At 33.7% G+C, this 115343-nt stretch carries 102 protein-coding genes, 2 tRNA genes and 1 pseudogene (2 of these 105 running past the window's edge); 44 read left to right on the top strand and 61 right to left on the bottom strand.

The window, feature by feature from the left end:
- Both PBT91_RS08460 and PBT91_RS08455 read left to right on the top strand, forming a co-directional pair.
- Positions 1–108: the 3' end of a phosphatase PAP2 family protein gene (locus PBT91_RS08460; protein WP_270061345.1), read on the top strand. 777 nt of this gene lie to the left of the window's left edge; only the last 108 of its 885 coding nucleotides appear in the window; the start codon falls outside the window, past its left edge; its stop codon occupies positions 106–108.
- Positions 109–133: 25 nt separating this feature from the next.
- A complete protein-coding gene (locus tag PBT91_RS08455) occupies positions 134–661 on the top strand; it encodes a 5' nucleotidase, NT5C type (RefSeq protein WP_270061344.1) in 528 nt (175 codons plus the stop codon).
- A 14-nt stretch (positions 662–675) separates the two neighbouring features.
- Here PBT91_RS08455 and PBT91_RS08450 read toward each other — a convergent pair whose 3' ends face one another.
- The 4 genes from PBT91_RS08450 to PBT91_RS08435 form a co-directional block, all read right to left on the bottom strand.
- The gene (locus PBT91_RS08450) at positions 676–1323 is read right to left on the bottom strand and encodes an acyloxyacyl hydrolase (protein WP_270061343.1); all 648 of its coding nucleotides are present in this window, start codon (positions 1321–1323) and stop codon (positions 676–678) included.
- Between the two features lie 13 nt (positions 1324–1336).
- The gene (locus PBT91_RS08445; RefSeq protein WP_270061342.1) at positions 1337–1702 is read right to left on the bottom strand and encodes a methylglyoxal synthase; all 366 of its coding nucleotides are present in this window, start codon (positions 1700–1702) and stop codon (positions 1337–1339) included.
- Positions 1702–2688, bottom strand: coding sequence for a 6-phosphofructokinase (gene pfkA / locus PBT91_RS08440; protein ID WP_270061341.1), 987 nt, complete (start codon positions 2686–2688; stop codon positions 1702–1704). The genes PBT91_RS08445 and pfkA overlap by 1 nt, the downstream gene beginning before the upstream one ends.
- 100 nt (positions 2689–2788) lie before the next feature.
- Complete coding sequence (locus PBT91_RS08435) at positions 2789–7138, bottom strand: translocation/assembly module TamB domain-containing protein (RefSeq protein WP_270061340.1); 4350 nt, start codon at positions 7136–7138, stop codon at positions 2789–2791.
- A 162-nt stretch (positions 7139–7300) separates the two neighbouring features.
- On the opposite strand from PBT91_RS08435, the gene tsaD reads away from it, so the two are divergent.
- Genes tsaD through PBT91_RS08400 form a run of 7 tightly spaced genes read left to right on the top strand, consistent with a single transcriptional unit; the run spans position 7301 to position 13159 of the window.
- A complete protein-coding gene (tsaD, locus tag PBT91_RS08430; RefSeq protein ID WP_270061339.1) occupies positions 7301–8320 on the top strand; it encodes a tRNA (adenosine(37)-N6)-threonylcarbamoyltransferase complex transferase subunit TsaD in 1020 nt (339 codons plus the stop codon).
- Positions 8321–8322: 2 nt separating this feature from the next.
- On the top strand, positions 8323–9036 hold the full coding sequence (locus PBT91_RS08425) for a 16S rRNA (uracil(1498)-N(3))-methyltransferase (RefSeq protein WP_270061338.1): 714 nt from the start codon (positions 8323–8325) through the stop codon (positions 9034–9036).
- The gene (locus tag PBT91_RS08420) at positions 9036–9683 is read left to right on the top strand and encodes a DUF4159 domain-containing protein (RefSeq protein ID WP_270061337.1); all 648 of its coding nucleotides are present in this window, start codon (positions 9036–9038) and stop codon (positions 9681–9683) included. The genes PBT91_RS08425 and PBT91_RS08420 overlap by 1 nt, the downstream gene beginning before the upstream one ends.
- Before the next feature lie 5 nt (positions 9684–9688).
- Entirely contained in the window at positions 9689–10201 is a 513-nt protein-coding gene (locus PBT91_RS08415; protein WP_270061336.1) for a TrmH family RNA methyltransferase, read from the top strand.
- 24 nt (positions 10202–10225) lie between these two features.
- A complete protein-coding gene (locus PBT91_RS08410; protein WP_270061335.1) occupies positions 10226–11314 on the top strand; it encodes an AI-2E family transporter in 1089 nt (362 codons plus the stop codon).
- Between the two features lie 10 nt (positions 11315–11324).
- On the top strand, positions 11325–12500 hold the full coding sequence (locus PBT91_RS08405; protein WP_270061334.1) for a class I SAM-dependent methyltransferase: 1176 nt from the start codon (positions 11325–11327) through the stop codon (positions 12498–12500).
- 50 nt (positions 12501–12550) lie between these two features.
- Positions 12551–13159, top strand: coding sequence for an outer membrane beta-barrel protein (locus PBT91_RS08400; RefSeq protein WP_270061333.1), 609 nt, complete (start codon positions 12551–12553; stop codon positions 13157–13159).
- On the opposite strand, the gene PBT91_RS08395 is transcribed toward PBT91_RS08400, so the two are convergent.
- From PBT91_RS08395 to PBT91_RS08315, 17 genes are all read right to left on the bottom strand, one after another.
- Positions 13156–14430 carry a phenylacetate--CoA ligase family protein gene (locus PBT91_RS08395; RefSeq protein WP_270061332.1) on the bottom strand — a complete coding sequence of 425 codons (1275 nt, stop codon included), beginning with the start codon at positions 14428–14430 and terminating at the stop codon, positions 13156–13158. The genes PBT91_RS08400 and PBT91_RS08395 overlap by 4 nt on opposite strands.
- On the bottom strand, positions 14430–16085 hold the full coding sequence (locus PBT91_RS08390; RefSeq protein WP_270061331.1) for a C45 family autoproteolytic acyltransferase/hydolase: 1656 nt from the start codon (positions 16083–16085) through the stop codon (positions 14430–14432). The genes PBT91_RS08395 and PBT91_RS08390 overlap by 1 nt, the downstream gene beginning before the upstream one ends.
- A 1-nt stretch (position 16086) precedes the next feature.
- The gene (locus tag PBT91_RS08385; protein ID WP_270061330.1) at positions 16087–19065 is read right to left on the bottom strand and encodes an MMPL family transporter; all 2979 of its coding nucleotides are present in this window, start codon (positions 19063–19065) and stop codon (positions 16087–16089) included.
- 6 nt (positions 19066–19071) lie between these two features.
- A complete protein-coding gene (locus PBT91_RS08380) occupies positions 19072–20271 on the bottom strand; it encodes a DUF2062 domain-containing protein (RefSeq protein WP_270061329.1) in 1200 nt (399 codons plus the stop codon).
- Positions 20272–20348: 77 nt separating this feature from the next.
- On the bottom strand, positions 20349–20714 hold the full coding sequence (locus tag PBT91_RS08375) for a hydroxymyristoyl-ACP dehydratase (RefSeq protein WP_270061328.1): 366 nt from the start codon (positions 20712–20714) through the stop codon (positions 20349–20351).
- Positions 20715–20835: 121 nt separating this feature from the next.
- Positions 20836–21384: a LolA family protein gene (locus PBT91_RS08370; RefSeq protein WP_270061327.1), complete on the bottom strand. Its 549-nt coding sequence runs from the start codon at positions 21382–21384 to the stop codon at positions 20836–20838.
- A gap of 58 nt (positions 21385–21442) precedes the next feature.
- On the bottom strand, positions 21443–22213 hold the full coding sequence (locus PBT91_RS08365) for a polysaccharide deacetylase family protein (RefSeq protein ID WP_270061326.1): 771 nt from the start codon (positions 22211–22213) through the stop codon (positions 21443–21445).
- Positions 22210–23274 (bottom strand): beta-ketoacyl synthase N-terminal-like domain-containing protein, encoded by a 1065-nt coding sequence (locus PBT91_RS08360; protein WP_270061325.1) that lies wholly within the window; start codon positions 23272–23274, stop codon positions 22210–22212. Before PBT91_RS08360 ends, PBT91_RS08365 begins: the two co-directional genes overlap by 4 nt.
- Entirely contained in the window at positions 23267–24448 is a 1182-nt protein-coding gene (locus PBT91_RS08355) for a beta-ketoacyl-[acyl-carrier-protein] synthase family protein (protein ID WP_270061324.1), read from the bottom strand. Before PBT91_RS08355 ends, PBT91_RS08360 begins: the two co-directional genes overlap by 8 nt.
- Positions 24449–24451: 3 nt before the next feature.
- Positions 24452–24709 carry a phosphopantetheine-binding protein gene (locus PBT91_RS08350; protein ID WP_270061323.1) on the bottom strand — a complete coding sequence of 86 codons (258 nt, stop codon included), beginning with the start codon at positions 24707–24709 and terminating at the stop codon, positions 24452–24454.
- Positions 24702–25298: a 3-oxoacyl-ACP synthase gene (locus PBT91_RS08345; RefSeq protein WP_270061322.1), complete on the bottom strand. Its 597-nt coding sequence runs from the start codon at positions 25296–25298 to the stop codon at positions 24702–24704. The genes PBT91_RS08350 and PBT91_RS08345 overlap by 8 nt, the downstream gene beginning before the upstream one ends.
- Positions 25285–26445, bottom strand: coding sequence for a beta-ketoacyl synthase N-terminal-like domain-containing protein (locus PBT91_RS08340; RefSeq protein ID WP_270061321.1), 1161 nt, complete (start codon positions 26443–26445; stop codon positions 25285–25287). The genes PBT91_RS08345 and PBT91_RS08340 overlap by 14 nt, the downstream gene beginning before the upstream one ends.
- Positions 26445–26861, bottom strand: coding sequence for an acyl-CoA thioesterase (locus PBT91_RS08335; protein WP_270061320.1), 417 nt, complete (start codon positions 26859–26861; stop codon positions 26445–26447). The genes PBT91_RS08340 and PBT91_RS08335 overlap by 1 nt, the downstream gene beginning before the upstream one ends.
- Before the next feature lie 18 nt (positions 26862–26879).
- Positions 26880–27332, bottom strand: coding sequence for a hypothetical protein (locus PBT91_RS08330; protein ID WP_270061319.1), 453 nt, complete (start codon positions 27330–27332; stop codon positions 26880–26882).
- 9 nt (positions 27333–27341) lie between these two features.
- Positions 27342–28220: an LpxL/LpxP family acyltransferase gene (locus tag PBT91_RS08325; RefSeq protein ID WP_270061318.1), complete on the bottom strand. Its 879-nt coding sequence runs from the start codon at positions 28218–28220 to the stop codon at positions 27342–27344.
- 3 nt (positions 28221–28223) lie between these two features.
- Positions 28224–28955, bottom strand: a complete 732-nt coding sequence (fabG, locus tag PBT91_RS08320; protein WP_270061317.1) for a 3-oxoacyl-ACP reductase FabG — start codon at positions 28953–28955, stop codon at positions 28224–28226.
- Complete coding sequence (locus PBT91_RS08315) at positions 28956–30488, bottom strand: HAL/PAL/TAL family ammonia-lyase (protein WP_270061316.1); 1533 nt, start codon at positions 30486–30488, stop codon at positions 28956–28958.
- Positions 30489–30695: 207 nt separating this feature from the next.
- Here PBT91_RS08315 and PBT91_RS08310 point away from each other — a divergent pair, with 207 nt between their 5' ends.
- The 4 genes from PBT91_RS08310 to PBT91_RS08295 all read left to right on the top strand — a co-directional run bounded on the left by PBT91_RS08310 (position 30696) and on the right by PBT91_RS08295 (position 33757).
- The gene (locus tag PBT91_RS08310) at positions 30696–31928 is read left to right on the top strand and encodes an NAD(P)/FAD-dependent oxidoreductase (RefSeq protein WP_270061315.1); all 1233 of its coding nucleotides are present in this window, start codon (positions 30696–30698) and stop codon (positions 31926–31928) included.
- Between the two features lie 160 nt (positions 31929–32088).
- A tRNA-Ser gene (locus tag PBT91_RS08305) sits at positions 32089–32171 on the top strand.
- A 35-nt stretch (positions 32172–32206) separates the two neighbouring features.
- Positions 32207–32281, top strand: a tRNA-Pro gene (locus tag PBT91_RS08300).
- A gap of 216 nt (positions 32282–32497) precedes the next feature.
- Entirely contained in the window at positions 32498–33757 is a 1260-nt protein-coding gene (locus tag PBT91_RS08295; protein ID WP_270061314.1) for a site-specific integrase, read from the top strand.
- A gap of 43 nt (positions 33758–33800) precedes the next feature.
- Here PBT91_RS08295 and PBT91_RS08290 read toward each other — a convergent pair whose 3' ends face one another.
- Positions 33801–34163, bottom strand: a complete 363-nt coding sequence (locus PBT91_RS08290; RefSeq protein ID WP_270061313.1) for a hypothetical protein — start codon at positions 34161–34163, stop codon at positions 33801–33803.
- A gap of 408 nt (positions 34164–34571) precedes the next feature.
- On the opposite strand from PBT91_RS08290, the gene PBT91_RS08285 reads away from it, so the two are divergent.
- Both PBT91_RS08285 and PBT91_RS08280 read left to right on the top strand, forming a co-directional pair.
- Positions 34572–35510 (top strand): fatty acid desaturase family protein, encoded by a 939-nt coding sequence (locus PBT91_RS08285; RefSeq protein ID WP_270061312.1) that lies wholly within the window; start codon positions 34572–34574, stop codon positions 35508–35510.
- 774 nt (positions 35511–36284) lie between these two features.
- A complete protein-coding gene (locus PBT91_RS08280; RefSeq protein WP_270061311.1) occupies positions 36285–37148 on the top strand; it encodes a sigma-70 family RNA polymerase sigma factor in 864 nt (287 codons plus the stop codon).
- 391 nt (positions 37149–37539) lie between these two features.
- Here the strand turns inward: PBT91_RS08280 and PBT91_RS08275 are convergent, their stop codons facing one another.
- Positions 37540–37734, bottom strand: coding sequence for a hypothetical protein (locus tag PBT91_RS08275; protein WP_270061310.1), 195 nt, complete (start codon positions 37732–37734; stop codon positions 37540–37542).
- A 1077-nt stretch (positions 37735–38811) separates the two neighbouring features.
- Here PBT91_RS08275 and PBT91_RS08270 point away from each other — a divergent pair.
- A complete protein-coding gene (locus tag PBT91_RS08270) occupies positions 38812–39369 on the top strand; it encodes an outer membrane beta-barrel protein (protein WP_270061309.1) in 558 nt (185 codons plus the stop codon).
- 323 nt (positions 39370–39692) lie between these two features.
- Here the strand turns inward: PBT91_RS08270 and PBT91_RS08265 are convergent, their stop codons facing one another.
- Genes PBT91_RS08265 through PBT91_RS08255 form a run of 3 tightly spaced genes read right to left on the bottom strand, consistent with a single transcriptional unit; the run spans position 39693 to position 41266 of the window.
- The gene (locus PBT91_RS08265; RefSeq protein WP_270061308.1) at positions 39693–40028 is read right to left on the bottom strand and encodes a hypothetical protein; all 336 of its coding nucleotides are present in this window, start codon (positions 40026–40028) and stop codon (positions 39693–39695) included.
- Positions 39997–40422, bottom strand: a complete 426-nt coding sequence (locus PBT91_RS08260) for a hypothetical protein (protein WP_270061307.1) — start codon at positions 40420–40422, stop codon at positions 39997–39999. Before PBT91_RS08260 ends, PBT91_RS08265 begins: the two co-directional genes overlap by 32 nt.
- Entirely contained in the window at positions 40403–41266 is an 864-nt protein-coding gene (locus PBT91_RS08255) for a hypothetical protein (RefSeq protein WP_270061306.1), read from the bottom strand. Before PBT91_RS08255 ends, PBT91_RS08260 begins: the two co-directional genes overlap by 20 nt.
- 157 nt (positions 41267–41423) lie before the next feature.
- Here PBT91_RS08255 and PBT91_RS08250 point away from each other — a divergent pair, with 157 nt between their 5' ends.
- From PBT91_RS08250 to PBT91_RS08200, 11 genes and pseudogenes are all read left to right on the top strand, one after another.
- On the top strand, positions 41424–41792 hold the full coding sequence (locus PBT91_RS08250) for a helix-turn-helix domain-containing protein (protein ID WP_270061305.1): 369 nt from the start codon (positions 41424–41426) through the stop codon (positions 41790–41792).
- A gap of 100 nt (positions 41793–41892) precedes the next feature.
- Positions 41893–43050, top strand: coding sequence for a hypothetical protein (locus tag PBT91_RS08245; protein WP_270060804.1), 1158 nt, complete (start codon positions 41893–41895; stop codon positions 43048–43050).
- A 172-nt stretch (positions 43051–43222) separates the two neighbouring features.
- A complete protein-coding gene (locus PBT91_RS08240; protein ID WP_270061304.1) occupies positions 43223–44410 on the top strand; it encodes a DUF3883 domain-containing protein in 1188 nt (395 codons plus the stop codon).
- A 219-nt stretch (positions 44411–44629) separates the two neighbouring features.
- Positions 44630–48259 (top strand): type IIG restriction enzyme/methyltransferase, encoded by a 3630-nt coding sequence (locus tag PBT91_RS08235; protein ID WP_270061303.1) that lies wholly within the window; start codon positions 44630–44632, stop codon positions 48257–48259.
- Positions 48260–48762: 503 nt separating this feature from the next.
- Positions 48763–49962 carry a site-specific integrase gene (locus tag PBT91_RS08230; RefSeq protein WP_270061302.1) on the top strand — a complete coding sequence of 400 codons (1200 nt, stop codon included), beginning with the start codon at positions 48763–48765 and terminating at the stop codon, positions 49960–49962.
- Positions 49963–50112: 150 nt separating this feature from the next.
- The gene (locus tag PBT91_RS08225; RefSeq protein ID WP_270061301.1) at positions 50113–50892 is read left to right on the top strand and encodes a M23 family metallopeptidase; all 780 of its coding nucleotides are present in this window, start codon (positions 50113–50115) and stop codon (positions 50890–50892) included.
- 77 nt (positions 50893–50969) lie between these two features.
- On the top strand, positions 50970–51302 hold the full coding sequence (locus tag PBT91_RS08220) for a hypothetical protein (RefSeq protein ID WP_270061300.1): 333 nt from the start codon (positions 50970–50972) through the stop codon (positions 51300–51302).
- Positions 51303–51382: 80 nt separating this feature from the next.
- Positions 51383–52270, top strand: a complete 888-nt coding sequence (locus tag PBT91_RS08215; RefSeq protein ID WP_270061299.1) for a hypothetical protein — start codon at positions 51383–51385, stop codon at positions 52268–52270.
- Between the two features lie 10 nt (positions 52271–52280).
- Positions 52281–52811, top strand: coding sequence for a hypothetical protein (locus PBT91_RS08210; protein WP_270061298.1), 531 nt, complete (start codon positions 52281–52283; stop codon positions 52809–52811).
- 88 nt (positions 52812–52899) lie between these two features.
- A pseudogene (locus PBT91_RS08205) lies at positions 52900–54155 on the top strand (IS3 family transposase).
- 214 nt (positions 54156–54369) lie between these two features.
- Complete coding sequence (locus PBT91_RS08200) at positions 54370–54981, top strand: hypothetical protein (RefSeq protein ID WP_270061297.1); 612 nt, start codon at positions 54370–54372, stop codon at positions 54979–54981.
- 553 nt (positions 54982–55534) lie between these two features.
- On the opposite strand, the gene PBT91_RS08195 is transcribed toward PBT91_RS08200, so the two are convergent.
- The 4 genes from PBT91_RS08195 to PBT91_RS08180 all read right to left on the bottom strand — a co-directional run bounded on the left by PBT91_RS08195 (position 55535) and on the right by PBT91_RS08180 (position 64125).
- The gene (locus tag PBT91_RS08195; RefSeq protein WP_270061296.1) at positions 55535–56644 is read right to left on the bottom strand and encodes a GAF domain-containing protein; all 1110 of its coding nucleotides are present in this window, start codon (positions 56642–56644) and stop codon (positions 55535–55537) included.
- 248 nt (positions 56645–56892) lie between these two features.
- Complete coding sequence (locus PBT91_RS08190; protein ID WP_270061295.1) at positions 56893–61389, bottom strand: ATP-binding cassette domain-containing protein; 4497 nt, start codon at positions 61387–61389, stop codon at positions 56893–56895.
- A 333-nt stretch (positions 61390–61722) separates the two neighbouring features.
- Positions 61723–63144 carry a phytoene desaturase family protein gene (locus PBT91_RS08185; protein WP_270061294.1) on the bottom strand — a complete coding sequence of 474 codons (1422 nt, stop codon included), beginning with the start codon at positions 63142–63144 and terminating at the stop codon, positions 61723–61725.
- 111 nt (positions 63145–63255) lie between these two features.
- Entirely contained in the window at positions 63256–64125 is an 870-nt protein-coding gene (locus PBT91_RS08180) for an NAD(P)H-binding protein (protein WP_270061293.1), read from the bottom strand.
- A gap of 557 nt (positions 64126–64682) precedes the next feature.
- Here PBT91_RS08180 and PBT91_RS08175 point away from each other — a divergent pair.
- Both PBT91_RS08175 and PBT91_RS08170 read left to right on the top strand, forming a co-directional pair.
- A complete protein-coding gene (locus PBT91_RS08175) occupies positions 64683–64985 on the top strand; it encodes a hypothetical protein (protein WP_270061292.1) in 303 nt (100 codons plus the stop codon).
- A 1-nt stretch (position 64986) separates the two neighbouring features.
- Positions 64987–66534, top strand: coding sequence for a PepSY-associated TM helix domain-containing protein (locus PBT91_RS08170; RefSeq protein ID WP_270061291.1), 1548 nt, complete (start codon positions 64987–64989; stop codon positions 66532–66534).
- Positions 66535–66547: 13 nt separating this feature from the next.
- Here PBT91_RS08170 and PBT91_RS08165 read toward each other — a convergent pair whose 3' ends face one another.
- Together PBT91_RS08165 and PBT91_RS08160 are read right to left on the bottom strand one after the other, a co-directional pair.
- A complete protein-coding gene (locus PBT91_RS08165; RefSeq protein ID WP_270061290.1) occupies positions 66548–67120 on the bottom strand; it encodes a hypothetical protein in 573 nt (190 codons plus the stop codon).
- A 29-nt stretch (positions 67121–67149) separates the two neighbouring features.
- Positions 67150–67581: a BRCT domain-containing protein gene (locus tag PBT91_RS08160; RefSeq protein ID WP_270061289.1), complete on the bottom strand. Its 432-nt coding sequence runs from the start codon at positions 67579–67581 to the stop codon at positions 67150–67152.
- Positions 67582–67799: 218 nt separating this feature from the next.
- On the opposite strand from PBT91_RS08160, the gene PBT91_RS08155 reads away from it, so the two are divergent.
- Positions 67800–68747, top strand: a complete 948-nt coding sequence (locus tag PBT91_RS08155) for an aldo/keto reductase (RefSeq protein WP_270061288.1) — start codon at positions 67800–67802, stop codon at positions 68745–68747.
- 64 nt (positions 68748–68811) lie between these two features.
- Here the strand turns inward: PBT91_RS08155 and hisS are convergent, their stop codons facing one another.
- Entirely contained in the window at positions 68812–70179 is a 1368-nt protein-coding gene (gene hisS / locus PBT91_RS08150) for a histidine--tRNA ligase (RefSeq protein WP_270061287.1), read from the bottom strand.
- Between the two features lie 212 nt (positions 70180–70391).
- Between hisS and PBT91_RS08145 the strand changes: the two genes are divergently transcribed.
- Positions 70392–71633: an ABC transporter permease gene (locus PBT91_RS08145; protein WP_270061286.1), complete on the top strand. Its 1242-nt coding sequence runs from the start codon at positions 70392–70394 to the stop codon at positions 71631–71633.
- 115 nt (positions 71634–71748) lie between these two features.
- Here PBT91_RS08145 and PBT91_RS08140 read toward each other — a convergent pair whose 3' ends face one another.
- The 4 genes from PBT91_RS08140 to rpsF all read right to left on the bottom strand — a co-directional run bounded on the left by PBT91_RS08140 (position 71749) and on the right by rpsF (position 73392).
- Entirely contained in the window at positions 71749–72222 is a 474-nt protein-coding gene (locus tag PBT91_RS08140; protein ID WP_270061285.1) for a DUF6495 family protein, read from the bottom strand.
- 67 nt (positions 72223–72289) lie between these two features.
- Positions 72290–72739 carry a 50S ribosomal protein L9 gene (gene rplI, locus PBT91_RS08135; RefSeq protein WP_270061284.1) on the bottom strand — a complete coding sequence of 150 codons (450 nt, stop codon included), beginning with the start codon at positions 72737–72739 and terminating at the stop codon, positions 72290–72292.
- 12 nt (positions 72740–72751) lie between these two features.
- The gene (gene rpsR, locus PBT91_RS08130) at positions 72752–73051 is read right to left on the bottom strand and encodes a 30S ribosomal protein S18 (RefSeq protein WP_270061283.1); all 300 of its coding nucleotides are present in this window, start codon (positions 73049–73051) and stop codon (positions 72752–72754) included.
- Positions 73052–73053: 2 nt separating this feature from the next.
- Positions 73054–73392, bottom strand: a complete 339-nt coding sequence (gene rpsF, locus PBT91_RS08125) for a 30S ribosomal protein S6 (RefSeq protein ID WP_270061282.1) — start codon at positions 73390–73392, stop codon at positions 73054–73056.
- A gap of 168 nt (positions 73393–73560) precedes the next feature.
- Between rpsF and PBT91_RS08120 the strand changes: the two genes are divergently transcribed.
- Positions 73561–74271, top strand: coding sequence for a LytR/AlgR family response regulator transcription factor (locus PBT91_RS08120; RefSeq protein WP_270061281.1), 711 nt, complete (start codon positions 73561–73563; stop codon positions 74269–74271).
- A 56-nt stretch (positions 74272–74327) separates the two neighbouring features.
- On the opposite strand, the gene priA is transcribed toward PBT91_RS08120, so the two are convergent.
- From priA to nadC, 5 genes are all read right to left on the bottom strand, one after another.
- Entirely contained in the window at positions 74328–76781 is a 2454-nt protein-coding gene (priA, locus tag PBT91_RS08115) for a replication restart helicase PriA (protein ID WP_270061280.1), read from the bottom strand.
- Positions 76782–76863: 82 nt separating this feature from the next.
- The gene (locus PBT91_RS08110; protein ID WP_270061279.1) at positions 76864–77295 is read right to left on the bottom strand and encodes a DUF2147 domain-containing protein; all 432 of its coding nucleotides are present in this window, start codon (positions 77293–77295) and stop codon (positions 76864–76866) included.
- A gap of 7 nt (positions 77296–77302) precedes the next feature.
- Positions 77303–77863: a chalcone isomerase family protein gene (locus PBT91_RS08105; protein WP_270061278.1), complete on the bottom strand. Its 561-nt coding sequence runs from the start codon at positions 77861–77863 to the stop codon at positions 77303–77305.
- Positions 77864–77892: 29 nt separating this feature from the next.
- Positions 77893–78822 (bottom strand): YihY/virulence factor BrkB family protein, encoded by a 930-nt coding sequence (locus PBT91_RS08100; RefSeq protein ID WP_270061277.1) that lies wholly within the window; start codon positions 78820–78822, stop codon positions 77893–77895.
- 3 nt (positions 78823–78825) lie between these two features.
- Positions 78826–79683: a carboxylating nicotinate-nucleotide diphosphorylase gene (nadC, locus tag PBT91_RS08095; protein ID WP_270061276.1), complete on the bottom strand. Its 858-nt coding sequence runs from the start codon at positions 79681–79683 to the stop codon at positions 78826–78828.
- A 51-nt stretch (positions 79684–79734) separates the two neighbouring features.
- Between nadC and rlmH the strand changes: the two genes are divergently transcribed.
- The 4 genes from rlmH to PBT91_RS08075 all read left to right on the top strand — a co-directional run bounded on the left by rlmH (position 79735) and on the right by PBT91_RS08075 (position 83493).
- Positions 79735–80208, top strand: a complete 474-nt coding sequence (gene rlmH, locus PBT91_RS08090) for a 23S rRNA (pseudouridine(1915)-N(3))-methyltransferase RlmH (RefSeq protein WP_270061275.1) — start codon at positions 79735–79737, stop codon at positions 80206–80208.
- A 6-nt stretch (positions 80209–80214) separates the two neighbouring features.
- Positions 80215–80787, top strand: a complete 573-nt coding sequence (locus PBT91_RS08085) for a non-canonical purine NTP diphosphatase (protein WP_270061274.1) — start codon at positions 80215–80217, stop codon at positions 80785–80787.
- A 72-nt stretch (positions 80788–80859) separates the two neighbouring features.
- The gene (locus PBT91_RS08080) at positions 80860–82662 is read left to right on the top strand and encodes a DEAD/DEAH box helicase (protein ID WP_270061273.1); all 1803 of its coding nucleotides are present in this window, start codon (positions 80860–80862) and stop codon (positions 82660–82662) included.
- 66 nt (positions 82663–82728) lie between these two features.
- Positions 82729–83493, top strand: coding sequence for a carboxypeptidase-like regulatory domain-containing protein (locus tag PBT91_RS08075; protein WP_270061272.1), 765 nt, complete (start codon positions 82729–82731; stop codon positions 83491–83493).
- Between the two features lie 3 nt (positions 83494–83496).
- Here PBT91_RS08075 and PBT91_RS08070 read toward each other — a convergent pair whose 3' ends face one another.
- Positions 83497–84024 carry an SRPBCC family protein gene (locus PBT91_RS08070; protein WP_270061271.1) on the bottom strand — a complete coding sequence of 176 codons (528 nt, stop codon included), beginning with the start codon at positions 84022–84024 and terminating at the stop codon, positions 83497–83499.
- 32 nt (positions 84025–84056) lie between these two features.
- A complete protein-coding gene (locus tag PBT91_RS08065) occupies positions 84057–84710 on the bottom strand; it encodes a TrmH family RNA methyltransferase (protein WP_270061270.1) in 654 nt (217 codons plus the stop codon).
- A 166-nt stretch (positions 84711–84876) separates the two neighbouring features.
- Here PBT91_RS08065 and PBT91_RS08060 point away from each other — a divergent pair, with 166 nt between their 5' ends.
- The 4 genes from PBT91_RS08060 to PBT91_RS08045 all read left to right on the top strand — a co-directional run bounded on the left by PBT91_RS08060 (position 84877) and on the right by PBT91_RS08045 (position 88295).
- Positions 84877–85563 carry an SIR2 family NAD-dependent protein deacylase gene (locus PBT91_RS08060; protein ID WP_270061269.1) on the top strand — a complete coding sequence of 229 codons (687 nt, stop codon included), beginning with the start codon at positions 84877–84879 and terminating at the stop codon, positions 85561–85563.
- 268 nt (positions 85564–85831) lie between these two features.
- Positions 85832–85990 (top strand): hypothetical protein, encoded by a 159-nt coding sequence (locus PBT91_RS08055; protein ID WP_270061268.1) that lies wholly within the window; start codon positions 85832–85834, stop codon positions 85988–85990.
- Between the two features lie 142 nt (positions 85991–86132).
- Positions 86133–87470, top strand: coding sequence for an adenylosuccinate lyase (gene purB / locus PBT91_RS08050; protein ID WP_270061267.1), 1338 nt, complete (start codon positions 86133–86135; stop codon positions 87468–87470).
- 90 nt (positions 87471–87560) lie between these two features.
- Complete coding sequence (locus PBT91_RS08045; protein ID WP_270061266.1) at positions 87561–88295, top strand: Bax inhibitor-1/YccA family protein; 735 nt, start codon at positions 87561–87563, stop codon at positions 88293–88295.
- A 78-nt stretch (positions 88296–88373) separates the two neighbouring features.
- On the opposite strand, the gene rfbD is transcribed toward PBT91_RS08045, so the two are convergent.
- From rfbD to PBT91_RS07990, 11 genes are all read right to left on the bottom strand, one after another.
- A complete protein-coding gene (gene rfbD / locus PBT91_RS08040; protein WP_270061265.1) occupies positions 88374–89228 on the bottom strand; it encodes a dTDP-4-dehydrorhamnose reductase in 855 nt (284 codons plus the stop codon).
- Between the two features lie 6 nt (positions 89229–89234).
- Positions 89235–89798, bottom strand: a complete 564-nt coding sequence (gene rfbC, locus PBT91_RS08035; protein ID WP_270061264.1) for a dTDP-4-dehydrorhamnose 3,5-epimerase — start codon at positions 89796–89798, stop codon at positions 89235–89237.
- Positions 89798–90655, bottom strand: coding sequence for a glucose-1-phosphate thymidylyltransferase RfbA (gene rfbA, locus PBT91_RS08030; RefSeq protein ID WP_270061263.1), 858 nt, complete (start codon positions 90653–90655; stop codon positions 89798–89800). The genes rfbC and rfbA overlap by 1 nt, the downstream gene beginning before the upstream one ends.
- A 23-nt stretch (positions 90656–90678) precedes the next feature.
- Positions 90679–91707: a dTDP-glucose 4,6-dehydratase gene (gene rfbB, locus PBT91_RS08025; RefSeq protein WP_270061262.1), complete on the bottom strand. Its 1029-nt coding sequence runs from the start codon at positions 91705–91707 to the stop codon at positions 90679–90681.
- A 270-nt stretch (positions 91708–91977) separates the two neighbouring features.
- Positions 91978–93783: a hypothetical protein gene (locus PBT91_RS08020; protein WP_270061261.1), complete on the bottom strand. Its 1806-nt coding sequence runs from the start codon at positions 93781–93783 to the stop codon at positions 91978–91980.
- A 402-nt stretch (positions 93784–94185) separates the two neighbouring features.
- Positions 94186–99054: a DNA repair ATPase gene (locus PBT91_RS08015; RefSeq protein ID WP_270061260.1), complete on the bottom strand. Its 4869-nt coding sequence runs from the start codon at positions 99052–99054 to the stop codon at positions 94186–94188.
- 18 nt (positions 99055–99072) lie between these two features.
- On the bottom strand, positions 99073–100011 hold the full coding sequence (locus PBT91_RS08010) for a putative phage abortive infection protein (protein WP_270061259.1): 939 nt from the start codon (positions 100009–100011) through the stop codon (positions 99073–99075).
- Positions 100012–100160: 149 nt separating this feature from the next.
- A complete protein-coding gene (locus PBT91_RS08005) occupies positions 100161–102239 on the bottom strand; it encodes an SPFH domain-containing protein (protein ID WP_270061258.1) in 2079 nt (692 codons plus the stop codon).
- 16 nt (positions 102240–102255) lie between these two features.
- Positions 102256–102870: a hypothetical protein gene (locus PBT91_RS08000; RefSeq protein WP_443089645.1), complete on the bottom strand. Its 615-nt coding sequence runs from the start codon at positions 102868–102870 to the stop codon at positions 102256–102258.
- A gap of 95 nt (positions 102871–102965) precedes the next feature.
- Positions 102966–103679 (bottom strand): PspA/IM30 family protein, encoded by a 714-nt coding sequence (locus PBT91_RS07995; protein WP_270061256.1) that lies wholly within the window; start codon positions 103677–103679, stop codon positions 102966–102968.
- Between the two features lie 11 nt (positions 103680–103690).
- Positions 103691–104086 carry a CesT family type III secretion system chaperone gene (locus PBT91_RS07990; RefSeq protein ID WP_270061255.1) on the bottom strand — a complete coding sequence of 132 codons (396 nt, stop codon included), beginning with the start codon at positions 104084–104086 and terminating at the stop codon, positions 103691–103693.
- 287 nt (positions 104087–104373) lie between these two features.
- On the opposite strand from PBT91_RS07990, the gene PBT91_RS07985 reads away from it, so the two are divergent.
- Positions 104374–105132: a helix-turn-helix domain-containing protein gene (locus tag PBT91_RS07985; RefSeq protein ID WP_270061254.1), complete on the top strand. Its 759-nt coding sequence runs from the start codon at positions 104374–104376 to the stop codon at positions 105130–105132.
- Between the two features lie 45 nt (positions 105133–105177).
- The gene (locus tag PBT91_RS07980) at positions 105178–105771 is read left to right on the top strand and encodes a DUF6134 family protein (RefSeq protein WP_270061253.1); all 594 of its coding nucleotides are present in this window, start codon (positions 105178–105180) and stop codon (positions 105769–105771) included.
- Here the strand turns inward: PBT91_RS07980 and PBT91_RS07975 are convergent.
- Positions 105766–106308 carry a DUF1697 domain-containing protein gene (locus tag PBT91_RS07975; RefSeq protein ID WP_270061252.1) on the bottom strand — a complete coding sequence of 181 codons (543 nt, stop codon included), beginning with the start codon at positions 106306–106308 and terminating at the stop codon, positions 105766–105768. The genes PBT91_RS07980 and PBT91_RS07975 overlap by 6 nt on opposite strands.
- Positions 106309–106420: 112 nt before the next feature.
- On the opposite strand from PBT91_RS07975, the gene PBT91_RS07970 reads away from it, so the two are divergent.
- Positions 106421–106882 carry a ferritin-like domain-containing protein gene (locus tag PBT91_RS07970; RefSeq protein WP_270061251.1) on the top strand — a complete coding sequence of 154 codons (462 nt, stop codon included), beginning with the start codon at positions 106421–106423 and terminating at the stop codon, positions 106880–106882.
- Between the two features lie 11 nt (positions 106883–106893).
- Here the strand turns inward: PBT91_RS07970 and PBT91_RS07965 are convergent, their stop codons facing one another.
- The 3 genes from PBT91_RS07965 to PBT91_RS07955 all read right to left on the bottom strand — a co-directional run bounded on the left by PBT91_RS07965 (position 106894) and on the right by PBT91_RS07955 (position 109672).
- On the bottom strand, positions 106894–107352 hold the full coding sequence (locus PBT91_RS07965; RefSeq protein ID WP_270061250.1) for a universal stress protein: 459 nt from the start codon (positions 107350–107352) through the stop codon (positions 106894–106896).
- Between the two features lie 17 nt (positions 107353–107369).
- Positions 107370–108899 carry an FMN-binding glutamate synthase family protein gene (locus tag PBT91_RS07960; RefSeq protein ID WP_270061249.1) on the bottom strand — a complete coding sequence of 510 codons (1530 nt, stop codon included), beginning with the start codon at positions 108897–108899 and terminating at the stop codon, positions 107370–107372.
- A gap of 152 nt (positions 108900–109051) precedes the next feature.
- Positions 109052–109672 (bottom strand): hypothetical protein, encoded by a 621-nt coding sequence (locus PBT91_RS07955; RefSeq protein WP_270061248.1) that lies wholly within the window; start codon positions 109670–109672, stop codon positions 109052–109054.
- Between the two features lie 184 nt (positions 109673–109856).
- On the opposite strand from PBT91_RS07955, the gene upp reads away from it, so the two are divergent.
- The gene (gene upp, locus PBT91_RS07950; RefSeq protein WP_270061247.1) at positions 109857–110516 is read left to right on the top strand and encodes a uracil phosphoribosyltransferase; all 660 of its coding nucleotides are present in this window, start codon (positions 109857–109859) and stop codon (positions 110514–110516) included.
- Positions 110517–110521: 5 nt separating this feature from the next.
- On the opposite strand, the gene tamL is transcribed toward upp, so the two are convergent.
- Together tamL and PBT91_RS07940 are read right to left on the bottom strand one after the other, a co-directional pair.
- Positions 110522–112837, bottom strand: coding sequence for a translocation and assembly module lipoprotein TamL (gene tamL, locus PBT91_RS07945; RefSeq protein ID WP_270061246.1), 2316 nt, complete (start codon positions 112835–112837; stop codon positions 110522–110524).
- Positions 112834–115343, bottom strand: partial view of a translocation/assembly module TamB domain-containing protein gene (locus PBT91_RS07940; protein WP_270061245.1) — the 3' portion only. It continues 2500 nt past the right edge of the window; 2510 of the gene's 5010 nt are visible here — the last part of the coding sequence; its start codon lies beyond the right edge, outside the window; its stop codon occupies positions 112834–112836. Before PBT91_RS07940 ends, tamL begins: the two co-directional genes overlap by 4 nt.

Here is a 115343-nt window from a genome sequence, read left to right as displayed (position 1 = left end):
GATCAGCAAACATTAATGAAAAATAATCCTGAATTAAGAAAAGAGACCAAAGTGAGTTGGCATTTAACCATGGGCGCTGGTACGATAGGTGTTGTAGGAAAATTCTAGTGGTTCTAATTTAGAATAAAAATTAATGAAAAAACAATCTATAGCCATAGATATGGATGGTGTGATGGTAGATGTGGAAACGCATTTTATAACCTGGTATAATAAGGAATATAATGAAAATTTATCTCGCGAAGATATAAGAGGTAAATCTGAATCTAAAGCTTTTCCTGTAAAGGGCATTATAAAAAAGTACGCAAATTCATCACATTTCTTCGAAACTGCTCCAGTTATGGATGGAGCTATACATGCAGTACAAAAACTACAAGAAAACTACGAAATTTATGTGGTCTCAGCCGCTATGGAATTCCCAATTAGTTTTACTGAAAAAAGAAACTGGCTACAAAATCATTTTCCTTTTATAAGCTGGAAGAATATTATTTTCTGCGGAAATAAAAGTATTATCAATACAGATTTTATGATTGATGATCACCCAAAAAATCTTGATCCTTTTAAGGGAGAAACATTACTTTTTGAGGCTTTCCACAACCTAAAAGTTAAGAACCACTCCAGAGCAAAAAACTGGAAAGAAGTTTTAGATTTTTTTGAGATTTAAAGCAAATAGTATTCTTATAATAAATAAAATCCTATACCAATATCTATTACTAAAGAATCATATCCATCATTCACCTGATTGATGTTAGCATTAGAAACATGGCGATAACCTATCCGTGAATCCAAAAAAAATCGGTTGATATCGTAACTAAAACCTATTGCCAAATTATCAGAAAAACCAATTCCTTTTTCCATACGTTCACTGGTCTTCTCAAAATAACCTGGACCAATACTAGCAAGAAAATAAAGACTACTTGAATGGCCGATTTTCTTTCTAGCAATCATCCCAAAATTCATTATATATTCATGAAATTTTTTAAGTGTTTTCATTTCCTCCACTCTATCAATTAAGGGATGATTAACACCCACAATATACCTATCACTAGTGAGTTGATGTTTAACGGTATTATATTCTGGCTGAAAAATAAATTCTAAATCATAAAAAATTCCTTCTTTAATTTTATAGTAGATCTCAATTTTTCTAAGCTGAAAATCATATAAATAATCATCATCTGTAAAGACCGGATTATCTACACTTCCAAACCCATAGTTAAAACCGAATTTATAAAATTCACCTTGATAATTAGATTTATTTTCCTGCCCAAAAGAATTGTAAAATGAAAAAAGTATCGCAATAAATAATAGAGGTTTAGTATTCTTCAAGACATAAATTTATTTAAATACCTTCCACTAAAAGTTTTGCCGTTGCCGGATTTGTAGCTAAAGGAATATTATGAACGTCGCAAAGTCTCATTAGCATAAAAATATCGGGTTCATGAGGATGTTTATCCATAGGATCTCTAAAAAAAACCACCATATCGACCTTTCCTTCTACTAGTCTACTCGCGATTTGTGCATCGCCACCAAGCGGACCAGATAATAATTTATGTACATTAAATCCGGCAACTTCGGCTTTGCTACCGGTCGTACCGGTAGAAATTAATTGCACTTCTTTTGATTCTAAAACCGATCGATATTCGTTTAGAAACTGAACCATTTCAGCTTTTTTCCCATTATGAGCAATAATCGCAATTGTTTTCATTAAGTCGAAAGTATTTCAGAAATTCTAAGCAAATCTTTATTTATAGATGGTTTCTCATGAATCACATCATCTAAAGGACAGGAAATTATATCATCATCTTTAAGACCCACCATCAGATTTTTTTGATCGTCTAACAATAATTCCACAGCTTTTACAGACAGTCTACTTGCTAATACACGATCAAAACATGTAGGAACTCCTCCTCGTTGAATATGTCCTAAAACTGTAACTTTGGCATCATAATAAGGCAGATTTTCCTTAACATAATCGGCAAGCTGAAACACATTTTTACCTATTTTATCCCCTTCAGAAACTATAACAATACTCGAAGACTTCCCCGATCGCCTACTCTTTTCTAGAGAATCTAGTAATCGATCTAAGCCTAAATTTTCTTCTGGAATTAAAATTTCTTCGGCTCCTGCACCAATTCCTGTGTTTAGCGCTATAAAACCAGCATCTCTTCCCATCACTTCTATAAAAAATAAGCGATCATGAGAACTTGCTGTATCTCTAATTTTATCTATAGCCGTAACTACTGTATTTAAAGCAGTATCATAGCCTATAGTGTGTGAAGTTCCAAAGATGTCATTATCAATAGTTCCCGGTACACCAATAACAGGAATATCATATTCTTTACTAAAGATTTGTCCCCCAGCAAAAGTTCCGTCACCACCAATCAAAACCAATCCATCAACTTTTTCTTTTTTGAGAACTTGATAAGCTTTAGCTCTTCCTTCTTTTGTTCTAAATTCTTTAGAACGAGCACTCTTTAAGAAAGTACCTCCCAAATTTATAATATTACGTACACTACGAGCATCAAGCTCTTCAAACTCTCCGTTTATTAACCCGTTATATCCATTAAAAAAACCTACACAGCTAACATGATAATAAGAGCATGCTCTAACCACAGCGCGAATTGCAGCATTCATTCCAGGTGCATCACCTCCAGAAGTTATTACTCCGATTCGTTTAATTCTTTTACTCATAAAATAATTATAATTTGGATTGTAAAATTACAAAGTAAACACGAAAATAGTAAGCGAACTGGGATTTAATTGACTTCAAATTATCAATTATTTTTAGTGTTTATAAATCTGTATCTTCAGATGGAAAGTTGATATAGTCTGGAGCTAATGAGTTTTTAGCTTCAATTTTCTCATTTACATTTTCCTGAGGAGTATTGGAGCTTTCCAATTCTTTATTTGCTATTTTTCTAATCAATTCTTTGAAAGTGTCGAAATCTACAGAATATGACAATCCAACACCTTGGGTAAATCCAATTTGCTCACCTATAAATTGAATATTATTTTCTCTATTAAAAACCGTAGCTCTTAAAGAACCATCTTCATTTAACAAAAAGTCGATTTCCAAATCTCCAACAATAACCGATTCGGTAGTACCACCAATAGGAACTCCCACTGCTCCATTAATAAGTACTCTTTCACTAATTTGGGTACTCAATGTAAGTCCAAATCGATCGACTGTTTGTTGGTTTGGGGTACGATCTCCCTGAACGTAGTTAACACCTACCTGAAATTTACCATCATCATCGGCAAAAATATCGTTTACAATACTCGAAGCTCTTTCAGCTAACGTACCGGTAATCGCAGTTTGATTTAATCCAAATTCGCTGTAAAACGCATTTTGTGTTACTAGAAATAATGCCTGTAGCTCTCTGCTTGCCCTATCGTCCATACGATATTCTAATTCTGAACGCACTACAGAACTTGCCGTTGGAAACTGAATATCGAAATTAATATCTGGTTGAATTACCTGTCCTTGTAGATTGATCACAACGTCTACAGGGATTTTTCGATTCACTGAAGGGTTTTCTAATAAGACTGCAGGATTGGCATTTAGCGAATAAATAGCGCTAACATTTAATTCTGCCTGCAATGGATTACCGTCCCAATTAATACTTCCGCCAGATTTTACATTAAATACTTTTTGTACTAAACCAGCATACTTAAAATTATAAACACCTTCATACACGATAAAATCGCCCCACATGTTAAATTTACCATTAGTATTAATTTCTAGAAGTAAATTTCCTGCGCCTCGACCACGTAATGTACTACCACTTGTTTGGTCGATTACTACTTCTACTTCAGCATCCCGGGTAACATCAAGATCAAACAAAAGCTCTATTCCTTTTACTTCAGGTATTTCAATCTCTTTACCTGCTGCACGTGCGGCCTTTTCTTCCGGAGTTAAAAAGTGGATATAAGAATTATCTCCTACAGATTCTTGATCACTTAGCGGAATTTTAAAAATTGTTCCTTCCTCTGTAGCCGCGTTTACGTCTATCACTAATTGATCTGTTGGCCCCTTAATGCCTGCATCTCCACTAATAAATGCAGTACCGTAATACAGAGCATCTTCGTCGGCTTCTGTATCCAGCACCAATAATCTATCGGTGGTTATCCCCAGATCCAAAAACCATTTTGTAAAATTCTCGTGTGCAATATTTCCCTTCAAAATACCACGCGTTTTATATTTGGTATCCCGAATATCAATATCATTAAAAATAAATTGCTGCTGATCGAGAATGACTTCGGCTTGATTTAGAAAATCAATATCAACATTCAAATAAGGTATTTTTAATCCTGCTTTATTTAAGAAAAGGCTTCCTCCAAAATCTGGATTTTTATAATTACCTGTTACTGTAGCCGTACCTGATGCTAAACCACGAATATCGCTTAATACATCGCCTCCTAACGGACTAAATGCCGCCATATTTAATTTCTGAAGGGCTAATTCTAAATCAATCGTGGGCTGTGTGCCTTCAACATTTATTGCTCCGTTAGCTGAAAGTGATTCTATGCCTTCCTTTTGAAGCTTTGCATTAATCTCGTATTTGGTAAGATCTTCGTTACCCGAGACGTCTAAATTCATATTCCCAAGCAATATTTCATTAATTTCCAACGAATCTATTAGCATAGAAGTATTGGGGTAATAAGCACCTTTTTCCTGAAGTATATCTAACTTACCATTTAAAATCCCACCTATATCCAAACTATCAATTTCTGGTGTGATTTTATGAAGATCAACATTATTAAAATTTAGCTGTAAATCTTTGTAAGTTGAATCGCTAACAACACCACTTAATCGAATTTCTTCGTTTTCATGATTCATCACTAAAGAATCTATGATGATATCTTTAAAGCTGTTTTCAAAAACAATTCTGTTTTTCTTATTTCGGTTTTGGTTAATATACCAGGTGTTTTTCTTAAAAGTAAGATCACTACGCTGAATTCCTACCACAGATTGATTTTCTTTATTGATCGTATGGTATAAGTTAATATTGAAAACATCTTCATCGGTTTTTCCACCTTTAAATTCAGAACGTACAAATAAGGTGTCGCGCTGTGTTACATTAATAAAGCTGAATTCTGAAAAATTATAGTTCGCAGTAGAAACACTATCGGCTTCAAAATAAGTATTATAGATAGGGTTAGTGTTATCTACCTGAAGGTTTACTCCCTGAAAAATATTATCAAAAAGATCGATTTCTGGAGACCTGAAATTAAGTGTGAATTCAGATTCATCAGACTCTACTCTACCACGCAAAAAAGTATTGGGAGATAAGGTTAAATCTGGATAAAAAACTTCGACAATTTTATTGTAGACATCAAAATCAAACTCCATAAACTGATTATTGGTAATCACATTCGGCTCATAATTGGTATAAATTGAACCTATAGAATTCTGAAATAAAGCTTCTAATTCAGATAACCTGAAGCGACCTTTCATTTCTCCGCTAAGCACATCTGGACTATTAATGGCGATTGTCCTAATGTCACCTTCAAAGCTGGATTTGATGCTAAAATCATCAAATCTGTACATATCCATCTGATTTTCGTAAGAAGTATTCAGCAATAAAATTTGACCAACAGCATCGTCAATATTTGTGCCCGCCATATTCATAATAATATCTCCTTTAAAAATAGAAATCGTATCACGAGCAATAACATTCATTTTAAAAAGATCGGCATAGGCTACAGAAGCTTCAAAATCGTAATTATTAACATCTGAAGATAAATCTGCGAGACCATTAAACTCCATTCTTAAATTAGGATCGTTAATTGCCAGATTTCCGTTAAATACCGGTGCACGCATGTTCCCAATCACACGGATATTGGCATAATTATATCCTTTAAAACCTAATTTTGAAATTTGGCCTTTAAGTTTTGTATTTAAATTATCTGCGGTAAATCCAGTTCCGTCAATATCTAAATTAAAAGAAGTTTTTCCTACTTCTTTGTTTTCGATTAACCTTCCTAAATTAAAATCTTTTACTTTTAAATTTCCAGCATAACCCGCATTAGCACTATTCAGATTATTGAAATAAACTTTTGCGGTAGCCGATCCCAATTGAGAAGTTAGATTGATATTTAAATCCACAGAAGAACTGGTGATTTTTGTATTCCCATCCACTCTTACATTCCCAAAAGCACTAAGTTCTTGCGGAAGTGTTCCACTTAAAACTCCTGGTAAAAAGTTAACTAAATCATAGTAATTCGAAGAAAAATTTCTTAGATCACCACTTAGTTCAAAATCTTCCGCTTCACCTGTAAAAGCACCTTTCATATGAAGATCTCCGTAGATAGCACTGCGATCCAAACCAAAAAGCTGCACATCGTTCATCTGGAGATCATTTAAATTACCACTTAAATTAGCGCTTAAATTTAAAGATTCATCATCTCCAAAAGCGTCATAAAAAACCTGAAGATCATTAGAAGAAATTTCAGATTCGTGAAAATCTGCCTTTATTTTTACTTTATTGAAAAAATCTCCAAAATCGCCTTCCTGATAGTTAAAATCTAAATTGGCATAAATTTCTGAATGAGTTGTAATAATCTCCAACTCACTTAGCTTCATATTGGTAGGATTATAGAGAAAATTTGTACTTAAGCGTTTAATTTGCATTCCACGGCTGTCATGCGCTCTAATTAATTTGATATCTGCCGTAATTTCAGCTCCATCAACTCCAAAATTATCAGCATTAATGCTCAATTCATCAAATTTGATAATTTCAGGATACTTATTATTTTCATCAATAAAACTATATCGACTATCCAGTACCTGAAGATTCGAAACACTTAATTTAAAAGGTTTATTGTTGGATGAGGATTCAGAACTTAATTTACTTATAAAAACACCCATATTATCCAGATCTTCACCTTCGTATCTACGCATACGCATCGTAAAATCCTGTACGGCGGTCTTTCCAAGTTTTGGAGAACCATTCAATAAATTCCCTAAGCCAACTATTGAAGTTCTTACTTCTTTAGCAAATATTAATGTGTCTTGGTGGTGATCTTCAATATAAATGTCATTAACCTGAACGTCGCCAAAATAACTTAGCGACACACGGCCAATATCTATATTCACATTATTGTTTTCTTTTAAAGATTTGGTAAGTTTATCGGCCAAAGAAGTTTGAACCGACGGTATTGAAAAAACTATAAGCAGTAGTATAAACAGCAAAAGCAATCCAACCAATGTTCTAGTTAATATTTTCCAGAATTTTTTGATATGCTTTTATGTTTTAACTTTGCGTTCTAATTATCAATATTTATGCCCAACAACCCAAATATGGCCCAAGATATCTATATTTTAGGAATAGAATCCTCTTGTGACGATACTGCTGCTTCTATACTTTGCAACGGCAAGATACGTAGTAATATTGTCGCTACTCAAGAAGTTCATCAACAATATGGTGGTGTTGTTCCAGAACTTGCCTCTAGGGCGCACCAACAAAACATTGTTCCTGTGATTCATCAAGCCATTGCCAAGGCAAATATCGGTAAAAAAGATATATCTGCAATTGCTTTTACAAGAGGTCCGGGACTTATGGGATCTCTACTAGTTGGAACTTCTTTTGCAAAAAGTTTATCTATGGGATTAGGTATCCCATTAATAGAAGTTAATCATATGCAAGCGCATATATTAGCACATTTTATTGAAGAAGATGGATTCGCAAAACCAGAATTTCCTTTTTTAGCCATGACGATTAGTGGTGGGCATACTCAAATTGTAAAAGTCAGCGATTACTTTTCTATGGAAGTTATTGGCGAAACCATTGATGATGCCGTTGGAGAAGCTTTTGATAAAAGTGCAAAAATTTTAGGTCTGCCTTATCCGGGAGGACCTCTAATCGATAAATACGCGAGAGAAGGAAATCCTAAAGCTTTTAAGTTTCCTAAACCGAAAGTAAGTGGATTAAATTTTAGTTTTAGCGGCTTTAAAACTGCGGTGCTTTATTTTGTTGAAAAGCATGTGAAAGAAGACCCAGAATTTATTGAAAAGAACCTGAAAGATATCTGTGCATCAATTCAATATACTATCGTAGAGATTTTAATGGATAAACTAAAAAAAGCGGTAAAGACAACAGGGATTAACCAGGTTGCTATTGGTGGCGGGGTTTCCGCTAACAGTGGTATAAGAAACGCATTGAAAGATGCCGAAAAAAGATATAAATGGAAGTGTTTTATACCCAAATTTGAATATACTACAGATAATGCTGCCATGATTGCCATTGCAGGACACTATAAATTTCTGAAAAAAGAATTTTCAGATTATTCGACAACCGCACAGGCGCGATATAAAATATAAGTATGCAATTATTTTTTCAGCCAGATATCGACGAATCTGCTCAACAAATAGTTTTTAGCAGAGAAGAAAGCAAACATATAATTAAAGTATTGCGCAGAACAGAGGGTGCTTTACTTAAAGTGACAAACGGCAAAGGCTTGCTATTTACAGCGCAGATTATTAATGCAGATATTAAACAATGCGTTGCTAAAATTATCGATACCGAAAAAGAACCTCGGCCCAAATACTGGCTGCACTTGGCGGTTGCACCTACCAAAATGAACGATCGATACGAATGGTTTTTAGAAAAAGCTACTGAGATTGGGGTAGATGAAATAACACCGGTTTTCTGCGATCATTCAGAGCGTAAAGTTGTAAAACTAGATCGCTATGAGCGTGTTTTAAAAAGTGCGATGAAGCAATCACTACATTTTAGAATGCCCAAATTAAACGAACCTGTGGTTTTTTCAGAATTTATAAAACAATCTTTTAAAGCTGAAAAATTTATTGCGCATTGCGAAGAAAACAAACCCAGGATTTTATTGCAAAATGCAGCTGCTGCCCAAACCGATACGTTAATATTAATTGGTCCTGAAGGTGATTTTTCTACAGAAGAGATTGATGCGGCATTAGAAAATGAGTTTTCTCCAGTAAGTCTAGGCACAAGCCGATTACGTACAGAAACTGCAGGGATTGTAGCCTGCCATACCATTAACCTAATTAATGAAACTGAATAATGATTAAAAAGTGCTTTTTGGTCTTACTTTTTATAGGCGGACTTCAATTTATACAAGCTCAAAAAATTGCACTTTTAAAATATAATGGTGGTGGCGATTGGTATGCAAATCCTACCGGTCTGCCAAATCTTATTGCATTTTGCAATCAAAATATCGCGACCCAATTAGATCCAAAACCAGTTACTGTAAATCCGGCAGGGCCAGAAATCTTTATGTATCCTTTTGTGCATATGACAGGGCATGGGAATGTCATCTTTTCTGAAAGTGAAGCCGAAAACTTAAGAAACTATCTTTTAGGTGGTGGATTTTTACATATCGATGACAATTACGGCATGCGCGAATACTTAATTTCAGCACTTAAAGAGGTTTTTCCTGATAAGGAACTAAAAGAATTACCAGCCTCGCATCCTATTTTTCATTCAGAATATAAATTCCCAAATGGCTTACCAAAAATCCATGAGCATGATGGTAAACGTCCACAAGCATTAGGCATTTTTGATAATAATAGATTAGTGTTACTATTTACTTTTGAAAGTGATTTAGGTGACGGATGGGAGAATGAAGAAGTACATCACGATCCCAAAGAAGTTCGCTTGAAAGCGCTAAAAATGGGCGCCAATATCATCAAATATGCATTTGAAAATTAATAAGAATGGACACGCAGCTTAGTCACTCCCAAAATAAATTCAGTTCTAAGAAATTTCCTGTTACGCTTATTTTAGACCATATTTCAGGAGAAGCGAATATTGGAAGCATTTTTAGATTGAGCGATGCTTTTCATGTTGAAAAGATTATTTTCTGCGGATTAGAACCTAATTTAAACAGCAACCGATTAAAGAAAACTTCAAGAAGTACGCACGAATATGTAGATTTTCAGTTCCTGAAAGATTCGGTAAGCCTTATTCAGCAGAAAAAGGACGAAGGTTACAAAATAATTGCTCTCGAAATTACTGAAAATAGCATCCCTCTTCAACGATTAAAGATAGAAACTTCAGCAAAAATAGTTCTTATTGCCGGCCATGAAAATTTTGGAGTTTCTGAAAATCTCCTCGGGCTTTGTGATGAAGTTGTACATATCGACATGTTTGGGAATAATACTAGTATGAATGTGGCACAGTCTATAGGAATTTCTCTTTATGAAATCACAAAAAGCTTGACCGCTTAAATTAGAAAATCCTATATTTAGCCTGTGAATGCTAAAGAATTTTCGTACGGAATATTAAGAGCCGTTGGTATCGCTCTAGGAATCATGATTTTATTGTTTTTCCTTTACGAAATCCAGTCGGTTATCGTTTATATAGTTGTTGCTGCTATCATCTCTTTGATTGGGCGGCCAGTGGTTATTTTTCTTAGACAACGTCTAAAAATCCCCAACCAAATTTCGGTAATTATCGTTTTACTTTTGGTTTTAGCGATTTTTGTAGGGATTATTTTAGTTTTTGTCCCAATTGTAATCGAGCAAAGTCAGTATCTAGGTCGTATTGATATCGAGGCTTTTAAAAGCGACTTAAACGATCTAAACGCGCAGATAAATGCCTATCTAGGTATTGAAGAGATTAACCTAATAGAAAGTTTAAAAGAAAGTCAGTTTGTTAGGAGTCTAGATGTAAGTTTAATTCCTAAATTTTTAAATAATGTTTTCGGCATATTAGGAGCAACTATCGTAGCGCTTTTCTCAGTAATATTTATTTCCTTTTTCCTTTTAAAGGATAGCAAGTTAATGCTAAATAGTATACTTGTTTTTGCTGATCGTGGGAAAGAGCAAAAATTTGTACGTGTTTTTAATAAAATTAAAATACTGCTTTCCAGATATTTTGTGGGGTTAACGCTTCAAATTACAGTTTTGTTTATCCTTTACATGATTTTGCTTACACTGTTTGAAATTAATAATCCTGTAGCCATCGCATTTATATGTGCTTTCTTAAATTTGGTTCCTTATTTAGGCCCTGTGTTTGCCGGCATACTTATGGCACTTTTTGTAATTTCAAGTAATTTGGGAGCAGATTTTCAAGAAATTATTTTACCCAAATTAATCTATGTTATGCTAGGCTATGCGATTTGCCAGGTAATTGATAATCTGATATCACAGCCAATGATTTTTGGTGCCAGTGTAAAATCACATCCATTAGAAATATTTTTGATTATTCTTATTGCAGGTTTGGTTTTTGGTATCGTAGGTATGGTGGTTGCCGTTCCCGTTTATACCGCTATAAAAGTGATTGCAAAAGAATCATTAAGTGATTACAAGATTGTAAAAAGACTCACCCGCGATTTATAATTTCGACTTTATGAATATGGAACTTTTAAAACCCGAAGTTCAGCAATTTGTAAATGAAAATCTTCGAGCAGATATTTCTAAATTGGTTTTAAAAGGAAGTCCTTTTGAAAAAATTAGTGCGGCTGAACTGGCTACTCAAATTTCAGGAAGAAAAATCGCTGAAAGAAAACTGCCTGTTTGGTTTGAAAATGAACATATCTTATATCCACCAAAATTAAATTTAGAGCAAACTTCTTCGCAAATTACTGCGGAATATAAAGCGTCTTTGGTTTCAGGAAAGCGTTTAGCCGATCTTACCGGTGGATTTGGCATCGACAGCTATTTCTTTGCGAAAAATGTAGAAAACCTGTTCTACAACGAATTAAATAAGAATCTAGCTAAAATCGTTCAGCATAATTATAAAGCGCTTAAAGTTGAAAATATTGAAGTGAACTCTGGTGATGGGCTCCCATTTTTAAGAACTAAAGAACTTAAGTTCGATTGGATCTATTTAGACCCCGCTAGAAGAGATGATCATGGTGGGAAAGTTTTTCGCCTGGCAGATTGTACTCCAGATGTAGTTGAAAATTTACAGTTATTATTCGAAAAATCAGATCATATTCTAATAAAGACTTCCCCTCTACTCGATCTAAAATTAGGCATTTCTGAACTGAAATCTGTAGCTGAAATTCATATTGTAGCTGTCGAAAATGAGGTGAAAGAATTGCTTTGGATTTTAAAAAAAGATAGTACTTCAACAGTAAAAATTATTACTAAAAACTTCAGTAAGAAAGATGATCAAAACTTTCAAACGATCTTAGATGAAGAAGAACAACCCAGTTACAGTTTGCCTGAAAATTATCTTTACGAGCCGAACGCTGCGATCATGAAAAGTCAATTATTCGGTAAACTTTCCAATAAATTTGAGGTAAAAAAGCTTCATCAAAACTCTCATTTATTTACTTCAGAAAAAAATATAAATTTCCCGGGAAGAAAATTTCAAATTACTGAAATTATAGCTTTTGGATCGAAAGAATTAAAGAAAAAGTTTAAAGGGAAAAAGGCCAATATTAGCACGCGTAATTTCCCTATGGATGTATTGAGTATCAAAAAAAAATATAATATTAAAGATGGCGGTAATGATTATTTATTCTTCATCACCAATCTAAAAGAAGAAAAAATAGTTATTGTTTGTAAAAAATCTTAACTGCGACGCAACCATTTTAAAATTAGTGTATCTATCTAAAAATCAATCAAATGAAACAATTATTAGTTTTATTATTTTCTATCATTACTGTTTCTACTTACGCTCAAGAATCATCGCTACGCATTTTTTATGGATTTGCTGACGCCGAACTTTTAGAAAGCGAAGATTTAGATGGAGGCTCCAATAGCGAGGTAGAAAACCTTTTTGAGTTAGGCGTGGAATATACAATTCCTATTTCTTCTAAGCTAAGTATAATGCCGGGACTTACCTATACTAAAACAGATTTGCAAACTAGCTCAACGTTATACTATGACTTACTTTCATCCTACTATAATGAAAGGAATTACACACAACCTGCTCCACTACTTGAAGAAATAGAATTATTATCCATTCCTGTTTTAGTGGAATTTAGTTTTTGGAATTACTTTTTTGTAAATGGCGGACCTGTTGTAAGTTTTCAGCTAAATGATAATAGTATTAACTCGCAAGAAGGTATCGGATATCATTTAGGTTTTGGCGGAAAATATAGCTTTAATAATTTATTTATCTATGCAAATCCTTTCTTCAAACAATTTGCAGCTATTGATTTTAAAGATGAACATCGTGATCTTAATTTAAGTCAGTTTGGCGTACATTTGGGACTTGGTTATAAGTTTTAAATCGATCGTAAATCATGAAAAATAATTGGCTTTCGGCTTTCTTTTGGAAATTTTTTCTGAAGTAAAAGTGAAGCCGATATTTGCTGAATTTCAAGTTTAATTTGAAGTTTCTCCCTTAATATTTCCTGAATTTGAGCAGGTTTGATTAAAACTTCTTCTGAAATTTTTATACAAACCGAATCGTTTCCGAAGTCATCTTTTTTGGCTTCAATGATATACTCTGAAATATCTAAAGCATTCATCCCTTCCTGAATATGTTGCGGATAAAGTGAAGTACCTTTAATTTTGAGCATTTGCTTTTTACGGCCTATTACGGGACCAATCCTTTTTGATTTTCTACCGCAAATACAATTGTTTTCAATATTCATTAGCATATCTCCCGTTGCGTATCGTATTAGTGGCATACTTTTAACCTGTAACGGAGTGACCACCAACTCTCCTATCTCTCCATTTTTTGCCTGCTTTCCCGATTCATCTATAATTTCAGTATAAATAAGATTGGGCAAAATATGATTGCCTTTATGAAACTCACATTCAGTAAAAGCAGTAGCCATTTCGGTTGAAGCGTAAGTCGAAAATAACTCAATATTCCATAATTCCTGAATTTTTTTTCGAAGTGCCGAATCTTCCAACTTTTCATTCAGCAAAGATTCACCAATACATATCACGCCTCTAACCGATGAATTTTTGTAATCGATATTATGTTGTTTTGCATAATCGATAAGTTTTAATAGAAAAGAGGGTACAGCGACCAAAAATTTAGGTTTAAAACGTTTAATACTATCCCATTGCAAACCAGGTAAACCACTGCCCGTTCTTACAATTCCAGCTCCCAATTTCCGAAGTCCTAAAAAATAAGCCATCCCAGCCATAAATCGCCGATCTAGCGTTGTAGTGATTTGCACCACGTCGTTTTTTGTGATTCCGGCAATTTTAAAAGATTCGTATTCGTTGTATGCTAATCTTTCCAAATCGGCTTCGTTTAGCATAAAATTTACCGGGTTGCCCAATGTGCCAGATGTAGTTACATGATCGATAATTTCAGTGTAATCGACGGCGAGAAAATCTAAATTTTGCTGTTGCAACTCTTCTTTGGTAGTCATCGGGATTCGACGAAAATCAGCTTCATTTTTTATTGCTGAAATATCGATCGCATTCTCCTTAAAAATCTGCTTGTAAAATGGCGAATTTTGGGAAGCATAATCCAGATGCCGTTTTATCAATTTCCATTGTTCTTGGTGCGATATTTCTGGAGAAAGAAAGTCTTTCATTAGAGTTTTCTATAAGATTTTTTCAGTAATTTTTCCAGATGTTCTTTTTCAGGAAGTGTGGTTACTTCTCGTCTTAAAGCTTGCTTAAAGTCGATAATAGCCTGTTTGTAATTGCCCGCACGATAATAAAACTGTCCGCTTAAATAATACGCCTGCCAAAAATAAGGATTAAGTTGCTTTAATTTTTCAGCTTTTTCTGGATTAATCTGTTCATTGTTATCTAGTGCTAAAATAAATGCCGCGCGTAATTTTAGATATTGCTCATAATCTCTATAATTCTTGGATTGCAAAAAGTCTGATGCAGGAATAACTTCTTCTGTACTCATTACACTCCCATTTACATTTCCTTCTTCAAATTCAGCAAAAACCTTATCTAAATCGTAAGCTAAAAAAGCACCCATCTGATAAGGATTAGCCGAAAGCCAAACCTTTTTTTCTTCAGGTTTAAAAACGATACCGTGATGCGCTAAAAGTTGATTGATCGCTTTTTCATTTCCGTAGCCTATTTTTTTATCATCCAAGCCTTTTCTATTTCGTAAAATTTCTACTGATTTTTCAGGAGATAATTTATCAGCTTCATTAACCAATTCTGTCATACGCTCAAAACGATATTGCGAATGACTTTCTCTAATTGTTTTCTGGTTTCGACTGTCATGTTCGTATTCTGAACTCTGAAAATGATTACTACAAATCAATTGATTGGAGTTTTCAACTTCGTAGATACCGAAATTGTTGGGGCTCACTTCAATTAAAATCGCTTTGTGATCTTTTGCACTGCCAACCATTATAGATTCTGAAACAAATACCTCTCGTTTTTTAGCAATCTCTATTGCTTCATCTAAATTAGAAGCGTGCTGCAATATTTCTCTTGAAACCAGCGTAATAGGATCTTTAGCCAGCATTGGAATCTTAGATTTTCCCGCATTTATCGTTACGGTAACTCCTTTTGCATTCATTCCGCTAACGGCGCCAATCATTCCTCCCCAGGTGTACATCATAAATTTGTGACCTTCATCTGGATTAATAAAGGCTACCATTTTTTGATTGGAAAATTCGTCACCAGCATAAAAATCAAAATTACGCCCTAAGAGTAATTTACCATCTTCCGTTTTATTGTCCCAGGCTGCAAAACTCGTACAACCAACCAGCATTAAATCCTGCAAAGCATGTCCAATATCGTGCGCCCCATGGAAGTAGAGCATTCGCATGTAAGCCGGTGCAAATTCATCGTATTTTTTTAATCCGAATCTAGAAACTCCGTAAATTTCCTGTTTGTATTCTTCGGGAACGTACAAATACATTTTGCGATTAAACCAGGAAACAAGTTTTTTCAGGAAATTTCGATATCCTTCAGAAGGAACCATTTCATTAATTTTCCCCATAAAAGCATTTTCCTGATGATGTATAAGATCCTGAGTTAATGCACCATTGGCTAAGCCAAGTTCTAAGGCATCGCCTTCAATATAAAGTTCCCAAACTCCATATTTATTCTGAAAAAGATTGTTTTTCCCTAATGTAAAATGAGTTTCACTAAGCTTTGTTCTTACGGTATCAACTTCCGCAATACCTGAAATATCGGGCTTGTCCTGATAGGATTTTTTAATTCCGCAGGAAAAAACAAAAAATAGTCCAAAAAGGGCAAAAAGCTTCTTCATTTTATTTCTGTTCAAATACCAAAATTCCGCTCTGTCGATAAGTGATTTCGAAATTAGCATCGAGTAACCACTGTGTTTTAAAGTCTTTATTTAAAACAATTACTTTGTTTCCATAAGTTTTTATAACTCTTTTAATCGCTTCCAATTCCTTCAAATCATGATTGGGAATTACAAAAGTTGAACACGTCTTGGCATTTTCTATTTCAGCAGTAAAATTTAAAAGTTCATGTTTAATACGGAAGCAATTTTTGGCAATGTCTATATCTTCCGATATTTCGTAACCGGTAATGCTGGAATTAGGATTAATATAACTCAGGTAAATTGGGAAAACTCCGATTCCCGAATAGAAAAAGAACACACATTCCCCTTTATCAATAAAATGAGAAACGCGTAAGTAAGGTTCTTTTTTTTCAGCAAATAAAGCTTTAACATCACTATAGACCGGTTTATATCGATAATTATCCAGTACAGCGTCACGATAATATAAATCCTGCTTATAATAGATTTTGTTTCGAATAAAGCTTTCTATTTTACTAAATCGAAATGGTGGTAAGCCTTTCTTTCGGCGATTGATAAATAACATATTAAATAACCACACCTGAATCACAAAAGCCACTAAGACTGCTGAAATCACACCAATTATAGAAACCGTAGAAACCGATTGTAATGCGGGATGTTTGGCAAAAATCAAAGCACCGATACCTAATAATGTAGTGATTACAGATATTAAAATGGACGTTTGATATGTTTTCAATTCGCTTTTGCCTGTTTGATATTCTTTAAGACAAGCGTTGGTGATAAATATGCTATAATCCAGACCTAAACCAAAAATGAATGTTGAAATTATAATATTAAGAATATTGAATTCGATTTCTAATGCTCCCATAATGCCCAGTGCAATAACCCAGGTAATCCCTATAGGAAGCAAGGTTAATAAACTAATTTCCAGATTTCGATAAGAAATTAAAAGAATAAGAAATACAGCTAAAATTGAAATTCCAATAAGACTATTAAAATCATTTTTAAGATTCCCCAAAAAACTTTCGTTTATTCTCTCGCGGTCTATGATAAGAGTATTATCAAGATTGTCGAATTGCGAGGTAAATTCTTCTGAAGCAAATTCACCTAAATTTACCGTAGTAGTAACGGTTGCGAAATCTTCGCTAATCGAGATAAAATCATTAAGATACAGATTAGTAGTATTTTGATAATCGTCTAATTGTAGATTATTAAAATCCTTCTGAAGTAAATTGTAAAAGTCCTTAAAACTTTCTGACTTAAAACCGTATTTTGAAGATTCTGCAAGAATTTTGTTTTTAATTTTTAAAGTATCTCGCTCATTCCAAAAATCTTTCCACTGCTGAATTTTGTTATTTTGAGATTGCGTAGAAAGTACTAACCCACCAATGCTGCTATAACTATTTAATTCTTCTCTCTCACTAATGCTTTTAACTTCCTGATAAACTTTAGAATTTTCCTGAAGCGCCTCATCGATGGTTTTGCCGTAGCTTACCAAATAGAGTGTTTTTCCGCTACTATTGGCGATATTCTGGATTTTCTGTTCTGCTTTTTTAATCGCTTCAGGCTGAAAATTAATTTTACTGAGATCGTTATTAAATTCAACTTTGGAAAAAAAGAAAAGTCCTAAAATAAATAGTGCGATCACTCCAAAAAACAAAGGCTTAACTTTAAAAAAACGAATCCCGGCGAACTTATCTAAAAAAGTGATTTTTTGAGTTTCGCTAATTCTCTTTCCGTAAAGAACAGGTATTAAAAGCAAAGCTAAAAAAGCAGCAAACACAACGCTAAGCGCAGCAAAAATCCCTAAGTCGTTTAGCGCTTCACTATTTACAAACAAGAGACATAAAAACGCCATAGCAGTAGTAAAACTACTCATTAAAACAGGCGTAGTTACTTCTTGGTACAGCTTTTCAATATTATGATTATTGCGGTAATGTGTTAAAATATGCAGCCCATAATCTAAAGTAATGCCCAGCAAAATTGAACCTATGCCAATTGAAATTGCAGAAATACTGCCTTTAAAAATATAGAGGATTGCAATTGCCGTTATTGCCGCAATAATCCCCGGAATAAAAAGAATTAATGGAACATAAATTTTACGGTAAAAAAAGATAAGTAAAATCAGCAAGATTGAAATAGCAATACTAATAGTGATTTGAACATCTTTTTTAATCTGATTGGCATTAGCTAAAGAATATAGAACTCCGCCAAAAAAGTCGCCTTCTACACCTTGGTATTTCGAGTTCAATTGCTGCTGAAGCTGCTGAAGCTTATCTACAAATCGATTATTTTTATTAGTTTCTGAAGCTGGTAATGTAGGAGTTATAAAAAGAAGCAAATGCTTTTTATCTTTAGTTAAAAGGTAATCGTTGTAAAGCAAATAATTATCCCCTATTTGTAATTCTCTAAGCTTTTCTAAACCAATGGGAGCTAAACTTAATGGATCCTGAAAAATAAAATTTTTAGTAACAATACCCGTAGGAGAAATTATGCTTCGATAATCTTCCTCTATTTGTTTTGCTATTGCTGAATCTGATAATTTTTCATCTATTCTAGCGTAATCTTCTTTATCCAAAAACAAAGGAAGATTTTGATACACAAAATTGTAAATTTCTTTAATGCTTTCTTCAGGAACTTTACCTTCAATATTTTCTATAAAATCAGGCATTTTTGAATTGACTGAATCTATAAAACGATCGGCATAGGCCGTTAATTTTTGTGGTTGCTCTTTTTCCGAAGAAATTGTCACAACGATCTTATCTGAAAATTCAGTTTCGCTCAGAATTCGCTTTAGCACATCCTGATTTTTTCCCGAGGGTATTAAGCCTGTAACATCTTCTTCTAATTGTACTTTCGAAGCCAAAAAACCTACACCGGCTACAAAAATCAATACTGCAGAAAAAAGTAGTAGTTTCTTTTGCTGAAAAAAATAATAAGATTTAAGAAAAAAATGATGCATTTAAGATTAGATGATCTGCTTTTTATTCAAGACCGAAAATAACAAATAAAACACAATCCAAACCAGTATTGAAGCAGTAATTGCCAGAATAAGACTTCCTAAAATATACTGCCCTAATCCAAGAAAAACATCTGTAGTAGAGCTTATTTTTTCTAATTTTAAACTCCAATCCCAACCATTCCCAAGGATTACAGATCCTACCTGAAAACTTAAATACAAAATTACAGGTATAAAGGGTGGAATACTTATATTGGAAAATAAAAAAGCGATTATTTTATTTACTTTGAGAAAAGCGGCTAATACAAAAACTAAAAAAGTGTGTATTCCCCAAAATGGCGATAATCCCACAAAAATACCAACAGCAATTGCAGTAGCTTTTTTCGCCGGACTATCATTACTTCTTATAATATCTTCTTTCCAAAATCGCTTAAATCCTTTTTGCTTAAAATCGCGGTATTTATTACGAGGATGAATCCAGAAAAAACTTACCAGTACAAACCACATGTATAATAATGTGATTCTTACAATATCCCAAAAAGGCCGAAAATGGCTTACGCGATTCTTCTCGTCGTAAAGCACTTTTATAGGCACATTTTTTACATCAACTTTTCGCCAGCTTGCTTTAACGATAATTTCAATCTCAAATTCAAATTTCCAAGTATAATAAGTGACAGAATTTATCACTTTTAAAGGATATAAACGATACCCACTTTGCGTATCATGAAGCTGAAATCCAGTTACCACCAGATACCAATAACTCGAAAAATCATTTCCGGTAGCACTTTTCCCGGGAACGCCATCGCTTCCCATATTTCTATCACCAATTAAAAGGAGTTCTTTATCGCCGGGATTTCTTTTTTCCAATTCAGTTAAAAAAACGTCTAAATCATCGGGATAATGCTGCCCATCAGAATCTATTGTGATCGCATAATCATACCCTAATTCTTCAGCAATTTTAAATCCTTTTTTAAGAACTACGCCTTTTCCACGATTTTTCTCAAAATTTCTTATTTCAATAGCATCGAAATTCTTGAGAATATTCTTGGTATTATCGGTACTTCCGTCATTTAAAACAATAATCTGATTGGTATAAACTAGAAGATCTTCCAGTAAAGAAGCTAAAGTACCCTGATTGTTGTAAGTAGGCACTATGATACAACAATTTAAAGCTCTAAATCGATTTTGATAAATTCCGGCGGTACTCAAATTAATTCTTTTGTAAATGCAAAAGTATTAATTAAAAAGGCCGAAACATAGGAATATCGAAGTAAGAAAAATGATTTTTAAACAGCTTTATATAAAGCATTGAATTTTAAAGCTAAAGCATCATTTTGTTTCGCTACTCCTTGTACTTTAGTAATCCCATTTTCTTCGATTATTTTGGTTTCAAGAATAACCTTATCTGAAGTATTAGGATCTACGACCGCCATAAATTTGACATTGGTTGCTTTAATCAATGCTAAGTTTTTATTTGTACGCCTTTCAGCTTCCTCTTTAAAAAGATGCATTAAAATTACGCCAGGAGTCACGGGTCGATCCGGAAAATGACCGGCATAAAGAGAATGAGATTTTTCAATAGATATTTTAGTAACAAATGTTTCTTCTTCTTTAGAAGATTCCAAGACTTTGTAAAAATCTTTAAGCAACATAATAGGGATTTATTCTGACGAAAATACAGAATTAAGTTCAAAAATGACTACATAATATAGGTTATAGCCTGAAAAAACACCAAATTTTCTTTTATAATAAAAAATGTACTAAAAAATTATATTATGGTTGAAAAACAGAAGGTTTTATAGGCTTATTCATTTCCCAATTTTTAAAACTGATTAAAGTATAATCACCAGTTTCCTCAAGTAATTTCACCGATTGAAGCATTTTATCATTACCAAAGCTCATAATTACTTTTTCAAACATATCGACCATATTTTTATCTTTTGGAGTAATAATGGCTTCTACATTAGTATTTTTCTTTTGATATTCAACTTCAAAATGTTCATCATCTTTTAATAATTTTCCATTAAGACTTCCAGTAATAAGATCACCAAGTTTCGCAAACATTTTGTTGCTGCTCATATCCTGTTTACTTTTATGTCCATCATCATCGATGTACAAAAAGTTATCTTTAAAAAGTAATGAATATGGGAAAGGTTTCGTGTACTCCCATTTTATAATATCTGGAGATTTGTAATAAATTTTACCGTAAGAAGTCGATTCAGCATCCATCATTTTCATCACTTTGGTTTGCTCGAATTCTCCGTAAAGACTTTTGGCCGATTCCATTTTTTCGGTAAGCTGTGAAGATATTTTTAAACTCACACTAGTAAAATTGTTACTTTGTGCAAACATTCCCAAACTGCAAAAAAACAGTATTATACTAATTATACGCATTGATTTTAAATAATTGATCTGGCCTAATTGCCCGATATCCGTTTGATTTTAGATGCAACAACAATTGTTCCAATATTATAGGTGTTTGATCTTTATTATCATGTAATAGAATCACATCACCGGGTTTCAGTTTTCGCTTTATACGGTTCACAATTTTAGACTTATCGTTTAAAATAGCATCGTATGTTCTAAGATTCCAACCAATAACCAGATGCCCTGTTTTATCTAAGGCACTTTTAGTTTTAGGATTAATAATCCCAAAAGGTGGTCTAAATAAATTGAGATTTAAACCTGTAATATCATTTGCTACTATGTTGCATGCATCAATCTCTCTTGCTAAACTTTTAGAGGAAAGAAATCCCATCTTTCGAGTATGAGAATAGGTATGATTTCCTATAATGTGTCCTCTTTCGATAATATCCTGCGTAATTTCTGGATATTTTTCCATTTGCTCACCAATACAAAAAAAGCAAGCTTTAGCATCGTATCTGTCTAATAGGTCTAAAATTTTTGGTGTAACATTTGTAGGGCCATCATCAAAGCTTAAACAAACCTCTTTTTTTGGATGATTTTCTTGATGATGAAATCCATTAACGAAGACATTCCACCTGATATTTGTAGAAATGGTGATTAAAAAAACAGGATATATAATTGCGGCAGCTGCAATAGGCCAAAGCGCAAGTCCGTTAACACCACAAAACATCGCCACGGCAATTAAAAAAATCCAGATAAAGAAATTTAGAATACGGAATTTCAAAGACTTCGAAGCAAAGTTAAACTATGATTTTTGCCAAGATACTGATTATAAATTAAAATTGATTTTGGCTTTTTTACTGAAATAGCATTCAATTTTAGTTGCTGCGGAATTATATTTCTTTTCAAAATTTCTGCACCCAGCCAGCACGCGTATGCTGTCACCGTATTATAATCGCCTACCAAATGCTTATAACCTAACTGAAGCGTATTTTTAAAAATTCCTCCTTGAAGTTGATCATAATAATGATCATATCTTGAGTCGCCATTATTACCAAGAATTACAACATCAAGATCTTCAATATCAAGATCATTTTTCTTTAAAAACCAGCTAATTTCTTCGGTAAGTTTATCTTCTGAAATTATCCGATAAATCGCACAATCAACAATTTCAGCATAAGAATTCTGTGTTCGTATTTCTGAAAGCAAAAAGAAAGCAGCACCTTCTGAAGTTATCGTGCCACCCGATTGAGATTCTAATACTTCCGAAGAATTTATTTTTCCTCCTTTTAGCTGTCCATCTAAATTATAAAATGGCGTACTGGTTTTTGCAAGTTCATCTACTCCCCCAACCAAAACACAGCGCGTTTCCATATCTTCTGTAAATTGAAGCTTAGCATCAATTAATGCCGATTCGAATGAAGCACTATTTTGAGTGTATGTCATGTTATAACCGCTACACTTTAAATCTAGAGCAATCTGTCCGCCAACAGTATTATGTGTGCTTTGGATAAAAGCAGTAGGCGTTAAAAATTGTTCATTTTCATTTAAGATATTCTCCAAAAATTTTTCTGTATCCTGTTTACAGCCCTCACCGGTTCCTACAATTATACTGTCTGGAATGTCTATGCCAGCTTCTGTTAGTGCTTGTTTTGCAGTAAGCAATCCCATTTTAATGGCCTTGGACATCCGCCGAAGCATCATTGGTTTGATGTGCTCTTTATAATTTACTTCTCTGGCAGGAAAGATGTTTTCTTGAAAAACCTTAGCATTTTCTAAAAAAATTTCTTCTTCAGTTTGTGCAGATATACTCGCAGCACCGTTTATGTAAATCTTTCTATCCATTTTTACTGAAGATTAAAGAAGTACAATTTCCTCCGAAACCAAAAGAATTAGATAAAACATGCTCGATATTTGCGGTTTTAAGCTGAGTAACCGGTTCTAGTTTGGTATCCTTTATCTGTGATTCAAAATTAAGATTAGGATAAATTTCTTGGTTTTTTAGGGCCAGCAAACTAAAGACCGCTTCGATTGCTCCGGCAGCAGCGAGCGTATGGCCTGTAAAAGATTTGGTACTACTAAAAGCCGGCATTTCTTTAAAAGTTCTTATCAACGCTCTACTTTCAGAAAGGTCGTTGTTTAGCGTCGCCGTACCATGTGCATTAATATATTCTATGTGATGCGGATTAAGATTGGCCGTTTTCAACGCCTTTTGCATGGCTAGATAGGCACCTTCACCGTTCTCTGAAGATGCTGTTTGATGAAAGGCGTCATTAGCATTGCCATAACCAGAAACATAGCCCAAGATTTCTTTATTCTGTACTGAAGCTGCAGATTCTAAGACTAAATAAGCAGCAGCTTCTCCCAAATTCAACCCCTGTCGATCTTTATCAAAAGGTTTCGGGAAATCTTCAGAATAAATTTTTAAAGAATTAAAACCATTTAACGTAAAGCGAGAAAGGCAATCGGTGCCGCCCACAATTACTTTATCTAGACAACCAGATCTTATAAGTCTCGCGCCCATCATAATGGCATTTGCTGCCGACGAACATGCGGTACTTATTGTTGTAACGTAAGCATTAATCCCAAAGTAATTTGCAATTTGCTCGGTGGTAAACCCTGGATGCTGTGCCTGGATAAAACGGAGATTGGTACCATCTTTTTCATAATCTCGATAAAAACGTTCGGTCATATCCATCCCACCAACGCTTGTACCATTTACAAATCCAATATTGGTGAAATCATTTATTCCAGAAGCTTTCACTGCTTCCTTTAAAGCTAGCGTTCCCAAAAGAGCTGCTCTGGTAAATGCATGATTTTTATCCAAATCCAGCATTTCAGCAAGATCATTATTTGAAGATTTGATCTCGCCAATTGGCAAATTTCGATGAATAGTGTCTAAAATCTCAGGATTTGAAAGTCCGTGTTTTCCCTGAACGAGCGCGCTATGGTTTTCTTCTACATTTCTTCCTATAGAAGAAAGGATCCCAATTCCTGTTACCGCTACGCTCCTGGTCATAAATTATTTTGTACGATTCGCTTCAATAAAATCGGCCATTTTATTGATACTTTCAAAAATCTCCCTACTTTTTTGAGGATCGGTAAGCTTTATTCCGTAGTCTTTTTCTAATAAAACGATTAATTCTAACGCATCGATGGAATCTAAACCGAGACCATCACCAAATAAAGGCTCGTCATTTTCTATATCGCTAACCTCCATATCTTCCAGGTTCAGCTGTTCTATTATACTGGCTTTTAACTCGGTATGCAAATCAGTCATAATCGGCATCGTATATTTTCCTTATTTGTGGTTCTAAAATTTCAGCTTTCGGAGCATTCGAATTTAGCCACAAAAATACATCATATTCATCGTTTTGCAAGTTTAACCAACCACAAACCACTTTTTCTGCTTTTTCAGTTTCAATTAATTGCTCAGAATATTTCAATAATAAATTTGCATTGAACTGATCTTCAATAAAAAACGCATTTTCACTTTTCAGATTAAAATAGATGCTAATTTCTCCCAAAACGATATTTGGTAGCGTATACACAAAAAGTGCAGGCGAAGGAAACTCTTTGATTGATTTTTGATATTTTTTATCACTCTCTAAACTAGAACTTTGATTGCTAAAGATTAAGGCAGTATCTTCATCAAACTTGGTTTTATTTGCTAATATTGCTGAAGCTATAAATCCAATTTTAGAAAGTCGATCCATTTTATGGAATTTTGGATATTTGATTTCCAGGAATTTAAAAGCAGTTTTGATAAATTTACCAGTTCCTTCTTCCGAGGAAAAAACAATTTCACCGTCGCAAATTATCTTTCCGTTTTTGATACGTACCCAATGTTCTAATTTAAGATTCGCCATTTCCTGCTTCTTTTTTAAAAATCATCGCCAAATTGCAGCCACCAAAACCCGATGCTGTTTTCAGCATATATTCGATAGGCACTGAATTTTGATATTGGGTTACTACATTTATTTTTTCTGAAACGCCTAACTGAGTAAAATTCAAACTTGGATAGATCTCGTTATTCAGCATCATATGTTTACAAACAATGGATTCTATTAAAGCTGAAGCTCCTAAAGTATGCCCATAATATCCTTTGATACTATTTAAGGGAATTTCGGTTAAATTATTTCTTGAGACCGCTATAGCCTCCATCTCGTCATTATAAACTGTTGCGGTACCATGAGTAGAAATCGCGTTTATAACTTCGGAAGAAATATTGGCTTCTTTTAGCGAATTTTGAATGCTTTTATGCAAACCTTCACCGGTTCTTGATGGTCCTGAGATATGGTTAGCATCATTCGCTGAAGCATCTCCTACCAAATTTATACAATTTGAATGTGCTTTTTTGCTATCACTTACCAACACTGCAGCAGCAGCTTCGCCTAGATTTATACCATTACGATCTTTAGAAAAAGGTTTACACGCGGTATCACTTAGCGCCTGAAAAGAGTTAAAACCAGAAACTATAAATTTAGATAACATATCGCCACCTACCACAATCGCTTCTGAAAATTGACCAACACTAATCATTTTCTTTGCAACAGATAATGCCAACCCTCCAGAAATACAAGCATTTGAAACCACAATTGGTTTCTGTTTAAAACCGAAGAAATCTTTGATGATTTCATCCAATTTTGATAATAATATGCGCTCTTCTTCAAAACCTAGTAAATCTTCCAAAAGATGAACATTTCCTTTGGTGGTCGAGATTATGAGTCCGTTTTGATTTCTGTCAAAATCCGGATTTTTGTTTAATATCTCCTGAATAGCGAGTAGCATCATTTGCTCTAGCTTGGTAAAATCTTCTGGATTGCCAATTTTAGAAAACACCTTAGATAAATTGTCTGCATCAATAATCCCAGCACAAATTGGTGAATCTAAATATATATTAGTGGCGCATTGCTTTAGACCAGTTGTACCATTTCTCAGCTTCTCTAAATTTTCTAAAGTGGTAAAGCCAAGTGGAGAAATTATGCAATCATCATGTAGGTAAAGGTTATTCATTAAATCAACTTCATTTTCTTTTTCCAATCTAGAAAAAAGGAAGGATTATTCAGCACTAATTCTCCTTTTTTATCGATAAAAACCTGAATAGTCTCGCCGGTACAAATTAATTCTTCCGCTTTAAAAATGCGATAGTTATAAATTATCTTTGCTGCATCGGTATTTACAAAAGTGGTTTCCACTGTAAATTGATCACCATAATTTAGTGGTAATTTATGCTCACAAGATGATTTTACTATTGGCGTGGCAAATCCATTTGCCTTTGAATCTGAATAAGAAATACCGTGTTTTCGGCCAAAATCTTCTCTACCTTCTTCAAAATATTTTAAATAATTACCATGCCATACAATTTGCAAAGAATCGCATTCGCTAAAACGCACCTGTAATTGTAACTGTTTGGATAACTCTTTATTCATCTTAAAAAAATTCAAGAATTAATCTACGGTTACGGTTTTCATTTCTGAAATAGCAATAACCTGGTCGTTTTCATCTAAAGTTTTAGCGGTAACCAAAGTTACATTCATTACTTCATGCAAAATTTCAACATAGGTAGTAAGCTTCTCCCCAACTTTTGGAAGTCGATAAATCTCCACCGATTTTATCGCACCAATAAAACCTGTTTTCGGTTTTGTTAGTCCGCCAATATACCCTTGATAACCACGATGCAAAGACATACTTTGTGCCATATGTTCGATTAGTCCCGGTTCAGAAAAAATGCAGTCGTCATCTACCAAAATATTATCTTTTGGTACTAAAAAACCGGTTATCCCGGTAAGATCCGTATAATCATGTAAGCTATCCACCATTACAAAAGGCGGTTTTTGCGGAATAAGTTTTATAATCTCCTGTGGGTCTAAAATTGGAGCCTGAAGTAAATTTTCTGCCATAAATATTGTTTAGCTGAAATCTTTCCAATAGTCATAAAAATTATACCACTGGTGTGGATATTTTTTAACCATTTTTTCTAGATTTTCAAGATACGCTTTTAAAAGTTCTTTTGGTGTATTTTTTTGCGGAATATAAGGTCTCGCATAGAAATGATACTCATAACTCTGCTCTCGCATAATATGTACAAATAATACAGGAATATTGTTGCGAACTGCCAGTTTAAAAGGTCCCTGCGGAAATTGTGCCATGGCTCCCAGAAAATCGGCTTTCCAGGTTTTCACTTCTTCCATGTAACGATCGGCAGCAAAAACTAGCAGTTCATTATTTTTTAGCGCTTCATTCATTTTAAAGATATGAGATAAATCTTTTTGTAGCACAATCAGTTTTACTTCTGATTTTCCGGTAACCGATTCCATGTAATTTTTGATATTTTCATGCTCAAAATCACTAATTACAAGATTAATTTTGGTTTGGCCGTGCTTTTGATCAAAAAAATGTTTCGCTAGGTTAAAATTACCGATATGCGCAGTTAATAGAATTCCGCCCCTATTTTGTTCCTGAAGGTTTTGAATATGCTTAATCCCGTCGAACTTAAATCTATAACGGTCTTTCGCTCCGCCGGTGATTAAAACACGGTCTAGCTGCACTTTCCCGTACTCAAAATAGGTTTTATAAATATTGAATATTGATTTAAAGAAATTATAACCATGTCTTCTTCGGAAGTAATAATAGATACTTTTAAAAGATTTAGGAGCAAAAAGTAAAAAATAAAAAGTAATAAACGCAAGTAAAAAATATGCCGGGTATAAACCAATCTTCCGAATTATAAAAACATAAATTCGAATAGTAAAAAGTGTACCTCTCGATTTTCCACTCCAGCCGGCCATAACTTAAGAATATAAACCGCCATTAATGTTTATAACTTCTCCCGTGATATACGACGCTTTTTTTGAAGCCAAAAAACTAACTAAATCGGCAACCTCTTCAGCATGACCGAAACGCTGCATCGGAATCATTATTTTTAGCGTTTTTTCATCAAAATCTGACGTCATATCAGATTCAATAAATCCGGGAGCTACCGCATTTACCGTTACTTTTCGTTTTCCGATTTCTTGTGCTAACGCCTTTGTTGCTGAAATTACTGCTCCTTTTGCAGCAGAATAATTCACCTGCCCAGGATTACCTTTCACACCAGATAAAGAAACGATATTGATAATTCTGCCATATCGTTTTTGAAGCATGCCTTTTATGAATTGCTGAGTTACATTGTAAAATCCATTAAGCGAAGTATTAATCACCGAACTCCAATCTTCTTCTCCCATCCACATAAATAAGCCATCTTTAGTAATCCCGGCATTATTTACCACAACCTCTACCACGGCATCTGGATTCGATATTTGCCAATTTTCAATGGCTTTTTTGGTTGCTTCAGGATTGGCTACATCAAATTTTAAAAGCTCACAGTTTGCGCCTAGATCTGTAATAAGTTTAGCGGTTTCTTCCGCAGCCTCGGTATTCGAATGATAATTCAGTAAAATATCATACTCAAGATCTACTGCCAGTTTCATAGCAATTGCTTTTCCTATTCCTCGTGAACCTCCTGTAACTAAAGCGTATTTCATTTAATAAGCATCGTTTTCTTTCAAAGATTTCGTTATATCTTCAATAGAGTTATATAATGGAAAGTCTTCTTTTTCCAGATGGAATTTATCATTAAATTTTTCGAAAATCTCCTTAGACTTGGTACTAAAGCTATCCAAATTATCGATATGCTTCATTCCCTGAATAATCGCCATCATTTGTACGGCTAGCACCTGATAGGCATTATCGATCACCGTTTTAGTTATATTGGCTGCGTTGGTTCCCATACTTACAATATCCTGATTATCGTTATTATTGGGAATACTGTGCACATACATACTATTGGATAGTGTTTGATTTTCTGCCGTGGTTGAAACTGCTGAAAATTGTGCTCCCTGCAAACCAAAATTAAGTCCTAATTTTCCCAAATTCACAAATGGCGGAAGAATTTCATTTAATTTGCTATTTAATAAATAATTTAATTGGCGCTCGCTTAACATCGATAAACGGGTAATTACCAGCTTTAGTTTATCCATTTCCAAAGAAATAAAATCTCCATGGAAATTGCCACCGTGATAGACCATCTGTTTTTCTACGCTCACAATAGGATTATCATTAGCAGAATTCACTTCGTCCATTAAAATATTTTCTGCGGAATTTATAGTATCTAAAACCGGACCTAAAATCTGCGGAATGCAACGCAAACTATAATATTCTTGAACTTTTTCTGAAAAAACTTCTTCTGAAGTTGACGTTTCTCGATATAAGTGATCTTGACGATTTTTAATTCGCTTACTATCTTTTAAATGCTCCTGCATCATTGCAGCCACCTTATGCTGACTCTCATGAAGTTTAGAGCTATTTAATTCTGAAGAATAATGATCGGAATACGCACAAACTATCTCATTAATTATAGAAGAGCAACAAATCGACCATTCTAACAAACGTTTTGCATAAATTAAGTTCACAATCCCAATTCCTGTCATTACTGAAGTTCCGTTAATCAAGGCTAAACCTTCACGTAATTTAACTTCAATGGGTTTTATACTCAATTTGTTAAAAACCGATTTTGCAGCTTTTCGCTCTCCTCTATAAAATACTTCTCCTTCACCAATCAATACTAAAGCCAAATGTGCCAATTGTACTAAATCTCCAGATGCTCCTACTCCGCCATGTTCAAAAATGAGAGGCGTTACATCATGATTTATCAATTGTTGCATGCTCTCCAAAACCGACTTGTTTACACCAGAATATCCTAAGGAAAGCGAATTTAAACGCGCGACCATAGAAGCTTTTACATACAAAGGATCCATAGCTTTTCCTGTTCCAGAAGCATGACTTCTAATAAGATTGTATTGCAACTGCAAACGATCCTCATCCTTTATTTTGTATTGCGCCATTGGTCCAAAACCCGTATTTACACCATAAATGACTTTATCCTTTGCGAAATCCTGTAGGAAAGAAAATGAACTTGTTGCTTTCTCGAAAACTTCTTCCGAAATTTCAAGTTGTTGATTTTCAAATAAAATAAGTTGAAAATCGCTTAATTTTAATGGTGCTTTGATGCTAAGCATAATTTATTACTGAAAATGGGCCTGTTTTGATACGAGCGCAAATGTAGTATATTTAGTACAAATTTTAAGAAATTCTGTTAAATCCCTACGCTAAAACATTTAGACGGAAAGCATCGGGAAGCAAAATTGCACGATCCAGAAGAATCATTATATTTTTTACTTTTACTTCAGAAATATTTCCGCAGTGATAAAATCTAAATTAGACGAATGACTAAAGAATTCATCGATATCTTAATTATTGGAGCGGGCCCATCAGGAATGGTTTCTGCCGGGTATCTTGAGCAGCATGGTGTCCAGGTAAAAGTTGTAGAAAAGCAGTTATTTCCTCGTTTCAGCATTGGCGAAAGTCTTATTCCCAGATGCATGGATAATTTTGAAGAAGCCGGTTTGTTAGAGGTTCTGAAAAATGCTGGTTTTCAGAAAAAATTCGGGGCGCGTTTTATAAAAGACGAGAAAATTGGAGAATTTGATTTTAGCCAGAAATTCGGTAAAGGTTGGGATTGGACCTGGCAAGTACCAAGAGCCGATTTCGATAACATTTTAGCTACTGAAGTACTATCCAGAGGTGTTGATATCGCTTTTGAAACTGAAGTGATAGCAGCTGATTTTAGTAATGAAAATCCTATTATTACGATTCAGGATAAAAACAGATATAAAACACAAATTGAAGCGAAGTTTGTTATTGATAGTAGTGGCTTTGGGCGTGTCCTAGCAGGTTTGTTAGACTTGGAAAAACCATCAAAATTAGAATCTCATTCTTCGGTTTTCACCCACATTGAAGAGATCAATAGACCAGAAGGGAAAGAAGGTGAATTAATTACTTTTGAAATTTTAGAAACTGAAGTTTGGTTTTGGTACATTCCTTTTTCAAATGGAAAAACAAGTTTAGGCTTTGTGGCGCCCACCAATTGGTTTAAAAAATTTGATAATGGTCCTGAAATTGCGTTTGCTGAAATGCTTTCTAAATTAAATCATTACAAAGGCAGATTTGATAATTATAATGTAGAATTTGCTCCTAAGCAAATCAAACATATAGCAAAAAGTGTCACTAGCCTTTATGGTGTTAAATTTGCATTAACCGGTAATAGTGCAGAATTTTTGGATCCTGTTTTTTCATCTGGAGTAAGCTTCGCAACCGAATCTGGGTTAAAAGCGGCTAAGCTTGCTCTAAAAGAATTAAACGGCGAAAAAGTAGACTGGCAAACAGAGTACGAAGACTACATGAAACAAGGGATAGATGTATTTTCCAGTTATGTCAAAGCCTGGTACAATGGTGATTTACAGGACATCATATTTCATCATAATCCTAATCCAGATTTTAAAGAAAAAATATGCGCAGTTTTAGCAGGCTACGTATGGAATTTAGAAAATCCTTTTGTAAAAAAACATCAGAGAATATTAGCCACCGTCGCTAATTATCTAAAACTTGAAAATATTTGATTTTTTTATAAATTTTAAATAACTGAAATGAAGAAACTTAAGTTTAAAAGCCGACTTATTTCCTAAAATTAAAAGCAAAAATCCTTTGAAACTCTTGCAGGGTTCGTAAGTATGGCTTAGATTTGCAACCGCAAAAATACTTGCGAAGTTCTTAAAAAACGGAGAGGTGGCAGAGTGGTAATGCAGCAGCCTGCTAAGCTGTCATCCTTTTTGGATGCCTGGGTTCGAATCCCAGTCTCTCCGCACTATCGCGTCCAAGTCGCGATTCATAAATTACTCGGGGTGTAGCGTAGCCCGGTTATCGCGCCTGCTTTGGGAGCAGGAGGCCGCAGGTTCGAATCCTGCCACCCCGACGAACTAAGTGTCAAACTTTAGTAAAATCACTGAAAATCAAGCATTTTCGGTGATTTTTTGTTTTATGACATACCATCTAAAACCAAAGGTTATGGTTCTGTTCAGTGAATGATTCGGTGAATGCTTTTTCTTCATTTATTTCTTATCTTAAGAGTGCATAACGGCTGATTTGATTTTCGTCTATAGTCATGTTTGTTTCATTAAAAATCCAGCTTATGCCAGAGTTTACCACCTTTTCCGTATTATTCTTTACAAGAAAGATCAGCAAAAATGCTGAGAAACTTTCTATTTATGCCCGTATTACCGTCAACGGTAAATCAGCCGAAATGAGTCTCCAACGTAAAACTTCAGTGAATGAATGGGACTCTTCCAAAGGACGGCTGCGAGGATCAAGTGAACGCATCAAACAAATGAACCGTTACTTAGATCAGGTTTATTACCAATTATTAGAGACGCACAAGCGTTTGTTGGAAAAAGACAACCTAATTAGCGCCAAAGCCGTTAAAACTGCTTACAGCGGACTTGATGAAGATCACAAAAAATTGAGTGATATTGTAGGCTACCATAATTCACAGATGCAATCGGTGTTAAAATGGGGTACGTTAAAAAACTACTTTACCACTGCTAAATACCTGATCGAATTTCTAAAGCAAAAAAGAAAAGTAGATGATATCTACTTAAAACATATCAATTACCGATTTATCACGGAATTTGAACATTTCCTGCGCACCTATTCCCCGAGCAAAAAAAGAAAGACCTGTTCCACCAATGGCGTTATGAAACACTTGGAACGGTTTAAAAAGATGATCAACCTTGCTATTAAACTGGAATGGATACAGAAAAATCCATTTCAGAATTATAAAATGAAGTTTGAAAAGAATGAACGTCAGTTCTTATCGGAACGGGAATTAAAATTAGTAGAAGACACTTATTTTAAAAGTGGTTCTTTGGAACGGGTGAAAGATATGTTCCTTTTTTCCTGTTATACCGGACTAACCTATGCTGAACTGAAAGAACTCACCAACGATCACATCGTAAAAGGGATGGACGGTAAAGATTGGATTTATACCAAACGGGCAAAAACCAATGAGCCTGTAAAAGCTCCCCTACTGAGCAAAGCAGCGAGCATTTTAAAAAAGTATAAAGATCATCAATATGACCTTATTGATACATGTTTATTTCCGGTCTTATCCAATCAAAAGATGAATAGCTACGTCAAAGAAGTGATGAAAGCCGCGGGGGTTAGAAAACATATTACCTTTCATTCCGCAAGACATACTTTTGCTACAACAGTTACTTTATCTAATGGAGTACCTATTGAAACCGTATCCAAGCTTTTAGGACATACCAAATTATCGACCACTCAGATTTATGCACGAGTAATGGAAAATAAGATCAGTAGCGATATAAATAACCTGGAAGAACTCATGGAAAAGAAAAAAGAAGACAAAGCAAAGCGACGAAAAGAAAAATAATATACCCTACTCATAGGCTATTGAATTGTTTCAATAGCCTTTTTTAATCCAGAGGAAATTCTTCTTCGCTTTGATTAAACAGGTCAAGTAATTCTGTTTTTGGATCGAGCATAAAATGCTCTAATTGCTTTAAGGCTTTTTCTTGTATTGACCCGAAACTTTCATACTCTAAAGATCCAGCAGCAATATACTCTTCATCCAAATCTAACACCTGAGACAAATAAGTATCATCTTCGCCATAATAATAAATAATAGCATCAGAGCCTAAAATATTAAGCTCTAGGGAGTATTGGACATACTCAAAATGTTCCTTAGTAAAAAATTCAGGTAGTGTAAAAGATATTGTTTTGCTTGATGGATCAAACGAAAGAATGGTAGGGATATAGAGTTTTCCAAGATCAAACATCAGATTTTTTTTCAATTCATCTTTCACTAATGTACTAAAAGAATCGCTTACTCAAATAAGCTTTGGCAATCTGAAAATCTAATTTTAACGTTGCTTAGAGCTGTAGACTAAATTACCATTGCGTAAAAATTGTTTCGATCAAATGGTAATAATTATAATTTTGGCTGGATAATTGCGTTAATAAGATTAAAGATAACAAGAACTTCCCGGAACAACCCATAATTCTTCCCTGATTTATCATTTTATCTATCACCTTTAATAAGCTGTAATTTGCAACATCATCCTAAATTTTCACGCTCACTGGACCGGCGTTTCGTAAAACTTTTACAAAAAAGAGTTCGTCAATATTTCAAAGAAAATGAGATTTCTACCCATGCTAATCGTAGTATGGTAACAAAAACGATAGTAATGCTTTTATTGTTTTTAGGTCCTATAATTATTTTATGTTCGGGTATCGTCACATCTGCTTGGATGTTATTCTTACTTTATATTACCAGTGGTTTTGGTATGGCTGGAATAGGTATGGGGGTAATGCACGATGCTATTCATGGATCTTATTCTAAACATTCCAAACTAAATACAATCCTTGGTTATTCTATGAATATTATTGGAGCAAATGCTACAGTCTGGCATTTGCAACACAATGTTTTACACCATACGTATACCAACATCCACGATGCTGATGACGATTTAAATATGCCGTTTTTTTTACGATTTTCACCCCATAAAAAGAAATATAAAATTCACCGTTTTCAATTTATTTATGTATGGTTTTTTTATAGTATTTCAACATTAGCCTGGATTAGCGCGAAAGATTTTGTGAGATTAACCAGGTATCGAAAAATGGGATTGATCGAAAATCGAAGTAAATTTTATAAGAGCCTATTTCATTTGACTCTTTGGAAATTGGCTTATTACAGTTACGCTATAGTCTTACCTATTATCGTATTGCCATTTTCTCCATGGCTTACTATTCTTGCCTTTATATCCATGCATTTGGTTACAGGGCTCGTTATAAGTTGTGTTTTTCAGGTCGCACATGTTATGCCGAATGTTGATTATCCCTTAACGGATGATAAAGGTGAAATTGATAATAATTGGTTAGTACATCAATTGCTTACTACGTCTAATTTTTCACCAAAGAATAAGATATTTTCCTGGTTAATAGGTGGATTGAACTATCAGATCGAACATCATTTGTTTCCCAATATATGTCACGTTCATTATCGTGATATTAGCCCGATTGTAAAAAATACGGCGCTTGAATTTGGTATTCCTTATAATCAAAAATCTACCTTTACCGAAGCGATTGCAGATCATATCGCTATGTTAAGAAATCTTGGTTAATAATAGCAGAACTGCTATAAATAAAAAGCTCCTTAAAATTTAAGGAGCTTTTTATTTTATTGTCAGTAATTCTTTCTTCCATTAAAAATGAAGGGAAATCCTCCAAATACATAAATTAAAAAAATAAGTAAAAAACAGGTAATTGCAATCACAGTTGCAAACACCTCTGTAAATAGTAAAGCCATAGAGGTCAAACATTAGAGTCTGTAAGGCAAAAATATGATATTTCTCTTGCATAAATTAACGTAGATCATTTAAAAAATAACAATCAATCTAATTCATATGATTTTATTATTTAGGTTTTACTGTCAAAACATGATACTTAATCCTCAAAAAAATTAGTAAAATAAAAGTATCCTAGACCCGATCCCATTACAGAATGTCCTACCTTACAGGTGTATTAAAAATGCCTGTACTTTATAATTACACTTAGCGGTAGTTATTTTTAAGATTTCCCCTTTTTGATAATATTTTTCAAAAGCACCAAGTCTTCTATGACCTTCATCACTATTTGCAATTTTGATGTTAAACTTAGCCTTAATAATTAATACTCTAAGTAAATGCTTTATATCATAAAAATGATTCTATGGGAAATTCGTTACAAATTAAGGAAAATATAAAAAGGAAAGAGCGTAGAAAAACTTACATAACTGATATTAATTAGGAACAAGATTTCGAATGTATTTATTAGAATATATACGACACACCTAGCCTTTTGATGAGCATTACGAAAAATGTAATTCTCTGAATCAATATGCTTTCAAAACACGATATATGAGACAATTAAAAATTATTAAACAAACAACAAATAAAAATGAACCAAGTTTAAATTTTTATTTAAAAGATATTAATCCGATCGCACTTATTACAGGAGAAGAAGAAGTTGAACTTACCCGAAAAATAAAAGCTGGCGATCAAAGGGCTTTGAACACACTAATTACATCGAATTTAAGGTTTGTAGTTTCAGTGGCTAAGCAATACCAATTTCAGGGCTTAAGCTTATCAGATTTAATTGCTGAAGGAAATATGGGACTTATCAAAGCAGCCAATCGCTTCGACGAAACAAGAGGATTTAAATTCATTTCTTATGCTGTTTGGTGGATACGTCAGGGAATTGTACAATCAATCTCTGAGAATGCAAGGGTCGTAAGATTACCTCTAAATAAAATTGCTGTAATTAATAAAATTAGAAAAGCAAATTCAGAACTTCAGCAATTATTACAGCGAGATGCTTCTTCCGAAGAAATCTCCGAATTTTTGCAACTCCCTTTAGCAGAAATAGAACAAGCAACAAAAAGTAATGCCACATACCTTTCCTTGGATAAACCACTAACAACAGATAGCGACAATTTAACTTTAGGACATATTATTAAAAGTGAGACAGATGATCCTGACCAAAAACTTTTAACCAAATCAGTATCGAAGGAAATCAATCAATTGATGAACGTACTAAAACACAGGGAAAAAGAAATTATCATTTTATTATATGGTCTTAATGGACGCGAAGCTAAAAGCTTAAAAGATGTTAGTAAATATCTAGGCTTAACTTCAGAACGCGTTCGACAAATTAAGGAAATGGGAATATTTAAACTTCGTAATTCTCCGAAAACATCCAACGTTTTTCTAGACTTTTTTTGAGCTATTATTTTTAATATTGACTCTTAGTAATCCTTAGTTGGTACTAACCCAATGACGCTATAATCACGATATGTTTAAAACAGGATAATAAGTCAATTCATTTTCGAAATATATAAGTTCTTTAGCTTCTGGGTTATTTTTTATTTTACAATAATAAATATTGTAAGCATAAATTCTTATGCTTAGTTCTTGTTCAGGAAATTTTTTAGCACAAACGCGATCCGTAGTTTGATATAAAGGCTTTTTATAAAGCATATGTAGTTTAGGTTAAATTTATAGTTACAATTTTGAATTTTTCATTGGCTTCTAAAGAATAATTAATGCCTGATGGGACAATAATAGAATCACCTGATTGAAGATATGTAGAAACTTCATCTACAACCATTTCTGCTTAACCTTCAATCAAAAAATGAAGTTGAGTATTGGCTGACTTAACCGCTAAAACTTTACCATAGTCAAAGGCCATTAACTCAACAATTCTAGATGCTTTATCAATTATAGTTCGTCTAATTATAGCATTAGAACTATAGGTAATTTCCTTTTGAAAATTAAAGGGAACCAACTGACCAAATTCATTTTCTTTCATCCTTAATTTAATTACAAACAATGAGTTTATTAAAGTACTATATGCGACTTTGATAGATTTTCTTAGCACTATGAAATGTACATTGAATTATCGATATAAATCATTTAAAACTGAATTATTAAAATTAGTTATCTAAAAGATGAATGCATTAAGAGCTATCTTATGTATAGCTTTTTTAAAATTTTGAACCACTTATAGATTTGAAATTTAATGTCAATACGAAATATCCAAAAACAAAAAAAGAAATTGTAGAGCAAGAGGATAACACGCAGAGCGATGTTACAAGCATTTATTTTACTGATTATCAATTACTTGTAATTTAACCGTAAAATGTTTTTTACTAAATTTGCAGCAAAACCTCTGGGAAGCCCTATAAACAGGCAATTATTTACAGCAAAAATTAGTAAAAAATGAAATTGTAGGTTTAAATCTAGCAATCCTCACCATATTTCCTTTCACTACGCTACAGTCAAAACGGTTCGTCAAAATGATCTTGAACATAAGCCAAAAGCAAACAAAATACTAATGGATTGAATCGGAACATTTGCTTTTGGCTCACGTTCGCTTTAGCAACGATCTGGTAAGTTGACCGATCAATATTTCATAGCTATAAGCTTACTTTGAAATTTTAAAGCCTTACCTTTTTGATAATTAAAAAACAGGATTTAGCATTAGCGGGCGCATAAACCGGTCAGCTACGCTTTCCTATTTATAGCCCTTTTCCTAATCCTAAATCCTGTAGAAGAATTAATATCAAAAAGGTAATGTGACGGCTCTAAAAGAAGTAAATAAAATAACCTTAAAGTCTATTTCATTTGATCTTTAGTAGTGCTTCAATACAACTAAAAAGGCAAATGCTCTGGATAAAAAAAGTAAATAAACTATGTTTAGAAATGGAAAATAAATAATCCAACCTATAAAATTGGATAGACTATCGTAATTTTTGTGATGATACCCTACTTACTTAGAAGTGAGCAATGAATATTTAATATCCCCATGCTTTATTTATTCTATGAATTTGTCTTTCAAATTGTTTTTTAATTTAAATTTGATAGACAATCTTTTAATAAATTATTTATGCTTCAAAAATTACTTATTGTAGTTGCAATTTTGACTTCTATGGTTTCTTTTGGCCAAGAAGTTAATTTTGGTGTTCAAGGAAGCTATATTAATATGGAGGGGAAATCTTCTAACTCTCTAGACAATATTTCTTCTTCTGGGAATTCATCTGGATTTTATCTAGGTGCATTGGTTGATTTTACATTATCAGATAATTTTCATTTACAACCTTCTGTTAATTATGCAAATGCGGATGATGTTAATTTCATAATCGTTCCAGTTCTCGCGCAATATTACATCCAAGATTCGGGCTTTTATCTTCAAGCCGGACCGCAAGGTACTTTTTTGCTAGACAACGTTTCATTAGAAGAAATTGATCTTTTAAATACTTTTGGTCTAGATTTAGCTTTTGGGGCTGGTTACAAAATTACTTCTAATTTTTTCGTAGAAGCAAAGTACAGTTTTGAACTAACTAACAGGTTCTCAAAGGAGGTAAAAGATGCCGCTGATTCTGAGGGTATCGAAGTTGATTCTCAATTTAATGCTTTCAGTATAGGACTAGGGTATAAATTCTAAAAAAATCTAGAATGATATTTAGAAAACGAGGAAGTATCTACTTCCTCGTTTTCTTTTTTAATATTGAAAGAAAGGTGATTTTTTTAATTATGCCTAAACTCGAAAACACCTAAATAAAAATTTCTCATAAACATCTCTTTTTTTTTCGTTGCAACCATGGGGCGCAACCAAGATTGTGTCCACAGACACACATCTTGAATTGTTACTCAATCTTCAATTAAGGCTAAGCTATTAGTAATTACTTCAGGTTATTCAGTATTGCAATACTATTAATGTTTTCGACTCCGTTTTTTACTATTGTAAGTGCCGTAAAAACTTTTCGATTATATTTTGTTATTATTATTTAGCTTATCTAATACTTCCAAGGTTTTATCAATAAATTCTTGTTCCTCTATAGGGATTAAATCCAAAGCATGCCTTAAAACATCTGAAATACTTCTTTCAGGTTCTTTAATTTGGCGTTCAAAGCAACTATCCATTCCCTCTAACGCCAATACACTAACTTTAATAAGGTCTTCTATAAGAAACATGAGATAAAGATGGTTTTTTACTGGAAAATAAATACGTTGATAATCTTTGAGATGTGCATGTGGTGTCAGCCTTCTTATATGTTCTTCTTCAAAGCTTTTAAGCTTTTTCATGAGTTTTTCTTTTTTCATAACGTTCTTGGTTTTTAAGGATTTCTTTTTTGAGTTTCTTGGGGAAATGAATGTAGTCCGTGTCGTTTTCCAGTATGGCTATAATTTGTTCCAATTGAAACATATCACCATCGGGCATTAGTTCAATGACCATTTCTATCACTAATTGAACACTGGAAGTTTTACTTTGGTGGCTTAAGTTTTTCGAATGAAAATCACCTTCACCATCTAAGGCTAGCACACAGACTTCCAGTAATGATGTAATGCGCATGATGTAATCGGTATAATCTTCAAAGCGAACGGTGGCATTTCTAAAAGTATGCCGTTTGGTTTCTTCCTTTTTTAAACCATACTCAGTAGTTCCAATTCTCTTTAGCTGTATCAATTTTAGTTGATCAAGTTTTTTCGTTTTCATGGGATGCTGTTTTTAAAGTTTGTAATTGATGATTTACAATTGGTAAGAGATAATATAAAAGACATTGGCAATAAGAATGTGCCATGTTAAGGTCTGCTACTGAAAATAATGAGCTATTTCGATAGCGAAGTTCAGTATGGTGAAAGCAAAAGATGCTTTTTAGTGGGGACTGTTCAAATAGGTTTTCTGAAAAAACATTGATAGGTATTTCATGACAAAATTGAACGAGTTTAAAAAGATAAACGGGATGATGATGTTGCGGATGGTAATGCAGAAATGCATAAATAGTGCCTAAGCAAAGTTGTTCAAAAGATAATCGTATTAAATGTGCGCTTATTAATTCAGCGCTTTCTCCCTTAGCACTTAAGTTTAGACAATGTTTTGCTATTGCTATTCGATCTCGTGTGTAGTTGGTTATGCCCTTAGTATCCAGTTCAGGAATTTGGCTGAGTTGTAAAAGAGCTAATTCAAAAGGAGAACCCTCAACCAAACCACCTGATTGGATTATTTTAGAAAAGAAGTATTTATTATGATCAGAAGCAGCTATAAGTTGCTTTGGCATATAAAGCAACAAGCTGATAGTATATTTTCCGCCCGATTCCTGGCGGATAATATCTGAAAGGTTGGCAACGGCATTTGGGCTAATATGCTTGCTCAAAAGCAACAAATAAAAATGATAGTGTTCCTTGGAAGCATCATTATTCAGGGGATTATGAATTCCCTGTGCCGATGATTGCATACCGAAATAGTATAAACTTATAATTTCGATATGCTTTTTGAGGATTTCCGTAATTTGGCTTAACGCAAATTCGATAACTTTGGGTGGATGCAAGTTGGTAAGCATAGATCAAAAAAGTTTAAGATGGTCAATGAGCCTTCAAGTTTTAAAAAGAACTTAACGTAGCGAACCAAAATGACGAGTAAAAAACAATGCATATCTTGTTTTTTACTGCAAAGAGTGATGAGCGAAACTTTTAAAAAGAATGTTTATCTTTGAGATTATGAGCACAGCAACAAAAAACAGTCATATCGGTAGAAAGATTAGCCGAATCAGAGAACTTCGAGGAATGAAGCAGGAAGCTCTTGCCGCAGAATTAGGGATTAGTCAACAGAGTGTTTCTAGCTTAGAACAAAGTGAGCATATTGAAGATGAAAAGCTTGAAAGAGTGGCGAAAGCTTTAGGAGTAAGTAAAGAAGCTATTGAGAATTTTAATGAAGACACGATCTTTAATAATATTAATAATTTTCATGATAATTCTATTCAGAATAATTTCAATCCCGTTGAAAAGGTGATTGAATTATATGAACGTCTTCTAGAAGCAGAAAAAGAGAAAAATGCTTATTTAGAGAAGTTGTTAGATAAGAAATAGTGAAAAAGAAAATATTCATAAATTGAATAAAGTGTCGATAACCGGATAATGCTCCGGCAAATCGACACTTTTTTTATTTATAAAACAAGTTACCTACAAGATGAAAGCAAAATTTTTCTTCCTATTCTTTTTAGTTATCCAACAATCATTTTCACAAAATAGATTAGAGGGAATTGTACTTGACCAAGAAACAAACAAGCCAATTGAATACGTGGACATTTACAATGATCAAGATTATACTTCGACCAACGAAGAAGGAAAATTTTTATTCGTTTCCAAAGGAGATTCTTTGAAAATAGGCGTTTTAGGTTATGATCCAATATTCACAACTTTTGAAATGCTAAAAAGTGATACGATTTTATTGAGCAAAAAAATTCAAAATCTTGATGAAGTTCTAATTAATTCAGATTCTAACCTTTTCACATCTGTACTAAAAAAATTAGATGAAAATTATCCTTTAGAATCCTATAAAGAAAAGTTCTTTTTGAGGAGTGTGCTAAAACGAAATGATGAAATAATCAAATTAGTAGATTTTAGTGGAAGAATAGAACGAAAGACACTTTTCTCTACTAAGAGCAATCCAATGCCAAAAAAGAACTATTTCATTGAAATTGAAAACTTGAGAAAAGCAGGAATTAAAGAAAAAAACATAAATTTTACACTTTCATCATTTGAAGAGCTTCTTAATAATTTCATTTCAATATATATGAGTCCTGAAATTTATGATTTTAAGTATATTCCTTATGATGATTCAAGATTGGTAAAACTTGAATTCTATCCAAATAGTACGAAAAAGGCAAATTCATACGGATATTATTTAGTGAATTTAGAGGATAAAGCTTTTAATGAAGTACAGATTTCAAATTCTCAGAATACAGATTACACTGAAAAAAGAAATATTAAGTACAGAACTACTGATTATGATATAAAAATAACTTTTAAAAAAGATCCACACGCAAAAAAATATTTTATAGATAAAGCTAGTATGTCGGCAACGGTAGAAGTTGTTCCTCAAGATGCAGAGAAAATAGTTTATACAGTAAGTTACAAATTATTAACTTTTGATAATTTTCAAAATTTTGAAATAGATAACAATATCAATTTAACCAAAGATATTTTTGATCTAAAAGAAGATTACGATCAATCATTTTGGGAAGCACAAGAATTTTTACTCTTAACAGAAGAAATGAAAGAATTTCTGAACAGTTTAAGCAACGAAAATAATGATTTTAAAAGTACCACCAACATTAAATCGTAATCCATACTGTAGGTAACATCGGTTCATCGCAAATAACGGGTATTGTAGAAAAAGTGTAATAATTTTATTAATCAAGAACAAAAATGGTTAAGCCGACAAGTTCTCGTCCCTACTCCCGCAACTTGCGATAACCGGAGCAGTTACCCGCAAGCTCTGAAAAAATTTTCAATAAATGAATACAGAAATACTTAAAAACCTCATTACTCAATACAAAGAAAAATTTGATGAAATTAATCAAATAGAAATTTATAAATGGAAAGCAATAAAGCATTTTCAAGATAATTGGAATATTGACGCTAAAGATTTTCCAGAAATGATAAATGAAGCAATGAGGTTATCAAAAAATCTTTTAGATATCAGCAATTCATTTCCTAAAAGAATGTTGATCCAGAATGCAGAAAAATCACCAGAAGAGGTCAGAAATTTGATGATTGATCTCTTTGATGAAGATAAAGATTACATATCAAGGATAAAGAAATTTAGAGGAGAGTTTAAGAAATTAAATGATTTAAATTTTGAAGGTGACAACCATTACCAAGGTCACAAAGCAGTTTTGGTCTATTTAACACTAAGATTTCCTGAGAGATATTATTTCTATAAATACACAATGTTCCAAGAATATACAAAACTGATAGATTATCCATATACTCCAATTCAAGGGAGATACGAAAATTTAGTTCAATACAACCATTTATGCGAAATCACAAGAAGTTTCTTGGCGGAAGATCAAAAATTAATAAAGCTACATAAAGAACGTATTGATGAACAAAGCTATTTCGATAAAAACTATCATATTCTCACACAAGATTTTATTTATTCAGCTACAAGACATCTTACCAAACCAGATAAACAATTTTCAGATAAGGAAAATATTGAACTGATAGAAGACTTAAATTCTAAAGATTTAGGTAGTAGAGAATCAAAAACAGACTTCACAGCCAGAGTTACAAATCATATAGAGAACAATATTGAAAATAAAAGAATTGGCGATTTGGGTGAGTCATGGATAGTAAATTATGAAATAGAAAGATTAAAAGACTTAGGTAGAGACGATTTAGCCAAAAAGGTAGATTACTTTGCCAAGAATAATGGGGATGGAAGTGGCTTCGACATTATTTCTTTTGATGAAAATGGTAAAAAAATTTACATCGAAGTAAAAACTACAAGAGGATCTTTCGAATCTGCATTTTTTGTTTCAAGAAATGAATTAGAAAAAAGTAAAATTGAGCAAAATGATTATTATTTATACAGATTATTCAATTTTGATGAAAAGAAGAAAAAAGCTGATTTAAAAATAATTAAAGGTGATCTAAGTATGATTTGCACATATCCTACCGAATATAGAATTAAATTGAGTTAAAGAGCCAGCAAATAACAGCGATTCATCGCGAATTATGGGTATTGCGGAAAAAGTGTAATTTTAGTAATCAAGCAATAGAAAACTTAATCCGAAAAGTCAGCTTTCCCACTCCCGCGACTTGCGATAGCCGAGACAGTTGTACACAAGCTATTAAAGCCATCTCGAATTATATTGAGAGGAAAGAATTAAATTTTAAAACTGACAGAGATATTAAATTATATGGAATTTAAAATACTGAAACCAAAAAAGGCAATAAACAAAGCCTTTTCAAAAATAAAACCGAACAGAACGGAAATTGAAAGTTTTAAGATAAATTTGATTCAACTACTCGACCGAACAAATGATGTTGAATCAGAAGAATTTCATAAAAACCTAGTAATTGACTTCTTTAAAAAAACCTATTACGAACCAAATCATTTTATAAATACTAAAGGAAAAACAGATTTAGTTATCCACAATGGAGACAAGGCGAAAAGTAATGTTGGAGTTTTAATTGAGACAAAAAAGCCTACGAATAAATCTGAAATGCTATCTAAAAATAAAATCAATGTTAAGGCATTTCAAGAATTAGTGCTCTATTATTTAAGAGAACGAATCACAAATAGAAACCTAGACATAAAACATCTAGTTGTAACAAACATCAACGAATGGTATGTTTTCGATGAACATTTATTCGAGAGAATATTTGCCCGAAACAGAAAGTTTGTAAAACAATTTCAAGATTTTGAATCTGGAAAGAAATCTACAGATGTCTTTTATGATGAAATTGCAGAGCCATTTATAAAGGATATAGAACAAGAGATTGATTTCACTTTTTTTGACATAAGAGAATATGAAAAACCACTTCGTAACAACAATCCAAAAGACGACAACAAACTTATTTCGCTTTTTAAATTACTCTCACCAGAGCATTTATTAAAACTACCCTTTGCAAATGACAGTAATAGTCTTGACAAAAGATTTTACGGAGAATTACTGCATATTATTGGACTTTCAGAAACCAAAGATGGAAGTAAAAAACTAATTGAAAGAAACAAAAAAGGCGAAAGAAACACAGGTTCGTTTCTTGAAAACGCCATAATACAACTTGATAGTTTAGACAAAATAAACAGACTTGATAATCCTAGTCATTTTGGAACAACTCAAGAAGAGCGTTTGTTTAATGTTGGGCTTGAATTGAGTATAACCTGGATTAACCGAATTCTGTTTCTTAAACTTTTAGAAGCTCAACTAAAAACCTATCATAAAGGAGACAAAACCTATGAGTTTTTAAGTATTGATAAAATTAAAAATTATGATGATTTAAACAGTCTTTTCTTTCAAGTTCTGGCGAAGCAACAATCTGAAAGAAACCAAGATGTAATGGAGCTTTTTGCAAAAGTCCCTTATTTAAATAGTTCGCTTTTTGAACCAACAGGAATTGAACACAGAACGTTATTCATTAGCAATTTGCGAGATGATAAAACAATTCCGATTTATTCTTCAACCGTTTTAAAAAACGAGAGTGGAAAAAAACGAACAGGTAATTTAAATGCTCTTGAATATCTATTTGAATTTCTAAATGCTTACGATTTTAGTAGTGAGGGAAAAGAAGAAATTCAAGAAGACAATAAAACCCTAATTAATGCTTCCGTTCTTGGTTTAATTTTCGAGAAAATAAATGGTTATAAAGATGGTTCGTTTTTCACACCAGGTTTTATCACAATGTATATGTGTCGTGAAACCATAAGAAAAGCGGTTATCCAAAAATTCAACGAAACTAAAGATTGGAACTGTAAAGACATTGATTCGCTTTACGATAAAATTGAAGATAGACAAGAAGCTAACAACATTATTAATAGTTTAAAAATTTGCGACCCAGCAGTTGGTTCAGGTCATTTTCTAGTTTCTGCACTTAATGAAATGATTGCTGTTAAAAACGATCTTAAAGTTTTACAAGATAGAGATGGTAAAAGACTAAAAGAATACCAATTTGAAGTTGTTAATGATGAACTTATGATAACGGATGAAGATGGAGATTTTTTTCAATACAATCCCAATACCAAAGAAAGTCAACGCATACAAGAAGCACTTTTCCACGAAAAGCAAACCATTATTGAAAACTGCTTATTTGGAGTAGACATTAATCCAAATTCAGTCAAAATTTGTCGATTACGACTTTGGGTTGAGTTACTGAAAAATGCTTATTACAAAAACGAAAGTGAGCTAGAAACTCTGCCTAACATTGACATAAATATTAAATGTGGTAATTCACTAATAAGCAGGTTTGAATTAGATGCTGACCTTAAAAAGGCACTAAAAAGTAGTAAGTGGACTATTGATAGTTATAAAATTGCAGTTGACACATATCGCAATGCCCAAAGCAAAGAACAAAAGCGAGAAATGGAAAGGTTAATAAGTGACATCAAGAATGATTTTGAAACCAATATTGATACACCGTTTAAAGGAAAGTTATCTAGAGCTCGTGGTAAAGTAGATAAATTAGCTACAGAAATCAATACTCGAAAACAATGGGGTGAGAAAATCCCCAAAAAAATGTTTAAAGATTTAGAAAAAGCTACTAAAACTTTAAAAAAACTTGAATCTCAACGCGACAGTATAGAGATGAATAAAATTTATGAGGATGCATTTGAGTGGCGTTTTGAATTTCCAGAAGTTTTAGATGATAATGGAGATTTTGTAGGTTTTGATACTATAATCGGGAATCCACCTTGGGGTGCTTCTTTGACAAAAGAGCAAAAAGCTTTCTTAAAGGTTAGATACCAAAATATTGATAGCTCTACACCTAACACTTTCGCATATTTCATTGGATTATCTTTAAATATTTGTAATTATTTAATTACCCAAATTCTTCCAGATAGTATTCTCGTAAAAGACTTTTCAAAAACTAGAGATTTGTGTTCTAATCACCTCTACAACTTATCTTGGTATCAAAACACAGCAATACCTGACGATATTAGACCATTTGCAGATGTTGAACATGATGTTTGTACATTATTTTTAGATCAACTTGAAGATTCCGAAAAGACAGATATTTCTACAAGATTCTATCAAAATTCTTCAGTGACCGAAAAAAGATGGTCTGCAGACAAGGATAATTTTATCCTTAAAGAATATGATAATACATACAATATTCTTTTAAATTCGATAGACATTGGGCTTCTTAACAAATTAAGAAGCCTTGATATTTTGGACGATTACCTACAATGTCATGAAGGTATACACTCAGGTAATATAAGAGAGAAACTTTTTATTAAAGAACAAATCACAGGTAAAGAAAAACCAATGTTTCTTGGAGGACGAAATGGTGATCAAATTGAAAATTATATTTCAAAAAGATTTGGTTGGTATGTAGATTATCGTAAAGAGATTATTGATAAAAGTAAAAATGAGTATGCTTCATTAAGAGATGAACGTATTTTTAACCAGCCAAAAATATATTTGACTAGAACAGGTAATCCGTTCAAAGCATTTATTGATAATACAAACTACGCTTCAAATAATTTTTTTTCAATTCAATTTAAGGATTATAACTTTAATAGTTTTGATAATTTAATTCCTGTCCTTGGTTTATTGAACTCAAAATTTGCCAATTATTATATTAGGAAAGTAATCGCACCATCATTAGGAAATACATTTGTGGAAACTAAAATAATTCACGTCCTTAAATTGCCTCTTGCTAAGGAACTACTAGAATCTAAAGAATTAGTAGCACTAGTACATGCTTTGATAAATTCGAATATTAAAAATGTAAATGATTCATTGATAAGTCAAATTGATAATATCATTTACAAAATATATAAACTTACAGATAAAGAAATAGATAATATTGAAGAATCTAACGTGTAAGCTTCCCTTAAAACTGAAATGCTTGTGAATAGGATATATGGTATTTTTTATACAAATTATTTTTGAAAATCTCAGATCACAATAGTTTAAAACGTTGCAATTTATTATATTTGATTAAATAGACACTTAAATTTCGTTGCTATTTAGGCTCTTTTGTAATTAATGAATGATTCGGTGAATGCTTACTGAAATTCGACGATAAAGTGGCGTAAATCCTACCAAAAATTGTGGTTTAGATTTCCTGCCACCCCGACTTTTTAAACTACCAAATTTTGGTTAATTAAGGGTAATTATATGGTTTTCATGCAGTTACCCTTTTTTAATGCGTTAAATTCAACCAAACTGCACCAGCTATAATGTGAGTTATTCGTGAGTTTTGGTCATTTTCGTGAGTTAATCGTGAGTTTATTTTTTGTATCTTGATTAGCCCCCATGACCCTTAGTACATATTGATCGTTTTGGCTTTCAACCCTTAATTATTGTTTCATTTAAAAAACAAAACGATGCGTACCACTCAAACATTTATGATTTCTTTTTTCATCCGCAAGAAAAAAAACAAGCCGGAAGAAGCCCTCCTTTATGCCCGAATATCAGTTAACGGCATTTATATTGAAATGAGCTTAAAACGTAGCTTGGAAGTAAGCCGTTGGAACCAATCAGCCTGCAAGCTAAATGGTAGCAGTATGGAAAGCCAACAACTCAATAAAAAGATAGACGATACCAAGGCACTTTTATATAAGGCTTATGACAGCTTGCAAAAAGAGGAACAGGTGATCACTGCCAGTGCGGTTAAGTCACGATACCTGGGCATTGATAAAAAACATTACACCTTAACCCAATTACTGGACTACCACTCCACTAAAATGAAAGGTGTTTTAAAATATGGAACATTAAAAAATTATACGACTACAGAAACTTATCTTAAAAACTATCTGAAAGAAAAACGAAACATCTCGGACATTTATCTCAAACAGATCGATTACCAATTTACACTAGGTTTCGAGCGATTTCTGCGTGATTTACCATCCTTAAGCAACAATGGCGTCATGAAACACATGGAGCGTTTTAAAAAGCTTATGCGACTTGCTGAAGATCTGGATTGGATTGAAAAGAACCCGACCAAAAGGTTTAAGCTTCGGTTTCATCATGTCGATATGGTGTATTTATCGAAAGCAGAATTAGAAAAGATCAAGGAAAAGAAGTTCAAACGTGCTCCCCTTAGCATTAACCGTGATATTTTTGTGTTTTGCTGCTATACCGGATTGCCTTATGGTGATGTATTGGAATTAAAGAAAAAGCATATTCAAATTGGTATTGATGGGAAAAAATGGATTTATACAAGGCGAATGAAAACAAACACACTACTTAGAATCCCACTTCTGGAAGAAGCAGAACGCATCTTAGAAAAATACAAAGAGCATCCACGTGTAAGTAATAGTGATATCTTGCTTCCGGTGTATTCCAACCAAAAAACAAATCAATACTTGAGAGAGATTACCAAAGCCGTTAAGATCAATAAACAGCTTAGTTTTCATGCGGCTCGTCATACCTTTGCTACAACGGTAACCTTAGCTAATGGTGTGCCCATAGAAACGGTCTCCAAGCTTTTAGGGCATACTAAACTATCCACGACCCAAATTTATGCACGCGTGATCGATTCTAAAATTTCTAATGATATGGATAAGTTGAGAGGGAAGTTGTAAATTTGATTTTAAAGTTTAGAATTTCTTCATTTTTTCATATTATACTAATAATTTAGAATAAGAGCATATAATTAGTAGTTATAAGAGGAAGTGTATTTATAGTGGTGTTTTAGATTAGGTTAATTTATAGTGCCAAATAATCAGTAGTAGATGAAAAAATTTTGTTTTATTATTCTAATATTTACCGAGATAGTCAGTTCACAGGATATTAAAGTTTATCATGAGAAAAATCAACGTGATGAAATGATCTTATATGCTGATAATATGAATTATACCCCAGTGAGTTTGTATGTTGATGTAAGTTTTGCAAATTATACAAAGTCTGGTAAGGACACTATTGTACTTTCACCTAGAAAACGAAGACAGAAAATCTTAAAACTTCAAAAAAAAAATAAAAGAATTCCATCTCGATTTAGTTACAACGTAGACTATATGTATGGAGATATTAATATCAAAGAATATGATAGTCTTTATGTTTATAATCTGCCGTACTCTAAAGATAAAAAATATAAAATTTTACAAGGCTACAAAGGATCATTTTCACACTTTACAGAAAACAATAAATACGCTATCGACTTTAAAATGCCATTGGGCACTGAAATATTTGCTGCAAGAGGAGGAATAGTAATTAAAGTGATAGAAAAATTTAATAGAAACTGCGCAAAGATTGAATGTGAAAATTTTAACAACCTAATTACGATAATGCATAATGATGGAACTTACGCTGATTATTTACACATTCGACATAAAGGAAGTTTAGTGAAAGAAGGAGATAAAATTGTAACAGGTCAAATTATCGGTTTTAGTGGTAATACTGGTTGGAGTTCCGAACCTCATTTACATTTTGTGGTTTATCTTCAGAAAATTTATAAGCGAATAACCATTCCAACTAAATTTCATAATTTGAAAGAAGAAAAGTATAATTTCTAAAAAAAAGGGGTGTTTTTCCTGTATTTTAATATTATTCAGCAGTTTAACTTTAGTGTTTAACTTAAATATATATTAAAATGAAAAAACTAACCTATCAGATTTTTACATTGTTTTATTTATTTATCTTCATAAGCTGCCAGAATGAAGATATTTCAAGCATCGAAATGGAAGAATCAACTGCAAACTTGGTTTTGAATTATTATTCACCTAAAGATTTTGAAAAGGTAATACCTACTAATCACTCAATAGGCGAAGGCTCGGATATTTATTATTCTGATTTGTTAGAATCTGAAATTATCGAATACGATTTATATACTTCGAAAAAGAGAGGAGACAATAGGAATTACATCCAGAATTATAAACTAATTGCTTTGCTTGATGAGAATCCAATAAATACCAAATTTTTATAGCTAGAATATTTCAGGAAAATAATTCCAAAACTAAATTTTCATTTGTAAATAATTCAAATTTCTCTGGATACGTACATTTAATGAATAAGCAAGCTGAAATAGTTTTTGCAAACAAATATCAGTCAGGAAATAAAGAACTTGATGATAAATTTGATTATGATTTAATAAACTTACAAAAACAAACATCTAACTCTAAAAGGATGGAAGAAGATTGTCAGTATATTACAACATATCATTATAAAGATTGGTATAAAGTTTACATGGATGGTTCCACGGAATATACTCATACACAATATTTAGGAAGTACTACAGAAGAAGTATGTAATACAAGATATTATCCTGACCTCGGAGGTGGCGGTGGCGGAGGTGGAACATACCAATCAACTGGTTCGTCATCAAGTGATTATCAAGATTGTTATGATACTGTTCACGGCTGCTTACATGAAATTGAAGATGAAGTGGCCTTCGTTGGACCAAAACCAACAGAGGAATATGATAATAAATGCGATGGGTTAGTAGCTCTTTGGAATAACAGCGTAACAAGTGGAAATGAGTTTGTAGGAGTAATTACTTCTGATGGAGCTGTTTTAATTATAGCTGAAGGTGATGCGACTAGTGCTGAGGTGGCCGGTTTGATAGAGAGTAATGGTCAGACATATTATCAATATCCGACGAGTGAGGGGGCTCCAAATAGAACATATTCGGGACAAATTGTTAGCCAGGGTAGGTATTTTATCCCAATCAATAGTTTCATACACACACATCAAGAATGTTTAAATGATGGCTCAGATGGTGTTACTGGAGGGGCAATTAGTGAAGATGATGTAGCTTTAGCTGATACATATGATTTATTAAATTATTACGTCATAGGCTGCAATAAGGTTGGGAAATATTCTAAATATAGTAGGAATCCGACCTCCACATATTCTGGATCTATAGATAGTACCTGTGATGACGTAGATTATTAAAACAGAAAATATGAGAATTTACATTTTAATTTTTACTTGTATACTATTTTCATTCAATATGAATATCTTTTGTCAGGAAAATTCTGAAATTTTAAATGATGAAAAATTTAATGATATATTGTTAACAGGAGTAATGGATATAATCAAAGAGATAAAAGATAATGAAAATGATACCGAATTCGATTTTAATGAAAGAGGATATTTAAATGTTACCTTACTTTATTTCAATAGTGAGGCAAAATACGACGAGATAATGTACACATTTGGTATTTCAGATGAGTATCTTTCATTTGAAGATCGAAAAGATACATATAGACTTCTTCCATCAAAATATAACATTATAAATGATAAAATTATTTTATATTATTTTCCTACATCTAAAATAGATAGTAGCAAAAGGAAATATTTCTTCGAATTATTAGCTAGAAAATCTAACATTGAAAAGTTATCAGGTAAAATCGAAGGATTTAACGAAAAAGTTCAGCTGCATTCAAAATATAAATTAAAATTAAAAGCTGACTACAGTTATTCTATAGACTGAAATCTTCAAATAACTATATTAATTTAATCTCTTAGTATTAAAGATGGAATTACTACATTAGACTGGACATAGAGTTGAATGAATATTATTGCAAGTTGTTAACTTAGCAATTATGAGACGTAAAGCCAAATATTACACCTTAGAGTTTAAGCAAAAAGCAGTAGAACTAAGTTATGCCAAAGGCAATGTAGCACAGGTTTGTGAAGACTTAGATATATTACCTGCTGTTCTTTACCGGTGGCGTAAGGAGCAAAATAATTATGGCAAGAATAGTTTTCCCGGCCGTGGCAATCCTAAAATGACTGATGAACAAAAAGAGATAGCTCGTTTAAGAAAACAGCTTAAAGAGACTGAATTAGAACGTGATATCTTAAAAAAGGCGATTGGCATCTTTTAGCTCACTATTTATTATTTTAGATTAAGGTATTCGTGAATGCTTCGCATTTCCGCGAGCGACAAGAAAAATACAGGTTCATAAAACAGCATCGTATGAAATTTCCTGCCCGTAAGATGTGCACTATGTTAGCAGTAAGTAAAAGTGGTTATTACCACTGGTTGAAATCTGGTCCCAGCAACCTCTGGAAAGATAATCAGAAGCTCTCTTCATTAATCAAAGATATTTTTGAAGATAGTTACCAAAGCTATGGATCCCCAAGAATAAAAGCGGAACTGGAAGCTTTAGGTTTTAAGGTATCAAAGCCACGGATAGCTCGCATAATGAAGGCAAACTATTTATACGCAAAGAGGAAACGTAAGTTTAAGACGACCACTAATAGTAATCATAAATACCCCACAGCTCCAAACTTGTTGAACCAATGCTTTAATGTAGCTAGGGCTAATCAAGTATGGGTAAGCGATATTACTTATGTTCAAACCAAACAAGGTTGGAGTTACCTAACAGTGATCATTGATCTATTTAACAGAAAAGTTATAGGATGGTCTTTAAGTGATACCCTAAATACCGAAGATACTATTATAAAAGCTTGGCAGATGGCTATTAAAAATACCACACTCACACAACCTTTGATATTCCATTCAGACCAAGGTATTCAGTATGCCAGCCAAAGATTTACTAATCTACTTAAAAGCTATAATGGCCTGGTAAAACAATCTATGAGTCGGAAAGGAAACTGCTGGGACAATGCCGTGGCGGAATCCTTTTTTAAATCTCTAAAAGTAGAGTGGGTATATTGGCATAAGTACAAGCTTAGATCACAGGCAGAGTTATCTATCTTTCAGTGGATAGAAACCTGGTACAATACCAGAAGAAGACATTCTTATTTAGGCAACAGAACCATTAAAGAATTTGAAATAGATATGTATAATCAAAAACTAGCAGCATAGTCACTCAACTTAAAGTCCTGTTTTTTATTGCAAGTCCACAAAAGAGGTCAAATATAAATTGGACAGAGATTATCTGGGAGAAAAAGTGGTTTAATTTGAAGATAGATTGCTTAATTTTGATAATTGTAGTAATAAATTTTATCCTAGATTAATTGAAACAGCTGGGGTTGCTTTTGAACTAAGACCTGTTCAGGTAGAATTCTAAAAACTAGTTATGCGAAGCGTATTAAAAGGAATTGTGGTATTTTTCATGGTCGGCATTGTTGCTTGTGAAAAGGAAGAGGTAGAATCAAGGGTATCCTCTTATCTGGGGTATTACAAAGTGACCTCGTTCACTTCAGATGTAGCAATGGATATCAATCAAGATGGTAATGCTGAATTTGATTTTCTTAAAGAACTAGATAAAGCCTGGTTCGAGAACGACATGAATATGATGGGGGAGCATCATATATCAATTCGCTCATCTAGTCAAGGAGCTGATGTATTATGGGTATTAACTAATGGGATGCCTTTTGATACATTCAGACCTAATTTACCATATTTATTCATGAGATTTGGTTCTGAAGGTACCTCAAAATATCTGAAAATTAAGGATGATCAGGTAGTATCTTTTGAGGTCCAGAAAGCTCCAAATGACATAGATAGACCTGAGTATGCGGCAGCATTTCCCAGGTACACCTCATTTAAATTTTTGGATTCGAACACTCTTGAAATGAAGATGGATCAAAAATTTTATGATGAAGAGAAAGAAGTATGGAAGAATGTTAGTCTTATCGCAGTATTTTCAAAAATAATTGATCCTGATTATAGGCCTGTCAATTATTGACCATTCTAAAATAAGAACTTATTAAAACGAATTTATAAGTATTGAAAAGCCGCTATGATATAATCTAAGCGGCTTTTCTATTCGAATTTCATGTTTATTATTTTAAGGATTAAAGATTTTTCTTGTATTAAAATATTTCGTAGCTTTTTATCCTGAAATTTTTAAAGACTCTTTTTAATTCTTTTTAGACTGTTGACTTTTTGATCAATATCGTAAAGAGCGCCGAGAATATTGTCGGAAGAACTTTTTATTGGAGCTCCTTCGTAATAAACTATATTAGGATAGCCTACGAATAATGTCTTTCTTAACACCAACATTCTTGGAAGACCTATAAACAGAAAGTTTTCGCGAAAAATTTTGTGCACTAGTCAAAATCCTCTTGGCAGATTTTTAATTTAATTTCTAAGAATTTGAGACCTACCCAGACTTAAATCATGACCTTTTAAAAAACCTCTAAACGCATATATTAAACCGATCATTAAATGGGACTAAGGAATCTATCTTTAAAATCTCAAGTAAAATACATGTTTAATTCTTGGAGTATCATTTAATTTCAAATGCGGTTTTGATGATCTACCACTTTTAATTGATAAAATTGATCTATTTTTCTAGTAAAAATATCAAGTTCATCAATAACTATGTTAAACATATCAGCATATTCTCTCAGATCATCCTCGGTTAATTTAGAATTATTTTTTAAATGCTCATTCAAACCAAGTAAAGTTGTTAGCGGTTTTCTAATCACGTGAGAAATATCATAAGTTATCTGTTCTAGAATAGTTTCATACTCCATAATCCCTGAAATATTTGTCAACGTACCAAACCAAGCCATCTTTCCTCCTTCGATTTTTTTTGGTGTGGCACGCAGCTTATACCATTTTATTTTTTCCGAATTAGAAACCACACGAAAATTAAATTTATAAGAACTTAAATTAGATGCAGATTTTCTCATACTTTTTCTAAATTCCACAACATCTTCCGGATGAATATAATTTAAAAAGATCTTAGGTTCTTTTTTCATTTGTTCTAAACTAAGATCGGTATGTACCTCTCTAATTCCCTTACTAATAAAATCAAAGTTGATCTCAAAATCCTTATTAATTGTAAATTGAAATATTACACCAGGCGTATTATCTAGTATTTCCTTTAACCTAATAGCGCTAAATTCAATAGATCTTCTTTGATTAATTAGAGCTTTTCTTATATTTAAATAGTCAGTTGTCTTCTTCGCTAAAATCTCCAATGCTTTCTTCTGGTTATTATTTAATTTATTTGGCTTTTGATCTATAACGCATAAAGCACCAAGAACATGTCCTGAAGAACTTTTTATAGGAGCTCCTGCATAAAAACCGATATGCGGAAAATTTTCTACTAATGGACTGTTTTTAAAGCGTGAATCTTCAACTGCATTTTCAACTTCAAATAGCGGAGATATTCCATCTAGCAAATAATGGCAAAAGCCATCCTCTTTCGGAGTTTCCTTAAGATCGATGCCGTAAACAGATTTAAACCACTGGCGATCTTTATCTACAAGACTAATAAGAGAAATGGGAGTGTTACAAATTACGGAAGCCAAATGGGTAATTTCGTCAAATTGTTTTTCGGGATCTGTCCCCAAAATGTCATAACTTTCCAAATCTTTAAGGCGAGCAAATTCATCCATAGCAAAAATATTATAAGCTTATTTCTACAAACTCTATGAAATTTCCAAAATATAAAAAAATCGTGAACTTTTTAGAAAAGGATCATTTTCAGTTCGTATGAATTTATAAAATCGAACTATTATTGAACTTTCGTGTTTAATTTAAATTAAGTGTAATTGCGTAATTTATAGAAAAGGTAATATTTACTTTTGCTATTCACTATTTATCAGTTGAAGAATAAACTAACTTCAAAAGAATTCTGAAGTCATCATTCATTTTTCAACTCCACCCCCACTCCAATTTTCTGTAACAAATATTGGTTATGATCAATCACCAATAAATCATTTTTTTGGCTGAGTTTGGAAAGCATGGCAAATAGCAAATCAATATCGGCATAATGCAAACCGATGCTGGGTTCATCTAAAATCAGCAATTCATTTTCGGTTTTGTTTTGAAACCAATTGAACAATAATAATCGCTGTTTTTCTCCAGATGATAAGGATTTAACAGGTTGTTCTAATCGTAAATGGGCTAAGCCAATTGCTGTTAATTCTTCTAATACATACAGTGTTTTTTCTGAAGCATTTGCAGTTTCTAACCAGTTTTTGGCTTCAGCAATAGTCATTGCTAAAACCTCAGCTATAGTTTTCAAATATAAGGTATGTTTTAAGATATGATCTTGGTAACGCTTTCCGTCGCAAACATCGCAGGTTTCAATGTAATTAGCAGCCACATCTAAACTGGTTTCTACATATCCTGTTCCTTTACAATTAGGGCACTGACTCGTATTTGTTTTATACGAAAAATCTTTCGGTTTCAATCCGCTTTCTTTAGCAAAAAGCGTACTGATTACTTTTAAAATATCCAGGTAGGAAACGATTAATGTTGCATTATGAGCGTGTAGCTTTTTAGGCTCAAAATATTGCGCACTCTTATAAGATTTTGCAGAATCAATTGTTTTGCAATTTACCGGTGTACTTTGCACAATACTCGGAATTAAAATATCCTGTACTAATGTGGTTTTTCCAATTCCGGATTTTCCTGTTATAGCAGTAATTCCGCCAACTGGAATATTTAACGAATCTTTTTCCAGCGTATGCTTTTTTAATTGCTGAATTGAAATTCTTGATTTAGAAGAACGAAATTGTAAACTTTTTTTTGATGCTTTTAAATACGGATGACATTCAGCAGTTTCTAAAAAGGATTTTGGGCTACCTTCAAAAGTTATATCGCCTCCATGTATACCCGCACCCGGGCCAATTTTCACTAAATGATCGGCGGCTAAAACTAAATCTTTATGATGTTCGATTACGATAACCGTATTCCCTTTTGCGACTAAACCATTAAGCAGATTAATTAAATCCGGAATGTTTTGTTCTGATAATCCGGCAGAAGGTTCATCTAATAAATACGTAATTCCTTTTAGCGGACTATTAAGTTGTTTGATTAGCGCAATTCGTTGTTGCTCTCCGCCACTAAGCGTTTTCGATTTTCGATTAAGCTGTAAATGATCGATATGCAGCTGTCTTGCTCGCTCTAAGGTATGGATAAGATGTTCTTGAAGTTTCTCGATCAATTGCCTATCAATTTCATCATTCGGCTGAGCAGTTTTAATCCATTTTTCAAATTCATTAAAATCCATCTTCTTTATTTCAAAGATGGATTTTTGATCTAACTTGATTTCTAAACGCTCAGGTTTTAAACCACTACCTTCACAATGGCTACAAGTGGCGGTCGACAATAAAGCGCGTAAATGATGAATGTTTTTATTTTTTCGAGTCAGAAAATATTCATCCATTAAATACGTAAACAGCCCTTTCCAAAGCATTTTTACCTGCTGTGTACCTTCGCGAGATTTTGTTTTAAAATGCCATTGGGCTTCCCATTCTTTATCAGGTATTCCTTTAAAAATGATGGCTTTTTGGGCTGCATTTAAATCTTTAAAAGGAGTTTGTAAATTGAATCCGTACTCTTTTCCAATTTCATCAACAATTGCCATATACTGCCCTCCTGCTTGACCGTAATAGTACAAAGCTTTGTTATGCTCAAATACTCCTTCGGTGATACTTAAATTGTCATCTCTCACAATTTTAGATAGATCTGGAAGAAGTTCTTCCCCAATTCCGTCGCAAACAGGGCATTTTCCTAATTCATGATTATTAGAAAAATGACTCGCCGACCATTCTTTACCTTGGTATTGTGCTTTACGAGAAAATGCGAAACGCAAACTTTTATCAATATCGGTTTGCTTGGCAATGTCTGATCGGTCTGAAAAATTCTTTTCTTTACGCGTAATACAAATACTTGGCGTTAATCCGTTAATATGAGAAACTTCAAATTGATAATTAACCCCTACTCGATTTTGCTGATAGCTCGAAAATTGTTTGCTCATCTCCTGTAAGCCATAGCCATGTAAGGTATCAATCACTAAAGAAGATTTTCCAGAACCCGAAATCCCGGTTACTACGCTTAATTTTTCTTTTGGTAGATTAATGCTAATATCTTTTAACGCATGGGTTCTGGCTCCTTGGATAGCAATAGTTGTTGTTTCTTCTTTTTCTGGAATCACTGCTTCTTTCTCTTGAATTTCTTCGGAATTAGCAACCCAAACATCACTAGTTAACTGAAATAATTCATGATTCTCGAAACATACAATTCCGGCTGTTTGTTTCTTTAATTGATGTAAAGCATCTAACAATTGCTGTACGTTTAACTGATGCAAACCAATGCTGGGCTCTTCTAGCAGCAACATGGTATTTTTAGCGGTTTTTGAAAAATGCTTGGTCAATTTAATTCGTTGGGCTTCACCCCCCGATAGCGTATTAGAGGGTTGCCCCAATTTAATATAACCTAATCCTAAACTTATCATTAACGATAATACCTCAGCTAATTTTTTTTCTTCTTTAAAAAAACTGTAGCCTTCTGAAATACTCAAATTATAAATTTCAGCAATGTTTTTTTGATGCCAGGTTACTTTCAGAACTTCAGGTTTAAACCGTTTACCATTACAAGTTGGGCAAGTTTGATTGATCGCTCCCATTACACTCATCGATAAGGTAATAACACCCGCGCCTTCGCAACGCTCACAACGTCCTGCTTTATTGTTGAATGAAAAAGAACTTTTAGTGAGTTGTAACGATTTTGCTTCTGTAGTTTTCGCTAATATATCGCGTATTTTATCTGCAATTCCAGTATACGTAGCCGGGTTACTTCGTGGTGTTTTCCCGATAGGTTGATCAGATACCGTTTGTAGCTTTAAAGCTTCATTATCGCAATACGTTTGTAAATGCTGTACAATTGTTTTCGTTTTTCTACTAATTACAGATAATCCGTTTTTTTTAGGTTGAAATTGAGCTTCATCAATAACTTCCTGGCTAGATTTTGCTTCAGTTGATTGGTTTTTCAAAACTCCTAAAGTAGGGCTTGCTGTAGGGATAGATTGAAAAAATTGTTCGGTAGAACCATTGAAGATAATTTCTCCTCCTTCAATTCCGGCTTTTGGCCCTAATTCCACAATCCAGTCCGATTTTTTTATCAAATTCAAATCATGTTCCACCACCATCACCGTATTCGCACGACTAATTAATCGGCGCAAAATATGATACAAATGCTTTTGATAGACTGGTGACAAACCGATAGAAGGTTCATCAAAAACATACAAAATGCCTTGCAAACTACTGTTTACCTGTTTTATCAGTTTAATCCGCTGGCCATCTCCCGAAGAAATTTCCGTACTCGGTGTGCTTAACTGGTAATGATCCATTCCTAATCGAATTAAATCCTGCAGTTGCGTACCTAATTTTTCGACTAATACTTTTTCTCCTCCGTTTAATTTTAGATCTTTCAACCTATCATACAGTTCCTGCAGCGGCAAATCCATCCATTCTTGAAAATTTAAACCTTTCCATTTAAATTTTAGATGTGCTGCTTTTATTCTAGCGCCATGACAACTTGGGCAAACTTTAGAGCTTACAAAACGTAAAATACTTTTATTCCGATCTAACCGAAGTATGTTATTCATGATAGGAAGCATTCCTTTGTAATAGCCTATTTCACGAGGTTTCGCTTTAAAACCTTCCCAACGCAGGCGGGATTCTAAACTATGTTTCCCATAATAAACCTGAATACGATCGCTCCCGTTTAAAATAACATCTTGTTGTTCGGCACTTAAATCTTTCCACGGGATATCAACGCTAAACCCATGTGCGTTACAAACTTTATTCAGTTCTTCAACCGTAATTTGCGAATACACAATATAACCACCCGGCAATGTAGTTACAATAGCGCCTTCCCGCAGTGTTTTCGTCTCATCTCCAATTAATTTATTTAAATCGATATACTCCGCTTCACCTATACCACGACAATATTCACAGGCACCTTCTGGATGATTAAAAGAAAATAGCGATTTGCTCATTTTTTCTGCTGCGGAATAACGAGCGAATAAAATCCTGAAAATTGGGGTTAATTCTGAAAGTGTTCCGAAAGTTGCGTTAAGCGACTGAAATCGTTTTGATTGTTCCACTTTAATCACCGGTAGAAGTTCCTCTATACGATCTACCTCAGCGGTGGGAATTGCCGCTGCGTTTTGTTGATTATACGCCGGTAAACTTTCTAAAAAATACCGGTAGCCTTCGTTACCAATAACATCCATTGCTAATGAAGATTTTCCGGAACCCGATAAACCGGTTATTACGATTAATCGGTTTTCAGGTATTTCTAAAGATATATTTTTTAAATTATTTTGGTAGGCGTTTTGTATGCGCATATAGGGGGTATTTATTCGATAATCGAGTTTAATTGGTTTGAGACTTACCTCGAAATTTGAAATTATTCTTTGATAAATCCTTCATGGAATTTCCTTGAGGTAATTGACTTCGATAAAATCAAATATATAAAGATTTTAAAGGCTTATATAAATCTCTTGTATCTTTAGTTTATTCTCGTAAAACAAGTTATTAGTAAAGTTATTAATCACTGAATTTGCACGTTGATTTTATTCGATAATCGAAATTCAATGTTTTGAGACTCGCCTTTACAGAAGAAGAATTTCTAATAAACGACTTATAGGGCTTGCGCTTAGATTGTACTGCTAAAAAAATCATTTAAAATGATCTTTTAGTGCTTGTTTAGCAGCATTTACGCCACCCATGCCATGAACACCTCCGCCGGGTGGCGTTGAAGAAGAGCAAATATAAACGGAATCATTCGAGGTTTTGTAAGGAGAAATTTTTACTACAGGTCTTGTAAAAAGCTGAGTGATATCTTGCCGGCCTCCATTAATATCGCCACCTACCAAATTAGGATTAAACAATTCGAGTTGTTCAGTATTCATAACCGAACGTTTCAAAATCGTTTTTTTAAAACCCGGAGCTGCTTTTTCAATTTGCTGTTCAATTAATTCGGTACAATCTTTCTTACTTCCATTAGGAACATGACAATACGCCCAGGCAGTATGGTTGTTTTCTGGAGTTCTTGTTGAATCAAAAACAGTTGGTTGTACCAGCAAAACATAGGGATGTTCGGCTATTTTTCCTTCGGAAATCACATGTTCTGAAATTTCTATTTCCTCAGGACTAAATCCGACATGTATCGTTCCTGCCCTTCTGCATTTTTCATTCAAAAAAGGAATAGGTTCATCTAAAGCCCAATCTATTTTAAACACACCAGAACCGTACTTGTAATTTGATAGTCGCTTTCGGTAAGTTTTACTAAAATTCAAACCTTCAATGTCTAAAAGCTGTTTAGGCGTAAGATCGAATAGCTGAATTTTTGAAGATGGAAGCTGTTTAGAACTGGTGATAGTTTTATTTAAAATCAGCTCTCCTCCCAAATCTTTATAATATGCTAGCAAAGCATTAATTAGAGATGACACTCCTTTCTCTGGAAAAGGCCATCCATTTTGGTGCGCCATAATTGTTAATACCAATCCGAAAGATGCTGATGCTAAATTAGTAAGCGGTAATGTAGAATGTGCGGCTGCACCGTAAAACAACGATTTACTTTTTGAATTTTTAAAATAATGATTGGCCAATGTTTTTGCTGGTAGCAATGCATACCTACCAAAATTAATAAATTTTAAAGGATGCGATGGAATGCCTAACGGGCCTAAAATATCATTTGCTATTTTTGGCCAATCTGATACTAAAGTGCCCATCAATTTAGTATATACCACTTCATCTTCTTCAAGACCTTTTGCCGTTTTTTCAACCTCTTTATAACAAGCTACGGCATCACCGTTTTCAAGCGTCTGAACAAAAGGAATGTCCGGAAATATCCATTTTAACCCGTATTTTTCTAATGGTAATTGTTCAAAAAAAGGCGAGCTATATGCCATGGGTAATACCGCAGCACCTATATCGTGCTGAAAGCCAGGTAAGGTTAATTCTCCAGTTTTAGTAGCTCCGCCAGGTTGCGGTTTGGCTTCTATTAATTGTGTTTTTAATCCCTTTTGCTGAAGATATATAGCAGCAGCTATACCATTAGGGCCGCTTCCTATAATTACAGCATCATAATCCTGCATAATGTTTCTTTTTCTGCTTTACTAGATAATCCAGATTTAAATCCTCCAGGTTTACCTCAAAATAAGATATTATTTTCTGATAAATGCCTCATGTAAGTTTTTCGAAGTCATTTATTTAATCTTATTTAAATCTACACGCTGTAAATAATCATCAAACTTCAAAAACCCTCTTTTTTCGGCAATCATATCATGAGTCATGATATAAGTAAAATACGATAATTTGTGCCCAAATTGATCTTTACTAATTAAATCTGAAAATCCACTACCTACCTTGGCAAGTGCTGTAGGCATTTTTATTATTTTACCTCCAATGTGTTTCTTTATCATTTCTGCCATTTCCTCTCGCGTATGAATAGATGGACCACCTATTTCCATAAGCTTAGGAAGATCTAAAAAAGTTGTCATTATATATTTTGCTAAATCCCCGTGATAAATACTATTAGTTTTAGCCTGCCCATCACCTATTAGCGGAATAATTTTTCGTTTCGCCATAATAATTAAATCATTTAGGCCTGAAAAAAAACCTACCGGACGTATAATGGAATAGGCTAAACCCGATTTTTCTAATTCTTCTTCAACCTTTTTGTGCATTCTGGGAATGGTAAACTCTGAAGCACTATCGACTCCCTTCATCGATACATAAAAAAACCTTTTTACATTGTGGTTTTTGGCATCATTTATAACGTTTTTATTCGCTTTATAATCGTTATCGTAAAATGAATTTGGAGTTGGATTGAACAAGCTTATAGATTTACCTAAGGCTGAAACTACGTAATCAATACCGCTTGTAATGTCATGAAGCTTATTTCTTTCTGAACTGGCATCTAAACGCCAAATATCATCGGTATATTCTTTTAATTTTTCAAACCCCTGCTCAGAGCGTGTAAGTGCTCTTACTATAAATCCTCTCTTTATAGATTCTTTTACTAATTGCATTCCTAGTTCTCCGGAAGCTCCCACTATTAAAATTGTTGTTGCCATATTATAGTGATTCCTAAGAAAGTGCGCTTAAAAATCGACACAAGATATACAAAGCAACGATGCAGTCTATAGTATTCTTCCCAAATCATTTATAAAAGTATCGAAATCTATTCTTAAAAACTTGAATTAAATTTTCTCTAGAATTAGTTCAAAATTTTAGTCCAAAAAATTTTTGAAAGCTAATTTTAGCAGTATATATTTGCCTACATAGATTTAATCTAAATAAACATGATAAGCCTAGCCATTGTTTTTTGTTTGTTGGGATGCTGGTGTCACTACAATTTGTCTCCAAAAACAAAGATCGAAAAAGTTACATTTGAAAAAAGCATGGCAGATCGCGTTTGGTTATCAAAAATCACTAGCCTTATATCTTTTTTAATATCTTATTTTCTCATTTATAAGGTATTTGGCTTGGTAAGCGGATTATTAATTTTTATTTGCATTTTGACGTTAATCCTTAGCTTATTGATCTTAGGTAGGCCATTAAGAACTCCAAATCTTGCTATACTTAGCTTATTGTTTATTTTCTGCTTATTTTCTGAAATTTTATTCTAATTATGCCAGCAAATAAAAAATATCTTACTAAATCTTTTCATCAGAAATTTGCCAAGTTAACGGCAGGATTTTTTGGTGGCTATGCAATTTCAGCATTGCTTCATGTCTTGTTAGCCTTTTGGCTTCCCGATCATAAATTAGTCCTAATTACATCAATTTTCACCATATTTTTATTTTGGATGCTTTTATTTATCATACCATATTTATTTGAAAATGGATGGAAAATATGGGGAATATATCTTCTAATTACACTTATTTTATATGTTGGCGTTTATTTTGGTAAACTATACTACCCGATAATCTAATATGGCAAAAAGAAATTACAACGTATTTTTTCATTTACATACTATAAGTGGTATCATAATTAGTGCTGCTTTATTTATCATTTTTTTTTGCGGAGCTTTTGCACTGATTAAAGATGAAATTACCGCATGGGAAAAAGGTGAAAACGTTGACATGGAAATCGCATCAAATATAGATTATGATCGCGCCATGCAAACTTTAGAGAACGAAGGCCTACACTTAACCGGAAGAGATATAAGAATGATTCCTCCAGACGTTAAGCAGAAGATGTTTGTAGGGCTTACCAGCTCTAAAGCAAAGAACGCTAGTGACGAAGACAAGATTGCTACTTATTACAACCTACACACTAGGAAATATAGATTATCCACTTATTACGAATTTTATAGTATTGGTGAACTTATATATCGATTACATTTTTTCCATCAAATTCCAATCTATGGTATTTATATTGCTGGCTTAATCGCTTTCTTTTTCTTGTTAGCGATTATAAGCGGAATCATAGTTCATTGGAAAAAAATAGTCTCTAATTTTTATATTTTTAGACCTACCACAAAACTGAAAACTATTTGGACAGATGCTCATACGGCCTTAGGCGTTATAGGATTACCGTTTCAGTTTATGTTCGCCATTACAAGTTGTTTTCTTTGCTTATCGGCATTGGTCCTTTTACCTATTAATTATGTTTATAATGGCGATCAAGAAGCGGCTTTAGCTGAGCTTCGTCCCATGCAAAAGACGTATGAGTGGAAAGCAGAGGCTACTAAAGAGATACCAAGCCTCAATGATTTTGTTGAAAAAACAAACGAGAAATGGCCAGATTTTGAACCTTCCCAGATTTATATCAAAAACTATGGTGGTACTAATATGAAGTTTCAAATTGACGGGCTTTTAAATTCTAAAAAAGCTTTTCTCGGTCACGGAAGGATAGTGTACGATGTAATGACAAATACTATTACTGAAGAAAAAAATCCAGAAGATCCTGGGTATGCTGAAGTTGTAGAAGTAGCAATTAGAAAACTTCATTTTGGAGATTTTGGCGGCCTATCTCTTAAAATAATCTATTTTGTTTTAGCAATTATTACATGCTTTGTGATTCTAAGCGGTGTTTTAATCTGGCTGGAGGCGAGAGATAAAAAACATATATCAGAAAAGAAGCGAAAGTTTAATAGAGGATTAGGCTATTTCTACATTTCAATTTGTATGAGCCTATACCCTATGACCGCTTTAAGCATACTTGTGGCTAAATATTTACCAAGAAGTTTAGATACTAATCGACAATCTATCCTTTATGCCGTATTTTTTATTGGTTGGTTAATTTTTACGCTGTTCTTCAGTTTAAGAAAGAATAATTACTTAACAACAAAACATACGTTATTACTTGGAAGCATCTTCGGAATTTTCGTTCCTATCATAAACGGAATAACTTCTGGAAACTGGTTGTGGATAATGTATCAAGAAAATCAAACTGCGATACTATTTGTAGATATATTCTGGATCGCAATTTCTTTGATAAGTATTGGTATTCTTATTAGAATGAAAAAGCCAGTATAGCCTTAGAAAAAGATTAAAAAGTGTAGTATAAAAAGACGTATGAGCTACCTACATAATAATTTCTAGCTTCAAATTGAGGTTTAATATCATCTCTCTTTTCAAAATTAAATTGCACACCCAATCTAAAATTGGTATTCAAAATGTACCTCAATTCTAGATCCATCGCCAGATTCACAAATTGATCTGAATCAAGATCCTCATCAAATGGATAATCTCGACTTACCAATCCTAAATCCCCTCCTGCGAGGGCCTGTATCTTATCGTTAAGAAAAACAGTATATATACTTCCACCAATTCCAAACTGTTGATAGTTCACATCACTAAATCTTTCGTAAAAAAGATTTAACTCAATGGGAATAAACAATAATTTATTAGTACCATAACCAGCCTTAAAAACTAAATCTAAGCCATCTGTCGTAAAATCGGGATCTTCAACATTTATCCATTTTTGCTCAGGAATAGGATCTGCTCCCACCGCCGCAAAGAAATAAGAATCATTATTTTTCCTTTTTGGGCCTAAATCATAACATTGGGAAGAGGAATGAAAGCTTACAAAAAGACTTATCAATATAAAAGTAATTTTCAAATCGAAATTGTTAATTAAGAGCCATAAATTTAAATAATTTCGGCAGAATCCGCTTGCTTTTTTTTCGGTATTAAGACTATATTACGTTTCAATTTAATTTGTTGCTTAGCCTTATTTATATTTTGCCAGTCCATTTCATTAACTATCGTAACGCCTATACTTTTAGCCTCATCTACTACCAACCAATCAGGATTTTTTCCTGTAACTAACAAATCAGTATCTTCAGTCATTTTATTTTCGATAATGGCATTACTAGTTTCAAGCTCATTTTTAATTCTGAATTCTCGATCCTTATCTAAATGACCATCAAAAACTACTTTCTTACCTTCAAAATTATTATGCTTCGCATTATTTACTGGTTGCTTTATATTTTCCTCAGAAGAATTGAAATAATTCCAAGCAATAAAAAGTATCGCCATTAGAATTAAAACATATATCGCTAGTAAAATTGAAGCCATCATAAATTCGCTTTAGATAATTTCTACATAATTTCGAAGCAAACTTACATGATTTTAAATCTTTAAAAATTAATTTAAAGAGGTTTTAACGATTTTAGGAATATGTTATTAAATCTAGGGATCTTAAAATGCTATAAAATTTTCTGTACGTTAATCATAACTTAAAAGCTAAGACCGACTTTTATGGCTTTAAGGAAGTAATTAATTTTGTCTAAAAAATTATGAACTTAAGTAATTTAGGAAATACAGATTTAGTGACGCCAAAAATTATCTTCGGAGGAAATGTATTTGGTTGGACTTTAGATGAAAAGGAATCCTTCGCAATGCTCGACGAGCTTCTTGAAAAAGGATATACATGTATAGATACAGCAGATGTATATTCTAGATGGGCAGAAGGCAATTCTGGTGGTGAATCTGAAAAAATCATTGGTAAATGGATGAAAGATCGCGGCGTTAGAGATAAAATTACACTGGCAACCAAAGTAGGTTCTGATATGGGACAAGGCCAAAAAGATATTTCTGAAGAATATATACTAAAAGCAGCTCAAGATTCCTTGAAAAGATTACAAACCGATTATATCGACTTGTACTATACCCACTGGGACGACGATCGTACACCCGTTGAAGAAACTTTGGGAGCCTATCAAAAACTAATTAAAAAAGGACACGTAAAATACATTGGAGCTTCAAATTTGAGTCCGGCGCGATTACGAGATTCTTTAAATGCTTCAAAAAATAAAAATCTACCTAAATATCAAGTATTTCAGCAAGAATATAATTTGATGAATCGTGATAAGGTTGAAGGCGATATTCTTGAATTATGTCAGCAAAATAATGTAAGCATTACCACTTACTTTTCTTTAGCAAGTGGATTTTTAACCGGAAAGTATCGTAGCGAAGATGATCTTGAAGGGCAGAATAGAAAAGATTTTGTAAAAAACTATCTGGACGATCGTGGCAAGAATATTTTGAAATCTTTAGACGAAGTTTCTGAAGAACACGGAATTTCTAACGCCGGCGTGGCTTTAGCATGGATAATTAACAGACCTGGAATTACCGCCGCTATTGCCAGTGCTACAAAATCTTCACATCTAAAAGCTTTTGAAGAGGCTACTTCAGTAAATTTAACTGAAGAGGATATGAATAAACTGAATAAAGCCAGTTCCTAATAATTATTAAATTAAAGATTACAAAGCAATAAAAATAAAAGCCCCGAAATTGGGGCTTTTATCATTATATTTTAGAAATAATTTCTTCCAAAGTAAGACGATCCTGCTCACCGGTTTTCATATTTTTAAGCGTGTATTTTCCTTCTTTCATTTCTTCATCTCCGGCTAAAATAACAAACGGAATATTGCGCTTATTGGCATAATTCATCTGCTTTTTCATTTTCGCAGCATCCGGAAATACTTCGGCGTTAACTCCGTTCGCACGTAATTTATTAACTCCTTTAAAGGAATAAAGTGCTTCTTTTGTTCCGAAGTTTATAAATAAGGCTTTTACATCATCAACAACAGCATCTGGAAATAAATCTAATTCTTCCAAAACCAAATAAATTCTATCTAAACCAAATGAAATCCCTACACCACTTATATTTTTTAGCCCAAAAATTCCCGTAAGATCATCATATCGACCACCGCCACCAATCGATCCCATTTTAACATTTTTGGGTGCCGCAACTTCAAAAATTGCACCGGTATAATAATTTAAACCACGCGCCAAAGTAACATCTAAATCGAGATTCGCAGTTTTTAAAGGGATTTCTGAGATCGCATTTTGAATAAATTCTAGCTCCTCGATTCCTTTAAGACCAACTTCAGAAGTTGCTAATATTGATTTTATTGCTGCAATCTTTTCAGCAAAGCTTCCGTTTAAGCCGAAAATAGGCTTAATTTTCTCGATAGCATCTTCAGCAATACCTTTAGAGAGCATTTCTTTTACCACACCATCTTCACCTATCTTGTCCAGCTTGTCTAGCGCAACTGTAAAATCGACCAATTTATCCTGCTCACCTATTACTTCAGCAAAACCAGATAAAATTTTACGATTATTAATTTTTATAGTAACTCCCTCTAATTTTAACCCTGAAAAAACGGCATCGTACAATTGCACAAACTCCACTTCTTGCCATAAACTATCGCTTCCTACAACATCGGCATCACATTGATAAAATTCTCTAAACCTGCCTTTTTGTGGACGATCGGCACGCCAAACAGGCTGAATTTGATAGCGTTTAAACGGAAAATCAATTTCATTTTGATGCTGTACAACGAAACGCGCAAATGGTACGGTTAAATCGTATCTTAATGCTTTTTCTGAAATAGAAGGTGTTAGCTTTAAACTGTCTTGATTGGTTAAAGCACTCTTGTCAGCTTTCTTTAAAAAGTCTCCAGAGTTAAGAATTTTAAAAATTAGACGATCGCCTTCATCTCCATACTTTCCCATCAGGGTTTCAGAATTTTCAAAACTTGGTGTTTCGATCGCTCGAAATCCAAATTTTTTAAATTCTCTTTTTATGGTATCGAAAATAAAATTTCGTTTTGCCACTTCCTGCGGAGTAAAATCTCTAGTTCCTTTTGGTATTGAAGGTTTTTGTGCCATAAAATCAATCTATCTTCAGGAGAAATCCTGTATTCTTTCAGTTCAAAAATATATTATTCAAATTAGTTAAAATAGGCTGCTATATTTGCTTTGCAGACCATTTTATCGGCTGCAAATATCTTAAATTTTGTTCGAACCTAAACAATTTTCAAATTTTAAGTAACATTATTCCTAAAATTGAGTCTAACTTATAGTGACTGAAATTTCAAAATATGTTTGCACTCATACGCGAGAACATCAATATCGCTTTCGATTCGATTAAGGGTCAACTTTTAAGAACCATTCTAACTGTACTCATTATCGCCATAGGGATAACCGCTTTGGTGGGAATACTTAGTGCCGTTGGCGCTTTAGAGAATACCATTAGCGGAAATTTTGCGTCTATGGGCGCTAATACATTTAATATTCAGCGCTACAATTACACTTCACAACGCGGCGACGAAGTAAATAAAATAAATCCAGTGATTACCTATAGGGAAGTTAAAAGCTTTAAGGATAATTACCAATTTCCTCTTACCACTACTGCGATTAGCTTTACCGGAACCACTGCTGCGGAAATTAAATGGGAAAACGAAAAAACAGATCCTGAAATAAATGTACTGGGAGTTAACGAAAATTACATAATCAACTCGGGACTTTCAGTCGAAAGAGGACGTGAATTTAACTATTTTGATATTCAGAATAATAGCAATGTAGCCGTAGTAGGCGCAGATTTTGCTAAAGATAACGGACTTTTTAATGGTGCAGATCCTATCGACAAAACTATAAGCGTTAGAGGTGCAAAATTTAAAATTATTGGGATATTAGAATCTAAAGGATCTACATTTGGTAATAATGAAGATTTAAGAGTTCTTATACCCATTCAGCATGCAAGATCTATATTCACTAATCCCGGGATTAATTACAACCTTAGTATTAAAGTTGAAGATAAGCAAGTTTTAGATGCTGCACAGGATGAAGCTATCTTAACCTTTAGAAATATTAGAAAATTAAATCCAATAGAACCAAATAATTTTGGGCTAGAAAGAAGCGATAGCCTGCTAAACGAAATCGCAGAAATGTCTGGCTATTTGAACATGGCAGCATGGATTATTAGCCTGGTAACCATATTTGGATCTTCTATTGCGCTGATGAACATAATGCTGGTTAGTGTTACCGAAAGAACTCGGGAAATTGGTGTTCGTAAAGCACTTGGTGCAAAGAAAAATACAATTGCCGCCCAATTTTTTATGGAAACTTTAATTATTGGTCAATTTGGCGGAATTTTGGGCATAATTTTAGGAATCTTGATTGGTATGGCCGTTTCGGCCGGAGTAGGTTTCGATTTTACAACGCCTTGGTTAGCGATGTTTTGGGCTGTGGTTGTCACCCTTCTTACCGCGCTATTTTCAGGATTATATCCTGCAATTAAAGCCTCAAAACAAGATCCTATAGAATCGCTTCGATACGAATAGAGAGAAAATAAAATATCTTAATCTTTCTTCGGAAAAGAATACATTCAAATATCAAGTTTAGTCAAGCCCTATTTAGGCTTGACTTAACACGCAAAATTTTTCCGAAAAATCAAAATCAACCCTTTACGATACCAGCAAAATATTGGTATAACTCACCTTTTGTGATACTCGCTCCTTGTTTTATTAATGCGAAAATATCCTTATTACGATCATCACTCATCGCTTTAGTTGATGTATAAATGTTTACAGCATCATCCATCAAATTAGCTCTAAGCCAATTGTATCCCTCTCGCGTGGTAATATCAATTGCTTCATTTTCAATTTTGACAGCTATTAAGTTAATGGTAGCTGTCGTTATTTGAAATAAAAACAATTGCTGTTTTGAAAAATGCTCTAAAAACTCAACTTTATTTAAAACACCTTCCCAGATAAGATCACTAAAAACATCGATTTCTTTTTCAGCAACATCAGGTTTATTAGTTTTTATATCTTTCCACTCATCGGCTGTGATAGATTGCGTGGCAAGAAAATTGATAAATTCTTGGTGCATTTCTTCCAGCTGCTCTCTTGTAAGTCTTGCATATTTCATAATAAAAAATTTAACTATAAAAAAAGCCCACTCACAGAGTAGGCTTTTTAAAAATTATATAGGCTTCTTAAGCTTCTCCTACAACATCAAATGATAGTGTAGAAATTACCTCACGATGAAAACGTAAAGTTGCATCGTATTGTCCTAATCTTTTAATATTTCCACCAGCAATACTGATGTATTTTTTGTCGATCTCAACACCTTCTTTAGCTAAAGCATCAGCTAAATCTGCATTAGTGATAGATCCAAACAATTTGTCTCCAGCACCAGATTTAGCAGTAATTTTAATATCAACTCCGTTAAGCTTCTCAGCTTGTTTCTTAGCTTCGTCGATATGCTTTTGCTCTTTATAAGCTCTTTGTTTAAGAGTTTCAGCTAAAACTTTCTTAGCTGATGGAGTTGCTAATTCTGCGAAGCCTTGTGGGATTAAAAAGTTACGACCATAACCATTCTTCACAGCTACGACATCGTCTTTAAACCCTAAATTATCTACGTCTTTTTTAAGTATCAATTCCATAATTGCTTCTTTTTATTTTAATAAATCACCAACGTATGGCATTAATGCTAAATGACGTGCACGTTTAACAGCAACAGCCACTTTTCTTTGGTATTTTAAAGAAGTACCTGTTAAACGACGAGGAAGTAATTTACCTTGTTCGTTTACAAAACTCATTAAAAAGTTTGGATCTTTATAATCGATGTATTTAATACCCGATCTTTTAAATCTACAGTACTTTTTAGTTTTAGTAGTTTCTATATTAAGAGGAGTAAGATATCTAATCTCACCGTCTTTTTTTCCTTTTGCTTGTTGTTCAATAGATGTAGCCATACTTACGCTTTTTCTTGGATTCTTTTTCTTCTTTTCTCAGCCCAGGCAATAGCATGCTTATCTAACTTCACAGTTAAATAACGCATCATACGCTCATCTCTTCTAAAAGCAAGCTCTAAAGGTTCGATTACCTCTCCTGGTGCTTTAAATTCAAATAAGTGATAAAAACCACTTTTTTTGTGCTGAATTGCGTAAGCTAATTTTTTTAGCCCCCAATCCTCTTTTGATACCATCTCAGCTCCTTTAGAAACAAGAAATTCTTCGTATTTCTTAACTGTTTCCTTTATCTGCTCATCAGATAAAACGGGATTCAAGATGAAAACAGTTTCATAATGATTCATAAAAATATATTTTATTAAAATTGGCTGCAAAAATAGAACTATTTTTTATAATTCACAAGCAAAATTTAACTAGTTAAAAATAGGCTTTTGATCGATGAAATTTAATCCAATCTTGTCTATTTCAATTTTAATCCATAATATTGTTAAAAGTAATAGCAACAAAGAACTGTGGAAGATATTTTGTTAAAGTGTGCAGTGGTGGATGATTCAAGTCTTCAGAGATTATCTATTGTTAAGATGATAAAGGATCACCCTAACCTTACTTTGGTGGCAGAGTACAATAATGCTATCGAAACTAAGAATGGCCTTTTAGACAATGAGATCGATCTAATATTTTTAGATATAGAAATGCCAATCTTGTCTGGTTTTGAGCTTCTTGACGACCTCCCTAATAAACCACAAATTGTTTTTGTTACCGGCAAAACCAAATACGCCTATAAAGCTTTTGATTATAGCGCAGTAGACTACTTACAAAAGCCTGTTAGTAAGGAGCGCTTTAATAATGCTACAACTAAGGCATTGAACATGTACAAGCTTAAAACACAGGCTGTACTCCCTGAAGATGATGACTATATTTTTGTAAAAAGCAATCTTAAAAATCGTAAAGTATTTCTAAATCGCTTAAAATATATACAGGCTCTTGGTGACTATGTAAAATTTGTTACCGAAGAAGATAATTTTGTAGTACTGGCTACAATGAAATCTTTTGAGAAAGAATTACCTTCAGAGAAATTTCTAAGAACGCACAAATCCTATATTGTGAATTTAGAAAAAGTAGAACGTTATAATAGCAAGACCATAGAAATTGCTGGTGAAAAATTACCATTAAGCCGCCATAAGAAAAATAACCTTGTAGAAGCTTTAGCTAGTAAAGCTTAGTAATTTTAACTCTTCTCTTATTTTAGATATTATTGAAAGCTTATATAATTCAACACTTAAACTGGGTCAACATTTACAATAACTCTCACGCTTCGATACGCACCTATTGAATTAAAACTTACAAGGATCTTATTTAAAACTGCTTTCGTTTTTCCCAAAGATTGATTTTGTGGAATTTTAAGCATAATATTTTTATAATACTCGTTTCGAATTCTTGCTACTGGTGGAAACTCGGGGCCTAATACATGTTGTTTAAACACATTTTGCATAGCTTTTGCAATCCAATCGGCAGCATCATTGGTTTTGCTAAAATCACGAGACTTTAAACTTAAACGCACTAATCTATAATAAGGTGGATATTTGTAATTATAACGCTCCTGCAACTGTTCTTTATACATGCTCGTATAATCGTTTGTAGAAACTTGCTGTATAATTTGATGATGCGGATTATAACTTTGTATTAATACCTTCCCGCGTTTTTTTGTTCTGCCTGCCCTTCCCGAGACCTGAAGCATTAATTGAAAACTCCGCTCGTGCGCTCTAAAATCTGGGAAATTAAGAAGATTATCGGCATTCATCACTCCTACCAGATTTACATTTCTAAAATCTAATCCCTTGGTAAGCATTTGTGTTCCAACCAAAATATCAATCTCTAAATCTTCAAAAGCAGTAATAATTTTTTCATAACCGTATTTACCGCGGGTAGAATCCTGATCCATTCTACCTATCTTATGATCAGGAAACAAAGCTTTCAATTCTGTTTCGATCTGTTCCGTTCCAAAACCTTTAGTGGAAACATCATCACTGTGACAGGCCATACAACGCTGCTGCATGGCGATGTGATAACCACAATAATGACATCTTAATTGATTGCTTTGACTATGATACGTTAAGCTTACATCACAATTTGGACATTGCGGTGAATGTCCGCAGGTATTGCATTCTAATATTGGTGAAAAACCTCTTCTATTCTGAAATAAAATTACTTGCTCTCCTTCAGCCAGGGACGCTTCTATTTCTTTAAGTAGGCGATCAGAAAAATGCCCGGTCATCCGTTTTTTCCGATGTTTCTCTTTAATATCAACGATCTCAATTTCCGGCATCATTACATTTCCAAATCGTCTTAATAATTCAGCGAAACCGTATTTATCATGTTCAGCATTAAAATAAGACTCTAATGATGGCGTAGCAGACCCCAACAAAGTTTTTGCCTTGAACTGATTAGCTAAAACTATAGCAGCATCTCTTGCATGATAACGAGGAGCGGGATCATATTGCTTAAAAGTAGCTTCATGTTCTTCATCTACTACAATTATGCCCAATTTTTGAAACGGAAGAAAAATAGCCGATCTTGCTCCAATTACTACTTTAGCATCATCTGTTGCATTCAATACATTTTGGTAAACCTCTACCCTCTCGTTCATTGAATATTTACTGTGATAAATCAAAACTTTGTCACCAAAATATGCTTGTAAACGATTTATAAGTTGTGTGGTAAGTGCAATCTCTGGCAATAAATAAAGTGCCTGTTGTCCTTTATTAAGAACTTCTTCTATTAGTTTAAAATAAATTTCTGTTTTTCCGCTAGAGGTTACACCGTGCAATAAACAAACGGTTTTTTCTTCAAACGATGCCTTAATTTGCCCAAAAGCTTTCTCCTGAAATTCGTTAAATTGAATGTAATTTCTTGTAACTTCACCACCAAAACCTACACGATCTTCGTTGATGTAATATTCCTGAAAAATATTTTTCTTCAATAGACTTTTTAAAACTGAAGAAGTTGTTCCTGAAATTTTCAGCAATTCTTTTGCCTTAATTGGTTTAGTGCTTTTCGCTTTTAGGCTGAAATAACTTAAAACGACTTCTCGCTGTTTGTGTGCTCTAGATAATTCATCTAACAGCGCATGCATAGCATCTTCAGATTCGTGATTTTCGTGTAGTTTTATATATCGAACTCGCTTCGGTTTATATTGCTCATAGATTTCCTGACTAAGCACTACGATATCTTTAGCCATTAAGCGGTTAAGAACGGGCAACACCGTTTTCTTATCTAACAAGGCTTCAACCTCTTTAATCTTTAAAGAAGATTGATTTTGCAATGCTTCAACCACCAAAAATTCATCATCTTTAAGCTCAGAATCATCAATTATGGCATCTTTTTTAAGTTGAACTATACTTTCACTTTCTAAAATAAAAGCTCCAGGAAGCGCAGCTCGCATAACTTCGCCTTCAGTACACATATAATAAGATGCTATCCAACTCCAAAATTTCAACTGTTGTTGAGTTGCCAGTGGTTGTTCATCCAAAATCTGACTAATAGGTTTTGCCTCGTAAACTTTCGGGTCGCGATCATGCACTTCAGCAATAATTCCTGTGTAGATTTTAGATTTTCCAAATGGTACGGCCACTCGCATGCCTTCCTGCAAAAAAGAAGCTTCTTCAATAGAAATGCTGTAGGTAAACCTATTATCTAAAGGTAAAGGTAAAATGACATCTACAAAGTTTGGCATACACTATACTTATCTAAATAAGGTAAAAATAAAAACCATTCTCGATTAAAGAATGGTTTTAAAGTTTTTTTAATTTTTTGAGTTATTCTGCCCGATCCCAGGTCATTGTTTTAAAAAAGAAAGCTACATAACCGCGAACATTAAGTTTGTCTGGTTGGTCCTCATCAACCCAAATTTTTACTTTATAAACTTTACCTGATTTGGGATTTATAATTTCTCCTCCAGAATATTCATCGCCGTCCTTGTGCAGACCATGCATAAGCTGTAAGCCTTCAATTGGTTTGTCTTTTAGATCTCCTTCGCATTCGGTACAAATCTTATCGCGATCTTCTTCTTTAATTATTCTCACTACCTTGCCGCAGACTTCACCATCATCCTTCTGATAAATTCTTACAATAGAATTCACTTTACCATCATGATTAGTACATTTCCATTTTCCAAAAATGCCTTCTTGTGCGTTTAGATTGGCTCCAAAAGCCCAAATTAATACGGAAAATAGAATATATTTCTTCATGTTTTTTTTATTGTCCTAACATTGCTTCTTTAAGATCGTCTTCTGCTGGTTTTTTAGAAAGCCAGATTCCAAACAATGCTTTCTTGAAAGCAATTCCTTTAATAGTTCCTTTTTCTTTGCCGTTTTTGTAAGAGATTACACCTTCACCAGGAATGTAAACTAAGTCAAATACATCGTTTTTCTTAATCTCGTCACTAAAAAAACTTTGAAATCTTTTTATTTCAGCTTCGATGGGCGCTGTTTTGCCGTCGGTGGCATTTTCAAAACCTTCGTTTACCGCGTCGATCATTTTATCACTTGTAATTAATTTGGATACGATATGCAGTTTGATAGCCATCGGCTTATCTGCATTCATTATTTTTTCGGCTTCACTATTTTTATCTGTTAAATAAAGTCCACCCGCATATAAATCGATCCAAAATTTTTCTCGAACTCCCGCCCCATTTAAATTAAGGGTTTCTCCTTTAAATTCAACCTTAGCCGGTAATTCTACACCACCCACTTTTTTTTGTGCACTCATTACTGTTAATGAGCATACGGCAACCAAAAGTAAAACGTACTTTTTCATTTTTCTGTATTATTAAGTTAAATAATATTTTAAAATTTTTTCTTCAATTTTAATAAAGAGGCATTAAGCTCGAACCCCAATAGAAGAATATTAGCATTTAACCAAATATACACCATTAATATTAACAATGCTCCAATAGAACCGTACAATTCGTTATAATTTGAAAAATTTTCAATGTATAATCCAAATAAAAATGAGGTTAACATAATTAGAATTGTCGTAAAAAATGCTCCTACTGAAAAAAATCTTGCCTGCCTTGCTTCTTTAGTTCCGAAGTAATATAAAGTGGCGACCGCAATATAAATAAGCACTACAAAGGCCAAATATTTTACAACGACAGTACCCGACTCATTGTTTGCTATTAATCCATATTCGCTTAAATCTTCTATCGCATAAGTAGCGTATACCATTACTATAACAGTAATTAGCAAAAGAAATGCCAAAATTAGTGACACTCCAATCGCAACTATATATTGCTTAACTAACGATCTTTTTAGTTTGGTATGATATGAAAATTCAAATCCTGTAAAAATTGCATTTACGCCATTTGTCATTAAAAAAATAGATAATATAAATGAAAATGACAATAATCCACCACGCGGATTATTAGCTATATCAGCAAAAATATCACCAAAATAGTCTTGCGTTTCTGGTGGTAATAAAGAATCCATAAATAGTAAAAACTTAATCCTAAAATCATCTATAAGATTAATTTCTTCTACATAAGGAATAAGGTTAAAAATAAACAATAAGAAAGGGAAAAGAGCCATAAAAAAACTAAAAGCAATAGCACTAGCTCGTGTTGAAAACGTGCCCTGTACAATTCCGCTAGAATAAATATCCCAAAGGTGATAGAGCGATAAACCATCTGTACCAGGCAAAATGATTTTACTCGATTTTTTCTCCCACCAATTTGAAATATCATCTACTTTAGTTGTAATCTGCTCTCCTATAGACATACATTACATAGCTTTTAAGCTAAGATCCATATTATAAACCGAATGTGTTAATGCACCACTAGAAATATAATCTACGCCACATTCAGCATACTTTCTTGCAGTTTCCAAAGTAATGCCGCCACTAGATTCTGTTAAGCATTGATTACTTATAAAATTGACTGCTTTTTTGGTCTCATCATAATTAAAATTATCAATCAAAATTCGATAAACTCCACCTTCATTTAAAATCTCTTCAATTTCCTGCATATCTCTAGCTTCTACGATAATTTTAAGGTCAAGATTGTTCGTTTCCAGGTATCTTTTTGTTTTCTGTATAGCTTTTGCAATTCCTCCTGCAAAATCAATATGATTATCTTTAAGCATAATCATATCGTACAACGCGAAACGGTGGTTTTCACCTCCGCCTATCTTAACTGCCCATTTTTCTAAAGCTCTAATGCCGGGTGTTGTCTTTCTGGTATCCAAAATTTTTGTTCCCGTACCTTCCAGCTTATCTACAAATTCTTTCGTTTTGGTGGCAATGGCACTCATACGCTGCATAGCATTCAGCACCAATCGTTCAGCTTTTAAAATAGACTGCGAACTTGCTTCAACATAAAAAGCAATATCTCCCTTTTTTACTTTCTCACCATCCTTTATTTTAATATCTAATTTCGCTTCAGGATCAACATAAGCAAAGACTTTTTTAGCAAAATCAACACCGGCAAGAATGCCATTATCTTTTACCAGTAGTTTCGCTTTTCCTTGTGCTTCTGCCGGAATGCAAGCAAGAGAACTATGATCGCCATCGCCAACATCTTCGCGAATGGCGTTGCTAATTATTAATTCAATTTCTTTTTCAAATTGTGCTGCTGAGATCATTTGCAATACTTATTTTTGTAAATGTAGGAAAGTCTGCGCTAAATATACCGAATGACGATAAAATTACTCTGCATAGGAAAAACCGATAGTAAGGAATTACAAAACCTTATAGAGGTCTATCTAAAACGGCTTCAGTTTTATACGAAGTTTGACATCGATATTATTCCCGATCTCAAAAAAGCAAAGAATCTAGACGAAAATCAGCAAAAAGTAAAAGAAGGAGAATTGATTCTGAACAGAGTGCAAACTTCAGATTTTTTAGTATTATTGGATGAAAACGGAAAACAATTTTCTTCGGAAGCTTTTTCAGAATATCTTCAGAAAAGAATGAATAGCGGCCTTAAACAACTCATTTTTGTTATTGGCGGGCCTTATGGATTCTCTGAAGCAATATACCAACGCGCCAATGGTAAAATCTCTTTATCGAAAATGACATTTTCCCACCAAATGGTGCGACTTTTTATTACTGAACAAATTTACCGAGGATTTACCATACTTAAAAACGAACCTTATCATCATAGATAATTAACAATGGAATTAGTATTTGCAACGCACAATAAGAATAAATTTAAAGAAATTGAAGCCATGCTTCCTGAGCATATCACATTATTATCTTTAGATGATATTGGATGTACTGAAGATATTGCTGAAACGGCCGATACCATAGATGGAAATGCCATTTTAAAAGCTGAATATGTTAGGCATCGTTACGGTTACAACTGCTTTGCCGATGATACAGGTCTGGAAGTTGAAGCGCTGGCTGGTGCGCCAGGAGTATATTCGGCAAGATATGCCGGTGAACAAAAAGACGATAAAGCTAACATAAAAAAATTGTTAGAGCAACTTGAAAACAAAGAATCTAGAAAGGCACGTTTTAAAACAGTTATTGCTTTAAATTTAAAAGATAACGAAAATCTTTTTACAGGCATTTGTAAAGGGCACATTACAGAAACTGCTAGCGGTGCAAAAGGATTTGGATATGATCCAGTTTTTAGACCCGAAGGCTATGATCGCACATTTGCCGAAATGGAAATGCAGGAAAAAGCTAAAATTAGTCATCGCGGAAAAGCTTTTAGTGAGTTAATAGACTACCTATCAAAATAAAGTATGAATTAAAAAGATTAATGTGATAAGCTGTAAACTAATACGTACATTTGCAGCTTATTAAATTTTATAATGAATAAATTCCAAGAATTAGGTTTAAATTCCTCTATTTTAAAAGCAATTGAAGACATGGGCTTTGAAAGTCCAAGTGAAGTACAGGAAAAAACCATCCCCATTTTATTAGACGAAGAGACCGATATGGTTGCCTTAGCCCAGACCGGGACAGGAAAGACGGCAGCTTTTGGTTTCCCTTTGATTCAGAAAATCAATCCAAAATCAAAGCACACACAGGCATTAATTTTATCTCCTACAAGAGAATTATGCTTGCAAATTACGAACGAATTAAAAAATTATTCTAAATACGAGCCTTCGCTACATCCGGTAGCCGTTTATGGAGGTGCTAGTATTACAGACCAAGCGAGGCAAATAGAGCGCGGAGCCCAAATTATCGTTGCAACTCCCGGGAGAATGCAAGATATGATTAGACGTAAGCTTACCGATATTTCTAAAATCGAGTATTGCGTTTTAGATGAAGCAGATGAAATGTTGAATATGGGATTTTATGAAGATATAACTTCTATCTTATCTCATACTCCAAAAGAGAAAAACACCTGGTTATTCTCTGCAACGATGCCAAAAGAAGTGGCTACAATTGCAAAAAAGTTTATGCGTTCTCCTATCGAAATTACCGTTGGTAGTAAAAATATGGGAGCAACAAATGTATCTCATGAGTTTTATTTGGTAAATGCCAGAGATCGTTATGCGGCACTTAAAAGATTAGCAGATGCCAATCCAGAGATTTTTTCAGTAATATTTTGTCGCACCAAACGTGACACGCAAAAAGTAGCCGAACGATTAATCGAAGATGGTTATAGCGCTGCTGCACTACACGGAGATTTGAGTCAGAATCAACGTGATTTGGTAATGAAATCTTTTAGAACTCGCCAAATCCAAATGTTAGTTGCTACAGATGTGGCTGCACGAGGAATTGATGTAGACGACATTACTCACGTAATAAATTACCAGTTACCAGATGAAGTTGAAACCTATACGCACCGTAGTGGTCGTACCGGACGTGCTGGTAAAACAGGAACATCGATGGTAATTGTTTCTAAAAGTGAGCTTAGAAAAATTAAAAGTATCGAGCGAATCATCAAACAATCTTTTGATGAAAAGCAGCTACCAGATGGTAAAGATATTTGTAAAGTACAGCTTCTTCATCTTGCAAATGATATTAAGAATACAGAAATTAATCATGATATTGATGAATATCTGCCTAATATCAATAAAGTACTCGAAGATTTCAGTAAAGAAGAGCTTATCAAAAAATTCTTTTCAGTAGAATTTACAAGATTCTCTAATTACTATAAAAAGGCGAATGATCTTGCTCCTGTTAGTGGTGGATCAAACGTAGATCTAGATCCAAACTCCACCCGATATTTTATGAATGTTGGTAAGAAAGATGGATTTGATTGGATGAGTCTTAAGGATTTTCTTAAAGATGCCTTGCAGTTAGGTAAAGATGGTGTTTTTAAAGTAGATGTAAAAGACAGCTTCTCTTTCTTTAATACTGAAAATTCTGAAACTGATAAAGTTATCAATGCTTTTAGCGATTTCGAATATCAGGGAAGAAGAATTAATGTTGAAATTACCAAAAACTCCAATAGTGGGGGCGGTAAAGGCGGTCGCGGACGTAAAGGTCGTAAAGGCGGTGACGGTAGTTTTGGAAAACGAGATTTTAAATCTGGCGGAAAAGGCAGATCAAGATCAAATGACTCTAAAGACTCTGGTTTTAAAGGAAAAAAAAGTAAACGATCAGGAAGTCGTGGTAATAATATAGAAAGTTCAATTAAAAGAAGAAAATCTAAAAAATAAGAATTCCTAATCTTCGATTTGGCATCATTTTTTATAATGATTTTCATATTTTAGGCGTCAATTTCTATGAAGCATTTAGTTACATTATTATTTACAGTTATTTTCACTTGCCAAATTGCAAGTGCTCAGGATGTTATTTCAGGAACCGTGATGAATGCCGCTAACGATGTGGCTTTGGAGAATGTTCATGTGGTGAACTTAAACCAGGTTAAAGGAAATATTTCAGATGAAAATGGATCTTTTGAGATTGCGGCAACTGTAAATGATACTTTATATTTTACTTATATCGGTTTTAAATCAATCAAAGTTAGAGTTACCAACGATTGGTTGAAATACGGCAATGTAAAAGTAAAAATGACTGAAGTAGGTATCGCTTTAGAAGAAGTTACCGTGAGTGATGTAAAACTTACAGGCTATCTTGAAATTGATGCTAAGAACATACCTATTTACGAAAATAAGAGATATAGCATTTCCGGCCTTAACAGTGGATACGAGGCCGGGGATTCTTCTCCTAGTGCATTTAATAAAGTTATAGGATCTATCTTTAATCCTGCTGATGCTTTAAATAATCTGTTTAGCCGAAAAGAGCGCCAGATGCGAAAACTTAGAAAAATGAAGGATGACGAAAGTATTCGTGAACTTTTAGGATCTAAGTACAACCGTGAAACACTCACGGCAATGCTACAAATGAGCAGAGCTGAAATTGAAGAGGTATTAAGTAGATGTAGTTACTCTGAAGATTTTGTAAGAACTGCTACAGATTTGCAGATTCTTGATGCAATTAGTGGTTGTTGGGAAGAGTATAAACTACTTCAGCGAAATAAAAATTAGATATTATTTTTCTAATTCTCGCTTTAAGTTTTGTAAACTTTCTTCACATTCTTTACCTAAGCGATTTTCCATACTGTAGAATATTGATATAACAGAATACGGAAAAGCTAAATACCCTCGTAGCCCGAAAATTATTTTAGTTCTTTCTGGTTGAATTTCTTTGGTGGCAAAATAACCCAGCGCAACAGCTTTTGTGGGTTTTAAAAGCAAAATTTTAGTTTCTAAAACTTTTCCGGGCTTTATTTTTGTAATTTTTTGTGTCCCCTCTCCTATTTTATCGTTGCCTCTCCAGTAACAGATAGCATTTAATTTTCCATCTGTACCTTTAAATTTAGTTGTAATATTTTCTGATTTTAGATACCAGGAGTTCCAGAGTTTTTGATTTTCCAAATGGCGTATAAAGGCATAAACATTTGCCTTAGGTCGGTTAATAACAATGGTTCTACTTACATCATAATCTTTCTTAGACCAAGCGTGCAAAAAGGCCACAAAGGTGATCAAAGCAATGGCGACGTAGAAAAAAAGCGTCATTCTTATAGGTTGCTATTTATTAAACTTTAAAATTATTTCGAACAAAAATGAGAAATTAGCTCGGCACTGTTCTTCAAATTATTTTTCAGCCATTCCAGCTTCAAATCGCTTTTTTCTTCTTCTGTTAATTCCCATTTTACGCCTTCGGCTCTCATTCTTTCAGCTAAAGTTTGTAGAATAATAGCTGCGGAAACCGAAATATTCAAACTTTCCGTAAAACCATACATTGGTATTTTCAAAGTACAATCTGCAGCTGCCATAATTTCATCAGACAATCCATGCCGCTCCGTTCCAAAAAATAAAGCTGATTTTTTACTAATATCAAAATCTTTTAAATGTAAGGAATCAGTATGCGGACTGGTAGCAACGATCTGATAACCATTAGCGCGTAAATGCGAAATACATTCTTTTGCTGAAGAATGACGATTTATTGTTACCCATTTTTGCGCTCCCATTGCAATTTCACGATCGATACGCTTGGGAAATTTTTCTTCTATAACATGCGCGTTTTGTATCCCAAAAACATCACAACTTCTAATTACCGCGCTTGTATTATGCAATTGAAAAACATCTTGAGTAGCTACTGTTATATGATTAGTTCGTTGATCAATAACTTTTTTCATAAGAGATTTTCTACGATCGGTAAGAAAATCTTCTAAATACGTAAGCAGAGCAGGGTTTTCCATCACTCCAAAAATATAAAATTTGGGCTTATAAAAGAATGACATAAATATTTAAAAATATAGTTTGTTTTGTTAAGGCGGCAATTATCTATAAAACAAACAATTATATCCTTTTTAGTGATCAACATTTTATAACAGCTAATTTGATTACTTTTTTTATTTTTATTTCATGAAAAATCTAGTTGTACTTACGGGAGCAGGAATTAGCGCCGAAAGCGGTATAAAAACTTTTAGAGACGAAGATGGCCTTTGGGAAGGCCACGATGTGATGCAAGTAGCCTCGCCAATGGGTTGGAAAAAAAATAAAGAATTGGTTCTCGATTTTTATAATAAGCGCAGAAGGCAATTACTTAGCGTTCAACCAAATGAAGCTCATCTTGTATTAGCTGAATTAGAGAATGATTTTAATGTTGAAATTATAACGCAGAATATTGATGATCTTCATGAAAGAGCCGGCAGTTCTAATGTTTTGCATCTACATGGCGAATTATTGAAAGTAAGAAGCACTTTTGATGAAGATCTGCTATTAGATTGGAAGGAAGATCTTAATATTGGTGATTTTTGCGAACATAATTTTCAGTTACGACCGCATGTAGTATGGTTTGGAGAGGCGGTCCCAATGATGGAAAAAGCAATACAAAAAGTTTCCCATGCCGATATTATTGCAATAGTTGGAACTTCGATGCAGGTCTATCCTGCTGCAGGTCTTGTCGATTTTGCTCAACCAAAAACACCTGTGTATTTTATCGATCCTAAGCCTAGTATTCAGGAAAATAACCATCTAACTATATTCGCTGAAAAAGCCGTTACTGGGGTGCCTAAGCTGGCAAAAGAACTTCGAGAAAAATTTAATTGATGAATATTAAAGCTGAAATTGAACACATGACGATAAGTATTGTGAGTCGATCAGCTATATGCAAAAAGATTGCGATTGACAGTTAATTCAATATTCGAATAAATATCGTCTAAAAGGAATAGCTTTATTAGAATTTTATTCGAGAAATCATTTAGCTGAAATTTTAAATTTTTCCGAAGAAATTATTGAAGTTTCCACTAAAATTAGCTCTGAAACCAAAAAGCGATATATTTCAAAATTATTCGTCAAAATTTTCGAATTTCAGTATTTGGATAATGATTTCTCACTTCCGCAGCAATATTTAGAAAGCGCTTGTGAAGTATCATTCGATTGGTTACTGGGCAATACTAAAACCGTCACAAAGATTTTTGCGATGCAGGCTTTGTTCTTATTAGGTTTTGAAATTGATTGGATTCATCCCGAATAAAAGCCTATTTGTAGCAGCATTTACATCAAGGCTCAGCTGGATTTAAGTCTTGTGGCGCAAAAATTTTAAAGAAATTAAAATAGTCGCTTCACAGATAATTTTGAAGCACTATCTTTACACTTTAACTTTTTAAATTCAGAAAATGACATCGCTAAACGCAATTTCTCCTATAGATGGAAGATATCATTCTAAAACTAAAGCTTTATCGGCTTATTTTAGTGAAGAAGCGCTTATAAAATATCGTGTAAAAGTAGAGGTTGAATATTTTATTGCGCTATGCAAATTACCGCTTCCGCAGTTAAAAGACGTAAATGAGTCAATTTTTCCTGAGCTTAGAGCTTTGTACGAAAACTTTTCTTCTCAAGATGCGCAGGCCATCAAAGAAATAGAAAAAACGACCAATCACGATGTAAAAGCTGTCGAATATTTTCTGAAAGAAGAGTTTGCAAAATTAGGCTTAGAGAATTCAAAAGAATTTATACATTTTGGACTTACCTCTCAAGATATTAATAATACAGCGGTACCACTTTCTTTAAAAGATGCAATCGAAGAAACCTATATTCCAGAATTAGATGAAATTTTGGATAAATTAAAATCGCTTAGCCAAGAGTGGAAAGATATTCCATTATTAGCTCGTACACACGGGCAGCCCGCATCCCCTACTCGTCTTGGTAAAGAAATAGAAGTTTTCACTGTTCGCTTAAAAGAACAAAAGCAACTTTTAGAAGCATGTAGCCATGCAGCCAAATTTGGTGGTGCTACCGGAAATTATAATGCACATTTTGTTGCTTACCCTGAAGTTGACTGGAAAAAGTTTGGTACCGGTTTCGTAGAAAATACGTTGTCTTTGAAGCATTCTTTCCCAACTACACAAATTGAACATTACGACCATATGGCCGCAATTTTCGATGCTTTAAAACGTATAAATACGATTTTATTGGATCTTGATAAAGACATTTGGACCTATGTTTCCATGGATTATTTTAAGCAAAAAATCAAAGCAGGAGAAATTGGAAGTTCTGCTATGCCACATAAAGTAAACCCTATAGATTTTGAAAATAGCGAAGGAAATTTAGGAATTGCAAATGTGTTATTCGAACATTTATCTTCTAAATTACCGGTTAGCAGATTGCAAAGAGACCTTACAGATAGTACTGTTTTAAGAAATATTGGGGTTCCTATAGGACATACCATCATTGCTTTTAAATCTACTCTAAAAGGTTTAAATAAATTATTGCTGAATGAAGAAAAACTCAATGCCGATCTTGAAGCAAATTGGGCCGTTGTAGCTGAAGCAATTCAGACCATTTTAAGACGTGAAGGTTTCAAGAATCCTTATGAAACTTTAAAAGGGCTTACCAGAACTAACGAGAAAATAAACAAAACAAGCATCGCAAATTTTATTGAAACTCTGGAAGTAGAACCACATATTAAAGAGGAACTTAAAAAAATAACTCCGCAAAATTATACCGGAATTTAATCTTTAAAAAAAGATTGAATAAAAAGTGAAATACTCAATTTTTGAGTAATGGAAATCTTTAATTTTACAATAAAATAGAAATTTAAATTTATGAGTTCAGATTCTCAAATCACAAACAGAATACACTCTGAAGATCAAGCAATTCATTCTGATTCTCAGTTAAAACAAGGAAGAACAGCCTATATCAATAAGGTATTCAATTGGATGGCTTTAGCACTCCTAATAACTGGTGTTACTGCTTATTTCGCTGCAAGTAGCGAACAATTGATGAACTTAATTTTCTCTAATAAACTGGTATTTTATGGGTTGTTAATAGGTGAAGTTGTATTGGTAGGTTACATAGGCTCTAATATTCAAAAACTATCTACCACAACGGCAACTTCATTATTTATTTTATACTCAGTTTTAAATGGAATAACATTATCATTTATCCTATTGCTATTTACCTCTGCCTCTATTGCTACCACATTTTTTGTTACTGCAGGAACTTTCGGTGCAATGAGTGCTTATGGCTATTTTACCAAAAAAGACCTTACAAGTATCGGTAACCTTTGCTTTATGGCACTAATAGGTATTATTATTGCCTCGATTGTAAATATTTTCTTTTTTAGTGAAATACTATATTGGGTAATCACTTATGCTGGTGTCCTTATCTTTGTTGGCTTAACAGCCTATGATACTCAAAAAATTAAAAGGATGTATCGCGCTGGTATGGAAGATTCTGATATCGGTCATAATCTTGCTTTAATGGGAGCAATTACATTGTATTTAGATTTTATAAATATGTTTTTATTTATGCTTCGTATTTTTGGAAACAGAAGATAAAATAATTCTATATTCAATAAAAAAGCGCTTCATTTACGAAGCGCTTTTTTTTATATTTTAATCTCAGATTAGAAGCTTTTAGTTGAGTTCTTCCAAAGCTTTAATAAGAGAATCCTGCCAATGCGGAATTTGAATTTGGAAAGTTGACTTTGCTTTACGCTTATCTAAAACACTATAGCAAGGGCGTTTTGCTGCAGTTGGATAATCTTCAGATCGAATTGGTTTTAAACCTATGTTAATTCCTGAAATTTTAAAAATATTGAATGCAAAATCATACCAGCTAGCCACACCTTCATTGCTGTAATGATAAAGTCCATATTGGTTAGATTTAGAGCTTATTATTTTCAATATAAATTCAGCTAAATCTCCAGCATAAGTAGGAGTTCCTAGTTGATCGTAGACTACAGATAAGCTTTCTTTTTCTTTTCCGTACTTCAGCATGGATTTTACGAAATTATGACCAAATTCAGAATATAACCACGAAGTGCGAATAATGAAATATTGCTCTAATTTCTTCTGAATAGTTTCTTCTCCAGCTAATTTAGTAGTACCATAAACACTCTCAGGCTTGGTTTGATCTTCTTCTTTGTATGGAATGTTTTGAATGCCTTGAAATACAAAATCTGTAGAAATATGAATTAAGGTAACTCTAAATTCCCGACACCATTCACTCAAAATTGAAATTGCCTCATTATTGATCAAATTAGCGCTTTTCGTTTCCGATTCTGCCAAATCTACCTTTGTATAAGCTGCACAGTTTATGCAGTAATCAAAACGGTTTTCAGCAAAAGTATTTTTAACATTTTCAGCATCTGTAATGTTTAACTCAGCTGAACTTTTAAAATAAAATTGAAATTCAGGGAATCGTGGGCTTATTTTTTTAATACTCTGCCCTAACTGGCCAGATGCGCCTGTTACTAAAATACTTATCATACCAATTTACATAGTCGCTTTTAGCTGTTCCAAAAATTCATTGAAACTTGGCAACATTTTATCTTTTTCAGAAATAATAAGCTCATCATCCTGTAATTGCCAATCTATACTTAACTGCGGATCGTTGTAGATAATTCCGGTTTCAGATTCCTTATTATAAAAGTTATCACATTTATAATAAAAAAGAGCGGTTTCACTGAGTACCACAAATCCATGTGCACAACCACGTGGAACAAATAGTTGCTTTTTATTTTCCTCTGATAAGATTGAAGAAAATATTTTACTAAAAGTAGGGCTATTAGGGCGTAAATCTACTGCTACATCTAACACTTTCCCTTTTAAAACACTAACAAGTTTTGCCTGAGCATATTTACCGGTTTGCATGTGTAAACCTCTTAAAACTCCTTTTTGAGAAAAAGACTGGTTATCTTGAACAAACTCTGTATTTACATCTGTCTTTTTTTGAAAAAGATTTTTATTGAAACTTTCATAGAAATATCCTCTTTTATCTTTAATTATTTTTGGTTCGATTTCAAAACAGCCTTCTATGCTAGTTCTTTTTACTTCCATTAAATTGTCGCTAATAAATTTTTACTGTATCCACTTTTAAGAAAGGGCTCAGTTAAACTCACAAATTGCTCTTTTGTGATATATCCCATTTTTAAAGCTGAAGCTTCGATAGCCCCAACTTTTAACCCTTGTCTTTCTTCAATCACTTGAACAAATTGGGAAGCCTGCATTAAAGAATTAAATGTTCCTGTATCTAGCCAGGCCGTTCCGCGGTCTAATATACTAACATTAAGTTTTCCTCGATTAAGATATTCTTTATTTATATCAGTTATTTCTAATTCTCCTCTCTTACTGGGTTTAATATTTTTCGCTATATCGATAACATTATTGTCGTAAAAGTAAATACCAGGTACTGCATAATTCGATTTTGGTATTGATGGCTTTTCTTCAATAGAAATTGCCATTTGATTATCATCGAATTCTACAACTCCGTATCTTTCAGGATCTGTTACGTGATAGGCATAAATGATTCCTCCATCGGGTTCATTATTTGCCTGTAATAAATTGGATAATCCTGAACCATAGAATATATTATCCCCCAATACCAACGCCACTTTATCTTTACCTATAAAATTTTCGCCAATTAAAAAAGCCTGAGCCAAACCTTCTGGTTTAGGTTGGACTGCATATTCAAAAACACAACCATATTTAGTTCCGTCTCCCAGTAACTTTTTAAATAATGGCATATCGTGCGGTGTGCTTATTATTAATATTTCACGAATACCAGCTTCCATTAAAGTAGAAAGCGGATAATAGATCATTGGTTTATCATATATAGGCATTAATTGCTTACTTACGGCTATAGTGCAAGGATGCAATCTTGTTCCAGATCCCCCCGCTAATATTATTCCTTTCATAAATTATAATTATATTGATTGAATTAATTAGAGAGAATATTTCTATATTTATTTAAGTACCAATTTATGGTTAATTCAATTCCACTTTCAAAATTTTCATCTGCTTTCCAACCCAGCTCATTTTCAATTTTAGATGCATCTATTGCATAACGGTAATCATGCCCAGCGCGATCAGTAACGTACGAAATTTGATCTTTGTAACTTTTTCCAGATTTACACGGAATTTCACGATCTAAAAATTCACAAATTTTCTCTGCGATATAAATATTTGTTCGTTCGTTTCTACCACCTATGTTGTAAGTTTCTCCCGTGATACCTTTTTTGAAAGCAAGCTCAATCCCTTTACAATGATCTAAAACATAAAGCCAATCTCTTATATTCTTACCATTACCGTATATGGGAATTTCTTCTCCCGCCAAGGCTTTTCTAATAATTACAGGTATAAGTTTTTCGTCGTGTTGTTTTGGCCCATAATTGTTGGAACAATTAGTGGTTACCACATTCATCCCATAAGTATGATGATAACTTCTTACTATAAAGTCTGAAGATGCTTTAGAAGCGCTATATGGACTATTAGGTGCGTAGGCAGTAGTTTCCAGGAATAATCCCTCTTCTCCTAAAGTCCCGTAAACCTCATCTGTGGAAACATGATGAAATCTAGAATTTTTGTAATCTTCCTTATAAACTCCAGGAGAAATCATCCAGTAATTTTTAGCAACATCTAATAAATTAAATGTACCAAGTATATTAGTTTGCATAAATGCATCTGGATTAGCTATACTATTATCGACATGAGATTCGGCAGCTAAATGAATAACATTTTTGATATTATATTTATGAAAGATTTTTTCTATTAAATCTCTATCACATATATCACCTTCAATAAATGTATATCTATCGTTGTTTTTTAATTCGCTCAAATTATCAATAGTTCCAGCATAGGTTAACGCATCTAAATTAATGATAGCGCTATCTAAATTATTTTTTAGATAATGAATTATAAAATTTGAACCTATAAAGCCACAACCCCCTGTAACTAAAATATTATCCATAGTTTGCTGTTTTTAATGGTAGCTAAAATTATACTGAATTAAACAAAAAATTTCTAATGAAGTTTAAAAAACTTTGATAATTAGATTATTAAACAAAAAAAGCGACAAAGAACCACTATAACCTATTTACGTTCATTATAATTCTTCTTATTTATTATTTAATTCACTAAAACCTTAAATATCAAAATTATAAACTAAAAAACATTATTTAATAAAAAAGCTCAAATCTTAATAGAAATGAGCTTAAATTTATTTGTAAACTTAGAAAAATTAAATTTCATCTATCTTCTCTAAGGTAAATGAACAAGCGCCATTTACTAAAGAAAGTTCTGAAGCATTACGATCGTGACCACCAACATTTACCTGTCTACCGTACACAGCTACTTGTTCCCATTGTTGTAACTTTAATAGTTTATTTAAAGTTACTGTATATTTTTCATTATCATCAATTGCACTATCGATCGTAATATATACAGAAGACCCCGCTATTTTATTACCCCATTTTGCTAAATAAAATTCATATACAGTATCTTCGGCATCGTCATCCTCTGTATTTACAGTTATTGTTGCATTTACTTTAAAAATACCACCTTGACTTACCTGAATACCGTCTTGTTCTATTTTAATATTTTTTGAAAGTGAATTAACGCCAAATTTCACAACAGATGGTTGACCTGTATTGTTAAGCCTTGCTGAACTATTATTATATAAATCTGCATATACTTTACCTGAACTTCCCGAATTTCCCCCACCAGAGTTTAGATCTTTCCATGTTGCATTTCCATTAGCGTCGGAAGTAAGTACCTTACCAGCCCCCTGGCTTCCATCAGTTAATTTAAAACTTCCATCTACATCTAAGGTTGCTGCAGGATCATAAGTACCTATTCCCACTTTAGATTTATACCAGTCATTTTTACTTCCGTTAGCGTCGTACCCCGCATTGCCTATTACCACTGTATGTTGCTTTTTAGTTTGAGCACCATAACCAATAGCTACAGAATATTGCTGAGTTGCCTTTGCTTCAGATCCTATTGCGATTGAATTGGTTCCTTTAGAAATGGCCTTATAACCATAAGAAATAGAGTTGCTACCCTGAGCACTTGAATTGTCTCCAACAGCCATGGCATGCATCCCTGAAGAATTGGCTTCATTACCAATCGAGGTACTAAATTGATTTGAAGCAATAGCTCCTACACCGAAAGCAGAAGCAAATACATCGGAAGATTTACTATTTTGTCCAATCGCGATTGAAGCACTTGCACTTGCAACAGCATCTGTTCCTATGGCAAAGGCATCAGTCGCGCTAGCATAAGAACTATTTCCTATAGCGTAAGAACTAGTTCCATCAGCTTTAGAATTTACACCTAGGGCAAAAGCATTGGTTTGATTGGTTTCAGAATTGTACCCTAATGCTACAGATCTGTTAGTATTAGCCTTAGCTTTAGTTCCTATCGCAAAAGCATCTTGATTACCACTGGCATCAGATTCTTCTCCTAAAGCAAAAGATCGTTGAGCATCATCAATAATTGATTTCCGACCCAAACTCACACCGCCATTAGGGTGAAATTTTCCAATAGGCTCATTATTAACCTTAAAATTGACTTCGGCATAAGTAGTGCTTCCTAAAAATTTATCGGAAGTACCTCCATAACCTAAGTCGTTTCCTTTTAAATTCCAACTTTCGCCAGATCCATTACCAAAAGACGATTTCAAACTATCTATTCTTTTATTGATTTCATCTGCATCGCGCTGCGATTGAATTTGATCCCATTTTTCGCCATCCCAGATATAGAAACTATTATTTAAATGCTTCTGAGCATTTTTTTGCTTATTGTATATTAACAATCCTTCTGCAGGATTATTAATTGTATTGCGATCTTGCAAATCTTTTAATGAAATTTGCGGAAGTAGAACTCCAGCGTTTTCACTATGAATATCGAGAACAGCTGAAGGGTGAGGTTTAGTGGTACCTATACCAACCTGAGCATTTACAGATGTATTTGTAAAAATTGTTAGAATAAAAATCAAAAAAACAGAAAAAAATAAATTCTTTTCAGCAGGGTAAAATTTCTCCATTATATATCGCTTTATACTTTTATAACCTGTTTATTTTTAATAAACAGTGCGAATATAAAGTGAAAAACTACCTAAAATAAAAGTTTACGATAAGGCACATATATATTCGTTTAAAAACGTTTTTTTAACATTATCTAAGGTTTAAATTATAGGAAATTAGTAAAGGTTTATTTGAAAAAGTAAGTAAATATGTTTCTATAAAACAGCAAATACGAATTTAATAGCAATAAAAAATAAGTAAGATAAGTTGGAAAAAGATATATTTTGAATTCTAAATTATTTTCAATGATCAATCAAAAAATACGCTCGATTGTATGATACTGAAATTAGATAAAATTAATTCAAACTGCCCAAACAAAAATTTAAAGATGTTCAAGTTGTTCAGGCAGCTTTAAGAAGTTTTTACTTTTCGAGTCCGCGTTGTAGCACCTCTTTAATCCCTTCCAGATTTTCACTAAACGCCATCATTTGCGATAGCACTTGTGCCATTTCATTTTTGTCCCCAAAACCTTTCAGCTTATTGTTCTTCACAAAAGTTGCTTTTATCGCATTCCAGCGTTTTTGTTCTTCTTCAGAAATACTTCCTCGAAGTTCTTTAAACTTTAATAAATTTGCTTCAGCAGCGGCTGTTAGGGTTTGCGATTCGTTTTCGTAATGCGATAACAGCAAACTGTTTAGTTCTTTTTCATTCATTATCGGGACTACTTTCGAGACCAATTTATTCATATCTCTATATGATCCTTGCAATTTAAAAGCAGGTTCTGTTCGATATTCGTCTTCCATTCCGGCTGATTTTATATAAGTAGCGTTCACTTTTAAAACGGTATTCCTAATGCTTAGCACTTTCTCTAAAACCGATTTATAATCCTGAATTTCCTGCTGAGTATGATTTCCTTTTAATTCTCCGGCATCCGACTTATTTTCAACAAGATCGATTAAGGTATATACATCATCAAAATTTCGAGAACTTAATTGATGCAATACAGGATTCGATGTTAGCGAATTCTCTAACAAGCTCAATTTAAATAAGCTTTCGGTATCGCCAATAATATCTCCCAAATTATAAATATCGGCACGGTTAGAAAGCATATCCGGAATTCTAAATTTCTCGCCACTTTCGGTATACGGATTTCCCGCCATGATCACACAAAATTTCTTTCCGCGTAGATCATAGGTTTTTGGTTTTCCGTTATAAATTCCTTCAATTTTTCGGGTTCCATCAGCCAGCGAAATAAACTTTTGTAAAAATTCCGGGTTACAATGCTGAATATCGTCCAGATATAACATTACATTATTTCCCATCTCAAAAGCCAGATTCAGTTTTTTGAGTTCTTCTCGGGAAGCCGAATTTGTCGCAGCTTCAGGATCTACAGAGGTAATATCGTGACCAATTGCCGGGCCGTTAATCTTCATAAACACCAATCCCAATCGGTTAGCGATGTATTCCATCAGCGTAGTTTTCCCATAACCCGGTGGCGATACCAATAATAGCATTCCCATTCGGTCAGTACGTCGGTTCTCCCCTACACTTCCCAATTGTTTCGCCAGGTTTTCGCCGAAAAGTGGAAAATAAACCTGATCGATCAATTTATTCCGCACAAAGGACGTCAGCACTCTGGGCTTAAATTCGTCTAATTTCAGCTGCTCTTTTAAATCTTCGGTGACCTGATGTCTTGCTTTTCTGAAGGCCTGAAATGCAGGAACGCTATAATTAAAATACAACTGTAGTTTTTGTGTAAACTCATGAAAATTGAACTGATATTGCCCATTTTGGATTTGCCTATGATCGCCTTTTAATCCAGAGATCACTGCGGAAGGATCGATATGATTCACCTCAGGGCTTTGCTGAGGGAACAAAATACAACACGCCGCTTCGTCGATATAATTTGCCTGATTTTTTAACAATTTCGCCTTAGCAAAGGCCTGAAGCAATTGCTTTACCAACCTGATTTTTGCGGAATACGAATGTAAACTTTCCACACTGTTTCTAAACTGGGATTCGGCTTTCTCTTTCTTTAGCATTTGCTGAAAATCATCTGCTAACTTTTTAGCTAAACCGCTTACCACAAATTGATCGTCACTTTGCAGTTCTTCAAAAAGATATTGCGCAACTTCTAAACTTACTTCCGCAGAAAATAAACCTGTATTTTGCCCAAAATCGCTAATAACCTGCTCTAATTCCTGAATCAAAAAATCATATTCACGGGTATTTGGGAAGTATTTCAACACCTGACCCGAGGCTTTTATCGAATTATTGTATCCTTTCTTAGCATCGTTTTCTAACTGGTTCCAAAAATACCTCGCAAAAGCTCGAATTTCAGATCGCCATCTTAAAATGCCCAAATCCTGATGTTTTTGCACCAAAATCTGTAAAATTTTTGCGGCATCAAGATCATGAACGCCTTTGATATAACCTTCAGAATAATTGCTGCTGCTTTCTTCCTGAATCACCTTCAGTAACTCGTCTTCATTTAACCCCGAAAGCATTTCCGGATCTTTATCTTTATAAATTTTAAAGGCTAAAAATGAAGAACGATACACCGAATCATTTTCAGAAATAAATTCCTGATTCCAATATTCCCGACTATTATTTAAAATCTCATTTTCCAGTTCCTGGTAAAAATCGGTACCGCTTAAATGATAAAATAACTTATCGTCTTTAAAAACAATACTTAAATCCAGTTCCTGGCGGTTAATTCCGAATTTGTGATTGCCAAGTTTGATGATATTTTCACCATCTTCATAAAGATCCTGCTTGTCCTTAAGCTTTCTTAAAGCATCTTCCCTGCTCGTTTTTAGCGAAGTTTCAATTTCTTCAGCATTACCGCTATCATCCAGTTCTCGTAACTGCTCCACGATATCGCGAAGCTTATTTACCATAAGATCAGAAGCGTAATAACCGTTAATTTCTGAAACCGACTTTAGACTTTCTGCCTTCTTGCCTATGCTTTTTAAAATACGATCTGAAGCAGTTTGCAGGGCAATAGCCTTTTTATTTCGCTTTTCGTTTATCGCACTTTTCTTACTTTCAAAAGCGTTATAGACTTCTTCCCGCTTTTCGATAATTTCAGTAATAAATTCCTCAAAATCGGCAAATTTCCCTTCTAATTCTTCAAGTTGAATACTGACTTTGGTTTGAAATTCATCACATTTTTCTGGCGTTGAAGCAATATCCAGATAGTTAATGATACTTTGATCGATAAGTTTTAACTGCGCGGCAAAATCGGCTTGGGCTTCTTTGCTACCCAGTGATTTTTTCTTATTCTTTATCGCTGCTTTAAGCTGATTAATCGTTGCAAAAATCAAGCTGATATTATCGATGATTTTGGTTGAATGTGACGTATCTTCGATATCCAGATTCGAAACAATATCAATAAGCATTTCCAAGTCTATCGCGATCTGGTTGACTTCTTCTTCCAGCTTTTTGGCTTCAACTACTTTACTGATCTTGTCGAGTTGCTGTTGTTTTTCTTGTACTTTATCGTGATACGGCTGCAAGGCTTTATCATTCAGCAAAAATTCTACGCAGCGTCTTGAAATTGTAGTAGTTTGCTCTGCAATTTCAGCTTCCAGCGATTTAATAAACTCTTCGTTTACATATCGAATTTCGTATAGACCAATAACCTCGCCACGCAATGCTCTTAGCTGGGAGAGTAATTCGACAAATTCGTTGATGTTTTTAAAAGAAGTGCTTTTAATTTTACTAAAAAGCTCCTGTGCTTTCTGCTGAATTTCTCTGGTTTGTTTTTCAGCATTTTTCTTAAGCTGAATAACCTTTTGAAATTCATCGATCGCTGCATTAGCGGCAATATTTATTTCTTTTAAAGGCTCGCTTAAAACAGCGGTTTCCTTATCGTTTAGCCAGTAATATGCATCTAAAATATTCTTTGAAGATTTCGCAATATCAGCATACAATCCGTCATAATTATCCTCTTTATTCAACAATGTAATAAGCTCATTAGCTTCAGCCATTGCTTTCACGATGTCTTTATTCCCGATTTTGTACAACATCGAATCCTGATGTTCTGAAGGCATAATATCGCCCTCCAAATACGGCGTTTGCCAAATCTGGATCATATGATGTTTGGTCTGCTCGTCGTCGGCTTTAAAATAACAAAGCTCGCCATTGGGCAAAATGGTGAATCCGCCACAAACAATAGGTGTTTTAATTTCCTGCTCGATCATATTATAATCCATAAGCAGATAGGTTCCTTTTGAAGGCGAATAGAAAATATACAAAAAATCCTCCCCATTCGGAGAATTAATAGTTCCCTGATATTTTAAAGACTGAACTTCGTTAGAGAACAGATGAAATTCTCCAGTTTGTAAATAATAGCCGTTCGGAAAAATAATTCCCTGATCGTCTGGTAATAAAACTGCCGTTTCTTTGATTGAATCGATTTTCTGAACTTCCTGCATTTTGTGATTGTACACAAAATAGCGTGCTTCTTCCTGAAAAGGTTTAATTTCAAGAACTATTAAATTCCCAAGATCGGCAAAGCGAATCTGCCCGTCATCCAGCGTTTGATCTTTATAATCTACCGGCTCAGAATAGATTCCCATTCCGTCTTCTGTATTATCTTCAATTTTAATGGTAAGATCGCCGCCAATTGTTTCAACAAAAACTTTATCTAAAATCGCAACATGCGGATGCTCGCCATAGCGCTGCATATCTCGCGTGGCTTCCTGCCAGTTAAATTGATGTTGTTTGGGATACTTAAATTCGTGTTCGCTACGATTATCGATATAGGTAAGCGAATTATCTTTTATAAGCCATTTAAAGGTCTTAATATCGGTCACGCTTTCACTCAGCTGAAAAACCATGTGCAGATAGTTCCCTATTCTTGCAAATTTGCTAAAGATCGTATTACGATAATATTTATAGAGATTTGCAAAATCGGTTTTAAATGTTTCATCTTCAAACAGTGCTAAAGAAACTGCTTCAAAGTGATGGTTTTTAAATTCGTAAACGCTAAAAACATCGGATAGAGTAATTTCTGTACGCAATCCAAAATGCACATTATAGCTAAAAATGCAGGTATGTCCCAGCGAAATGATATCCCTGGCCACACAATTATTTTCGGTACTAATGCGGTTATTGGCAATTAATTGCGTTTCGAGCGAACCAAAAACCGTTTTTCGGGCATCATTTAAAGTATTAAGACGTTCCTGTAAATCAGATTTATGGGTGTTAAGACGTTTACGGATAATCTCGTAGGTGCCACCATCTAAAGCATCTTTTTGTACAGACTTTTCTTCGTTAGTATTCATTTGGTTTTGTGGTAAGGGTTAGTTTAATTCCAAGTCAGATTTTAAATCATTTAATTTCGATTCATAAATTTTGGAATGAAAAGGAAATTCGTAAATTCTTTTAAAATCGAAATTCTCAAGAAGATTGTATTCTTTTATAAAGAAAAGAAACCTAGGATAGCCTCGCCCACAAATAGAGTTATAAAAAATCAAAAAAAGTTCATCGCTACTCAACTGAGCTCGAACGATTGATGAATAAAATTTTTTACGATTGTTTTCAATTAAGTCAGATAAATGAATAAATTTAAAAATGTGGTATAAATTTCTAAAATAATGGCTTAAAGCCTCTTGGTATAATTCATCTAAATCCTCTTCAAAAATTTTATCGAGTCTTTCATTTGCTATTTCGGTTAGTGGTGGGGTATCAGGAGTATTAATAATGCCACCAAAACCATCTGGAGACTTTACGCTATTTTTCGAACGAATTAATCCTTCCGTTTTATTGGCTATTGATTTAAAAACAGATCTTTTTTCAGCTATACCAGTAGTAAAACCTCCCACATTAATATCAAATGTAAGCTTATCTATAATCTCATGATGCAATCTTAATAATTGAAAAAAAGTATTTTCAAATTGCTGAACTTTAAAAGTTATATTCTGATCTTTAAGAACCAATCGTGTATCTTCTAATTCTTTTGTTTGCAGCTGAAATTCTTTAATTTGCTGTCTTAAAGTATCCCTATTTATTTGAATATCTTCACGCTGATCCTTCAATGCCACATAAAAAAGGATGAATGCAGCCGCGGACCATAATGAACCTATTAGTCCTCCTATAAAATCTCCAAAATGAGCAATTTTTTCAGAATCAATTAAAAGGGTAAAATCTTCTTTATATAAGAATAATGGGATTGAGATTATAAGAACAACAATTCCTATAAGAAATAATATTTTACTGCTTCTTTCTGTGAAAACTTTCATTTAACATTTAATTATATGCATTAGATCTCGGGTCACGCCCGTGATGACAAAGCTCTAAATTTCATTGATAAAAACAGGATGAGACCCTGTCCCGATAGCTATCGAGGACAGGTTCAGGGTGACATTCCTATTTCATAATAAGTTATGAATTAAACCTTTAAGGTTGAAACTCGCTTATCAGACAATCCTAAACCTTTAGCCAGGTTGAATAAATTGCCTAACATGGTTTGCTCATTTTTGTCGTTAGAGCGCCCTTTTAATTCCATGATCAAATTAGCGATCGTTAGGTTTTTGATATCTTCGGAAGAGATTCCGTATTTTTCTGAAAACTCACGAACTTTGGTTAGCAAATTCCCCTGAATATCATCACTGCCTAAGATCGAGTCCTTTAGGTCCTGAATGTTAGAACTGTTCTGTACCAATCTATCGAATCCTTTACCTCTGGTAATCTGCCCAATGATCTGATCGAAGAACATAGTTTCTCCACCAACAATATCAATCTTCGCGGCTTTAAGTGCATCACTAATTACATGCGCCTGTGCATCTGCAATATCTTTTTGGATATTGATATGTGCCAAATCTACCTGTAATTCTTTATCCAATTTCAACTTAAATTCTTCGTGTTCTTTGCCTACACCATCAAGTTTCTTCATTGCAGCAGCTTTTTCTTCGATACCGGCAGCATCGGCTAGTGCTTTATCTCTAATCACATCGGCTGCAGCTTTTCCTTCTTTTCTGCTGGCTTCAGCTTTAGCTTCCATTCCGGCCGCTTCAGCTTTGGCTTTTTTCTCGATAATAAGCGCTTCCATAAGTCCTTGTCTCTCGCTGGCATCTGCTTTAGCGTGCATTACTTCAGCTTCAGATAAACCAATGGTTGCTTCCTCTTTCGCTTTGGCTTCAGCAATGGTTTTTCTGGCTTCTGCTTCTTTTTCGCTGGCTTCTTTATGTGCCTGCGCTTCGATATTAATTTCTTCGGCTTTTTGCTTGGCAGCTTCTTTTTGTGCTTCCGCAGCTTTAATGGTTTTAATTAATTGTTCTTGAGCATTCGCTTCAGCAATAGTAACTTTTACTTGCTTTTCACGATCGGCAGTTTTAAAGGCTTGGATATCTTTCATATTCTCCTGCTCTTCTACCACTCCTTTTTCTAACATTACTCGATCTCTTATGACATCCTGAATGTTTTTCTTCTCTACTTCAAGAACTTTCTCTTTTTCAATCTGAGCCAAGGTAACGATACGTTCTCTTTCGGTAGCCTCTAACATTCGATCTTTCTCTACTCTTTCGCTTTCTACGGCTTCGGTTCGTTCTTTGTTTTTCGCCGCTACAATGATTTGGCGGTTCATATTTTCTTCGGCAACTTTTACTTTTTCTTCCGTGGCAATTCTAGCAGATTCCGATTTTAAACGTTCTTCTTCCGCCACTTTACTTACTTCGGCATTTTCTCGTGCCTTGATGTTTGCGATCTCACGTTTTTGAGCTTCTTCTTTTTCAGCTAATTGCTTATCTAATTCCAGAATAGCTTCGCGAGCTTCAACATCCTGCTTTCTTATAGTTTTTTGCTCATCTCGCTTAATAAGGTTCGCTTTCATATTCTGAACAGCGGTAAGCTCGGTAATCTTCTTGATCCCTTCCGCATCCAGAATATTATCTGGCTTTAAATGCGTAATTGGTGTTTGCTCTAAAAAGTCGATCGCACAATCTTCTAAAGTATAACCATTAAGATCGGTACCAATGATGTTCACAATCTCGTCTCTAAATTCGCGACGTGCTTCGTATAATTCGATAAAATCGAACTTTTTACCTACTGTTTTTAAAGCTTCAGAAAATTTAGCTTCAAAAAGATCCTCTAAAGTTTCGATTCTTGAGGCGCGATCTACCCCAATGGTTTGTGCTACTCTTTTAATGAAAGAGATATCATTATTCACCCGAACAAAAAAGGCTACTTTAATATCTGCACGCATATTGTCTTTACAAATAAGACCTTCGTGCTCCATTCTTTCGATCTGGATTTTCTTTACAGAGATATCCATCACTTCCACTTTGTGGAAAACAGGTACCACGTAAAGTCCTTTATCTGTGGCTACTTTGGTTCCGCCAAAACCAGTACGAACGATCGCACGGCCTTGTGGAACTTTCTTGTAAAACATCGCAATTATTGCGAAGTATACTACGATTAGGAACAGTATTCCCCCTAATCCAATTCCGATAATTGGTAAGATTTGATTCATTTTTTAATAAGTAAGATTAGTCGTTATAAGATTGTACTAAGAAGTAATTTTTATCAGCAGATTGCTTGATAATTAAAATTTTATCCTGGTAATTTAATTGATGTCCATCCAGCGATTTTACATAGATAGAATGCGAATCGCCGTTGGCTGAAATCTCTGCATTGCCCATTTTATCTCCAGAAATGGTGGATAACAATACCCCTTGCCGGCCAATATAATCGATGGCTTTATCGCCATCTTTATTCAGATTTTTAAAGAAACCTTTAAAAGGTGTGGTAAAAATCTTGGTGACAAATAAAGAAGTAAAAAAACCGGCGATCATGATTGCAAAACCTATAAAGTTGTCATAGGTAAACGTGAGCGCAGTTGTTATTGCTGTGGTAAACCACCAGATAAAAATAAAACAAGTAAAGGTGAACATAAATGGCAGACCAACAAAATTGAAGTAGATCAACATAATTTGCCACCATTTTAAAGGCTGGATACGTTTACCCACTACGCTTTCTTTATTCAGCTCGGCATTCGATACATCCTGAAATTCCATATTCGAACCGTCGGTTGAAATATCAACATCCAAGTCGGTGTCGATATCGATATCCATATCGTATTCAAATTCGATTCCGCTAACCATGGTTAATATCCAATACACTATTAGAAGAATACAAAGAATACTTAAGGTAATGTTTACCTCAGAAAATAATATGTCGGTTAAACTGGTCAATTTCGTTATTTTTTATCATCATTTAATCCAAGTTGATCTTTGAGTTTGCTAAGATCATCTTCCGCTTTTGCTTCTGTAGTACTTGCTGCTTTTTCAAGCTCATCATCTATAGATTTAGAAGCACCGGCGATATCGCCATAGGCTTCAGCCAAAGCTTCTTCCTGCGCTACTTTTTCTTTCATTCGCTCTAACATAGAAACCGTACTACTACTATCAATTTCAGCCATTTGCTTATTTAGGCTCTTCGTAGCGTTGCTCACTTTAACACGGGCTTTAAGTGTTTTAAGCTCGTTTTCCCAGTTACTAATATTCGATTTAATGGTTTGAATATTTCGCTCTAACTGCGCTACATTTTCGTTGAACTTTTTCGCTTCTTCTTCAGAGCGTTCTACATGTTTTTGAGCTTCTCCTTTTTTCACTAAAGCTTCACGAGCTAAACGATCTGATTCGGTTTTATCCATCTCGCCTCGTTCTCCTTTCTTCAAGATTAAAATCGCTTTATTGTGATAATCTTCTTTTTTATCAAGATATTCATCCTGGTCATTTTTAGCTCTAATAGCTAAAGCTTTTACTTGCGCTAAAGCTTCCATGTTTTTTTCTAAATCTTGTTTAAGATCTCTAATTCCCTGTTCAGTTAACTTGATGGGATCTTCCATATTGTCGATAGCCGAATTAGCTTCAGCTTCTCCTATTTTAAATAATCGTTTAAAAATGTTCATAACGTTAAGGTTTAATATTTTGAAAATTCTATAATTTTTTCTGAATACTCACTCATTAATAAACTGAGTGAATTTAAGGATCCTTCCAATTCATTAAGATCTAAGTTTTCTATTTGAAGGGTATCTCTAAAGATCACTTTTTCTCCGGAATCGTCGAGCACAAAGGCGCCATGAATAATATCGCGGTTCTTTTGCAAAAGGCTACGGAAAATCTTTTCTGACTGGTTATTAATTCTGAATAAAAACTGCTCCATAATTAAAATAGGCGGTGCGACACCCAGAATTAGGTTTTTAATGCCAAAGCTTTCTTTTTGAATCATTAATATCCCTTCGCTTTCGTTTTCGAATTCGATATCAAAGTTTAATTCTAGCAGAAAATTTTTGGTGATCTGATAGTGATTTTTCATCTAGACAATATTTTTGATTGGTGTTAAATATTAAGGTATAATAATACGAAAATCTATTTTCTTTTAAGGTATTATTAACACTATCACTGTAGTAATTAGTAAAGTTATCATTGGTTACATTGGTTATAAGTTAAAGTAAATTCTCGCTAACACCTTTAGCAACTTCTTGAATTAATGATTTTATTCAAGAAAAAACCAAAGAAATTAGTAATTATCAAATGTATTAGCTAATATTGTTAGATAAAGATACTACTAAATTTCAATATTGCAAATAATTTTAGCAAAAAATGTCGTATTTCGGTAAAAATATTAGGAAGATAAGGAATGTTAAGAAATTAAGTCAGCAGGCTTTTGCTGAACTTTTTGATCTAAAACGTGGTACACTGGGGGCTTACGAGGAAGAAAGAAGCGAACCAAGGATTGAAACTATTATCAGGATTGCTAATTATTTTAGTATATCTATTGATGATTTGCTAACGAGCGAGTTAACCGTAAATAAATTATTGAAGTTTAAGGACGATCTTGATTTTCACGGTACTTTCCACAAAGAGAAATTCACTAAAGTTCCCTGTGTAACTGCTAAAAGTGAAGCTGATTATCTACAATATTATGACAAACCCCATTTTATTGAAGATTTACCAAAACTTCATTTACCAATTAATTCAGAAAAAAAATTAAGAGGTTATATTATTTCTAATCTGGAAATGACGAATAATGACAAAGGATATTGTCCTAAAGATGTGGTTATAGGTGAAAAAATAGAACAAGAAAGTTACACAAAAATAGCCAATGGTAATCTTGTACTTATTATGGTGCACGATAAATTGCTTCTCCGAAAATTTTACCATTCTGATGAACATATCACTTTAAGAGCCACCAATAAAAATATCGACGATATTAAAATTCAACTTAAAGATATAAAAGAGATGTGGTGTGTAAAATATTGCTTTCTGAAACGAATCCCCGAAAATCATAATGTTGAGATTGAACAAAAATTAAGTTTTTTAGAACAGGAATTCATGAAACTGAAGGAAAATTTTAAATAAAAGTTATTAATTTTTAAGTATTTTAGATTACTAAAACCTACTGTCATGAAATCGCTTTTTACTCTTTTCACGATTTTATTGCTTGAACTAAATTGTTACGCTCAGACAGAAAAATATACTTTCTCAGTAATTCACAAAGATGATAAAATAGGTGAACTAAATGCGATTAAAGAAAGAAAAGGAGGCCAAACGCAATACACTACAAAAACAAATATTGAAACTCGCATTTTAGCTAAAATAAGCGTTAATTATACTTTTGATGTGTTTTTTGAAGAAGCTCAATTTCAAAAATCTAATGTTGAAATTTATTTGAATGGAAAAGAACGAACAAAAACAAAAACGCTAAAAGCCAATAAGGGTTATAATTTTTACGAGTCGGGAGATTGGGAAAAAAATATAACTACTCCCGTCTCTTATTGTTGTGTACAGCTCATTTTTGAAGAACCCATAGGGAAAAGTACGGTTTACAGTGAGGAAACTGGCGTTTTTCACAGTTTAAAAAAGATTGGCGAACATTCTTATGCTAAAGAGAATGAAAAAGGTAGAGAAAGTATATTTCATTATAAAAATGGAATACTTTACAAAGCAGAAATTGATGCAGGAATTATAGAATTTGATCTAATGCTACAGCGATCATAAAGACTTAGAAATTTCTAATAACTTTAAACAAGTTTTCCAATTTCTGGTGGTGCAATTAATTTTCAAAATCTTTTCAGCAACACTATTATTTATTTGCGATTTACTATACCGCTCTGTAGCACAGCAAATATATACACAGTCTTTGGCAATTTTAAATTCATCTGGAGCGGCATCGAAAACTTCCAGTTTTTGGCGATTTTGGATTATAGGCTCAGATTTAAAAAAACAGCAATGCAAACGCTTAATATCTACTTCTGAATAAGGACTTTCGTTAATAATACTTTCTAATCTTCTAGCCGAAATCACGATCGTTTGCACTTCAAAACCATAATGCCCTTTTATTTTTTTCTGAATAAAATGCTCTAAAGTAGCGGTATTATATTCAGAAGAATTAAAGATTATGTTCCCGCTTTGGATATAGGTTTTTATATTTTCGAGTATACCATCTTCACTTAGCAATTCCCTAAGTTCTGCCATTAGTATTTTTTTATGACCGCCAACATTTATACCTTTTAAAATCGCTATGCTTGTTCCCATTTATTATTTAGAAAAATTAACACCAAACGCTAAATCGAGGTGAATTTAAAAATAATTAAGATACTAATTCTAAGTCTTAGCCTAATTTTGCTAGAAATATAGAAAATTGTCTATGGTAAAAGTAAAAGATCCCAAAAGTATAGCTAATGCACTAAAAGAACTTTTGGAGAAAAATCACGATGCAGGAGAGGTTTACAAAGATGGAATTGAGGAAGCGGAAAGTGATCTTTTAAAAGATTTCATTTTAACACAGGCAAGTCAACGGGCTAGATTCGCTAAAGAATTAGAGCGCGAACTTTATCAATTAGATGAAGTTCCTTCTTCTTGTGGAACATTTCAGGGAACTTTAGAACGTACCTGGATGGATATTAGAACCATTTTTATGGAAAATAAAGATGAAGCTATTTTAGCAGAATGCTTAAAAGGAGAACAAGAAAGTGCCGAGGAATACGAACGAGCTATCGAAAAATATGATTTTAGTGAAGACGTACTTCGAGCACTAAATGGACAATTAGACGAAATAAAATATACGGTTAATAAAGTATCTAAAATAAAAGATCTTGAGACCTACTAAATATTTGATCTTTATTTTTTTATGGGAATCATATAAACTGGCACATTAGTTTTTTCTAATACTTTTGATGCCACTGTTCCTACTAATACTTTTTCAATGGTAGAATGGCTATGTGTTCCCATTACAATTAGATCTGCGCCCCATTCTTCAGAGTATTTCAGGATACCACGATAACTGTCACCAATTTCCAACGCCGTACTAACTTTGTCGTCATCAAATTGCTTTTTGGCCGTTTTCAAATAATCTTCTGCCATTTCTTGCAATTGTGTGGTAACTCCCAAATCGAATCCCATATTCTGGTATCCAGGATATCCTAAAAAGTTAGAATAATTTACTCCGTAATGAGAAACGTCGGCTAATACATGAAGAATACATACTTCTGCGTTCATCTTTTTCGCAAGTTCATAACCAGCGGTAGCTACTATTTCTGAATTTGGATGATAATCCAAGGCGATCAAAACTTTTTTCATAATTATAAAATTTTATTTTATGGAGTTATTAGTTCTTCTTTTAAATAAGAACCTGTAGCTACTGAAGGATAAAATACCGAATATGGTTTTATCTCATCATTTATCTTTTTATTAATTAAATTTCGGTTTAATTCTGAAAGATCAGTACATCCTGCTGCAGCAAATAGCTCTAGAAAATCATCTAAAGTTTGTTCCTGATAGTTTTTAACACGCTTCCATTTATCTTCTACCACTAAACCATTCATCAATCTTGTATTGTTAGTAGCTACACCCGTTGGACATTTATTAGAATCACATCTTAAAGCTTGTATGCATCCAAGTGCTAGCATCATCCCTCTTGCCGAGTTACAAACATCAGCACCGATACTTAAGGCTTTAAAAATATCAAAAGCAGTTATGATTTTTGTCGCAGTAATTATCTTGATATCCTTTTTCAGGTCGTAGCCATTAAGCACATCAACTACAAATATTAATGCTTTTTCCCATGGCATTCCCACATAATTAGAAAAATCTATTGGTGCTGCACCTGTTCCTCCTTCAGCACCATCTACTGTAATAAAATCTGGTTTTATACCTGTCTCTCCCATTTTTTCGCAAATCTCCAGGAATTCATCTTTAGAGCCGATACTCAATTTGAAGCCGACTGGTTTTCCATTGGATAAATCGCGTAGCTGCTTTACAAATTTCAGTAAAGATTCAGCATCACTAAAAGCGGAATGTCCGGGAGGAGATAATACATCTGTATGCGGCTCTACTCCTCTAATTTCAGCAATTTCTTTATTATTTTTCGAAGCCGGTAAAACACCACCATGTCCTGGTTTTGCACCCTGAGAAATTTTAATTTCGATCATTTTAACTTCCGGCCAGTTGGCTTTTTCTTCAAAGAGCTTAGGATCAAAATTTCCATCATCGGCACGACAACCAAAATATCCTGTACCTATTTCCCATACCAAATCTCCTCCGTTTCTATGATAATCTGATATACCGCCTTCCCCAGTATCATGAAAAAAGTTACCAGCCTTGGCTCCTTTATTTAAAGCTTCAATAGCATTTTTGCTAAGCGAACCATAACTCATTGCTGAAATATTAAATAGCGAAGCAGAATATACCTGCTTACAATCTGGTCCTCCAATAACCACCCTTGGATAATCTTCTTTAACTTTAGATGGATAAATGCTATGCTGCATCCATTTAAAGTTCTCTGCTTCAACGTTAAGCTGCGTTCCAAAAGGATGTGTTTCTTTCTCTAATTTTGCACGTTGATAAATATAACTTCTATGGTTACGATCAATTGGTTTACCGTCAGTATCATTTTCTATAAAATATTGGTGGATTTCAGGACTTATCAATTCTAATAGATAGCGCATATGCCCCAAAAGCGGAAAGTTTCTTAAAATGGTATGTTCTTTCTGAAAGATATCATATATACCGATACCAAAAAGCACTACTCCGAGAATCGAAAATCCCCATGCCGGCCATATAATTGTACAAATAATTAATCCTACTATTACAGCTACGATAAGTGTAAAACGTATGGCTTCGCGCATAAAATTTAAATTAAAGAATAGAATATTTTAGAAAATATAAAACTAAAGAGCATTTAACATTTTTAGTGCTAAAATCCTGTTATAATTTGATGTAAAATAAAAAAATCGACCGTCGAAGGTCGATTTTAGATATTTTAATTGACATTTTTTTTTTACTGCTTAATTACCATTAAACTGGCTTTGGCTCCGGTTAAGAGATTCCACTCCTGCCCTACTAATTGCTTGCCATCTTCACCAAATACTTTTAACTGAGCGGTGTTTGGTCCAGAAGTACCTTGATTTAGGGCTTCAAATTCTATGGTATTAAAACCGCTTTGCAAAGTAACCAAAATGGGCTTGTATCCGCCGGTTAATAAGAAATTCTTATAGATCACCTCGCCATTAACCGTAATTTTCACTCGATCGCCATCAACATATTGATGATCGCGACAATAAAGCTCTACGAACTTTCCTTCGGTCTTAACATCACCCAAATATTGATCTTTTCTATATTCTGCTTTAGCTTCTTTATCCTTTTCCCACTCCTTTGCTACACGATCACCCTCAGATAAAAGACCATTATCTTCTATTCGCATATTCACTTTTGGCTGCTCCTTTTTCATGAAGATATTCTCGGTCTCCTCTTCAATCCTTGGCATAAAAATATTGTTGCTTCCGGTAGAAGTAGATTTTAAAATTCCTCCGGTATTAGTAGTACGAGGAATTTCAACCTGAGCCTGGCTCCAGGTTGTTGCTAAAATTAAAAATAACAGCGTTAAAGATATGTTTTTCATTATTTAGTTGAATTATCTAAAAAGAATACACTCAAAAATCTAACCAAAATTAAGCATTTTAATTGAACTTCAATAAGATCCTTATATTTGAAAAAATGTTATCGATGTATATGCCCTACTAAAATTGAATGGCTATTGATTAGTTTGTATATTTATGCACCTAACTACAAAAAATAATATAAGGATGCACGTTCATCATTTACTTAATAATAACTCTATTGCTAATAAATTTATTGCCCAACTTCGTGATACCAGTATACAAAATGACCGTATGCGCTTCCGTAGAAATATAGAGCGATTGGGTGAAATATTGAGCTATGAATTAAGTAAAAAACTGAATTATTCTTCAGAAGAAATTACTAGTCCGCTTGGGATTTCTAAAGTTTCTTTACCGAAAAACGAAATTGTGATTTGTTCGATTTTAAGAGCCGGATTACCACTACACACCGGTATTCTTAATTATTTTGATGATGCTGAAAACTCTTTTATTTCAGCCTATCGCCATCATCCAAATGACGATAAAGAATTTGAAATTAAAGTAGAATACTTGGCTTCTCCTTCAATCGAAGGCAAAACTTTGGTGCTTGCAGACCCTATGTTAGCCACAGGTCGATCTTTTGTAAATGTGATGCATGCGCTGAAAGAAATGGGTACCCCAAAGGAAATTCATCTTGTAGCCGTTATTGGAGCCGAAGAAGGTTTGAAACTTCTAGATGACGAATTCCCTCCACATACTCATTTATGGATTGCTGCTATCGATAAAGAATTAGATAGTCGCGGATATATTGTTCCAGGACTTGGGGACGCAGGTGATCTTTGCTTCGGAAATAAAAAACAGCATTAATTTCGCTAAAATGGATAACCAATAGCAAAATTAAATACTGGCTTGCCGAAATCGTATGTCCAGCGTTGCCCCTCTTCTAATGAAGGATCATGCATTGGCGCAGCAAGATCAAAACGAATAACAAACCCCTGGATATCTACACGCACGCCGACTCCTGTACCAATCCCGAGCTCGTTAGTAAAATTAGAGCTGAAGCGACCTCCCTTTAAATTTTCATCGCTCTTTGATGTCCACACATTACCAGCATCAGCAAAAACAGCTCCGTTTACATACGGCGGGATTAAAGGAAAACGATATTCGATATTGGCTTCCAGTCGAATATTCCCGGCGCGATCAAAATAATCGGTATCAATAGCATTGGGATCATCTGGATTGTTTTCTTCTTCATCACTTGGATTATAAGTCCCAGGCCCCAACTGCCGAGTTCTAAATGCTCTAACACTATAAGGTCCTCCAGAGAAATATTGCTTTGTAAATGGCATAATATCAGAGTTTCCATAAGGCATACCATAACCGGCAAATAATCTTGTGGCAATTTTGCTCCCTTCTCCAAAATTGGAATGATATCTTAAATCTATATCGAATTTAGCATATTGTGCGTATTCCAGATTGAAAACTGTTTGTGGATCTTCATCAGAATTTCCACTTACCAAATCTAGCACATTTCCTGCTAGATCTAAAGTAGTATTCACAAAAACCTGATGTGTATCTTGTTGATCTACCATCCCATTATAAGTGAAATTATAAATTGATCCTGCAATAAACTGTTGCGTAAAACTACTTTCTAAATAAGGATTGTTATCTAAAATAGCTTCAAATTCTGGAGTGGTATTTATTAGATCGACATAGTTAATTGAAATTGGATCGAAACTGTGAGTTATATATCTATTGGCATTCCAGATATATCCAAAACTTGCAGAGGCCGATCCCAAAGCAAAAAGCTGACTTCTCTTAAGATAATCTACATTTAAACTAACCTTGGTTTTAGGAATTTCATATTTAAAAAAGTTTTCTCCAGGAGTCCACGGAAACAATAACCTAGGAAAAATTAAATCACTCCCCAAACCTAACTGAATGCTGTTTAAGCCTGTGTTATTTCCGCTGGCTATTTGTACTTCGTATCCAAATCTTCCCTGAATATTAATAATTTCGCCTCCTTTAAATAAGTTACGATTGGTTAAAGAAACCGCTAAACTTGGTCCTGCAAAATTGTTTGATTTTGTTACCGCTTGCAATTCGGCTCTAATCGCACGTTTATTCAATGGGGATAAATAGATATTGGCTTCAAGAATTCCAAGACTATCCGTTGCCAGTGTATCTATTTCTTGATAATCTATATTTATAAACTTGTAAGCTCCTATTGATCCTAAACGACGGCTAGTTGCTTTAGATATTTTTGGATCATAAAAATCACCTTCATCTATTAAAACAAAAGGATCTAGACGTTTGGGTAAAAAGAAAATACTATCCCTGTCCTGCACGTAGGTTTTTTCGTTAAAACGAATACTATCTTTAACGATCGAATCACTCTCTAAAGTATTATTTGGATAAATATTTACTTTTGAAATTTTATACGGAATTATCGCTTTATTAGGTACGTCCTTTTTTATTTTTAAATAAAGATCGAAACGCTTATTATCGTATTGATTAGTATCTGCTTCAAAAATTAAAAAACCAGAGTTAAAGTTATAATATCCTTTTTCCTTCAGCCCGATATCTAAACGTTCTCGCTCCTGCTTCATTTTTGCCAGATCAAAACGCATTTCTTCAAAAAATTTACTTTCGTCAACTAAAGGTTTCATATCCTGGTAAAGCAACAAGCTATCGGCTACTAATTGATAAGATTCCATTTTGTAGGGTGTAGTTACACTCACATCATAACTTGCAGTACCCGTTTTTTTCTTTTCGTTGGTTTCTACATCTGCACTTACCCTACTGTAGAAGAATCCACGATTCTCTAGACGATTTAAAATTAAATCCTGGGTATTACCAATTTCAACATCACTTAAATACACTGGCTCTTCACCAATTTTTTTATTTAAAAATTTATTGATGATTCCGGGTTTTTCACGCTGCGCTTTGTAATGAAAGTACAATCCAAAATAATTTCCTAAAAACTTCGTATTTGGTTTAGGAACTAATACGTTTTGAAGCTCTGTCTTCACTTTTTTTAAGTCAGCTATTCCGGTAGTGTCGGGTTTCATGGTAATATTTGCACCGCGATAAAGGTATTCATCTTCAGGAATATATTTATCTACACTACAGGCATTAACTAATACCAAAACGATTATAACTATAAGACTGTAATTCCTTATTTTCATTCTTCTTCCTCTTCTTTATTGGCCGGTTGTTCTTCTTGCTCCTCGCTTTTAAGAAGATTTTTCCACAGTTCGTTGTAGTAATTAAATTCTCGGGTAAATATTAACGCAAGCCCACTTACGATAAGTTGACCATCGATTACATTTTCATATTGATTTCTTCTGAAACCTCTAACGCGGAATCTACCATCTTCAGTAATAAGATATTCTAAACTAACATTTCCTATTAGCGGATTGGTACCTTCTGGCCCTGAGTTGCTTCCCTCTAAATTTACCTGGCTACCTACACTTACGATCAAACGATCGTCAAATAATTTTTTTTGCGCATTAACATTTAAATCGGTTCGCTGGTCGGGGCTTTCACCCTGGTAGTCGGTATAGCTATCTACACCAAAATTAAGCTGCACTCCCGTATCACCTAACAATTTTTCTGAAAACATATTAAGTTGATCTGATAACGCCTGACTTATATTTTCTCTAGCCATAGCCATTGTACCGCCATTACTGCCATCGGTACCAGCGTCTGGATAAAAACGGTTTAATACCAACAAACTAAAAACTTGTTTATTAAGTTGATTTTCCTGAGTATTTATTTGCTGAACTCTACTATACACCTGTCCACCTATAGCTCCCTGCGAATCTTTTGGCATGTCTAATCCAAAAGTAAGCTGAGGTTGCATAATTTCACCATCTATATTTAAATATACTTTAAATGGTAGCTCCTGTCTAAATCTTTGTTTATCGCTACCACTACTATTTGAAATATTTGACGCCATTAATGCATAGGCAGATGTTTCTATGTCGTAAACTGCTCTAGCATCTACCGTAGCATCCATAGGATCTCCGCTCCAACTAACCGAACTACCTTCTGCAATCTCAAATCTTCTGTTAACAAGGCTATAGAGACTCATCTCGTAATGTCCCTTACTTATCGTGTACTTTCCGGTAAGTGTTGTCCTACCATTTGGAGAGACACCAAGTTGCAAATCTCCTTCTCCCTGAATTTGCAAATTATCATTTGTCTGTTCATTTAAAACTACGTTGATTACTGCATCATCGTCTATTTTTAAGTGTGCATCAATATCGTATCCACTAAAAACATAGGATTTTTCTTCACTCTGCGTAAGAATGTCATCTGGGTTTTCTTTGTTCACAAAATTTACAATCCCGTCACGACTTTGCATCTGCATTTCAGTTTCCGGAATTACATAAGTAACATCTGTATTTTCGCCAATTTCTAAATCGAGTTCTAACTTGGGTAAAGTAAGGTCTCCAGTTAGGCTGGCATCTGCATTAAAACTAGCTGTACCATAAAATAAATCATTATCTTCTTCGGTAGAATTAAGAATATTAAAATTATTTGCTTTGAAACTTAAATCGAATTTTGGGTTTATAAAGCTTTCTGTTCCTAAAGTACCGTCTACAGCAAAAGAATTTCCCTTAGTATCTCCTATTTTAAAACTATTGAAATATATGCCTTCATTATCCAATTCTAACGTTTCATTCTTAAGTATAAATGGAGCATTTAGCATCGATACGGTAAACTGAGCTTCACTAAAATTTAGCTTCCCTTGATATTCTGGAGTAGCCGCCGTACCTCCTAATTTTATATTTCCTGAAAATGATCCTTTACCATCCTCCAAGGTTCCCAAAGAAAAACCAGTCACCGCACTCATCTCTACTTTGTTGAGATCTAAGTTCATATCTAGGCTGGCGGTTGTATCTGCAGCGGTATAGTTTCCGGTAAGATCCATATCTATTGCACCTTCCTTCATTCCCAGATCAAACTTGTACTTCTCTGCTCCTATAGCAATTCCGCGTAGTGACAGTTTTCCAAGTTTTACATCCATCGATTCCAACTGGTCTATATTGAGGTCTGCCAAAATTCCGGTTTTACCAAAAGGCTCTACAAGGGCAAATCTTCCATTCATATTTCCTTCAGCTAATTTTACTTCAGGATTTAAGAAATTAAGCAACGCTGCCAATTTATAATTATTAAAAAGCATTGTGATATTCTCTAAATTCCTTTCGTTTTCCTGATTGACTAATTCAACTGACTGATCACTTCTTGATATTTTAAAATCCTTAAATTCGATGGTCTTCCCATCATAAAGTAGCGCATTGTTTTCTGGAATGTTCCATTTGTTTTTATTCAGAATTAAATTTTCGCTACTTACCGTGTATTTAAAAGTATCTTCATTTTTAGACAATCTTGAATATACATTTACAAGTGTATCGCTATCATAAACTGAATTGAAATTCATTAAAAGTATTCTATTCTCAAGATTGGCTTTTAACTGCGTTTTTTTAATCGCAAGCGGGCCATAACTTATAGAATTAAATCCTAAACTGAAATCCATATCTTTTCTATCAGACTTCACAGAAATCCCTAAACTATCTACTAAAGCTCCGTAATATTTAACGAAAGGTAATTTAACATCGGCATTAAGCTGGTGCTTTCTTTCATTAAAATCTACATCTATAGTTATTGTATCCAGTTCTTCTAAAT

The sequence above is a fragment of the Zunongwangia sp. HGR-M22 genome (assembly GCF_027594425.1).
In the GTDB taxonomy this organism is placed as follows: domain Bacteria; phylum Bacteroidota; class Bacteroidia; order Flavobacteriales; family Flavobacteriaceae; genus Zunongwangia.
Note: the sequence above shows the minus strand (reverse complement) of the source record. Positions and strands in the feature narration are given on the sequence as shown.

What these genes read in the sequence shown, in the direction of transcription:
- PBT91_RS08175 (WP_270061292.1), top strand. Translation starts at nt 64,683, where the DNA reads ATGCCAGCAAATAAAAAATATCTTACTAAATCTTTTCATCAGAAATTT.
- PBT91_RS08335 (WP_270061320.1), bottom strand. Translation starts at nt 26,861, where the DNA reads ATGAATAAAGAGTTATCCAAACAGTTACAATTACAGGTGCGTTTTAGC.
- PBT91_RS08200 (WP_270061297.1), top strand. Translation starts at nt 54,370, where the DNA reads ATGCGAAGCGTATTAAAAGGAATTGTGGTATTTTTCATGGTCGGCATT.
- PBT91_RS08290 (WP_270061313.1), bottom strand. Translation starts at nt 34,163, where the DNA reads ATGTTTGATCTTGGAAAACTCTATATCCCTACCATTCTTTCGTTTGAT.
- PBT91_RS08170 (WP_270061291.1), top strand. Translation starts at nt 64,987, where the DNA reads ATGGCAAAAAGAAATTACAACGTATTTTTTCATTTACATACTATAAGT.
- PBT91_RS08375 (WP_270061328.1), bottom strand. Translation starts at nt 20,714, where the DNA reads ATGTTGCTTAAAGATTTTTACAAAGTCTTGGAATCTTCTAAAGAAGAA.
- PBT91_RS08145 (WP_270061286.1), top strand. Translation starts at nt 70,392, where the DNA reads ATGTTTGCACTCATACGCGAGAACATCAATATCGCTTTCGATTCGATT.
- PBT91_RS08190 (WP_270061295.1), bottom strand. Translation starts at nt 61,389, where the DNA reads ATGCGCATACAAAACGCCTACCAAAATAATTTAAAAAATATATCTTTA.
- PBT91_RS08215 (WP_270061299.1), top strand. Translation starts at nt 51,383, where the DNA reads ATGAATAAGCAAGCTGAAATAGTTTTTGCAAACAAATATCAGTCAGGA.
- PBT91_RS08185 (WP_270061294.1), bottom strand. Translation starts at nt 63,144, where the DNA reads ATGCAGGATTATGATGCTGTAATTATAGGAAGCGGCCCTAATGGTATA.
- PBT91_RS08110 (WP_270061279.1), bottom strand. Translation starts at nt 77,295, where the DNA reads ATGAAGAAATATATTCTATTTTCCGTATTAATTTGGGCTTTTGGAGCC.
- PBT91_RS08160 (WP_270061289.1), bottom strand. Translation starts at nt 67,581, where the DNA reads ATGATGGCTTCAATTTTACTAGCGATATATGTTTTAATTCTAATGGCG.
- PBT91_RS08265 (WP_270061308.1), bottom strand. Translation starts at nt 40,028, where the DNA reads ATGAAAAAAGAAAAACTCATGAAAAAGCTTAAAAGCTTTGAAGAAGAA.
- PBT91_RS07970 (WP_270061251.1), top strand. Translation starts at nt 106,421, where the DNA reads ATGGTAAAAGTAAAAGATCCCAAAAGTATAGCTAATGCACTAAAAGAA.
- PBT91_RS08220 (WP_270061300.1), top strand. Translation starts at nt 50,970, where the DNA reads ATGAAAAAACTAACCTATCAGATTTTTACATTGTTTTATTTATTTATC.
- rplI (WP_270061284.1), bottom strand. Translation starts at nt 72,739, where the DNA reads ATGGAATTGATACTTAAAAAAGACGTAGATAATTTAGGGTTTAAAGAC.
- PBT91_RS08230 (WP_270061302.1), top strand. Translation starts at nt 48,763, where the DNA reads ATGCGTACCACTCAAACATTTATGATTTCTTTTTTCATCCGCAAGAAA.
- PBT91_RS08155 (WP_270061288.1), top strand. Translation starts at nt 67,800, where the DNA reads ATGAACTTAAGTAATTTAGGAAATACAGATTTAGTGACGCCAAAAATT.
- PBT91_RS08195 (WP_270061296.1), bottom strand. Translation starts at nt 56,644, where the DNA reads ATGGATGAATTTGCTCGCCTTAAAGATTTGGAAAGTTATGACATTTTG.
- PBT91_RS08210 (WP_270061298.1), top strand. Translation starts at nt 52,281, where the DNA reads ATGAGAATTTACATTTTAATTTTTACTTGTATACTATTTTCATTCAAT.
- PBT91_RS08315 (WP_270061316.1), bottom strand. Translation starts at nt 30,488, where the DNA reads ATGCTTAGCATCAAAGCACCATTAAAATTAAGCGATTTTCAACTTATT.
- PBT91_RS08020 (WP_270061261.1), bottom strand. Translation starts at nt 93,783, where the DNA reads ATGGAGAAATTTTACCCTGCTGAAAAGAATTTATTTTTTTCTGTTTTT.
- PBT91_RS08180 (WP_270061293.1), bottom strand. Translation starts at nt 64,125, where the DNA reads ATGGCAACAACAATTTTAATAGTGGGAGCTTCCGGAGAACTAGGAATG.
- PBT91_RS08395 (WP_270061332.1), bottom strand. Translation starts at nt 14,430, where the DNA reads ATGAAAGACTTTCTTTCTCCAGAAATATCGCACCAAGAACAATGGAAA.
- PBT91_RS08085 (WP_270061274.1), top strand. Translation starts at nt 80,215, where the DNA reads ATGGAATTAGTATTTGCAACGCACAATAAGAATAAATTTAAAGAAATT.
- PBT91_RS08240 (WP_270061304.1), top strand. Translation starts at nt 43,223, where the DNA reads ATGAATACAGAAATACTTAAAAACCTCATTACTCAATACAAAGAAAAA.
- PBT91_RS08345 (WP_270061322.1), bottom strand. Translation starts at nt 25,298, where the DNA reads ATGGCGAATCTTAAATTAGAACATTGGGTACGTATCAAAAACGGAAAG.
- rlmH (WP_270061275.1), top strand. Translation starts at nt 79,735, where the DNA reads ATGACGATAAAATTACTCTGCATAGGAAAAACCGATAGTAAGGAATTA.
- PBT91_RS08285 (WP_270061312.1), top strand. Translation starts at nt 34,572, where the DNA reads ATGCTTTTATTGTTTTTAGGTCCTATAATTATTTTATGTTCGGGTATC.
- PBT91_RS08420 (WP_270061337.1), top strand. Translation starts at nt 9,036, where the DNA reads ATGATTAAAAAGTGCTTTTTGGTCTTACTTTTTATAGGCGGACTTCAA.
- rfbD (WP_270061265.1), bottom strand. Translation starts at nt 89,228, where the DNA reads ATGATAAGTATTTTAGTAACAGGCGCATCTGGCCAGTTAGGGCAGAGT.
- rpsF (WP_270061282.1), bottom strand. Translation starts at nt 73,392, where the DNA reads ATGAATCATTATGAAACTGTTTTCATCTTGAATCCCGTTTTATCTGAT.
- PBT91_RS08105 (WP_270061278.1), bottom strand. Translation starts at nt 77,863, where the DNA reads ATGAAAAAGTACGTTTTACTTTTGGTTGCCGTATGCTCATTAACAGTA.
- PBT91_RS08355 (WP_270061324.1), bottom strand. Translation starts at nt 24,448, where the DNA reads ATGACCAGGAGCGTAGCGGTAACAGGAATTGGGATCCTTTCTTCTATA.
- PBT91_RS08310 (WP_270061315.1), top strand. Translation starts at nt 30,696, where the DNA reads ATGACTAAAGAATTCATCGATATCTTAATTATTGGAGCGGGCCCATCA.
- PBT91_RS08405 (WP_270061334.1), top strand. Translation starts at nt 11,325, where the DNA reads ATGAATATGGAACTTTTAAAACCCGAAGTTCAGCAATTTGTAAATGAA.
- PBT91_RS08245 (WP_270060804.1), top strand. Translation starts at nt 41,893, where the DNA reads ATGAAAGCAAAATTTTTCTTCCTATTCTTTTTAGTTATCCAACAATCA.
- PBT91_RS08075 (WP_270061272.1), top strand. Translation starts at nt 82,729, where the DNA reads ATGAAGCATTTAGTTACATTATTATTTACAGTTATTTTCACTTGCCAA.
- PBT91_RS08005 (WP_270061258.1), bottom strand. Translation starts at nt 102,239, where the DNA reads ATGAATCAAATCTTACCAATTATCGGAATTGGATTAGGGGGAATACTG.
- rfbC (WP_270061264.1), bottom strand. Translation starts at nt 89,798, where the DNA reads ATGGAAGTAAAAAGAACTAGCATAGAAGGCTGTTTTGAAATCGAACCA.
- PBT91_RS08260 (WP_270061307.1), bottom strand. Translation starts at nt 40,422, where the DNA reads ATGAAAACGAAAAAACTTGATCAACTAAAATTGATACAGCTAAAGAGA.
- PBT91_RS08140 (WP_270061285.1), bottom strand. Translation starts at nt 72,222, where the DNA reads ATGAAATATGCAAGACTTACAAGAGAGCAGCTGGAAGAAATGCACCAA.
- PBT91_RS08235 (WP_270061303.1), top strand. Translation starts at nt 44,630, where the DNA reads ATGGAATTTAAAATACTGAAACCAAAAAAGGCAATAAACAAAGCCTTT.
- PBT91_RS07975 (WP_270061252.1), bottom strand. Translation starts at nt 106,308, where the DNA reads ATGGGAACAAGCATAGCGATTTTAAAAGGTATAAATGTTGGCGGTCAT.
- pfkA (WP_270061341.1), bottom strand. Translation starts at nt 2,688, where the DNA reads ATGAGTAAAAGAATTAAACGAATCGGAGTAATAACTTCTGGAGGTGAT.
- PBT91_RS08250 (WP_270061305.1), top strand. Translation starts at nt 41,424, where the DNA reads ATGAGCACAGCAACAAAAAACAGTCATATCGGTAGAAAGATTAGCCGA.
- PBT91_RS08330 (WP_270061319.1), bottom strand. Translation starts at nt 27,332, where the DNA reads ATGGCAGAAAATTTACTTCAGGCTCCAATTTTAGACCCACAGGAGATT.
- PBT91_RS08015 (WP_270061260.1), bottom strand. Translation starts at nt 99,054, where the DNA reads ATGAATACTAACGAAGAAAAGTCTGTACAAAAAGATGCTTTAGATGGT.
- PBT91_RS08400 (WP_270061333.1), top strand. Translation starts at nt 12,551, where the DNA reads ATGAAACAATTATTAGTTTTATTATTTTCTATCATTACTGTTTCTACT.
- PBT91_RS08060 (WP_270061269.1), top strand. Translation starts at nt 84,877, where the DNA reads ATGAAAAATCTAGTTGTACTTACGGGAGCAGGAATTAGCGCCGAAAGC.
- PBT91_RS07995 (WP_270061256.1), bottom strand. Translation starts at nt 103,679, where the DNA reads ATGAACATTTTTAAACGATTATTTAAAATAGGAGAAGCTGAAGCTAAT.
- PBT91_RS08070 (WP_270061271.1), bottom strand. Translation starts at nt 84,024, where the DNA reads ATGACGCTTTTTTTCTACGTCGCCATTGCTTTGATCACCTTTGTGGCC.
- rpsR (WP_270061283.1), bottom strand. Translation starts at nt 73,051, where the DNA reads ATGGCTACATCTATTGAACAACAAGCAAAAGGAAAAAAAGACGGTGAG.
- upp (WP_270061247.1), top strand. Translation starts at nt 109,857, where the DNA reads ATGCACGTTCATCATTTACTTAATAATAACTCTATTGCTAATAAATTT.
- rfbA (WP_270061263.1), bottom strand. Translation starts at nt 90,655, where the DNA reads ATGAAAGGAATAATATTAGCGGGGGGATCTGGAACAAGATTGCATCCT.
- PBT91_RS08045 (WP_270061266.1), top strand. Translation starts at nt 87,561, where the DNA reads ATGAGTTCAGATTCTCAAATCACAAACAGAATACACTCTGAAGATCAA.
- PBT91_RS08425 (WP_270061338.1), top strand. Translation starts at nt 8,323, where the DNA reads ATGCAATTATTTTTTCAGCCAGATATCGACGAATCTGCTCAACAAATA.
- PBT91_RS08415 (WP_270061336.1), top strand. Translation starts at nt 9,689, where the DNA reads ATGGACACGCAGCTTAGTCACTCCCAAAATAAATTCAGTTCTAAGAAA.
- tamL (WP_270061246.1), bottom strand. Translation starts at nt 112,837, where the DNA reads ATGAAAATAAGGAATTACAGTCTTATAGTTATAATCGTTTTGGTATTA.
- PBT91_RS08295 (WP_270061314.1), top strand. Translation starts at nt 32,498, where the DNA reads ATGCCAGAGTTTACCACCTTTTCCGTATTATTCTTTACAAGAAAGATC.
- PBT91_RS07980 (WP_270061253.1), top strand. Translation starts at nt 105,178, where the DNA reads ATGAAATCGCTTTTTACTCTTTTCACGATTTTATTGCTTGAACTAAAT.
- rfbB (WP_270061262.1), bottom strand. Translation starts at nt 91,707, where the DNA reads ATGGATAATATTTTAGTTACAGGGGGTTGTGGCTTTATAGGTTCAAAT.
- PBT91_RS08010 (WP_270061259.1), bottom strand. Translation starts at nt 100,011, where the DNA reads ATGAAAGTTTTCACAGAAAGAAGCAGTAAAATATTATTTCTTATAGGA.
- purB (WP_270061267.1), top strand. Translation starts at nt 86,133, where the DNA reads ATGACATCGCTAAACGCAATTTCTCCTATAGATGGAAGATATCATTCT.
- PBT91_RS08455 (WP_270061344.1), top strand. Translation starts at nt 134, where the DNA reads ATGAAAAAACAATCTATAGCCATAGATATGGATGGTGTGATGGTAGAT.
- PBT91_RS08445 (WP_270061342.1), bottom strand. Translation starts at nt 1,702, where the DNA reads ATGAAAACAATTGCGATTATTGCTCATAATGGGAAAAAAGCTGAAATG.
- PBT91_RS08100 (WP_270061277.1), bottom strand. Translation starts at nt 78,822, where the DNA reads ATGTCTATAGGAGAGCAGATTACAACTAAAGTAGATGATATTTCAAAT.
- PBT91_RS08340 (WP_270061321.1), bottom strand. Translation starts at nt 26,445, where the DNA reads ATGAATAACCTTTACCTACATGATGATTGCATAATTTCTCCACTTGGC.
- PBT91_RS08325 (WP_270061318.1), bottom strand. Translation starts at nt 28,220, where the DNA reads ATGGCCGGCTGGAGTGGAAAATCGAGAGGTACACTTTTTACTATTCGA.
- hisS (WP_270061287.1), bottom strand. Translation starts at nt 70,179, where the DNA reads ATGGCACAAAAACCTTCAATACCAAAAGGAACTAGAGATTTTACTCCG.
- priA (WP_270061280.1), bottom strand. Translation starts at nt 76,781, where the DNA reads ATGCCAAACTTTGTAGATGTCATTTTACCTTTACCTTTAGATAATAGG.
- PBT91_RS08390 (WP_270061331.1), bottom strand. Translation starts at nt 16,085, where the DNA reads ATGAAGAAGCTTTTTGCCCTTTTTGGACTATTTTTTGTTTTTTCCTGC.
- PBT91_RS08275 (WP_270061310.1), bottom strand. Translation starts at nt 37,734, where the DNA reads ATGAAAGAAAATGAATTTGGTCAGTTGGTTCCCTTTAATTTTCAAAAG.
- PBT91_RS08000 (WP_443089645.1), bottom strand. Translation starts at nt 102,870, where the DNA reads ATGGTTAGCGGAATCGAATTTGAATACGATATGGATATCGATATCGAC.
- PBT91_RS07990 (WP_270061255.1), bottom strand. Translation starts at nt 104,086, where the DNA reads ATGAAAAATCACTATCAGATCACCAAAAATTTTCTGCTAGAATTAAAC.
- PBT91_RS08360 (WP_270061325.1), bottom strand. Translation starts at nt 23,274, where the DNA reads ATGGATAGAAAGATTTACATAAACGGTGCTGCGAGTATATCTGCACAA.
- PBT91_RS08080 (WP_270061273.1), top strand. Translation starts at nt 80,860, where the DNA reads ATGAATAAATTCCAAGAATTAGGTTTAAATTCCTCTATTTTAAAAGCA.
- PBT91_RS08065 (WP_270061270.1), bottom strand. Translation starts at nt 84,710, where the DNA reads ATGGAAAACCCTGCTCTGCTTACGTATTTAGAAGATTTTCTTACCGAT.
- fabG (WP_270061317.1), bottom strand. Translation starts at nt 28,955, where the DNA reads ATGAAATACGCTTTAGTTACAGGAGGTTCACGAGGAATAGGAAAAGCA.
- nadC (WP_270061276.1), bottom strand. Translation starts at nt 79,683, where the DNA reads ATGATCTCAGCAGCACAATTTGAAAAAGAAATTGAATTAATAATTAGC.
- PBT91_RS08385 (WP_270061330.1), bottom strand. Translation starts at nt 19,065, where the DNA reads ATGCATCATTTTTTTCTTAAATCTTATTATTTTTTTCAGCAAAAGAAA.
- PBT91_RS07955 (WP_270061248.1), bottom strand. Translation starts at nt 109,672, where the DNA reads ATGAAAAACATATCTTTAACGCTGTTATTTTTAATTTTAGCAACAACC.
- PBT91_RS08280 (WP_270061311.1), top strand. Translation starts at nt 36,285, where the DNA reads ATGAGACAATTAAAAATTATTAAACAAACAACAAATAAAAATGAACCA.
- PBT91_RS07985 (WP_270061254.1), top strand. Translation starts at nt 104,374, where the DNA reads ATGTCGTATTTCGGTAAAAATATTAGGAAGATAAGGAATGTTAAGAAA.
- tsaD (WP_270061339.1), top strand. Translation starts at nt 7,301, where the DNA reads ATGGCCCAAGATATCTATATTTTAGGAATAGAATCCTCTTGTGACGAT.
- PBT91_RS07965 (WP_270061250.1), bottom strand. Translation starts at nt 107,352, where the DNA reads ATGAAAAAAGTTTTGATCGCCTTGGATTATCATCCAAATTCAGAAATA.
- PBT91_RS08350 (WP_270061323.1), bottom strand. Translation starts at nt 24,709, where the DNA reads ATGACTGATTTGCATACCGAGTTAAAAGCCAGTATAATAGAACAGCTG.
- PBT91_RS08255 (WP_270061306.1), bottom strand. Translation starts at nt 41,266, where the DNA reads ATGCTTACCAACTTGCATCCACCCAAAGTTATCGAATTTGCGTTAAGC.
- PBT91_RS08225 (WP_270061301.1), top strand. Translation starts at nt 50,113, where the DNA reads ATGAAAAAATTTTGTTTTATTATTCTAATATTTACCGAGATAGTCAGT.
- PBT91_RS07960 (WP_270061249.1), bottom strand. Translation starts at nt 108,899, where the DNA reads ATGCGCGAAGCCATACGTTTTACACTTATCGTAGCTGTAATAGTAGGA.
- PBT91_RS08270 (WP_270061309.1), top strand. Translation starts at nt 38,812, where the DNA reads ATGCTTCAAAAATTACTTATTGTAGTTGCAATTTTGACTTCTATGGTT.